Here is a 115343-nt window from a genome sequence, read left to right on the forward strand (position 1 = left end):
TCCGCGATCTGCGGGCCGAACGATCCGGTCTATATCCCCAAGGGGTCGCAAAAGACCGACTGGGAGGTCGAGCTTGCGGTGATCATCGGGGAGCGCGCCAAATATATCACCGAAGACGAGGCGATGGACTATGTCGCCGGCTATTGCGTGACCAATGATGTGTCGGAACGCGCTTTCCAGATCGAGCGGGCCGGGCAGTGGACCAAGGGCAAGTCGGCGGATCACTTCGGGCCGATCGGGCCCTGGCTGGTGACCAAGGACGAGATCGCCGATCCGCAGGACCTCAAGATGTGGCTGACAGTGAATGGCGAGACCCGGCAGGACGGCTCGACCAAAACCATGGTCTACGGCGTCAAACACCTCGTCTCCTATCTCAGCCGGTTCATGGCGCTCGAGCCGGGCGACGTGATCTCGACCGGCACCCCGCCCGGCGTCGGCATGGGCATGACCCCGCCGACCTATCTCAAGCCCGGCGACACAATCGAACTGGGCATCGAGGGCCTCGGCACCCAGAAACAGACCGTCGAAAACGATCCGGATCAATGAGGAGAACGCAGATGACTGACCTTCTCGATACCCATCAGCACCTGATCTACCGCGACAAACTCGGTTATGAGTGGACCGAAGGCATTCCAGACCTGGCGGAAGGCGATTTCACCACGGCGGACTATCAGGCCGCGGCCGCCAGCAGCCCCGTCATCGGAACCCTGTTCATGGAAACGGCGGTCGATGAGGCGGACTACAAACGCGAAGCAAGGATGATGACCGAGCTGGCCCGCGATCCGAAAAACGGCATCCGGGGTGTCATTGCCTCGTGCCGCCCGGAAGTCGATGAGGGTTTCGATGCCTGGCTCGATGAATGCGGTCAGATGCGGGTCAAGGCCTTTCGCCGGGTCCTGCATGTTGTCGAGGACGAGCGGTCCCGGTCAGCGACTTTCCGCAAAAACCTCAGAAAGATCGGTGCGCGGGGCCTCGCCTTCGACATGTGCTTCCTTGCACGACAACTGCCCATCGCCGCCGAGTTGGCCCGCGCCTGCGATGAACAATGGCTGGTGCTCAATCATTGTGGGGTCCCCGACATCGCCGGGAATGATTTCGACACCTGGAAAGGCGATATCGATACCCTTGCCGGCCTGCCGCATGTGGCCTGCAAGCTTTCCGGCATTCTCGCCTATTGCGCGCCGGGCACCGCGACCCTCAAGACCATCCGGCCCTATGTCGATCACGTTCTCGAGGCTTTCGGGCCGGACAGGATTGTGTGGGGCAGCGATTGGCCGGTCATCAATCTGGCCACCGGGCTCGAGAACTGGCTCGAGGTCACAGCCGAGATCCTTTCGGCCCTGCCGGCGGATGATGCCGATGCCATTGGCCACCGCACCGCGGCCCGCATCTATCAGGTTGAACTGGGCTGATCCGTTTGGGGCCTATGACCGGGATCCCGCGCCATCCGACTGGCTGGTGGCGAAGTGGCCTTCGGGAATGTCGTCGAAGGACGAGAAGTTGAGCGTGTAGAGCGAGGCGTAAAGCCCTTCGGCCCGCATCAGCTCCTCGTGATTGCCGCTTTCGATCAACTCGCCTTCGCGCAGCACCATGATCCGGTCGGCGCCGCGAATGGTCGCCAACCGGTGGGCGATCACCAGCCCCGTCCGGCCTTCGAGCACGGTCGCGAGCGCCTTCTGGATCTGGCGCTCGGTATAGCTGTCGATGCTCGCGGTCGCCTCGTCGAGCACCAGGATTTTCGCATCCGCCACCAGGGCCCGGGCAAAGCTGAGCAATTGCCGCTGCCCGAGCGAAAGTGACCCCCCGCGTTCGCCAAGTTCCGTGTCATAGCCCTGGGGCAGTGCCATGATGAAATCATGCGCCCCCACGGCCCGCGCCGCTTCCTCGATGGCGTCGTCGGTGGCGTCGGCCTTGTTGTAGCGGATGTTCTCGCGCACGGTGCCCGTGAACAGGAACGGCTCCTGCAGCACCATGGCAATCTCTTCGCCAAGCGATTGCTGGGTCAGATCGCGCACATCATGTCCACCCACCAGCACCGCCCCGTCCTGCACATCGTAGAACCGGTGGACGAGCGCCATGGCCGATGACTTGCCGGAGCCGGTCGGCCCGACAACCGCAACCGTCTCGCCCGGCCTCACTGTAAAGCTGACATTCTTGAGTACCGGGTGTTTCGGATCATAGCCAAAGGTGACATTGCGGAACTCGACGCTGCCATCCATATCGGCGGGCAGGGTCAGGGCGTCGGGCTTGTCCTTGACCGCGACCTCGACATCGAGCACCGCGATCAGCCGCTGCCCCGACGCCATGGCCCGCTGCATCACCGAATACTGCATGGTCAGCGAGCGGATCGGGTCGAAAAAGCGCTGGATATAGAACAGGAACGCGACCATCACCCCGACATCGAGCCCGCCGCCCAGCACCATCGACCCGCCAACCACCACGACGATGGCCATGGCAATGCCGGTCAGCGTATCGACGATCGGCACCATGACCTGCGCGTATTTCGCTGCGGTGAGATGCGCGCGCAGATTGGCCGAGGCCTTGTCGTCGAACAGGGCGAAATTGACGTCCTGCCGGTCCATGCTCTGCACGGCCCGGACACCGTGAATGGCTTCGGCCAGCGCGCCATTGGCCACCGAATTGGATTCATGCGCGGCCATGAAGGCGGCGCGGGCGCGCGGCAGCCAGACGATGCGAACGAGAAACAGCACCGGCAAGACGGCCAGCGTCAACAACCCGAGCCGCACATCGAGATAGAGCATCGCCGCCACGATGCCGAACAACAGTACGACATCCCCGACCGAGATCACCGAGGTCTCCAGGAATTCCTGCATGGAATTGACATCCCCCTGCAGGCGCGACATCAGCCGGCCAACCTCGGTCTTGTCCATGAAGGAGAGCGAAACCCGTTGCAGGTGCGAGAACATGGCTCGGCGAATGTCGAACAAGACATTCTCGGCCACGCGGCCGACCACGGTCTCCTGGACGAGGCTGGCCGCGAAGTTGAACAGGATCGCGATCGCAAAGGCGATCACGGCAAGGGTCAGCGGCCCCTGATCGGCCACCCCGCCGGCCATGCCATTATCGATCGCGTAGCGGATGATCAGCGGGATGACGAGCTGGGTGGCCGTGAACAGCAGCACCGCGGCAACGGCCAGGGCCAGTTTGGCCCGGTATGGCGCGACGAACACCCGGATGCGCCGGATGACCTTGCCATCGAACGCCCGGCCGAACATCTCTTCTTCGATCCGGTGCGAGCCCACCACGGCGCGGGGCGGCCGGCGGCCGTCTTCGCGCACATCATGGCGTTCGGCTTCAAGCTCTTCGGCCATCAGGCAGCGCCTCCGTCATTCTGGTCTTCATCGCGGAACTGCAGGTCGTAGAGCGCCTTGTAGCGCCCGCCGCTCTCGATCAATTCCGTATGGGTGCCGCGCTCGACCACTTCGCCATTTTCAAGGAACAGGATCTCGTCCGCATGCATGAGAGAGGACAGCCGATGCGCGATGATGATCGTCACCCGGTCCTTGGCGAACTCGGTCATGGCACTACGGATGCGCTGCTCGGTTCCCGCATCGATGGCGGCGGTTGAATCGTCGAACACCATCACGGCGGGCTTGAGCATCAGCGTGCGGGCGATTGACATGCGCTGGCGCTGCCCGCCGGAAAGCGAGACGCCTCGCTCGCCCACCACCGTGCCATAGCCCTGCGGCAGGCCAAGCACGTAATTGTGCAGCTGCGCGAACTCGCTGGCCCGTTCGATCCGCGGATTGTGCGCCCAGGGGTCGCCATAGGCGATATTGTTCTCGATCGAGGTCGTGAACAGGAAGCTGTCCTGCTGCACAACCGCCACGGCCCGGCGCAGCGATTGCAGCGACACGTCACGGACGTCCTGCCCGTCGAGCGTGATCCGGCCCCCGGTTACGTCATAGAAGCGCGGGATGAGATGGGCGATCGTCGACTTGCCGCTACCCGGCGGGCCGACAATGCCGATGGTCTGGCCGCGCCGCGCCTCAAAGTTGACATTGCGGATCACGCCGAGCTCGGGATTGGCGGGATAGGCAAACGAAACATCGTCGAACCGCAATGTACCATCGCCGACCGCGAGTTCCTTTGCATCGGGGCCATCCTTCACCGCCGGGTCGATATCCAGGAGGGTGAAGATCCGGGTGCCGCAGGTCGAGGCGCGGGCGAAGGCGTTGACCAGCATGCCGAGCTGGCGCACCGGCATCTGCAGAATGGTCATGAAAGTGAGAAAGGAGGCGAGAGTGCCCACCGTGATCTCGTCCGCCAGCACCTTGCCGCCACCGATCCACAGCACCAGCCCCATCGAGATGAAGAAGGACAGGGTCATCGCGCTCGTGTTGCGCACGCGGATGCCGACCCGGTCATGGGCCAGCGCCAGCGCGGCCCTGGAAGCCTTGTCGAACTTGGTCATCTCGAAGGCCTGGGCCGCGAAAGCGCGCACGACGCGGATACCACCGAGATTTTCTTCCATCACCTTGGTGAGAATGCCGAGCTTTTCCTGCAGGTCGAGCCAGGTCGCGCGCAGGCGCAAATGGGTCAACGGTGAGCGCCAGGCGACGAAAGGCACGAAGCTGAGAGCGGTCAGGCCCAGCACCATGTCGGTCGACAACAGCAGATAGGCGCCGATCCCGATCAGCATGGTCAACAACACCAGCCGCACCAGCCCGGTCGAAAAGAACATCCGCACCCCTTCTAGATCGAGCATGACGACGGTAATCAGATCGCCCGAATGCACCGCATCGTGGAAGGAGAAGCTCAGCCGCTGGATTTTCTCATAGCAGGCGAGGCGCAGTTCATAACCGGTATGGTGCCCCACCGCCTCGGCGAAATAGTTCTGCGTCATGGTGAACAGCCCGCGCCCGATGCTCACCGCCAGCAGGATAAGCGCCGTGGTCAGGAGCGCGGCTTCAGCCACGCCGGCGGCATTGTCGGCGGCCAGAATAGTTTGGGTCTGATCGACGGCCATGCCCAGCAGTTGCGGGATCGAGAGTTGCAGGATCGCGGCCACCACGGTCGAGCCCAAGGCAATGCCGACCTTGAAGGGATGGCGCAGCGCAAGCCGCGTGATCCGCCAGATCGTGCTGGCGCCGGCCCCGAGGCCCGCCGCCTTAACATGGGCGCGCGATCGGGAAAGGGCAGCGGCACTGGCGGCATAATTGGTCGTCACGTCATCGGTCCCGGGATTGAGCGCAACGCAAAATCTGTGCTGCGCGCGGAAATCGTCGGCTGTTCAGAACCACCGGCCTCTTGGTCCCGCATTATACCGGGCAAGCCAGGAGGAAACTGGATGTGAGCGCTGCTCCAAGACAATCGCCGCAAAGGGTGCGTCGGGAGCCAGCCTGCTCAAAAGGTGGGTCGGCGCGCCAGCCGACTCATCGGCTGACCTGCCCATTTTTGCAGGGCCGGGGTGGCGAGGCCAGCCCGGATTGCAGCCAAACTACACAAACAACGGAAGTTTTTCGGGGGAGGGGCGGGAACCGGATCAGAGAATGTGGAGGTCGGGCTCGTCCACAGTCCAGCTCACATGCTTGAGAGCCGCGGTCTCCTCCATTGCCGGCTCCTGCTCGACGATGGCCGCCTTGCCGGAAAGACTGGCATGCAGCGCGGTCGGCGGCACCAGAAACACGACAAGAAACAGCCAGAGCGGTCGGCGCAATCGAGGTCTCCCGATGGTTCCCGGCGCACAATGCGCCAATACCTTCGAGAGAAGCCTAGCGCCCCTGCATCAAGGCCGGGTTTTGGCTTTTGCTAAAATTTTATCGAGAACCAATCCGCGGAATCCGATTCCGGCTGAGCGGTTGCAAACGCGATGAAGCAGGGGGGTGCCGGTTCAGCCGTCCTGTTTGACGCTGAACCGGTCCAAATCGGAAGCGGCGTCGCGCCGGTCCGCCTTGTCATGGGCGATCGAAAGCAGGGACTCGAGCGTCAGATAGGACCTGAGTTGGCGGAACACGATGTATTCGGGTATCCCGATCAGCGCCCATGCGCGGCCATTGGCGAGGGCGGCAAAGGCGGCCATGATTGCCGGCGCGCCAAGGATGACCGCCAGCACGGCCTGAACCGTCAATGTCCCGGGCTCCCCGTTCAGCAGCGCTAGATTGATCGCGCCGAATATCACCAGCGGCACCGTCATGGCGCGGCGGCCCGAATTGAGCAGCATGAAGGGCAGGATGATCTTGCCGCGCGCCGACACCATGGGGCCGTCCAGATAATCGCGGTTGCGCGCACACACGTGGTAGATCGAGCGGAACCAGCGCATGCGTTGCTCGCGCAGATGCCGCAGGGTTTTCGGCACCTCCGAAACATAAACGGCCGAAGGATCCCCGACGATCCTGTAACCGGCTTCACCGATCCGAAGCGAAGCATCGGTATCTTCGCCATTCATCCCGGACACGAAGCCGCCGACCGCACGGACGGCCCGGGTTCTATACGCCGCGAACATGCCCGGCACTCCGACAATCCCGTCAACCGCGCCATAGGCCACCTGGTAGTAGCCATGCTTGAGCAGGGTTTCGAGATTGCGCGCCCTGTCGAACAGGCCGCCGCCGGGAGCCAGCGGCAAGCCGCCAACCACGCCCACATGGGGGTCGGCGAAATGCTGCATGGCCCGCCGGATCGAATGTTTGCCGATCTGGGTGTCGGCATCGATGCGGATCACGAAATCCGTGTCGGTTTCGACGATTCCCCGGTTGAGGGCATGCGCCTTGCCGGGCTCGGGAACATCGATCACCCGGCCCGCGAGGGCGGGATATCGCGCCAGTTCGGTCGCCGCCGTTTCTCCGGTGCCATCGGTCGAACAATTGTTGAGAATGAGAACCTTCACTTCGCCGCGATAGGCCTGAGCCGCTTCGGCGATGGCGGCCATCGTGCGCGGCAGCACATGGGATTCATTGTGCGCCGGCACGATGACGGTGACAGGATCGATACCGCCGCGTCCGCGCCGCCAGATCAGTTGCGCGGTGCCAAGAACATAGAGGATCAGGAACAGCGCCGGCAGGAAAAGGAACACCCCGGGACCCGTTCCGCCCAGCAGGGCGATCTGGCGCAGGTCGCGCACAACCAGCATATCGAGGCTGTCGATCCACAGCGAAACGCCCATGGCCAAAAGCGTGGCCACCGCGATCCGAGCGGTCGATGAGAGTTTGTATCGGTTGCCCAGTGGTGTTGCGGCCCGTCGGGGCATCGATCCGTGATCGAGCAGCTTGGTCGAGAAGATGAAGAAGCCGAACAGACCCGACAGGATCTCGACGATGTGCAACGAATAGACAAAGCCGAACCAGCGGTCCGCGGCAACATTGATGAGGTCAAAGAAGCCGCAGACCAGGACGTAATAGATCACCAGTTCCAGCAACAGCCGGAGGCGGGCGAGGGGCGTAGCGCCCACGATCGCGCAGAATGCGGCGTAAAAGGCCAGAATGAACAGCCGCAACGGGATCGAATGCGTGCCCAGATACGGCGAAAACACGATATCGCGCGCCGGAAACACGGCCGCCAGCACCTCGATCCGGGTTATGGCGAGCAGCAGCCCGGAACTGAAAACGGTGAACAGGCCCAGAACGGCCGGCGCCGCCCATAACGGCAGCGGCTGGGTCAGCTGCTTCGGCGCGCTGTCGACAGACCAGTAATCGTGTTCAGCCGTCACGGACATGGCTTATTGCGAGACCTCGATCACCACTGCTCCCGGCAACACGTCCGCAAGCATGGGGTCATCGGCCTCAACCAGGGACAGCCGGTCCGCCGCCTGCGTGGTGCCGTTGGAGACGATGTATCGCCCTTGTGGCGCTTGAGGCGCGCCGGTGGAAACCTTCAAACGGACCGGGGCGGCCTCTGCCGCATCTGAAAAGACCACGGGCGCGTCTTGCGGCACAACCTGCGCCAGCATGGCCGAAACCTGCACGGCTCGTGCCGGCGTCAGGGCTGCATCCAGCACTAGACCGATGGCATCGGCGTTGCCGAGGTCACGGATCAGTGCACTCCAGCCATCGGCGGGGAGCTGCGGGCCGGCGAGCGTCGAACCCGGCAGAAGCTGCGCCTGCGCTTGCGGCCCGGCGCGGCAGATCGATTCATTCGGGCTGGTATCGACAAGCTCGATAACGAGCTCATTGTTGAGCCGCTGCAGGTCGGCCGGCAGCGCAATGCTGACATCGATCCACTCGCTCTTTCCGGAAAAGCGCTGGGTGTCGATGAGGTTGTCGTTGAGTGCGACCCGAAGCACCCACTCGAAATCCTCTTCGAGTTCCGACGTCTTCATCCGCAAATCGAGGGCCTGCGGCAGCCCCCCATCGGGCAGGTTGACCAGATCGTAGTCGATGTTCCACTTCCGGCTTCCCCGGAAATCGCGGAGCCCTGTGGCGTCTGTCAGTTGGCCGATCATGACCGGCCAGCGGGCATCCGCGGCCGCCGGCCGGGAGGCGGAGCGCAGCGCCACCAGCCGGTCGACGCCATCGCTTGCCGAAAGACGGACTGTGCCCGTCGTCTCGATCGTTGCGGCCTCGTCCGAGGTGGTTGAAACGGCAATATCTGCCGCATCCGCGCTGAGCGAATAGGTCGCCTCGATCCTCTCGGCGGTCAGCCGTCGCATGGCCCAGATCGCCGCTGCCTGGTCGGCCAGATCGGCACTCAGGCGCAGGGTCACCGGGCGTTGAAGCCGGATCAGGCGTTCGTCCACCGCGTCAAGCGGTGCGTCGGCGTAAAGCATCAGCGCGCTTTGCGGCAACAGCCGGATGGCCGAGCCGGAATTGGCGGCGTCTGCCGGGCAGATCTGCCCCGAATTGGTCGTTCCTTGTCCCGCCAGCGCCAATGACACGGAACCGCCCAGAAGGTCGGATGGTGTCAGTTCGATCTCGGCGTGGTGCCGCTCGCGGCCCGTATTGAGCACGATTTCGCCACGCCGCACGCCGTTGACCGCAATGGTCAGCCGGCCATCACCCTGGTCGGCCAGTTGCGCGTCGAATTCGAGATCGAGCCGTCCGCCCAGATAACTTCCGGCGCCGGGGATGGGAAAGACGAACTCGGCGCTGTCGGGAAAGCCAGCCAGCCCCACCCATTCGGTGCGCGAGAAAGGCGGTACCGTCAGGCCGTAAGGGGAGAGCGGTTCGCGCGGCGCTGAAAGGTCGGTGGGCGGGGTGCTCGACGCGGGTGTATCGGCGGCCGGGCCCGATACGGCGCCGGAGATCAGCGAATAAAGGCCGGAATCGCGTGAATACAGGATCGCGCCGCCGACGATAACGAGACTGAGCCCGCCCACGAGCAGCAGCCGGTAGATGTCTCTCACGACACCGCCCTCCGCCTTTCGCGCGGACCGGGCACGCGCTTGGGAATCCCGGGTCGGTTGCCCGACGTCCAAAGGGCGGTTGCCGGAATCCGGTCGGGATCGTGGCGATCGAGATATTTGTCGGCGGTCTCAAGCGTCTCATCGAGCAGCGCGTCGCGCAGCAGGATCGGGTCGAGCCCGAGCGCCCGGAAGGTGGCGTTCGAAACCGCCAGATCGTTCTCGGCGGCTTCGCGGCGCGGATTGTCGACGAACTCCACTTCGGCGCCGGTCACCTCGGCCACCAGTTGCGCCAGGTCGCGCACGCGATGCACTTCCGCCACCTGGTTGATGATCTTTACCCGTTCGCCACCCTTCGGCGGATTGTCGATGGCGAGCGCCACGCAGTGCACCGTGTCCTGGATATTGATGAAGGCGCGGGTCTGCCCGCCGGTCCCATGCACGGTCAACGGGTGACCGGCAACCGCCTGCATCAGGAACCGGTTGAGCACGGTCCCGTAATCGCCGTCATAATCGAACCGGTTGATGAGGGCCGGGTGCAGCCGGGTCTGCTCGGTCTGAGTGCCCCACACGATCCCCTGGTGGAGGTCAGTGATCTTCAGTCCGTCATTTTGTGCATAGAACTGGAACAGCAGCTGATCGATGGATTTGGTCAGGTGATAGACGCTGCCCGGACGGGTCGGATACAGCACCGACCGGTCGAACTGACGCCCGTCGCGGTCTTTCACCGTGACATCGAGATAGCCTTCGGGAATTTCGAGCCCATCACCGTCATAGCCATAGACCCCCATCGTGCCCAGATGCACCAGATGGGTCTCGAGTTCGAGCGCGGCGAGCGTTGCCAGCAGATTGTGGGTACCGCTGACATTATTATCGACGGTATAGCGCTTGTGATCGGCAGACCGCATGGAATAGGGCGCGGCGCGCTGCTCGGCAAAATGCACGATCACATCGGGCCGAGCCACATCGAGCAACCCCATGAGCCGGTCGGGTTCGCGGGCGATATCGAGCCTTACCATTTTGAGGCGCCGTCCTGATACTTCTTCCCAGGCGGCGATCCGGTCGTCCGGCTCGGCGATCGGGGTCAGGCTCTGAATGCCGAGTTCGGCATCGATGTCACGCCGCGAGAAATTGTCAAGAATGGTGACGTCGTCACCCCTGGCGGAAAGGTGCAGAGCCGTGGGCCAGCCACAGAAGCCGTCTCCACCAAGGATCATGATCTTACGCATTTGCTTTACCGGGTATAAGGCGGCCGCGCAGCACGCAGGCTCGCTTCGGCGCCAACTCATTGCGCCGGTGTGTTCAGGTTTCGGCGTTCCCTCGAACGCCCGTTGATGGTGAGGTTTTGCCGGTTGGTTCACCGGTCGAACGGCTAGGGACTCGCTGGCATGGCTCCATCTCCGGATACGGCGCCGTATCGAGACGGTGCCTGAGCCCTCTGCCGTGAAGGTTCTGTGCGAGCGGAAGCCCGGCGCATCGCGACGCATCGCAACGCGGGCCAGAATCCGCAAGACCGGTCATGTGTGTCGACGTTACGGGTCGAACTCGGGTTCATGGCGTCATTCCTGCCACTCGCGGACGCCTCGCCTGTCCGCCAGTCAGAAGTGCCGGACGGCGATCGGCCGCCTTGCGCACGTCCAGTCAAATTGCGTTCCTCAATTCCGGCGCACGCTTTCCCGCTTGAACGTGTTCCGGTGCGCGTGAGAGGCCTTCACAATTGGTCGGACCCCGGCGCGCGCGGTTAACAGATAATTAAGTTGGAATTGAAAGGCAACACGCAATCGCCGTGTCAATTTCCTTGCCATTGAAGACAGTTAACTCCTAATTCTTAGGCAATTAGCGAAAAAGCAGCCTATTTTCTTGCTGTAGGCAGAAAATTATTCTAATGCGCCGCAGCAGAATTCACATGCGCTGTGTCCGTTTCTTGAACCGATTTGTTAAGTAACACGACAGCTGGCCGTACTCGCTTTCTGCGCGGAGTATGGTTCGTCCAGGTGCCGGCACCTTGCGTGCCGCATCCTTGAACGCGCCGATATTGCGTGGGCCAGGGCCCCAGGGCCGGGATCAAGGGCAAGGGCCAGTTCCACAATTCTGCGGCTGATCGATCTGTTGTGCACAACCGCGGCCTCCGCGACCGCCAGCGCTTTTTGGACCGTCGCATGGTGCAAATCCCGGTGACCACCGGCGTTCTCTTTGGCGGATAGGGGCTATCGGATGGATTTGGGCAGGATGGCGTTGACCATGCGCTCTTCGGTGCGCTGCGTGTTTTCTGCATTGCGGGCGGCGATGGCGCTATAGAGCGCGTCGACAAGCGTCAATTGGGCCACCTGCGCGGCCATCGGTTCGCTGCCCGGCTCATGTGAAACGCTGATCAAGACGGTGTCCGCGAGCTTCGCCAGCGGCGAGCGCTGATTGCCCGTAATGCAAAGGGTCGCCGCTCCCTGCCGCCGCGCTTCTTCGAGCAGCAGAATCGGGTCGCTGGTGATCCCTGAATAGGAGATGGCGACCACCAGGTCGCCTGGCTCCAGCAGTGAGGCGTGCATCAACTGGAGTTGGTTGTCGATCGGTGCGTCGCACCGCATGCCCAGGCGATAGCAACGCTGATAGAGCGCCTGCGCGACGATCCCCGAGCCGCCAATGCCGCCCACAAGAATGTGCTTGGCCGAGGTCAGCATATCGATGGCGCTGGTAAAGCCGGCTTCATCGAGCGCCGCAGCCGTGTCGTTCAGCGCTTCATAATGGCCGCGAAAGACCCGCCGCGCCCGCTCGATATCGCCATCCGGGGCGCCATCCGCCGCTGTGGCCGCAGCACCTGCTTCCGGGTCGGCGGCCAGCGCCAGTTTCAGGTCCGTAAAGCCGTTAAAGCCGGCTGTCCGGCACATGCGCAGCACCGTGGTATCGCTGACATTGTTGGTCCGGGCAATGGCGGACATCGACTGCCTGAGCACGTCAGGCACATTCTCCAGCACCCAAAGTGCAACCCGCTTCTCTGAATCGGAAAGCGAGGGCAGGCGTCCCCGCAACTGCCGTGTGGCGCTACGAAAGCCGCCGGCCGCTGTGCGTTGTCCGCTTTCGTTCATCCAGCTTTTCCCGTTCGACCTGGGAAACCCGATATCACAGAGACGATGTGGTGTCACTGTGAGCGTGACGGTTGAGTTGTGGAGTTACTGCATCTGGCGTTCAACGAGCATGTTCCTCAGGGAGGCAACCATGAAGCTTGGTGGATTGATCACGGCCGGCATTGCCGCCTTGCGGGCTTGATCGGCAATTAGCCCAGCGTCAGTTTGGGGTGCCGGTTGACGTCCTTGTAAAGCAGATATCGGAACTGGCCCGGCCCGCCCGCATAGCAGGCCTGGGGGCAAAACGCCCTGAGCCACATGAAGTCGCCGGCCTCGACCTCCACCCAGTCCTGGTTGAGGTGATAAACCGCCTTGCCGGTCAGAACGAACAGCCCGTGTTCCATCACATGGGTTTCGGCGAAAGGGATCGTGCCGCCTGGCTCGAGCGTTACGATGTTCACATGCATGTCGTGGCGCATGTCACCCGGCTCGACAAACCGCGTGGTCGCCCAGCGGCCCTCGGTGTCGGGCATGGCAATCGGGGCAATGTCTTGCTCGCGGGTCACGAAGGCCTCGGGCAGATCGATTCCTTCGACCGCCTCATAGCGTTTGCGAATCCAGTGGAACAGCGCCGGCGTATCGGCCTCGTTTTCGAGCGTCCACTTCATCCCGGGCGGCAGATAGGCATAGCCGCCGGGTTCGAGATTGTGCGTGGCTTCGCCAAGCCTCAGCGACACGGCGCCTTTGACAACGAACAACACGCCTTCGGCGCCTTCGTCCGGTTCGGGATAGGCGCTGCCGCCCCCTGGGGCGACTTCCATCAGATACTGGCTGAAGGTCTCGGCAAAGCCGGTCATCGGGCGGGCAATGATCCACGCGCGGGTGTCGTGCCAGTGCGGCAGGTTGCTGGTCACGATATCGCGCAGCACACCCTTGGGAATCACGGCATAGGCGGTGGTGAAATGCGCCCGGTCCGTCAGCAGCCGGGTCTGAGGCGGCAGCCCGCCGAAATCGCTCGCATATTCGCTCAAACCTGTCCCCTTTCAGCCGCATGGTGAGGCGTGGGCAAGGGCCGCAACGCCTTGTTTTTGCACCATAGGCCGAGAAAGGGCGCCGCCGCCAGTGGTGAGGACGCTCAGCCGCGCCCGGCCCCTGCTTCCTGCGGATAGACAAGGCCGATGCGAGCCCGCACATCATCCATCAGCGCCATGATCGCCACCGATTCCTCGGGCGGCATGATCGGGGAGGCGATCTCGCCGAGTTCGATCAGCGATTCCATTTCGAGCGCCTGGAATTGCCGGCCCCGGCCTTCAACCGGATACTCCCGGGTTTCGATGAATTCACCCTGGCGGTCATAAAGGTGCAGCCGTGAGGGTGCGTACCAGACACCGTCCATTTCCATCCGGCCTTCCGACCCGGTGATGGTGGCGCGGTTGGCGCCCTTGATGTCGCTGGCGCTGGTATGGGTGGCGACCGCATCGCCGGCATGCCGGGTGACGATTGTCACTTCCTTGTCGACCCCTGTCGGTCCCATCCTGGCCGAAGCCTGCATCGCGACCGGCTGGCCGAGCAGATACCAGGACAGCGAAATCGGATAGACGCCAAGGTCAAGCAGCGCCCCGCCGCCTAGCTCCGGTGCGTTGAGCCGGTGCGCCGGATCTTCCGGTAAGGCCTGCACGTGTTCTGCATGGAACCGCCGTACTGTGCCAAGCCCGCCCTGGGCAATCAGTTCGCGGGCCGCCCGCATATGCGGCAGAAACCGAGACCACATCGCCTCCATGATGAGGAGGTTTTTCTCCCGTGCGAGGTCAACGATTTCCCGCGCTTCACCCGCATTCAGTGTGAAGGCCTTTTCGACCAGCACATGCTTGCCGGCTTCAAGCGCAAGCCTGGCATTGTCCGCATGCATGGGGTGCGGGGTTGCCACGTAGACGATATCGACATCCGGGTCGGCCACCAGCGCCTCGTATGCGCCATGCGCCTTTGGCACACCGAACTCGCGGGCGAACGCCTTGGCATTTCCTACGTTGCGAGACCCGACCGCCGCGATCCGGCAACCGGCAAGCTTCAGATCGCCGGCAACGGAGTGGGCAATCCCGCCCGTTGCCAGAATGCCCCAGCCGAGTGCGCCTGCCATCGTCTACTCCATTTCCATGAGGTCTGGGTCGAGCAGCGCTGTCGGCATGTTCTGGTAGCTGACCGGGCGCAGGAAGCGGCGGATGGCCATGGTGCCGACGGAGGTGGCGCCAAAGTTGGTCGAGGCGGGGTAGGGGCCGCCATGCACCATCGCGTCACACACTTCGACGCCGGTGGGGAAACCGTTCGCCAGCAGCCGCCCGGCCTTGCGCTCGATGACCGGCATCAGCGTGCGGGCGAGATCGGTGTCGCCATCATCCATATGCAGGCTGCAGGTGAGCTGGCCTTCGAGCGAGTGTGCAATGGCCAGCATCTCGTCGGCATCCGCAGCTTTGACGATCAGGCCGAGCGGCCCGAACACCTCTTCACCCAGAGCCGCATTGGCAAGCCAGTCCTTGCCACTGACCTCGAACAGATAGGGCGTGGCCTCCCGCGCCTGGCAGGAGGTGGTGAGCAGCGAGCGCACACCGGCGCTGCCTTCGACCCGGCGGATGCCGGACTGATAGGCCTCGGCGATACCGCCGGTCAGCATGGTCTGCGCCCCGACTTCGCCCAGCGCCTCGGTGGCGGCGCTGGCAAAGGCATCCGCCTCGGCACCCTCGATGATCACGGCAATGCCGGGATTGGTGCAGAACTGGCCTGCGCCCATGGTCAGCGACGCCGCCCAGCCCTTGCCGATCTCGGCGCCGCGCGCGGCAACGGCCTCGGGCAGAAGGAACATCGGATTGACCGAACCCAACTCGCCGAAAAAGGGGATCGGTTCGGGCCGGCTTGCACACAGATCGAACAGCGCCCGCCCGCCGCCCAGGCTGCCGGTGAACCCGACGGCCCTGATCAGCTTGTGCTGGACCAATGCCTGGCCCGCGGCCCGGTTGCCGCCCTGCACCAGCGAGAAGACGCCGGGATGCAGATCATGGGTCCTGATCGCCGCATCGATGGCCTGCGCCACCAGTTCCCCGGTGCCCGGATGGGCGGAATGGCCTTTCACGACCACGGGGCAGCCCGCGGCCAGGGCCGAGGCGGTATCCCCGCCCGCGACCGAAAACGCCAGCGGGAAGTTCGAGGCGCCGAACACCGCGACCGGACCGATCGGGCGCTGCATCAGCCGGATATCGGGGCGCGGCAGCGGCTGACGGTCGGGGAGGGCCTCGTCATGCCGGCGGTCGAGATAGTCGCCTTTCTCGATATGCCGGGCAAAAAGGCGAAGCTGACCGGTGGTGCGGCCGCGCTCCCCTTCGAGCCGCGCGGCGGGCAAACCGGTCTCGGCGCTGCCGATCTCGGTAATCTCGGCCCCGCGCGCTTCGATCTCGTCGGCAATGCTGTCAAGGAACGCCGCGCGCTCGGCCCGGCTCGAATAGCCGAACGTCCAGAACGCCTCTTCGGCGGCCTTCGCTGCCGCGTCCACCAGTTCGGGCGTGGCGGCCGCGAAGGTGTTCGGTTCCCCGCTGGCCGGTTCGGAGGCGAAGGTTTCGGACGAGCCGGTCCATTCACCGGCGATCAGATGTTTGCCTTTGAGCATGGTCGAGCTCCTTCAGATCAGGTCGCGGCTGGCGAGATTGCGCATCAGCGCCGTGGCACCAAAGCTCCACGGCGCGCACTCGGTGCTCAGCCGCACGGTGTTGGTGAGTGCGCCCATGCCGGGCGCGGAAATCGTGACTTTGTCACCCCGTTTGTGCGTAAACCCTTCGCCGGGCACATCCCGGTCCTGGGTCGGGGCGAACAGCGTGCCGAGAAACAGCATCAACCCGTCGGGATATTGATGGTGGCGGCCAATGGTCTGGCGCACAAGGTCTTCCGGGTCGCGGCTGATCTGGCTCATCGAGGACCGTCCGTCCAGCACGAACCCGTCTTCGCCTTCGACCCTGAGATGCAGTTCCGCCTGTCGCACATCGTCGAGCGAATAGCTGGCGTCGAACAGCCGGATCATAGGCCCGATCGCGCAGGAGGCGTTGTTGTCCTTGGCCTTGGAGAGCAGCAGCGCCGAGCGTCCCTCGACATCGCGCAGATTGACGTCATTGCCCAGCGTTGCGCCCACGATTTCACCTTGCGAGGTCACGGCCAGCACCACTTCGGGTTCGGGATTGTTCCAGGTCGAGACCGGGTGCAGCCCGATCTCCGCGCCCCAGCCCACCGAGGACAGGACCTGGGCTTTCGAGAACACTTCCGCGTCAGGGCCGATGCCGACTTCGAGATACTGGCTCCATAGCCCCTCTGCGATCAGCGCGGCCTTGACCTCTGCCGCGGCCTCCGACCCCGGCACGATGTCGCGCAGGCTCGCACCGATTGCGGTCCCGATCCGCTGGCGGATCGCATCGGCTTCGGCCGCAGAACCCGCTGCCCGTTCCTCGATGACGCGTTCGACCATCGAGCCGGCAAAGGTCACCCCGCAGGCCTTGATCGCCTGGAAATCGCACGGCGCCAGCCAGTGCGGGGCGCTGCCATTGAGCGTGTTGGCGTTGATCTCTTCGAGCGAGCCGAGGTCTTCTCCTTCTCGCTGCGCGAGATAGGCGAGCCGGTCTTCACGCTCCAGCAAATCGCGCATGGTCGGCGCATCGCGGCTGGTGATGTCGATCACCCGCCCGTCGCGCAACGCCACGAGGCTTGGCCCGATCCCGGGCCGCTCGACGCGGCCGACATAGGTTCCATCCGGTGCCAGATCAGTCATGCCGGCCTCCATTCTCGAGTTTGTAGACGCGGCGCGCATTGCCGCCCAGCACCGCCGCGCGTTCTGCTGCGTGAAGGCCTGCAATCAGCACGTCGGTTGCCGTCACCCAGTCCTCATAAGCTGCCGCGAGCGTCATGACCGGCCAGTCGCTGCCCCATATCACCCGCTCAGGCCCGAAAACCGAAAGAATATGCGCCACATAGGGCGCGAGCTGTTCGACATTCCAGTCCTCGCCCGCCTCGGTGACGAACCCCGAGAGCTTGCAGTGGCAATTCTCATGTGCGGCCAGCCGCACCATGTCCGTGGCCCAGACATCGAGGCGTCCGGTCGCGATTTCGGGCTTTGCGCCGTGGTCGATCACCACCGTCATCTGAGGGTGGCGTTTGATCAGCGTGTCGAGATGGGTGAGGTGGCGGGGGAGGACCAGCGCATCAAACACCAGCCCGAGTTCGGCGATCGCCTCGAACACCGGCGCGAAAGCGGGGTTGAGCATCCAGTCTTCGGCCGGAATGTCCTGGATCATCGGGCGGACACCCACGAATTTCGGATGCCGGGCGAGGTCGCGGAGGCGCTCGACGGCATCCTCGGCTTCGAAGTCGACCCAGCCCACGACACCGCGCACCATGTCGTTCCCGTCGGCAATACCGAGCAGATAGTCGGTTTCCGCGTCAGTCGGCGCCGCCTGCACCAGCACCGTCCCGGCTATCCCGTGCTGCTTGAGCAGTGGCGCCAGGTCGTCGGGCCCGAAATCGCGGTAGATCGGACCGAATTCCGGCGTCAGCCAGCCATAATCGCCTCGCTCGAGGCGCCAGAAATGCTGGTGAGCGTCGATCCGTTCGGCGGTCTCAGCCATCGGCCACCGGCGAGATCACGCCCTTTTTGACGATCAGATTGCCATAGACCCGGGTTTCGCCGGTCTGGATGACGGCAAAGGCCTGCTTGGCACGCTCGTAAAAGGCGAAGCGCTCGAGCGAAACGATGGGAGCGGGATTGTCTGCAATGCCATCGACAATTTGCTGGAACCCGGCAACAACCGGCGGCAGCGCCTCGGGATCGCCGACAACTTGCATCGAAACCGCGCGGTCCTCGACAAAGCTGTCGAGCGGCATGACGCTCAGAACAGCCTTCGCAACGCGTGGTGCATCGATCCCGTCGAGGCGGATCAATTCGCGCGCCATCGCCTCGCCGGGGAAATTGGCGTCTGCGATCACGATCTCGTCGCCATGTCCCATGGCGCGCAACACGCGTAGCAATTCCGGTGAGAGCAGGGGGTCGATGTTGCGCAGCATCAGGCGTCTCCCGGTGTCGGCGCGTCCTCGCGCAGCAACCCTTGGGATTTCAGATCCGCCCACAGCGCTGCAGGCACCGGCTTGTCCATCAGCGCGATATTGGCCTCGACCTCGCCCGCATTCGCGGCGCCCGGAATCACCGTCTTGACCGCCGAGTGGCCGAGCACGAATTGCAGCGCCGCCTCGATCAGCCTGACCTCATGGGCGGTACACACGGCTTCGATCTGCCGGACACGCGCAAGGATCGGTTCGGGTGCAGGCTCATAATTGTACCGCGCGCCTTCAACGGCGCCCGTCGCCAAAATCCCCGAATTGTAGGGCCCGCCAAGAATGATCCCGACATCGCGCTTTTCGCAAAGCGGCAAGAAGCTGTTGAGCGCCTCCTGTTCCAGAAGCGTGTAGCGCCCGGCCAGCAGGAACCCGTCAAAGTCCCCGAGCCCCAGCAGCTTTTCGCACACTTCCCATTCATTGACCCCGGCACCGATCGCCTTGACCGTGCCCGCTGCCCGCAATTCATCGAGCGCGCGGAATCCGCCGAGATCGAACAATTCCCGAACCCGCTGGTCGCTGGCCTCGCGGCTGCCATGGGTGAAGGCATCGACATCATGCACGAGCAGGATATCGACGCTGTCGACCCCGAGGCGGTGCAGGCTGGCTTCGTGGCTGCGCATCACCCCGTCATAGCTGTAGTCATAAACGATCCGCTTTTGCGGAACGTCGACAAAGCCGGTCTTTGAAACCTCCGCGGGACTGCAGTCTTCCAGAAGGCGCCCGACCTTGGTCGACAGCGTGATCTTCTCCCTGCCGAACCGGGAAATCGCCTTGCCGAACCGCATTTCCGAGAGCCCAAGCCCATATTGCGGGGCAGTATCGAAATACCTGACCCCACCTGCATAGGCGGCGTCGAGCGCAGCCTGCGCATCGGCCTCTTCGATCCGGCGATAGAGATTGCCGAGCGGCGCGCCGCCAAACCCCATACGGGTCAGCGCAACGGCGCCGCGCCCCTTTGATCTCAAGGTGACGGGATCGGATGCCTTCACGCGTTCTCTCCATTTGTGAGTTCGAACTGGTCCAGCTTGGTGATCAGGTGCCGGATATGGACCCGCGCAGCCTCTCCGGCGGCCTTTGGGTCTCCGGCTTCGAGCGCGGCAATAATCGCCCGGTGCTCTTCCAGCGTGTCGCTGGCTCGGCCCGGTGTGGGCAGCAACCGCCGGCGCGCACGCTCGATCAGATGGGTCGCGGATTCCGCCATACTGACAAGGCGGGGGAAGCCCACAAACCCGAGCATCTGCCGGTGCATATCGGCATCGGCCTTGTAGAAGCCGTCGAAATCGCCGTCGTCCGCCAAAAGCTTTTGCAGCGCCAGGCTGCGCTTGAGGGCCCTAAGCTGATCCGGTGTAATGGTCGTGGCCAGCCGTTCGATTGCCGGCACCTCCAGCGCCTCGCGCAGGAAAACGCCTTCGCGGATTTCGTCGCGCGAGAATTTGGAAACGAAGCTGCCGGCTTGCGGCACGATATCCACCAACCCGTCGAAGGAGAGCCGCGCCAGCGCCTCGGAAACCGGTGCGCGCGATACGCCGAGCTGATCGCAAAGGGCCGGCTTCGAGATCGGCGTCCCCGGCAAGAGCCTGAGCCGCAGGATCGCGTCCTTGAGACACAGATAGACCTTGTTGGTCAGCGAACCCTCGAACGTGGAGAGCGGTTCCAGCGGCAGGACGGCCGTTATCTCACCCACAAGCGCCGGGTCGCTTCCAGCGACCCCGTCTTCCGATGCGTCTTTCACCTGGCTCGCCATGCGGTCTTGCCTTGCGGTTCCAATCGCTCTATTCATACTAACATGTTAGTCATTCCAGATAGGGCGTCAAGCCGTATCTCGACGCGTTTCCAAGAGGAATCATGTCAAACGCTTCAAACCGGACCATCCGCCTTCACCCTGACGATACCGTCATCATCGCCCTGGCCGATCTGAAAGAAGGCGAGATCGTCGACGGCCTTGAAGGGCCGCTGATCAAACCCGTCAAATCCGGGCATAAGATCGCCGTCGTGCCCCATGCTGTTGGTGACCGCGTCATTCGTTATGGCCAGATCATCGGCGAGGCGACCGAAGCGATTTCCGTTGGTGATCACATCCATTCGCACAATCTCGGCATGGGCGAACACGACCGCGACTATGCGTTTGCGACGGATCTGCGCCCGGCGGAAGCACCCGCCGAAATTCCGCAGTTCATGGGTTATCGCCGCCCTGACGGGCGCGTGGGCACGCGCAATTATCTCGGCATCCTCACCTCGGTGAATTGTTCGGGCAGCGTTGCCCGTTTCATCGCCGATGCTGCCATCAAATCCGGCCTGCTTGAGCGTTTTCCCGGTATCGACGGCATCGTGCCCATTGTTCACAGCACCGGTTGCGGCATGTCCGGCAAGGATGAGGGTTACGACACCCTGTTCCGCACGCTCGCCGGTTACGCCCGTCACCCCAATTTCGCCGGCATCCTGATGGTCGGCCTCGGCTGCGAGGTCATGCAGATCCCCGACCTGATGGGCCGCGGGCGTCTCAAGGACAGCGATACCTTCCGCTACATGACCATCCAGCAGTCCGGCGGTACCCGCAAGACCATCGATAAGGGCCTTGCCGTGCTCGAGGAGATGGCGGAGATCGCCGCAAAGGCCGAGCGCACGCCGTGCCCGGCCTCCGAAATCATCCTGGGCATGCAGTGCGGCGGGTCGGACGGCTATTCCGGCATCACCGCCAATCCCGCTCTTGGCCGCGCCTCCGACCTGCTGGTCGGTATGGGCGCGACCACCATCCTTTCCGAAACACCCGAGATCTATGGTGCCGAACACCTCCTGACCCGTCGCGCGGTCAATGAGGAAGTCGGTCGCAAGCTCATCGAACGGGTCACCTGGTGGGAGGACTACACCGCCCGCAATGGCGGCGAGATGGACAACAACCCGTCCCCCGGTAACAAGCGCGGCGGGCTGACCACCATTCTCGAAAAATCCCTCGGCGCCGTCGCCAAGGGCGGTTCCGCGCCGCTATCGGGCGTCTACAAGTTCGCCGAACCCATCGATACCCATGGCTTCGTCTATATGGACAGCCCCGGCTACGACCCCTGTTCGGTCACCGGCCAGGTCGCTTCGGGTGCCAATCTCATCGCCTTTACCACGGGTCGTGGCTCGGTGTCGGGCTATCAGCCAACCCCCGGCATCAAGCTTGCGACAAATTCCGACATGTATCAGCGGATGAGCGAGGACATGGACATCAATTGCGGGGACATCGTCACCGATGGTGTCACCCAGGACGACAAGGCCCGCGAGATCGTCGACCTGATCCTGCGCGTGGCCTCGGGCGAACGCACCAAGAGCGAACAGCTCGGCTTTGGCGGCGTCGAGTTCGTGCCCTGGCAGATCGGCGCGGTGATGTAGCCGTGAGTGCAAACCGCGCCAGCCTTCTGGGCATCGACATTGGCGGCACCAAGACCGCCTTCATCGTCGGCACCGAATCCGGCGAGGTCATCGCGCGTGCCGAGATCGGGTCTGATTCAGGTCACGGCCGGGATAAGATGCTCGATGATATTCGGCTGGGCGCGCTCGATATGCTGGGCCGCTATCCTGATATTCAGGGCTGTGGCGTCTCGGTTGGCGGCCCTGTCGATGCGCAAAAAGGCCTGGTGCTGGGGCCGCCCCATCTGCCCGGTTGGGACCGGGTCGATCTGCCTGCCGAATTGTCGGCGCTGGGCCGTCCCGTCGCGGTCGAACACGACGCCAAGGCGGGCGCCCTGGCCGAATGGAAATTCGGTGCAGGGCAGGGGGCGGACAATCTCGTTTTCCTGACCCTGGGCACCGGCATCGGCGCCGGCATCATCGCCGATGGTCGCCTGTTGCGCGGCCACGTCAATGCCGCCGGCGAGATCGGCCATTGGCGCATTGCCGAGACCGGTCCCGAACTCTACGGCAAGCCCGGTTCGCTTGAAGGTTACGCCAGCGGGGCTGGCCTCGCCGCCCTTGCCCGCCACGATCACCCGGATGATCTTGGATCGGTATCCTCGGCAAAAGAGCTTGCCGAACGGGCCCGCGCCGGCGAGGTGCTGGCGATCCGGTCCATTGCCCGGTCTGGCGAGGCACTGGGCCGCGCGATTGCCCAACTGATCGATCTATTGGCGCCTGAGCGCGTCATTCTCGGCGGCCTTGCAGAACGGATCGGTGAACCGCTTCTCGCCCCGATGCGCGCCGCTATCGCTCGTGAAGCGCTGCCCGCCTTGGCTCAGCGCTGCAATGTCGTTCTGAGCCAGTTCGGGCCGGCCATTGGCGATGTCGCCGCGCTGGCCGTTGCCGCAAACGCCACTCGATGAAACCGCCTCAGGGAGATCTATGAAAACGCAACTTGAAGCCGTCCGCGAAACCTTTGACGCTGTGGCCCGTCTCGAGCCAACGCTTGAGGCGGCCGGTCAGGCCATGGTCGAAACGCTCAAATCCGGCGGGCGCATTCTCGTCTGCGGCAATGGCGGCAGCGCCGCTGAGGGGCAGCATTTCGTCACCGAGCTGGTCGGACGCTACAAATTCAACCGCGCACCCTTGCCCGCCATCTGGCTGGGCGGTGACACCGGCCAGATGACCTGCATCGCCAATGATTTCGATTGGCTCGACGTCTTCGCCCGGCCTTTCGAGGCGCTGGCTCAACCCGGCGACCTGCTGCTGGCGCTCTCGACAAGCGGTACATCGGCCAATGTTGTGCGCACCGTGCAAATGGCACGTGAGAAGGGCGTCCCCACCGTCGCCCTGCTTGGCAAGCCTGGCGGTATCGCCGAACTCGCTACCCATGCGCTGGTCGTCGGGGATTTCGGCACCGCCCGCGTGCAGGAAGCGCACCTGTTCTTCATCCACTGCCTGTGCGACGCGATTGAAGAGGCATTCCCGGTCGGCTGATCCCTTCCGTCAGCAACCGGACAAAGGAAAGGGACCGTGGCGCATGCCGCGGTCCCTTTCTCATTGCGCGACGGGCAGGTCGCGCGGGGGCTTCTGGGTCAGCCGATCAACCCGGCCGCGCGGGGCAGCCACAGGCTGAGTTCAGGCACGAAGGTGATCACCATCAACAGCGCCACCAACACCCCGACGAACAGCCAGATCTCGCGGATCATCTCCCCGAGCGGTATCCCGTTAAGCGCCTTGATGATGAACAGTAATATCCCGTAGGGCGGCGTGATCAGCCCGATCATCATGTTGAACACGACCATGATGCCGAAATGGTGCAGATCGATGCCGAGCGCCGCGGCGGTCGGGATGAACAGCGGTGTGATCACCAGCATGATCGTGGAGACGTCGAGGAAACATCCAAGGATCAGATAGAGCAGGTTGATCAGCAGCAGGAAGGCAATGACGCTCAGATCGAGCTGGTCGAAGAAGTTGAACACTGCCAGCGGGACCCGCTCGACCGTCACCACATAATTGAAGATGAAGGCGCCGCACAGAACCAGCGTTACAACGGCGGTCGTCTTGACCGAGGAAAGCGTGACCTCGTAGAGCTTGCGGGCACCGAGCGCACGATATCCGAACACGGCCAGCAACAGCGCATAAAAGGCTGAAGCGGCAGCCGCCTCGGTAGGTGTGAACACACCCGAATAGATGCCCCCGAGCAGCAGGACCGGCATGAACAGCGGCGGCAGCGCCCTGAGGATGATCAGCGGGAAGGCGCGCAGCGGGATAGCATCCTCGATCGGGAAGCCGCGCACCTTGGCCGCGATAATCACGACGATCGAAAGAACCGTGACGATCAGGATCGCCGGGATCACACCCCCAAGAAACAGCGCTCCGACCGAGGTCGATGAGATGAGGGCATAGAACACCATCGGGATCGAGGGCGGAAAGATCGGTCCCACCACCGAGGACGTCGCCGTGATTGCCCCGGCGAAGCCGCGCGGATAGCGGCCATCCTTGGTCATCATGTTGGTGAGCACCTTGCCCACCCCGGCCACGTCGGAGACCGCGCTGCCGCTCATGCCCGAGAAAATGAGGCTCGTCAGAATATTCACCTGCGCCAGCCCGCCCGGCATCCGCCCGACCATGGCCAGGGCGAACTTGAGGAGGCGGTCCGAGATCTGACCGGCATTCATGATATTGGCGGCGAAGATGAACAGTGGCACCGCGAGCGCGACAAAATTGCCGAACACGCCATTGAGCACCTGCTCGGAGGCAAGGCCGACATCGCGGCCCGCCATCACAAGATAGAAGATGCTGGAGACGATCATCGCGATGCCCATCGGCAGACCGGCAATGGTTGTGCCGATAAGGATGGCGATCATGATCGGCAGGGCGAAGGCTTCAAGCATGAAATGACCCCTAGATCTGGTCGCGCCATCCCGGGCGCATCAATTCGAGCGCGCGCCATCCGGCCTGGATGCAGAACGCGATCAGGAAAATGAAATAGCAGCCATAGACCCAGGTCATCTGGTAGCGCAGCACGGGAGATTTCTTGCGCATCAGGAACTGCATGTAATCGAGCGTGGCCGGGATCAGCAGCAGGAAGGCGATCACCAGCAGCACCATCGAGATCAGCGCGAAGATGCGCCGGGTTCGTGGCGAAACGAGTTCATAAACGACATCGAAGGTCACGTGTTCGCGGATCGGCACCATGAAGGCCGCCGCCCAGAACACGGCCCAGATATAGGCGATCATCGTCGCTTCTTCGGTCCAGGCCAGCGGCTGGTTGAGCGCGTAGCGGAAGAAGACCTGGACGATGAAGCCCGAAAAGGTCGCAAGGAAGAACAGGACGCCGACCATGTCGGCGCCCCGCTTGAGCCAAACCAGCCCTTTGAGGGCGGTCTTGGAAATGACTGTTGCCATTTCGGTAGACTGACTTAGTTGGCGAGTGCGTTGATCCGCTCGACCCAGCCTTCCGGCCAGAGCTCGGCGCGCTCGGAGCTGAGATAGAAGTCCTGCACATGAGCGCGGAACGCGTCAACGTCCGGCACGGTCACGGTCAGGCCTTCGGATTCGAAGAACTCGACCAGGCGGTCTTCTTCGGCAATCCGGCGCTCATTGTTCCAGTCGCAGGCTGCGACCGCGGCAGCGGTGATATTGGCCTTTTCCTCGTCGTCGAGCTGGTCCCAGGTCTGGTTGTTGAGCGCGATCGGCAGTCCGTCGACCAGGTGGTCGGTCAGAACGATCTGCTCGGTCACTTCATAGAACTTGGCGGCCTCGACCGTCGGCAGGGGGTTGTCCTGCGCATCGATCGTGCCCGACTGCAGGCCCAGATAGACATCCGAGAACGGCAGCGGGGTGGGGTTGGCGCCCAGCGCCTGGCCGAGGAACAGCCATGCGTCCGAGCCCGGCATGCGCAGCTTCACGCCTTCGAGGTCGGCCGGGGTCTGCACGTCGCGGACCTTGCGCAGGTTCAGTTCGCGGGTGCCGAGATAGCACACGTCGAGAAGCTGGATGCCCATGTCGTCGGACACCTTGGCCTTGAACTCGCCGCCCAGTTCGCTCTGCATCACATTGCGGTAATGCTCGGGGCTCTGGAACAGGTAGCCGGCGGTGAACAGGCCGAATTCCGGGATCGCGTCGGCGATAAGCTGGAACGACACATAGGCCATTTCGGCATTGCCGCGCTGCAGCGCATCGAGGTCACCGCTCTGGTTGAACAGCGAACCGGAATCGTAAAGCTGGATGTCGAAGCGGCCCGGCTCGAGTTCTTCAAGCTTGTCCTTGAAGACCTTCATGGCCTGGGTGTGCAAATCGGTGGGAACCGACACGGTGGTGAACTTCAGTTCGATCTGTTCCTGAGCCACGGCCGCGCCGGAAAGCGCGACGCTGAGGGCTGCAGCGGAAACGGCGAGAACTGCGCTGTGCCTGATGTTTTTCATATTCCTCCCTCTCGGTGGGGTTTGTGCACCGCCTTGGTGCGCCATCCGGTTTGCGGGCCTAGCCAACCCGTTGTGCCGGACATGAAGCGCACATGGCAGTGCCGTTCGACGGAATGGACCTTGCATCATCGGACGAGTGATGTAAATACTGATTTGACAATTGATAACCTAACTGATTGTATCAGTCTTATATCCTGTTGAATTTGCGGAGAAAAAATGTCGAATGCCGATCTAAAAGGGGTGATTACAGCCTCGCTGACTCCGGTCACAGCGCAGTTCGACGTGGATGGCGGGCGCCTCGCCGCTCATTGCCGCAGGCTGCTCGATGAGGGCTGCAGCTTTATCTCCGCATTCGGCACAACAGGGGAGGGGTCATCCCTTTCCACAGGCCAGAAAATCGACGGGCTTGTGGCCTATCGCGAGGCGGGTGGACCACTCGACAAGCTCATTCCCGCGATCATGACATCCAAACTCGACGAGGCAGCGCGCTTGGTCGCCGCGAGCGCCGAAATGGGGTGCCGGGCCGTGCTCGTCCTGCCGCCCTATTACTACAACACCCCCACTGACGATGGCATCCTCGCCTTCTTCGACGCCATGCTCGAGCGCGCCGGCAATCCGGGCATCGACATGCTGCTCTATTCGATCCCGGTATTCTCCGGTGTGCCCTTCACCCCGTCACTGATCGACAGGCTGATCGCACGCTTCGGCGAGCGGATCGTCGGGGTCAAGGATTCGACCGGCAGCCGCGAAAACGCCCTGATGCTCGCCGAGCGCTACCCCTCGCTCTCGATCTTCACCGGCGACGACCGGGTGATGCCGGAACTGGTGACAAAGGGCGGCGCCGGCATGATCGGCGGCATGCCGAATGTCTTCGCCGCCGATGCCTGTGCGGTCTACAGTGACCCGGCGTCGGAAGCGACCGCGCTGAAGCGCAAGCGGGCGGGGCAACGCATTGAAATCGTGGACTCCAATGGGTCTCTGGTTGTTCTCAAGGCCGCGATTGCTGCACAATATGGTGACCCGGACTGGGCCCGCGTGGTGCCACCGCTGGTCGGCCTGGATCCGATTGCCCGCGCCGATGTCTTTGCAGCGCTCGCCGGCACGGGCTACGACCCGCAAGCGACGGACTGAGCGAATGGCCCTATCCGGGGCAGGGAGGACAGCAAATGGCTGAGGTGCGCGGCATGCGCCGACACGACAGCGGCGACGGCGCCCGGCACGTGAAGATCACGGCTTATGAGCGGTTTCAGCAGGCCCTTTTGCAGGGGTTGCTGCGCCCCGGGCAGGTTGTCTCCCAAAAGGAACTCGTCTCCATGCTCGGCCTCTCCATCGGGGCACTGCGCGAGATCCTGCCACGGCTCGATGCCGAGGGCCTGCTGACCGTCATGCCCCAGCGCGGCATCCAGATCACCGTGATCGATCTGCCCATGATCCGCGATGCCTTCCAGATGCGCATGGCCTTCGAGCGTGAAGCGACACTGACCGCCGTTGCCCGGCTGAGCGACGAGATCATCGCCGAACAGGAGGCACTGCATCGCGGCATTCTCGACCGTCTCGGCGATCATCCGACCCCCGAACTGCTCGATGAAGGCCAGAAGATCGACACCGGATTTCATGACGTGCTTGTCGGCTGCACCGGCAATGAATTGCTGATCCAAGCCTATAATCTCAACTCGATCCGCATCCGGCTGATCAAGCTCGAGCACATTACCTTAAGCCCGACAACACTGCCATCCGCCTTTGCCGATCATCTGGCGGTCATCGAGGCGCTCAAGGTGCGGGACCGGCAGGGATCGGTCGAGGCTATTGAGGCCCATATCCGCAATGCCCGTGACCGGGCGATCGCTTTCTAGGCTCATGACCACGCTCAAACCGCACAGACTGCGCTGCGACCGGCTCGCCGCGCCGCAGGGCCTTGCCACGCGCATTCCCCGCTTTGGCTGGGCGCTGACAGGCGGCAATGAGGGCGCGGCCCAGACCGCATACGAGATTGCCGTCTCGGCCGATCCCGCTTCCCTCATGGATGGAAGAGCCAGCCATTGGGTTTCGGGAAAGCTGGCCTCGGATCAGACGCAATTCGTGCCCTATGCCGGCCAGCCGCTCGCCTCGGACGAAATCGTCCACTGGACGGTGCGGGTCTGGGACGAAAACGATCAGGTCTCGGATTGGGCCACCCCGCAATCCATCATGACCGGCCTTTTCGATCCCGATGACTGGCAAGCGGAATGGATCGCCCGCTATTTCGTCTTGCCTGCCGGGCGCGAAATCCCCGCCGACAATCTTTACGACAACCGCTGGCAGGCCCGGCCGGCCGACCATCTGCGCCGCGATTTCCAGACCCGCGAGCGTCCTGTCCGCGCCACTGCCTATGTCACCGCTCTCGGACTTTACGAGCTCTATATCAATGGCTTGCGGATCGGTGACGAGGTCATGGCCCCAGGCTGGACCGACTACCACCAGCGCGCCATCTATCAGAGCTTCGATGTCACTGAAGAAATCCGCGATGGCGCCAACGCCATCGGCGCGCTGATCGGCGAGGGCTGGTATTCCGGTCGCGTTGGTCACAATCAGCGCCGCGCCGGAAACCACTATGGTGGCCGCCCGGCCTTTTTGTGCCAGCTTCACCTGCATTACGCCGACGGCACCATCGAACGCATCATCACCGATGGCGAGTGGAAGACCCGCCAGGGACCGGTCTGCTACAGCGATTTCCTGATGGGTGAGCATTATGACGCCCGCCTCGAGATCGAGAGCTGGTCGGAGCCCGGCCATGATGATTCCGGCTGGCAACCGGTCGAGGTCTTCACCCCGGAACCGCGCCCACCGCTGCTCACCCCGCCCAAATCGCCGCCGGTTCGCGAAGTCTATGAACTCCCCGGCCGGATCACCGGTCAGGCCCCGTCAGGCGAATGGATCGTCGATTTCCGGCAGAACTTCGCGGGCTATTGCCGCCTCGACATTTCGGGTGCCAAACCGGGTGACCGGTTCACGCTGCGCCATGGCGAAACCCTCGACGAAGACGGCAATCTCTACACCGCCAATCTGCGCCACGCGGTGGCGACGGATCATTACACCGCCAAAGGCGACGCGCATGGCGAGAGCTTTAAGCCCCGTTTCACTTTTCACGGCTTCCGCTATGTCGCGCTGACCCTGCCCGAGGGAATGGACCCCGAAACGCTCAGGCTCACCGGTATTGCGCTTTTCTCGGATCTTGAAGAGACCGGCCACATCGAGACCGGCAGCGAACTGGTCAATCGGCTCGTCTCCAATATCGAGTGGAGCCAGCGGGGCAATTTCCTTTCCGTACCCACCGATTGTCCGCAACGCGACGAGAGGCTGGGCTGGAGCGCGGACGCGCAGGTCTTCTGGCGCACCGCCGGCTACAACATGGATGTGTCAGGCTTTTTCGCCAAATGGCTCGACGATATCATCGATGCCCAGCTCGCCGATGGCGCTTTCACTGACATCGCGCCCTCGCGCCCGCTCAATCCTTATCGTCAGACCGCCCAGCCCGGGGCGCCGGGCTGGGGTGATGGACCGGTCATCATGGTCTGGCAGCAGTATCTGCGCTACGGCGATCGTGGCCTTCTCGAAAGCGCCTATCCCGCCCTCAAGCGCTGGATGGCCCATATCGCAGGGGCCAATCCCGACCATCTGCGCGTCAATGCGGTCTACAACAACTATGGCGACTGGCTGAGTGTTGGCCCGGCCTCCGACCGCACCATGGTCGGCACCGCCTATTGGGTTTTCGTCGCCGACCTGATGGTGAAGATTGCCAAAGTGCTGGGGGAGGACGAGGACGCGACCCTTTATGCCGGCCAGGCGACAGACGTGCGCGCCGCCCTCATCGACGCCTTCGTCGCTGAAGACACCCGCATCACCGGCGACACCCAGACCGCCTACCTGTTGGCGCTCGATTTCGATATCTTGCCAGCGGACCGGCGCGCCGCGGCCCGCGCCTATCTCATCGAAAAACTCGACGAGGCGGACGGCCATCTGCAGACAGGGTTCCTTGGGGTCAAACACCTGCTCCCGGTGCTTTCGGATATTGGCGAACCGGGCCGTGCCTACGACCTGCTGCTCAAGGATACCTATCCGAGCTGGGGCTTCTCGATCCGGCACGGTGCCACAACGATCTGGGAGCGATGGGATGGCTGGACGCCGGAACACGGGTTCCAGAGCGCCAACATGAACTCCTTCAACCACTACGCCTATGGCAGCGTCGGCGAATGGCTTTATGCGCGCATGGCCGGCATCGATTGGGACGAGGCCGATCCGGGGTTCCGTACCATCCGCATGCGGCCGCTCTTCGATCCCCGCATTGGCTGGGTGAAGGCGCAATACGATGCGCCGGTCGGGCGCATTGAAAGCGCCTGGCAGCATACCGGCCACTCGGTGGAATGGTCGATCGCCATCCCGCCGGGCTGCAAGGCTGACATCGAACTGCCCTGTGCCGAAAGCGCCATCACCTTTGATGGCCGGCCTCTCACCGGTTGTGAGACTGCTGAAGGCACGACCCGCTTCACCGCCAATGCCGGCCCGCATCGGGTCGTGATCAGGACCGATAAGGATATCCCCGCGTGACCGACACTTCCGCCTCAGGCGATTTCACCCTGCACCTGATCGGCAATGCTCATCTCGACCCCGTCTGGCTCTGGCGCTGGCAAGAAGGTTGCGCCGAGGCGATCGGCACCTGCTGGGCCGCAATCGATCGGTTGGAAGAGGGCGAAGGCTTTATCTTCACCAAGGGCGAAGCCCACATCTATGACTGGATCGAACGGCTCGATCCCGACCTGTTCGCTCGTATCCGCCACTATGTCGGCGAAGGGCGCTGGAAGATCGTCAATGGCTGGTGGATCCAGCCCGACTGCAACGTCCCTTCAGGTGAATCGGTCATTCGCCAGGCGCTCTACGGCAAGCGCTACTTCAAAGAGAAGTTCGGGCTCGACGTGCCTGCCGGCTACAATGTCGACAGCTTCGGGCATCCGGGCACTTTCCCCATGTTGCTGCGGCACACGGGGTCAGACAGCTACACCTTCATGCGGCCCGGTCCCCACGAAATGGAATTGCCCGCCGAGCTGTTCGACTGGGCCTCGCGCGACGGCTCGAGTGTTACCGCTTTCCGCATTCAGGGCGCCTACAACACGTCGAAGCGCGAGACGCCGCTGCCGGTCAAGATCGACCAGCACTACGAAATGGCATCCGGGGCTGGCCATCCCTTCATGTGCTTTTACGGGGTCGGCAATCACGGCGGCGCGCCGACCATCGAAAACATCGAAGAGATCGAGCGCCGGCTTGCGGCGGGTGAAAACCTCGCCTTTTCCGATCCCGACCGCTTTTATGACGAGGTCCGGCCACTCGACAAACCCCGCGTTGAAGGCGAGCTCCAGTTCCATGCCATTGGCTGCTACGCCGTCGCCAGCGATCTCAAGTCGCTCAACCGACGCGCTGAATCCCTGCTCGAACAGTCCGAGGCTGCGGCAACCCTGGCGCATCGTGAAACAGGCGCTGCCTATCCCCGTGCCGAGTTCGAGGCGCTGTGGCGGCGGCTCCTGTTCAACCAGTTCCACGACACGCTTGGCGGCACGAGCCTTGAAAGCGCCTGCGAGGATTCGGTCCACGAACTCGGCGCTGTCATCACCGGCGCGGAAGACCTGCTCAACACCGCCGTCCGCCAACTCGGCCAGACCATCAAAAAGTCTGCCCATCCCACCGAAGCGACCTTCCTCGTGATGAATTTCTCCGGGTCCGATTTCGACGCCATGGTTGAGGCCGAACCCTGGGTCGACAAGGACAATGTCTCCCGCCGGATCCTGATGGATGAGGATGGGCAGTCGATCCCGTTCCAATATGCCGACCCTCACGGCAAGACGACCGGTCTGCAGCGCATCACCTTTCCGCTCAGCGTGCCCGCCTTCGGCTATCGCACCTTGTGCTTCGCCGTCGATGAGGCCCACGGCGCTTCTGCGCCCGGCGTTTCGTTCGGCACACCCGCTGAGCCCGAATATCGCTATGAAACAGAGGCTTATCGCCTCGCGTTGAATCCCGATACCGGGGCGATTTCGCGCCTCGAAAACAAGGCCGATGGCACGGTCCTCATCGAAGGCGAAGGCCACCTCGCCACCATCGTGGAAGACCAGACCGACACCTGGAGCCATGGCGCCGACCGCTTCGGCACCACCGGCGAAACCATGCGACTGGTTTCCGTTCTCGAACTCGAAAACGGTCCTGTTCGCAAGGTGTTGGAGGTAACGGTTGCCGCCTCGGATTCACGCATGCACACGCGCATCGTGCTGCCGGAGGACCCGACGCTGCCGGTCGAACTGCGGGTCCGGCTGCACTGGCGCGAACAGCGCAAATTGCTGCGTCTCTCCTATCCGGTCGGGGCAAACCGTTTCGAATATGAAGTGCCTGCAGGCTGGGAGGCCCGGCCGGCCAATGGCAGCGAAGTGCCGGGCCAGCGCTGGGTGCGCGCGGTCGGCGAGGGCGGTACGGTCGCCATTGCCAACACCGCGAAATACTCCTACGCGGCGCAGGACGGCACCCTCTACATCACCGCGATCCGCTCGCCGGTCTATGCTCATCACGATCCCATTCCCGTCGAGCCCGGCGCCAGCTACGCCTATATGGATCAGGGCGAGCATCGGTTCACGATTGCGCTGCTCGGCGCCCGTGAAATTTCACGAAAGTCCTGCCACAAGCTCGCGGAAAATCTCAACAAACCGCCGGTGACCACCCCTCATGTCGCCCGCAATGGCACCGCGCCGCATGCCGGGCAATGGCTTACTGCGGATGCCGGGCAGGGCGCCGTGACCGCGCTCAAACTGGCCGAAGGTCTCGATGGCGCCATCATCCGCGCGGTCAATCTCGGGGATCGGCCTGCGGCGCTGACCCTTGCAGGCACAACGCTGCCCATCCGTCCCCGCGGCCTAGTCTCCGCTCGGCTTGATGATGCCGGCCTGACCGAGGTGGACGGTCTCGAGCGATCCCTGTAGACCGATTGGCGCAACGCAGCGTGCTGTTCGATCTGCGGCTAATCCTGGCAACCCTGTCTGGCCGCGGGCAGGGCGATCGCATCGATTCCGGCAGCACCGGCCGCTGATCAAAGCGGCGGCAGGGTGATCACCGCCTCGAATCCGTCTGTCCGCCCGGCCGCGGGCGAATGCAGCGTCAGCCGCCCGCCGCTCTGCTCCATGATGCTGCGCACAATGGCGAGGCCGAGACCGGTGCCGCTCGCCGCCGTCTCACCGCGTACAAACGGCTCCCCCAGCATCGCAAGCTGATCGGCCGGCACAACCGGGCCGTCATTGACGACGCTGATGGTTTCCGTGTCCGCCGTCACCGCGACAACGCTTCCCGCCGCGCCATGCTTGAGCGCGTTCTCGATCAGGTTCCGCAAGGCAATGGCAAAGGCATCTGCATCCATTCTGGCGGTCAACCGCGCATCGGGCGTGACCGTTAGCGCAACTCGCTTTGGGTGGTCGGGCAGGCGTCCAAGATCGCCGATGACGATATCGAGCGCCGGCCTCAGGTCGACCGGCTTGTCGCTGCGCGCAAATCCGGCCTCGAGCCGCGAGAGCTGCAGGAGTTTCTCCGACAGGTCCGAGAGATGCCTGAGCGCCTTCTCGATGTCCTCGATCCGGCCCTTCGCAGGATGATCGCCGATCTCGACCGCCAGTCGCTGGGTTTGGGCCAGCGCGCCGGCGATCGGGGTGCGCAATTCATGGGCGCTGCTGGCCGCAAAGGCCCGCTCGGCGTCGAGCGCTGCCCGCAGCCGGTCGAGCAGCCCCGCCACGGCCTCCGCAATCGGCGCCAGCTCGGCCGGGTGACCGTCGGTGCTCGGCGGCGACAGGTCCCGTCCGTCGCGTTTCTCGATATCGGTCTTGAGCCGCTCCACCGGCCGCATCGCCAGTCGCACCGCAAACCAGATCCCCGCAAGGATCAGCGGGATGAGCCCCGCCAGCGGCCAGGTGAGGGTGATAACGCTGTCTCTGAGCGCTTCCGAGCGGTGGTTGGTGCGCTCCACCATGATGATCGAATAACCGGACCGCCGATCCGTCAGGGTGAAGGCGCGCTTGCCCTCGATATCCGCAAACCCCTCGCGTGCGGTGAGCTGGCTGAGGCCGTCCGGCGCGTCCTCTGCGGCCACCACGATCCGTCCCGACCTGTCGCGTACGGCATAGGTGAAGAACGCCTCATCGTCTTCAAGCCGTGAGACCCGGTATTCATCGCGCTCCTCGCGATCTTCGGGCTCCCTGAGATCGTGCACCGCCAGCGGCAGCAGCCGGAACGCGCTCTGCTTGAGGCTTTCATCGAACGCCTCATTGAGTTCGCCCTGCAGCACATAGGCGGCAATTGCCGCCGCCCCGACCCATAACAGGGCCGTGCCGAGCGCCAGCCCGACCGCCAGCCGGATGGCGATCGAGGGCCGTCTCTGACGCGCGCGGTCAGCCATCCCGGCTCTCCACCGCATAGCCGAGCCCGCGCGCCGTGGTGATGAATTCACGCCCGAGCTTCTTTCTCAGCCGGCTCACATAGACCTCCACCGCATTGCTCTCGATCTCCGCCCCGAAGGCGTAGAGCGAATCTTCGATCTGGTCCTTGCCGACCACCGCGCCCCGGTTGCGCACCAGCTTCTCGACAACCGCCCATTCCCGTGCCGTCAGGGTCACCGGCTTGCCCTGACGCGTCACTGTCTTGCGCCCGAAATCGACCGTCACGTCGCCAATGGCGATGCCGGGCAGGGGCGTGTTGCCATAGCGCCGGGCGACCGCTGCCAGCCTGGCGCTCATCTCGGAGAGGTCGAAGGGTTTGACAAGATAATCGTCCGCCCCCGAATTCAGCCCCTCGATCCGCACTGCCACCTGGTCCTGCGCGGTCAGGATGATCACCGGCATATCCTTGCCTTCATCGCGCAGCGCCTTGAGCAGATCGAGCCCGCGCCCATCCGGCAGGTTGAGGTCGAGCAGGACGAGTTCATATCCGACGCTGTCTATGGCCGCCCGCGCCTCGTCGAGCCGCATCAGCCAGTCGACTCCGTGCCCGTCTGCCGCGACATGATCGCGAATGGCCGCGCCGAGCACGGCATCGTCTTCAATCAGCAGAATGCGCAAGAGCCCCTCCTGGCGCGTTTGACCGCCGAAATTCGCATCCGAAGCTGACAGCAAGCTGAAGGGATTTTTGCTTCCGCTTCAGGGTGGCGTCAGCTTCCCGTGTTCGGATGAGACCATCGAAACAACACCTTACAGGTCCATCCCATGTTGTCACCTACCGTCAAGACCCTTGGTGCCGCGCTCATTGGCACCACCGCGCTCGTCGCGCCGGCCCTGGCGCAGGCGCGCGAAGTCACCCTCAACGTCCAGATGGAACAATATCGCGGTCCAGCCGCCTATTTCGCCATATACCTCACCGATCCCGCCGGCAACTACGCCTCCACCCTCTGGCTCGCCGGCACCAAATCCAAATACCAGCGCCACCTGCGGGGCTGGGCCCGCGCCATTTCCTCGGCCGGTGGCCGCGTCGACGGCATCTCCGGCGCCAGCGTCGGCTCGGGCCGCCAGCTCTCGGTGTCCCTCAACATCTCCGATGCATTGATCGACGCCGGCTACACCATCCATGTCGACACCGCCGTCGAGGATCATCGGGATGCCCGAGACGCGATCGTCGCCCCGCTGTCGAGCGCCATCGCCGGCCAGCCCCAGACAGGCAACGGCCATATGCGCGCGCTCACCGTCAACATGTAACCCCCCTTTTCGAGTTCGTCCCGGAGGTGATCCGCCATGCTGCGCCGCCTGCACTCTCTGCCCGGCCTTGCCGCCGCCCTCTTCGTGATCCTGATGTCGGTCACAGGAGCCGTTCTGTCTCTTGACCCCCTGATCGCCCAAATCGGTACGCCCCCGTCCGATGCGGCGATCACGACAGGCGATCTGGCGGCGGATGTCGTCCGCAACCTGCCGGGCGTCGAGCGCATCACGCGCAGTGCCTCCGGGGCGATCACCGCCTATGCCGAAACCGATACTGGCGACGTCGCCGGCTACGCCATTGACCCGGCAACGGGCACCGTCATCGGCGAGGCCACGGCCTCGCCTGTCATGGAGTTCTTCAAACAGCTGCACCGGTCGATGTTCCTGGGCACCGGTGGGCGCGCCCTGGCCGGCATCGCGGCGGCGGCCATGGTGATCCTCGCCCTTTCCGGGGTCTATTTGCTGGTCCGCCGCCTCGGCGGCTGGCGGAAAGTCTTCGCTCCCGCTCAAGGCACGCTCAGCCAGCGACTGCATGTCGAAGGCGCGCGCATCGCCGTCGCCGGTCTGCTGCTGTCGGCAATGACCGGCTTCTATATGGCGCTTGTCACATTCGGCCTTGTGCCCGACGGCTCGGACACCTGGCTGGCCTTCCCCGACACTGTTGATGGTGGCCAGCCCGCGGCCATCGACAGCCTCACCGCCCTCCAGTCGGTGCCGCTCAGCCAGATGCGCGAGCTCGTATTCCCCTTTGCAGGCGACACGGAGGACGTCTTCACCCTGATCACGGCAAACGGGCAGGGCTTTGTCGACCAGGCGACCGGGCAGTGGCTGGTGTTCGAGCCCAATTCCCTCGCCCAGTCGTTCTATCAGGCCATCTATACGCTTCACACCGGACAGGGCATGGCCTGGCTCGGCCTCGTCCTGGGCCTGCTGGCGCTGGTCACCCCGCTTCTGGCGGTCACTGGCACGCTGATCTGGTATCGGCGCCAACGCGCCACCCCGCGCATCAAGGCCAACACCCCGCCAGCTCGCGCCGACATGGTCATCCTTGTCGGGTCGGAAGGAAACTCGACCTGGGGGTTCGCTGCCGAACTGCACGCCCGACTTACGGCAACCGGCATCAAGGTCCACACCGCATCCATGAACGCGGTGCGCCAGCACTATCCCAATGCCCGCCTGATGTTCGCGCTCACGTCGACCTATGGCGACGGCGCCGCACCGCACAGCGCCAACCGTTTCCTCGCAAGACTGGCTGACATGGAGAAATCACCTGTCCCCGCCTTCTGCGTGCTCGGTTTCGGGGACCAGAGTTTCCCGCGCTATTGCGCCTTCGCAGAAGCCATCGATCAGGCGCTTGCGCAAAAGGGCAGTGTGCGGTTCCAGCCCCTGGGGCGTATCGATCGCCAGTCGGCACAGGCTTTCGCCGATTGGGGCCGCCAGCTTGGCGACCGGCTGCGCCTGCCTCTGACCCTTGATCATGTGCCGCCCCGGCCTCGTAGCCGTAGGCTGGTCCTTGCCGAACGGCTTGACTATGGCCATGAGGTTCAGGCGCCGACCACCGTCCTGCGCTTCGCCTCCTCCAGGGGCCGTCTGCCCCGTGCCATGCCCGGTGATCTGCTGGCCATCCTGCCGCCGGGCAGCGTCGTGCCGCGTTACTATTCGGTCGCTTCGAGCTCCAGGCGCGAAGGGGTTATCGAAATCTGCGTCCGCAAGCAGCGCGGCGGGCTGTGCTCCGAATTCCTGCATGCGTTGGAACCGGGCGAGACCGTCGAGGCCTTCGTCAAACCCAATCCGGCCTTCCGTCCGGCAAAGGGCAAGAAGCCGATCATCCTTGTTGGCGCCGGGGCCGGCATTGCTCCGCTCATGGGCTTTGTCCGGGGCAACCCCGTTGGCCGCGCTGCACATCTTTATTGGGGTGGCCGCGATCCCCAATCCGATTTCCTCTATCGCGATGAGCTGGCGCAAAGCCTTGAAGAAGGCCGCCTGACCCGGCTGGGCGCCGCATTTTCCCGCGTGGTCGGCGGCGGCTATGTCCAGGACGAACTGCGCCGCGATGCCGACCGGCTCCGCCGTCTGATCGCCGATGGTGCCCAGATTCTTGTCTGCGGCGGGCGCGACATGGGCGAGGGCGTCCGTGCCGCGTTTGATGAAGTGCTCGAGCCTCTTGCGCTCAGCACCTCGGCCTTGCGCGCAGAAGGAAGGTATCTCGAAGATGTCTATTGAGCTCGCCACCCACCCCACCGACACGATGCGCTTTGTCTTGAGCGGCCCGACCATGGGCACGCGATGGTCGGCTGTCTTCCACGCAGCAGCCACCATCGATGCAAGAAGGATAGAGGCCGCGCTTCAGGCCACGGTGGGACAGGTCGATGACGAGATGTCGACCTACAAGTCGAACTCGGCCATCTCCCGCTTCAACACCGCCCCCGTCGGTGAATGGGTCGAAATGCCCGACCTGACGATGCGGGTGATCACCGCAGGGCTCGAGATCGGCCGCCTTTCCGGCGGCATGTTCGACATCGGGCTGGGCAGGGCGGTTGCGCATTGGGGCTTTGGTGCCGATGCCGACGCGGTTGGCGACGAGGGAGCGGCTCCCGGATCGAGCGCTGCCGAAGCGCTTCACCTCCACTCGGACGGGTCGCAAATCATGCGCAGCGCGGATATCCGTCTCGACCTGTCGGCCATCGCCAAGGGCTTCGGCGTCGACTGCCTCGCAGATTTGCTCGAATCCTTCGGCGTCACCCGCTATCTCGTCGGGATCGACGGCGAAATGCGGGCCGGGCAGGAAAAGCCGGACGGGTCCGGCTGGCTCGTCGGCATCGAGGCCCCGGACGTTGAGACCCGCGGCCTCGCCCGGACCATTGAACTGTGTGATGCCGCTATCGCGACCTCGGGCGACTATCGCCATCGTCGCCAGGTCGGCGCACGAACCATTTCCCACACCCTCGATCCGCGGTCGGGCGCGCCGCTGGCCAACGCGCCGGCCTCCGTTACGGTGATCGCGCCCGATGCCATGCAGGCCGATGCCTGGGCCACAGCGCTTGGCGTCATGGGAACAGGCAAAGGATTGAAATTCGCCGAGGCCCATGCCCTCAGCGCCTTGTTCATGTTCCGCCACGACAGCGGCCTGTCTGCCGTTGGTACCGGCCTGTTTGCCCTGGATTTCAGGGGCTGCGAAGGGGTGCCGGGAACCTGAACGCTTTGTGAATGCCGGTCTCAGATTGCGTTCAATGCTCCTGGGCCAATCTCTCCTCATCGAATGAGACCCGAGGAGAGGGAAACATGCATACCGAAGTCCAGAACGTCCGCAAAGTGGTGCTGGGTCTGATGGCCGGGCTCCTCATCACCGTTACCGCAGCCGCCTTCACGGTGCAGCCCGCCCACGCCACCAATTATGGCTATGGCCACAACAATCAAGGTGGCTATCAGCAGGGTGGCTACAACAATCAAGGCGGTTACCAGCGCCATGGCTATCAGGTCGAGCGCTATGCCCGCGTCAACGTCGCCTATTACGACCACCTGAATGTCCGCCGCTGGCCTGCCCATTACTCGCAGAAGATCGGCAAACTGCGCCCGCATACCCGGGTCTGGGTCGAACGCTGCGTCACCGTCCCGAACTCGTCAGACTGGTGCAAGATCAGCGCCCGCCACGTCTCGGGCTGGGTGAACTCCAGATATCTGCGCTTGTATTAAGCGCTCGTACGAAAGGCCTCCTATCCTGTACGACCTCACTGTCCCGGCTGCTCGCAGCCGGGCTTTTTTCTTGCCGAGGATCGGGGGAGGAAGGCGGGATCGATGTCTGTGCCCAGGCTGGCCCTATGCACCACCGTCATGCCGGCAGGGACATCACCTCTCCCCTCGGGGGAGAGGTCGATCCGAAGGATCGGGTGAGGGGGCCTTGAGCCAACTCGGGACCGCGGCCTTCGCCGGGGCGACGCCTGTTGTTTGGTCGGCGCGCTGCCTCGCCCACCGCCGACATCACCCGGTTTAGTCGGGTGTTCCATGGGAGGCAGCCAGATGGACCACCCGAACATGTCGGGTGATGACGGGGTGAGGATGCAATGTCAGCAGGTGACTGACATCACCCCGCGCTTTCCCGGTCTTGAACCGGGACCTCGATCATGCCGGCAGGGACATCACCCCTCCCCTTGGGAGAGAGGTCGATCCGAAGGATCGGGTGAGGGGGCCTTGAGCCAGCTCGGGACCCCGGCCTTCGCCGGGGCGACGCCCGTTGTTTGGCCGACGCGCGACCTCGCCCACCGCCGTCATTCCGGCGGACGCCGAAACCAAGCAAACCCAGACAACGTATAGTGAATAAACAAACGAACGTTCGTTCGTTGCATGGTCTGATTGACTACTGGATCCTGCCATCGATTGGTCTTTGTACAGCGTCAATGGCTACTGGACCCCGGCTTTCGCCGCGGCGACGGTGGTGGGTTGAGACAAGCCGTGCCACTCCCTCCGCCGTCATCCCGAACAAGCCTGCCGGCGCGAGGCAAAGAACTGGCCGGGACTGCGAGACGTCCCGCCAATCGGTCCGGTGGATCGATTGGAGGTGAGCAGGCCATGCGAGCTACGCTCGAATGGCAGAATGCCCAATTGCAACGAGGCCCCGGATCAGCCTGCCGGCGCGAGGCGAAAGGAGGCCGGGGCAGCCCGGGAGGATGCGGTCGCCAACAGCCCTCATTCTGAGGCGGGAGCGCCATTGGCGCGACCCTCGAAGGACGAGGTCGGGCTGTGAAGTCAGCGCCGTCACCCCCTGAATTCGAGAGCTTTTCGTCCCCACCGGTAGACGCAATTTGTCTCAAAAACTCCCGTCCGCCGGGGCGTTGACCGCCATCATCGGCTATGGTCCAAATACCGGCTCAACACAGGGACATGTTATGGCGGCGAATCCGGTTCTGGCAGAAGTCTGGCGCGGCAATGCGCTTGAAAACATCCACCGGGGCGCCTGGTGTGTTGCGCGGGCTGACGGGTCCGTTGTCAGAAGCATCGGTGACATCGACCGGGCCATATTCCCGCGCTCCGCCATCAAGGCCATCCAGGCGCTCGCCATGTTCCGCTCGGGTGCTGCCGAACGCTATGAGATCACCGATGAAGCCATCGCCATGGCCTGCGCTTCCCACCATGGCGAACCGCGCCATGTCGAAGCGGTGGCGCGGGCGCTGACCGCGCTCGGGCTGAGCGTGACCCAGCTCGAATGTGGCGCGCACCCGCCGACCAACAAGCAGGCCCGCAAGGCATTGGCCGAGACCGGCGGCAACCCGAGCGCGCTGCACAATAATTGCTCGGGCAAGCATGCTGGCATGTTGGGCGTCGCGCTGGCGCTCGGCGTTGATCCTTCCGGTTATGTCGGGCGCAATCATCCGGTCCAGAAACTGGTTCGCGAGATGATCGAAACGGTTATCGACACCGGTCTGTCGGAGGATCGTTGCGGCACCGATGGCTGCTCGATCCCGACCTATGCAGCCCCGCTTTCAGCTTTCGCCAGGGGCTTTGCCCGCATGGCGACAGGCGAAGGATTGCCTGAAGATCTCCAACAGGCTTCGACCCGCATTTTCGATGCCATCGTCGCCGATCCGTTCCTCATCGCCGGTACTGGCGCCTTCGATACCGGCGCCATGACCGCGTTCGGGGGACGGTTGGTGGTCAAGATCGGTGCAGAGGGCGTGTTTTGCGGCGCCTTGCGGGACAAGGGCATCGGCTTCGCGCTCAAATGTGATGACGGGAACATGGTCGCCGCTGAGGCGATGGTTGCCGCCCTTCTCAATCAAGTGGCCGAGCCTAACGAGGCCGAAGTCGCCTTCCTGCAATCGCGCATGAATAAGACCGGCTACAATTGGCGCAAGATCGAGGTCAACCAGACCCGGGCCGTCCTGCCTGACTAGCTGAACTGGTTCGCCACAACCGTGAGCTGCGGATAGCGGTCGCTCGCCGCCTGCAGGTCGCGTTCGGCCATCTCGGTCCAGCGCATACCGGCAATTGCGGTGTCAGCGACCTCTGCGATCACATTGCCGCTGACCAGCGCCGTGCCGGCATTCTCGGCAACGGATACCCCGATCCCGACATTGACCGCGCGGATCATGTTGCCGGTGACCGCGACATTTCTCAGGAACGGTCCCCACCCGACGACCATGCCAAAACCGGGCACCGTGTCGATGGTATTGCCGGTGACCGCGATATCGGCCTCGACACCGATCCCGACCGGGTGGGTGTCGGGATTGACCGGGCTGCCGCTCTTTATGTTACGCACGACATTGCCAGAACAGGTCGCGAGCCGACCGCCGCTGTCGAAATTGGTGATCGAGATGCCGATGGCGGCATCGTCGACGATATTGTCAGCGATCACCGAGCCGTCGAACCCGAACTCGGAGAAGATCGCAACCTCGCCCAGCCCGCGCGCCAGATTGCCGGTGATCAGGCAATCGCTTGTCGAGTTCAGCCGCACCGCAGAGAAGGCGCAGTCGGTCATTACATTGTCCGAGATGATCACGCCGCCGGCGCGGAAGACATTGATGCCATTGCCGTTCTGGCCATTGCCGCCGCCCAGCCAGTCGATGCCGGAGATGCGGTTGCCGGTGACGATGGTGCCGTCATAGCCTTTTTCATTTCGCCAGACGAGAATGCCGCCATTGGAACAGTCTGCAACCCGGTTGCCGGTGATGCGAAGCCCGGTGCTGTCATTGGCGAAGATGCCGGATTGGGCGGTGCTCTCGATTTCGCAGTCCGAGATCACGCCGCCCGAACGCCACAGCCCGATGCCGTGGCCCGCGCCGCCGGCCACCCGCACACGGTCGAGAGACAGATCGCGCGCATTGCCGATCGCAATCAGCCCTTCGCGCGGCGCGCCGGCGCTGCTCAACCCCTCGATGGCGAGATTGTTGAGCGCCAATCTATCCCCGCCCTTGAAAACCATGCCAGGGGCATCGCCACTCACGAGAAATCGAGTCGTCCCGCCGCTCGATCCGGTCATGAAGGTGCCATCCGGCAAATCAAGGGAAGCGATCCGATAAGTGCCCGGCGAGATATAAACGCCACGCCCTGCATTTGCGGCTTCGTTTACAGCTCGCTGCAGCGCCGCTGTCTGGTCGTCGTTGCTGTCCGGCACGAGCCCCAGATCGGCCGCATCAACGGCATTGCCTTGCGCCCAGGCCGGCAGCGCCGTGCCCAGAAGCGGCAGCGAAATCAGACTCTTGAGAAAGTGGCGGCGATGCGTCATGGCGGCTTTTCTGCGGGGGTTCTGCGGTCCTCGGTCACCCGCCATTATGCCGCCCTGGCACCGGTTTGTGCCCGGCGAACTGATGAACCGGTTAATGGCCCGATTCTAGACCTTTCGAAGTCGGACCGCCGTGCCCGAGCAGGTCACCATCAGCATGGCCCCGCGGCTGCCCACGGTCTCGTAATCCATTGAAACGCCTACGATTGCGTCGGCACCGAGCACCTGTGCCCGGTCGCGCATTTCCTCGATCGACACGTCCCGCGCCTGACCGAGCGATTCTTCATAGGCCGCCGCACGCCCCCCGACATAGTCGGTCACCGTGCCCATGACGTCCCTGAGGATGTTGGCGCCCATGATTGTCTCGCCCGTCACAAGGCCGAGATAATCAGTGATTTCAAAGCCTTGCAGTGTGTCTGTGGTGCTTAGCAGCATGGCGTTCCCCTCGATGCATAGCCAACCAGATAAGGTCTCGACGCCCGGTCTCCAAGCCCCCGTGGGCAGGCAGACCAGTATATCTCGTCTGCCACCGACCGGGGGCAAGCGCTGATTGCCTGTTGTGGACCTGCGCGCCCGCTGGCTATAACCGCCGGACGGAAAAAGGAAAGCGGCGCATGCTCACCGATGACGCAGTCTATCTCGGCACCAGCACGAAGCCGGAATACCTGCTTCTCAAGCTGGCCAACCGGCATGGCCTGATCACCGGCGCCACCGGCACCGGCAAAACCGTCACGCTCCAGATCATGGCCGAAGGCTTCTCGCGCGCCGGTGTGCCGGTCTTTTGCGCCGACGTCAAAGGCGATCTGGCCGGCATTTCCCAGGCCGGAGACGCCAAGGACTTCATCGCCGAACGTCTTGAAACCATTGGCTTTGATGATTTCGAATATGGGCCGACCCCGACAGTCTTCTGGGATCTTTTCGGCAAACAGGGCCACCCTGTCCGCGCCACGATTTCGGACATGGGGCCGTTGCTCCTTTCGCGGCTTCTCGACCTTAACGACACCCAGGAGGGCGTGCTCAACGTTGCCTTCAAGCTGGCGGACGACGAAGGCCTTCTGATCCTCGACCTGAAGGACCTCCGCTCGCTGCTCATCTCGATGGATGAACGCGCCAAGGAAATCTCGCGCGTCTATGGCCGGGTGTCGTCGGCTTCCATCGGCGCCATCCAGCGCTCGCTCCTGGTGCTTGAACAGCAGGGCGGCGAACACTTTTTCGGCGAACGGGCGCTGGCGATCGAGGACCTGATGCGAACCGACAACTCCGGTCGCGGACTCGTCAATGTGCTGGCCGCCGACGAATTGATGGCCGCGCCGCGCCTCTATGCCACTTTCTTGTTGTGGCTCTTGTCCGAGCTGTTCGAGGAACTGCCCGAGGTCGGCAATCCCGAAAAACCGAGGCTCGTATTCTTCTTCGACGAGGCTCATCTGCTGTTCGACGAAGCGCCAAAGGCGCTGCTCGACAAGATCGAGCAGGTCGTCAAGCTCGTGCGCTCGAAGGGTGTCGGCGTCTTTTTCGTCACCCAGAACCCGCTCGATATTCCCGATCCGGTGCTGGCCCAGCTGGGCAATCGTGTGCAGCATGCGCTGCGGGCCTATACCCCGCGCGAGGCCAAGGCCGTGCGTACCGCCGCCGAGACATTCCGGCCCAATCCCGAGTTCTCGACAGAAGAGGCCATCACCCAGCTGGGCGTTGGCGAGGCTCTGGTTTCGACTCTCGAAAAGAAGGGCGTGCCCTCGATCGTCGGGCGCACGCTGATCCGGCCGCCATCGTCTCGCATGGGGCCGATCAGCGAGCAAGAGCGCCAGGCCGTGATCGGCAAGAGCCCGGTTGGCGGGCTCTACGACACTCCGCTCGACCGGGAATCCGCCTTCGAGATCTTGGAAAAACGGGCCCGTGACAAGGCCGAAGAGGAACGCCGCCAGCGCGAACGCGAAGACCGCGAGCGCGAGGAGGCTGGCCGCATGCGCCGCTCGCGAACTGGGTATCGCGACACGACGCGTGACGACAGGCCGACCAGCCGCTCGCGCCGCAGCACCCGGTCCCGCCGGTCCGACACGACGCTTGAAGCGGCCACGAAATCTCTGGCGCGCTCCATGGCCCGTCAACTCGGCAATGCGCTGGTCCGCGGCATACTCGGCAGTCTCAAACGCGGTCGTTGACTTCACGCAAGGCCACCAAACAGGCGGTATCCCATGACAGACAAACCTGACCTGACACTTGCGATCCTTGCGCCCTCGGGGCGTGCCGGACGTGCCGCGGAGGTCAGTTTTGCCCACGATACGGCGCAGTTTCTTGCCCGAAAGGGCGTAAAGCTTGTCACCGATGGCGCGCCGGGCGAGACCGGGGACGCCATGATCCGGGGTGCGCTGAAGGCCGGTGGCAAGGTGACGGTGGTCGTTGACGCCGAACAGGCGGCACCCGACCTTCCCAAGGGCGTTGAGATAGTGGCGACCGAAGGCGAGCAGACCGTCGAGCAGACCATTGGCATGGAGGCCCAGGGAATGTGGGTCTTTCCGCCGCGCGTGCCCGACCTCGAGCGCTATTACACGGCTTGGCAGGCACTCAACGAAACCGTTCTGGTCTGCCTGTCCCGCGGTGACGAATTCCGCCTGCTCGACGGGATCGTTACAGATGTTCTGTCCGTCAGTCGCCCGATGGATGCGGCCCGTGTAGTCTTCTCCAACACCGCCCAGGATGGCTGGGAGCGCATGCGCGAGGTGTTACACGCCAAGGCCTGAGCGCTCGCACGCCCAGGCCTTGATCGGATACAAGCGTGAGATGCGGCTATTTTTTCGCCGCTTTGCCCGCATTCTTCTTGAGATGAGTCAGATTGTAGGTGATGGCTGCGCGCACTAGTTGGCGCAGTCCCTCGACATTGACCGCATCGGCTTCGAGCAGGTCGATCGAGCGGCGGGTCGCACCTTTGTCATCACCGTTGAAAACCCCCTCGGGATCCTCGATCTTCGCGCCGTAGGCAAAGGTTACTTTCACCTTCTGCTTGTGCGCGTTGCCGACAGCGATCAGCCCGTCCCGCGACCATGCCGGACTGCCCATCCACTTCCAGTCCTCGACGATTTCCTGGTCGGCAGAGAGGATTGTTTCCCGGACTTTGGCGAGCGTGGCGCCCCGCCAGTCATCCGTATCGGCGATATACTGATCAATGCGTTCGGACGGGTTCTCAACGCTGGGTTTCGTCTTGGCCATGGGGAGCTCACTCAGGCAGTCGTGCGGGCGCTGCCGCGCAGTTTGTTCGCGTAATGTAGCACGAACATGTAAAGGCCCGTAGCCAGAAGCAAGAACAGTGGCGGCAGTGGCAGGTAGTAGAGCATGCTCGACTGGTCCATTCCGGTGGCGGCCGCATAGGTGCCGCCGATCACGGTGAGCACGAAGACGGCGGACGTCCAACGATGGATGACGTGGATAAGCCTTTTGAATTTCATGGTGTTTTCTCTTTCTGTGCGGTGAGCGCCTGCTCAGTCGAGCGTACCGAGAACGCGTTCGAGATTGCCGAGGAATTGCTTCCAGCCAGCATGGGCGCCGCCATAGGCCTGCTTCTGATCCGGACGGAAGCCTGACTGATCTACGCGCAGCCGTGTTCCTTCGGCGGTTTCTGTCAGGGTGAAGGTGACAACGCTCTTAAGGGAGAAGGCGGGATCGTCGTTGGGAAAGTCCCAAGTGTAGGACAGCGAGGTGTAGGGCTCGACCTCGAGCACCTTGCATTTCAACGTGCCGCCCCATTCCCCGATGAGCTCGAACTCATGTCCGATCTCGGGCTTGAAATCATTCTTCATGAGCCATTCCTCGACGAGGTGCGGCTGGGTTAGCGCGCGCCAGAGTTTCTCGGGGGTATGAGGGAAGTCGCGTTCCACCGTGACGGTGCGCAATTCAGTCGTCATGAGTCTACTGGTCCATTCTCTTGAGGAGGTCTTCGAGGGCATCGAACCGGCTCTGCCAGAACCCGGCCATTTCACTGGTCCAGTCGATCAGCGGAGTCAGCGCGCCGATCTGGGCGCTGTATTGTGTCTGGCGCCCGTCCTGACGATCCCGCACGAGGCCGGCCTGCTTGAGCAACTTGAGGTGCTTGGAAACCGCGGGCTGGGAAATGCCCGCCTGTCTGGTCAGCGCGCCAACGGACTGGTCGCCTTCGCGGCAAAGCCTTTCGAAGATCGCCCGGCGGGTTGGATCGGCAAGCATCCTGAATATTTCGTCGTGGGATTGAGGCATGGTTCTGATAACCCTCTGGCTATGAGTGAACGTATAACCGTAGAGCTATGTGATGTCAACTTGAGAAGCCAAGAAGCAAAAAAATGGCGGACAACACAGTGTTGTCCGCCAAGTTAACCAATACCCTGTTGGCTATATGATGGAAGGCCGATTGAGGCGAGTGTGGCTTGATCTATCGCGTTAGTCGGCGAAATTGAGATCAATGAAGCCCTCGGTCCAGTTCTGGATGTTGGTCTTGCCCGCTTCGTTTGTGAATTCGGGCTTGGCTGTGTCGGCGCGTGTGACGGTGAAGCACAACTCGCCCCAGCCTTCCGGGCTCCAGTCTTCGCAGTAATGGCCGACACCATCCTTTTCGACGGCCCGCCACTCGAGCGTGCGGATCTTGTCACCCTTCACGTTGATGATGAAGGTGCCGTCGGTGTGGTTGTTCTGTCGGTACTCGGTGACCCCGTCGGGATAAAAGCCCGCGATCGAGTTTCCCGCCATCATTGCTTCAATCTCGGCGGCGGATAGGTTGGCTTCCGCAGCGCTGGCGGGAAGCAGGGCGACGGCTAGACCCGCGAGGCTGAGTGCCAGCAAAGGCGCAGCTTTTACTTTCATGGTTTCTCCCTTAAATCTGGACGGCCCTGAGGCGCGCCACGTACCCGGTTCGACCGGTGATGGACCATGCCACTGAGCCGCAGCGGGGGCTGTGAATATCCACGCCAGTTCGGGGAGGGGCGGCGTATGGAGACAGGTACAAGACCGGCCGGCTCCGGCGGGAGCGTCAATGGTGGGCTGGGAGAGGCCTATGCTACCTATTGGGACGGCTGGCTGCGCCATTGTGCCCGGCAGGCGCTGGCGCTCTATCCGGATCTTGAGCCGCACGACTCCGGTCGTGAATTCGACCCGTTGGCTCTGTTTTATCGGCTCTACGGGAGGCACGGCACCGGCCCGGTCTTTTCGATCGCCCGGCGCAATGCGCGTCTACCCGGTTTCGATATTGCCCATTTCCTGTTGCAGGAAGCATCAAGCGCCGCCGATCTGGCCCGGCGCTGGCACGCGATGATGCATCAGCAGGCAAAGATTCGCGCCAGGGGCGGCGAGGCGGCTGGCAGTTTCATCGAAACGGGAGATACGCTGGAATTCGCCTTGTCTCCATTTCTGGTGCAGCCCGCCAATCGGGCGCCGTTCGGTCCCGCCATGATGGGCGGCTTGGCCGTCGGGGCATTCGAGCAGATGGCGGACAGGCCCGTTGAGGTCTTCGAGCAGCGCAACAATGGCCTGACGCGAGCCCTGAATCTCTCAGCGCCGGGGCAATCCACCGAAATTGCTTTCGACAGCCGCATCGTCATCCGTGTCCCGATCGATGCCCGCCCGCGGCCGGTGAACCTGGCCAGCGCCCGCATGGCCAGGTTGTCGCTGACCCATCTGACAGGCGCACAGCACGCGTCGCTTGTGAGCAGGTTGGCCTCGGTGATGCGAGGCGGAGAGGGGCGTCATATCGACCTCGACGAAGCTGCGTTCCGCCTTGGCATGTCGGCTCGAAATCTGTCGAGGCGCCTGAGTTCGGCCGGGCTGGGCTATGCGCGGCTTTCGCGTTTCATGCGCCTGCGCACTGCCTGCCTTCACCTGGCGACCGGAGAACTCGGCCTCGACGATATCGCCTTCCATGCCGATTATGCCGACCGTCATCACATGGCGCGGGACTTCCGCCGCATGGCCGAGATCAGCCCATCGGCGCTCCGCGATATCATGAGAGGATAGGGACTAGCGGGGCAGGCGGTCTTCCGCACGCCGCTTTGCATATCGGGCGAAATCGATCACCTCGCCGGATACCGGCTCGATATCGGGCGCATGGTCACGCAGCCTGCGGCGGTCGGGTCCGACATATCCGGTCGGCGCACTGACATAGGAAACACCGGCTCCGATCCGTGCCAGTACCCGCTCGCGAACATGGGCGGGAGAGGCGGGCTTGACCAGCACTTCGTCAATGCCAGAGCGCACCACGCGGCCCTGCATCTTGCGGTCGACGGACCCGGCCAGCATGATCACCTGAAAACGGCGGTTCTCGATCAATTCGTCGGAGCGCAACCGGGCAACCAGCCAATCGGCGCGTTCGACCTTGAGATCGAAATCGCAGATCAACAGCTCGACCGCGGCGATCCGCATGTAACGCGAGAGCGATTCCGCATCGGCGAAACACCGCACCCTGAGACCGCGCTCTTCCCGCAGCATCATCGACAGAATCGATGAAAGAGCCGCGTTTGCGGTCAGAATGGCAACGGTTTTCAGCGGATACACACCTGACTCCCTTGGTTAATCGGACGTTAACACGTCGAACCGGAGTCGCAACAACCTCATTCGGGGCGTCCAAAGAAAAACCCCGGCGTGACCGCCGGGGCTCGAAATTCAAAACACCTGGAAGGGCTTAGCTTGCCGCTTCGAAAAGCTCGGCCGCATATTCCCAGTTCACCAGGCTGTCGAAGAAAGCCTCGAGATATTTCGGGCGCGCATTGCGGTAATCGATGTAATAGGAGTGCTCCCACACATCGACACCCAGGATCGGCGCCGCGCCATGAATGAGCGGGTTCTCGCCATTCGGGGTCTTCATGACCTCGAGCTTGCCGTTCTTGAGAGCCAGCCAGGCCCAACCTGAACCAAACTGGGTCGCGCCGGCATTGAGGAAGTCCTCGCGGAACTTCTCGACCGAACCCAGATCTTCCTTGATCTTGGCTTCGAGATTGCCCGGGATCGAGCCGCCGCCATTCGGCTTCATCCACTTCCAGAAGTGAATATGGTTGTAGTGCTGGGCCGCATTGTTGAACAGGCCGGCATTCTTGCCATGGCTCTCGCGTACGACGTCCTCCAGCGACTTGCCTTCAAGCCCTGAGCCTTCGAGCAGCTTGGAGCCATTGGTCACATAGGCCTGGTGGTGCTTGTCGTGGTGGTATTCGAGCGTCTCCGCGCTCATCACCGGGGCCAGCGCATCGTGGGGGTAGGGGAGATCGGGGAGTTCAAAAGCCATTTGGGCCTCCTGTCACTAAAGTATGTCTCGGTTGTCGAGCCGGATTATACCGTTTGGCTCCGGCCGGTTATAGGGGCAGCATCGGGTGCCCTCAATGGTTCAGCTCAGTTTTTCGGTGCCTGTGGCGGCCACGGCAAAGGCATAGGCGCGTGCCGTTTCCTTGATCGCGTCAAACCGGCCCGAGGCACCCGCATGCCCCGCGCCCATATTGGTTTTGAGGTATAACGGGTTGGTGTCGGTCTTGGTTGCGCGCAGTTTCGCCACCCATTTCGCCGGTTCCCAATAGGTCACCCGCGGGTCGGTCAGACCCGCCTCCACCAGCATCGCCGGGTAATCCTGGGCACTGACATTGTCATAGGGCGAGTAGGCCGCAATGGTAGCATAGTCGACCTCCGAGGTGATCGGATTGCCCCATTCCGGCCATTCCGGCGGGGTCAGCGGCAAGGTCTCGTCGAGCATGGTGTTGAGCACGTCGACGAACGGCACCTGGGCGATTATCCCGGCGAACAGGTCGGGGCGCTGATTGGCGATGGCGCCCATCAACATGCCCCCGGCCGAACCGCCTTGGGCGACAATCCGGCCCTTACCGGTCAAACCCTTGGCGACCAGCATCTCCGCCGCCGCGATGAAATCGGTGAAGGTATTGGTCTTTTTGTCCTTCTTGCCGTCGCGATACCAGCGGAATCCCTTGTCCTTGCCACCCCGGATATGGGCGATGGCATAGACAAATCCGCGATCGACCAGCGACAGTTGGGAAATGCCGAAGCCGGCCGGGATGGAATGGCCGTAGGCGCCATAGCCGTAGAGCAGGCAGGGTGTGTCGGCACCAGGGGTGAGATCGGCGCGGTGCAGAATGGTCACCGGAACGTCCTCGCCATCGGGGGCCTTGGCCATCAGCCGATGGGTCACATAGTCCTGAGGGTTGTGGCCGGAGGGCACCTCACGGCGCTTGAGGAAGGTCCGCTCTCCCGTGGCCGCATCATAGTCGTAGGTCTCACTCGGCGTGGTCGGCGAAGAGTATGTGAAGCGGAAGGTCGCCGTGTCGAACTCGTAGCCGGTCGACATACCCAACGCGTATGCCTCTTCGTCGAAGGAAACTTCCTTCTCATCGCCGGTATTGAGGTCTCGAATGACGATGCGCGGCAAACCGGCTACGCGCTCGAGCCGGATCATGTGGTCGGCAAGCAGGGCAAAATCGAGCACCAGCACGCCTTCGCGGTGCGGAACGAGATCGGTCCAGTTCTCCTCACCGGGATTATCCGCGGGCGCCGTCACGATCTTGAAATCCTCGGCGTCGCCGGCATTGGTCAGGATGTAGAGAAGCCCGCCACGCTCATTGATCGCATACTCTCGGCCCGTCTGCCGGGCGGAAACCAGCTGTGGCGCGCTTTCTGGCGCATCGGCATCGATCAGGTACCACTCGCTGGTCTCGTGATCATGGGCGTTGACCACGATGAAGCGATGCGAGAGCGTTTTTCCCGCGCCGATGAAGAACCCCGAATCCTTTTCCTCATAGACCAGCGCATCCTCGCTGACCGGCGTACCGAGCCGATGGCGCATGATGCGGTAGGGGCGGTGATTGTCATCGACAAGGGTATAGAAGATCACTTCACCCTTGTTGTCCCAGACCGCACCGCCCGACGTGCCTTCGATCACATCTTCAAGTTCTCTGCCGGTCGACAGGTCGCGGATGCGGATTGTGTAATACTCAGAGCCGTTGCGGTCCGCCGACCAGGCGAGATAGCGATGGGTCGGGTCGTGGGCGGCTCCGCCGAGCCCGAAATAGCCGTCACCGGCCTCCGCATTGCAGTCGAGCAGCACCGTCTCATCGCCGCCTTCGCGCGGGGTACGCACCAGCAGCGGATATTGCTGGTCCTTCAGCATGCGCGAATTGTAGGCATAGGGCCCATGCGGGGAGGGGATGCCGCTGTCATCCTCTTTGATGCGGCCCCGGATCTCGGTGTAGATGGCCTCCTGAAGCGCGGCGCTCGGCTTGCCGAACTGCTCCTCGAAATAGGCGTTTTCGGCCTCGAGATAGTCGCGGATCTCGGTGTCGAGCACCTCAGGATCGCGCATGACAGCTTGCCAGTTCTCGGCCCTCAGCCAGTGATAGGGGTCTTCGCGGGTGATGCCGTGAATGCTGGCGGAAAAGGGTTTCTGCGCCGCGATGGGAGCTTCGGGCTTGGTCATGAATGTGATCCGGAATGTATGCTGGGATAAAAAGAGCGTGAGGTCAGTCGTGGTCTCTATCGGGTGAGAAATCAAGCGCCACCCCGTTGATGCAGTAGCGCAGGCCCGTGGGGTCAGGGCCGTCCGGGAACACGTGCCCGAGATGCGCATCGCACCGCGCGCAGCGGATTTCGGTCCGTCGCGAAAACCAAGACCGGTCTTCGTGTTCGGTCACGGCGTCGGGTGAAACAGGCTCGAAAAAGCTCGGCCAGCCCGTGCCCGAATTGAACTTCGCAGCGGAGGAAAACAGCGGCGCAGCGCAACATATACAGGCATAGCTGCCGCTGCGCTTCTCCTCGTTGAGGGGGCTTGTGAAAGCCCGCTCGGTGCCGCCTTGCCGCGTGACCCGATATTGCTGCGAAGTCAGCAGCGCCCTCCATTCATCGTCAGATTTTCGAATTCTTTCGACCATGGCCATAAATCACCTCGTCTCGGGTTGAAAATAGGTTCCGAAGTATCGAATTGAAAGGCCGTGCGCGTCGGGACGGGCCGGTCTCACCGGCATGTGAACGTGTCCCACCTGCGGCGGTGCTGCGCTTGTGCGGCGAAGCAAAACCGCTAGTGTGGATTCCGGTCGAATCGTCGGGTTTTCAGGCCCGGCCAAACCGGTTGCGCCTGCGGGTATCGGGGGTTGCGGATCGACCCTGACAGTGGCGGATGAAGAGGCGAGGACAGTTTGGCGTCCGATCAAGATTTCAGCTTGTTGTTGACTGCACTGGCTCCTTTCCTTGCGGCATTCGTTGCGCCGCTGGTCGTGCGTTTCGTTGGCCGATATGCGGGCTGGGTGTTGGGCATCGTGCCCGCCGCGATCTTCATCTATCTTGCCGGTCTCACCGGCTTCGTTTCTGATGTGCGTCCTCTTGCCGCCGCCTATCCCTGGGCGGACGGGTTTGAGTTCAGTTTCTACCTCGACGGTCTGAGCCTCGTCTTCGGGCTGCTGATCTCTGGCATCGGCACATTCATCGTCATTTATTCGGGCGGCTATCTTGCCGGTCATCCCCATCTGGGCCGGTTCATGAGCTTCATCCTCATGTTCATGGGCTCTATGATGGGGCTGGTGATGTCCGACAGCGTGATCACGCTGTTTGTGTTCTGGGAACTCACCTCGATCACCTCCTTCCTGCTGATCGGCTTCGACCATGCGCGGCAAGCTTCGCGCCGCGCAGCGATGCAGGCGTTGGTGATCACTGGCGGAGGCGGGCTGGCTCTGCTCGCTGGCCTGATCCTTCTCGGCTACACCGCCGGCAGCTGGAATGTCTCGGACATGCTCAACGCGCCCGGCCTGTTTGAAGGTGATGCGGCCGGCCTTTATCTGCCGATCCTGTTGCTGGTGCTGGCCGGCGCCTTCACCAAATCGGCGCAGGTGCCGTTCCATTTCTGGCTGCCCAACGCAATGGAAGCACCGACCCCGGTATCGGCCTATCTGCATTCCGCCACCATGGTGAAGGCCGGCGTCTATCTGCTTGCGCGCCTGCATCCGGTACTGGGTGACACTGTGGAGTGGAATACCATCCTGCCGGTCTTTGGCGGCGTGACGTTGCTCACGGGCTCGATTCTGGCGCTGCGCCAGACCGACATGAAGCAGATGCTGGCCTATACCACCATGGGGTCGCTGGGCATGTTGGTCATGCTGATCGGCGTCGGCACCGAGGCGGCAATGCTCGGCGCCATCCTGTTTCTGATCGCCCACTCTTTCTACAAGGGCGGGCTGTTCATGATCGTCGGTACGCTCGACCATGAAACCGGAACCCGCGATATCACCCGGCTGTCGGGCCTGTTCTCAAAGATGCCGGTGTCCGGCGTTTCGGCTATCCTGGCGGCGGTTGCAATGGCCGGCTTCCTGTTCACCGTGGGGTTCTACGGCAAGGAAGAAATCTACAAGATCATTACCTCCGGCAACCCGATGGATGTGCTGGTCGTGCTCGTCGCGATTGTCGGCAATGCGCTGATGCTGGTTGTCGGCGTGGCCATCGCGGTCAAGCCCTTCTTTGGCCCGGCAATCGAGACGCCGCTTTCCCCCCATGAGGGACCGCCATCCCTGATCGTCGGTTCATTGATCCTCGGCATTCTTGGCATAGGCGGCGGGCTGATGGTCGTCGAGTTTGGCGACTATTTCGCCATTCCCGCAGCACAGGCAATGCTGGGCGAAACCATTGAGGGACATCTACACTCCCTGCTCGATTTCGCCTATCTCAACTGGGCGCTGCTCACGCTTTCCGCCATCACCTGGGGGCTGGGGCTTTTCGTCTTCTTCTTCCTTGATCAGACCCGCGCCCTTCTGCGTCGGGTGGCCGAGGTTTGGCGATGGGGACCAGACCAGGGCTTCGATCAGGCCATGTTCGGATTGCTGCGCGGATCGGCGCGGGTGACCCATTTCCTGCATCATGGACGGCTCGAGCTCTATCTGATCCTGATCTTCGTGCTTTTGGCGGCGGCAACCATCGGACCGCTTTACGGTCCGCCCATCCTGGCCGATCTCGCAGCCTTCTTCACTGGAACCGAAAGCCAGGCGCTCTATCCGCTGATGTGGTTTGGCCTATCCGAACTCACCTTCTATGAGTGGGCCATCATCCTGATTGCGCTGCTGGGGCTCCTGGCGGTGGTGATCGGGCGGACGCGCCTCGTGGCCATCGTGTCCCTGGGTATCCAGGGTTTTGCCGTGGCGCTCATCTTCATGCTGTTCGGTGCGCCCGACCTCAGCTTCACCCAGTTCATGGTCGAGACCTTGTCCGTCGTCATCCTCGCTCTGGTCATGACGCGCCTGCATCTGGACCAGCGCGACAGCCGCGTGCTCGAAGAAGTGGTGCGCGATGGCGGTATCGCCGTTCTCGCCGGCCTCGGCATGACCATGGCCATCCTGTCGGTCCTCTCGCATCCGCTCGATCTCAGGCTGTCGGAATTCTTCGAACAGACGAGTGTGGCGGTCGCGCACGGGCATAACATCGTCAACGTGATCCTGGTTGACTATCGTGCGCTCGACACGCTGGGCGAAATCTCAGTGGTGATGACGGCAGGCATCGCCATCCTCGCCCTTATCCGCATCCGCACCGGTGGTCCCAAGCTGGGTATTGGTGTGCCGAAAAAGGCTGGCACTGGCGGCAGTAGCCGCAAGTCGGCTTCGGCAAGGAAATCCGCCTCGACCAGATCGAAATCGCGGGCCAAATCAGGAAAGGCGACGGCATGAACACGGTGATCTTCCGCACAATCGCGCCTTATCTCGTCGCCCTGATGATGGTCTTTTCGGTCTTTGTCCTGCTGCGCGGGCACAATGAACCTGGCGGTGGCTTTATCGGTGGGCTGATCGCCGCCTCGGCGCTGGCGATGTACGGCATCGCCTCTGGCGTCTCCGCCGTTCGCAAGGCCATCGTCTTCCACCCGCTGTCCGTGGCAGGGTTCGGCGTCCTGCTGGCGTCGCTCGCCGGTTTTGCCTCATTGTTTGCCGAAGTGCCGTTTCTGATGGGGCTCTGGGCCACAATCACATTGCCCGACGGGACCGAGGTCGCGATTTCAACGCCGCTGTTTTTCGATATCGGGGTGTACCTGGTGGTGCTCGGCGTACTGGCCACGGTAGCGCTGGCGCTCGAAGAAGACGACAGGAGCCTGTGATGGAACACGCGTTGGCCGCCTTGTGTGGCGTTTTCTTCACCGTCTCGATCTACATGCTGTTGTCGCGCTCGCTCATCCGCATGTTGCTGGGCATCACCATTCTGGGCAATGGCGTCAACCTGATGATCTTCACTGTTGGCCGGCTGACCCGCGAGGTCCCGCCCATCGTGCCGGACGGGCTGGTGCAGCCCGCCACCGACATTGCCAACCCGCTTCCCCAGGCGTTGATCCTCACGGCGATCGTGATCGGCTTCGCCCTGTTCTCATTCCTGCTGGTGCTGACCTATCGCGCCTATGAGGAACTGGATGCCGACAACACGGATACGATGCGCCTTGCCGAGCCTGAAAACCCGCCCAGCCCGCCGTTGAGTTACTGACCGCCCATGGCCGAAACCGCCGGATACAATATCGACCTGCCGCCCGCCATGATCGAAGGGGCGACCGCCATTGCGGACTGGACGCTCGTGTGGCCGGTGGCGCTGCCGCTGTTCGGGGCCGCAGTGCTCTTGATGGCACGCAAGCACCCGCACGTTCAGGCGCCTCTGGCCCTGGCCGTTATCGCTGCGGTGATCGCCAGCTGTGTAACCCTGATGCTGCGCATTGCGGACACCGGCCCTGTCGCCATGACCATGGGCAACTGGCTGCCGCCCTTTGGTATCAGCTTTACCGCCGATATGCTCAGCGCCTTGTTTGCGGTGACGTCCTCGGTACTGGCCCTGGTCGTCCTGTTGTTTGCCCAGTCCGAAATCGAGCCGAGGGAGGTGCGCTATGGTTTTCACCAGTTCCTGCTCCTCCTCCTGGCGGGGATCAACGGATCGTTCCTGACCGGCGACCTTTTCAATCTCTATGTCTGGTTTGAAGTGATGCTGATTGCATCATTCGGTCTTCTGGTCATCGGCGGGCGCAGGATACAGCTCGATGGCGCGGTAAAATACGGCTTCCTCAACTTCATCGGGACCACCATTTTCTTGATGGCGGTCGGGCTACTCTATGGCACGCTCGGCACGCTCAACATGGCGGATATTGCCGTCAACGCATCACGTGCCGACCCTACGACCCTGACGGCGATCGCGGCGCTGTTCCTGCTTGGCTTCGGGATCAAGGCGGCTGCTTTCCCGGTCAATGCCTGGCTGCCGGCCTCCTATCACACGCCCGACCCGGCAGTATCTGCGCTGTTTGCGGGGCTGCTGACCAAGGTCGGTGTCTACGCACTGATCCGCGTTCTGGTCGCCCTCTTGCCTGCCATGCGGATCGAACTCGACATGGTGATCGCCATTCTGGCGATCGGTACCCTCCTTCTCGCCCCGCTTGGTGCACTGGCTGAAACCAACCTCCGCCGGGCTCTGGGCTTCATCGTCATCGGCGGTATCGGGGCGATGTTTGCGGGCATTGCGATGAGTGTGACGACTTCATCCGGCAATGCGCTTGCTGGCGAAGGTGGCGGCATCGGGGGCGCGGCTGTCTATGCGGTGCATTCCATGATGACGATGACGGCGTTCTATCTCACCGCAGGGCTGGTGGAGCGCATGACCGGGACAACCGACACCCGCTATATGGGTGGTCTTTATGGCGCCAACGCCCCGGTTTCGATCCTCTTTATCGTTCTAGCCTTTTCCGCGTCCGGCCTGCCGCCTTTCCTGGGTTTCTGGCCCAAGTTGACCCTGGTGCGGGCCGGTCTCGACGCGGCCGAATACTGGCTTGTTGCAGCGCTGCTGGTGAACGCCTTTCTGACCACGATTGCCTGCGCAAGGCTGTGGTCGCATATCTTCTGGCGTAACGGCCGCGAGGCCGACCAGACCGAACAGCCCAATGATCGGCTGAAACCGCTGTCCGCCCGCGCCCTTCGCTGGGGGCTGGCGCCGACAATTGTGCTGGTGCTCGCCATTGTCGGACTTGGACTTTGGCCTTCTGCGCTGATTGAATATGGCCGCCTCGCCGGTGTCGGGATCACGGCCCCTGACGCCTATATCGAGGCCGTTGGTCTCGCGGGAGGCGCGCAATGATCTTCTTTATCATGACGGCCACGCTGGCCCTGATCTGGACGGCGATCTCCGGCAGCTTCAGCCTGGCGAACCTGTTACTCGGCGCCATTATCGGCCTGATCGCCATGTGGGTGATCCGCGAGCGCGTTTCGCATCCGGGCTTGTCCAAGCGCTTGCTGAAGATCGTGTCGCTGGCGCTTCTGTTCCTCTACGAGCTTCTGATCAGCTCGATCAGGGTTGCGATCCTGGTGTTGTCGCCACGGCTCGACAAACGCTTGCAGCCCGGAATTATCGCCTTTCCGCTCACGGCAAAAAGCGATGAGGAGATTACTCTTCTGGCCAATCTGATCACGCTGACCCCGGGGACGCTGAGCGTCGACGTGTCCGAAGACCGCAAGTTCATCTACGTCCATGCCATTGCGGTGCCGGATCGTGAGGCCTTGATCGCAGACATTGCCAATGGTTTCGAACGCAAGATTATCGAGGTGTTCGAATGAGCCCGGAACAGTTTCTCGACTTCGCCATTGCTGTCGCTCTCGGGCTGCTATCGCTTGCGATGCTGCTGGTCACGTGGCGCATCATGCGCGGACCGTCTTTGCCGGACCGGATCCTGGCGCTCGACATGCTGGTGAATATCGGCATCGGCTATATCGTCATCGTCGCGATCAAGACAGGCTTCATGCTCTATCTCGACATCGCCATTTCCCTTGGCCTAATCGGCTTTCTGGCGACGATCGCCTTTGCACGTTTCGTGCTGCAGCGTTGGCGGATCCGCACCACCAATCACTCCCAACCCAACAATCCGGAGGGCGAAGGATGACCGCGCTGATGTCTTACATTGCAGGGGTGCTGGTTCTGATCGGTGCTGTGTTTACACTGATCGCGGCCATCGGCATTCTGCGCCTGCCTGACCTTTACACCCGCATGCATGCGGCCTCCAAAGCCGGAACCCTGGGTGCGGGCCTGCTCATGGTGTCGCTGGCCTTCTACGCATTTGACGCCTCAGTAGTCTTGCGAGCAATGGCGGGCGTATTATTTTTGCTGTTAACTGCACCGGTCTCGGCTCATTTGCTTGCCCGGGCCGCCTATACTGCCGGATACAAGCCAGCAGAAATAACGAGTATCAATGAACTGGACCCAAAAGCTAAGTCCAACGACTGATACGCAAATATCCATTGTTTCAATCCGTAAAACGAATTGGCTCACATTGTGGAGTGAGTGTGCTATTGAATTTTGGGGAATTGAAAAATAGAAGCGGAAATTGAACCTGTATTGTGCAGTTATGGCGCGAAGAAACAGGAAATATCCTAAATAGACCAAGAGTACAGCATGAGCGAAGGCAATGTGGGTGAGTCGGCCCCGTTAAAGTCCGACTTGATCGATCTTTGTACGGAGATCGTCAGCGCCTATGTCAGCAATAATGCGGTTAGTCAAAACGACCTGCCGCGCCTGATTACTGAAGTTCACGGCGCGCTGAACGGGCTCTCTGCCCTTGAAGCTGGTCCTGCTGCGGAAACCCGCAAGCCGGCCGTCTCCGTCAAGAAATCGGTGATGCCCGATTATATTATCTGCCTCGAAGACGGGAAGAAGTTTAAGTCTCTCAAGCGGCACCTGAGCACGCACTACAATCTCACACCCGAACAATATCGTGAGAAGTGGGGTCTGCCGGCCGACTATCCGATGGTCGCCCCGAACTATGCCGCCGCCCGTTCCCAGCTGGCCAAGAAAATGGGCCTCGGGCGCAAGCGCACCAAGAAGTAAGCCGACTTCTTTCGAGATCAGTGAACACCGAACCCCCGGGCGATGTCCGGGGGTTTTTTTATGTTCGGGGCAACCCCTCTCGGCCCTCCATCCGCCCGATTGGGGGGAAGTTTGGATGGGTTGAGCATCCTTGATCAACATTCTTATCCCCGCCTCGCTTTCGACCCAGTATAGGAATATTGTCTTATGTTGGTTAGGGAGTGCAGCCATGGCGGCAGATTTGGCGATTGTGTTTTCGAGTTCGGATCTGGACAAGGGGAGCCGCGACAGGACCGGTGTCTTTCCGGTGCTAAGTGTGGTGTCTTCGGCGCGAAGGGTGAGTGTCGATCAGCTCTTGCTGCCCAATAGGGCGCCGGCGTCGGTCGCCCTCGCACGTCAGATCGCTATGTATCTCACCCATGTTGCCCTGGGACGGAACTTCACCCAGGTGGCGAGGCTTTTCGGCCGCGATCGAACCACCGCGGCCCACGCTTGCCAGATTATCGAAGATCTGCGCGACGAACCCTCGTTCGACTTGCAGATGCACTGCCTCGAGGTGGCCCTGCTTGCCCAGGCCAAGGTTTGGGGGCAGGTCGGGGGGAGGGCCGTGCAATGAGTGCGTCACAGCAGCCCCGAACGCAGCGCTTCATCAAGAAGCTGATCAAGGGCGAAACCGCCGAACCCGACGAGACCGGGCGGTTCTGGATGATTCCCGGCAGTCGCATGACCCGCATTTCGCGCGCCGACGCCAAGGCGCTGGTGGAGAAGGGCGTCCTTCAGAGCAACGGGGATGGGCTTGTTTCAACACCGGGCGCACGGACCTGGCTGCGCCGGCAGCTTGCGGGCGGCAACGGCTTCGCCGACCAGCACCGGGAACTGATGCGGGGGGCCGAGGGCGAACTGATCAACCTTGCCGAAAGTCCCCTGGCCCGCCTGGCCCAACCCGGAAACGGCGAACCACCGTTTCTGGCGCCACATCACCTGACCACGGGCGAACGCATTCGCGTGATAGTCGAGCGTTCCGGCCTCACCCCCAGCGTGACCGCGCGCTATGGCGCAGAGGGCAGGGTCGACGGAACCGGGGCCGGGCCTTGCGATGGCATCGGCATGCTCGACATGCATATCGAGGCACGGCGTCAGCTCGAGGCCCTGAACGGGGCTCTGCAACCTGATTGCGCGCGCGTGGTTATCGATGTCTGCGGACACCTCAAGGGCCTACAGCAGGTCGAAGCCGAGTATCGTTGGCCGCGCCGCAGCGCCAAGATGGTACTGCGGGTGGGCCTTGATCTGGCGGCGGCGCATTTCGGCTATTCGACGGTGGCAACCGGGCGCCGGAACCGGCGGCGGAGAAACTGGCACGGCGCGGACGCCCGCCCGGCCATGTTTCCGCCGGATCAGGCGTAGGAGGTCAGGATTGCCGGGACAGGCGGGCAGCGTCGGACCGGATACGCTTCACCATGGCAACCAGACCGTTGGAGCGCTGTGTGGTCAGGTGTTCGCGCAAACCGAGTTCGTCGAAGGTGTCGAGCGCATCGGTTTCTGCGATCTCGGAAGGGCTGCGCCCCGAATAGAGCGCAATCAGGATGGCCACCAGCCCCTTGACGATCATGGCATCGGAATCGCCACGATAGGAAAGAACAGGTTTTCCGTCCTCTTCCCTGCGGTCGGTGACAAGCCAGACCTGCGACACACAGCCCTCGACCTTGTTCGCCGGGTTGCGTTCCGCGTCCTCGATCGGCTCGAGCTGCTGCCCCAGCTCGATGACATAGCGATAGCGGTCCTCCCAATCATCGAGAAAGGTGAGGTTGTCGGTGATCTCCGCGATGTCCATCTGGCCTCCGAAGCGTGGCGTCGAATCTGGACCCTATATAGGCCGAGCAGGGTGGCGGTGTCAGGGGGGAGGCGCCGGATAAAAAGGGAGCCGCAGATGCGGGACAGTGCATCTACGGCTCCAGCACAAAGGCCGCTCGTTTGGAGTAGCGTCGGGGAAGTGACGCGGCCCTTGGTCTACCCGATCCAGTCCGGCCGAGGTGGGGGCACCGGGGCCACCAGATCGGGATCGATCTCATGCTTCACTGTCGTCTGGCGCTTCGGCTGCGCCAGGTTGGAGGTCAAAACGACAGCGTGGATAGCTTTGCATTCAATTCGGTTGCAGGCGGGGTCCGCGGTCTGCTCGAGCACGATTCGCGCGCCCGCCGCCGTCGCTTCGGCAGCAAGCTGATCGGCGGTCATGGATTGGTGGTTCGCATTTGGTCCGATGACCAGATAGCCCACTCCCAACCAGAACGCTGCACGCAGAATAGCCATGAAACCCTGTCCCGAAACTGTCCCGGACCTGCCGGGATATGGGATGAGCCTATCGACGGCGCGTAAATCGCCGCTGCAGCAACATCATAAAATTTGAATCGAATTGCACGGGTTCCGGGGCCGCGGGTGGAAAAGCTTTGTTTACCCTACGGGGCGAAACAACCCGCCTCCCGATGCCTTCCAACCGCCCGCACCGGCTCACTTAATCCTGTCTTAGGGGATCGGTGGAAATGTCAGTGGAAAAGGCGTCAGCCGATCGGCTCATCCCGATCGTGCACAAACTGGATGATCATGCGAGACTGGTTCGACGAGATATCGCGGGTGCTCGGACGGCACGCGGCCAAGGCTGAGCCCACGGCCCGGTCTGCGACCGCAGGCGCGGACGCGCCGGCGAATGATCGCGGCGCGGCGCCTGCTGCTCAGTCCCCGCGGACCGAACCGGCCGAACAGACCCGCCGACAGACCCTTCGCACCAACACAGTCGCGGCTCTTGCCGCCGCCATCATGATGGCGCCGATCTGCATCTATCATCTGGCCCAGGGCAGCATCCTGCCGTCTCTGGTCGGCCTCGGCATCATGGCAAGCGCTGCCATCAGCGAATGGCTGCTGCGCCGCGACAATTTCGGTGCCGTCGTCGCCATTCACCTGTTCAACTTCTTCTATGCGGGCACGCTGTTCGGCCTTGCCAACCCGGCTCTTGTCGATTTCGGCCTTGCCACGATCCTGATCACGCCGATCTATGCGGCGCTGCTGACGCGGCCTGCGACCCAACGCAAGGTATGGGTGATCACGGCCCTGCTCGTGACGCTGCTGGTGCTGCAGCCGCTGACCTCGATCTCGTTCCCGACCGAACTCGATCCGCTGGCCATCAACCTGCTTGCGGGCGTGGCGTTCGTCATCGGTGGCCTGATCACGGGCTATACCGTGCGGCGGTTGTCGCGCGTCTTCGCCGTGATCGAGCAATCCCATGTCCGCGCCTTCCAGCACCTTGTGGAAAACGTGCAGGACGCTGTGGTGCGTTATTCGTCAACCGGGGAGATGATGTTCATTTCCGGCTCCGCCGAAAGCCTGTTCGGATGCCGCCGCTACCAGCTTTCGGGCACCGGCCTGATCGACCGTATGCATGTGCTCGACCGCCCCGCTTTCCTGTCGGCGCTCAGCCACGCCCGGCTCGACGGCCGCGCCAGTGGCGTCGAACTGCGTATGCGCCGTGACCTGATCAATGATTCGACCTATTTCTGGCTCGAGGTGACCCTGTCTCCGATCCTGGCATCAGGCGATGCGAGCCGGGGCTATGAGGTCGTCGCTGTGCTGCGCGATGTGACCACCCGCAAGGACACCGAGCAGGAACTGCGCGCCGCCCACCAGGAAGCGCAGGCTACTTCGATGGCCAAGTCCAAGTTCCTGGCCACCATCGGGCACGAACTGCGCACCCCACTGAACGCCATTGTCGGCTTCACCGACATGATGCTGAACAATATCGGCGGCGAACTCAGCGAAGACCACGAGGAATATGCCCGACTGATCCGGCAGAGCGGTCATCATTTGCTCGATACGGTGACCATGCTTCTCGACATGTCCAAGATCGAGGCCGGAAAGTTCGAGCTGCAGACCGAAACCTTTGATCCTGCCGAGATTGTTGAGCCTTGCCTCGCCATGGTAGAGGGTGCCGCGGACAAACGCGATATCCGGCTGGTGCGCAATGTCGAACGGCATTTGCCCCAGATCGTGGGCGATGAACGGGCCTGCCGCCAGATTCTGATCAATCTGGTGTCGAACGCGATCAAGTTCAGCGCGCCCAATTCTGCAGTCCGCATCGATTTCAAGGTGCGCGGTGCGTCCCTGGTGATGGCGGTCTCGGACGACGGCATTGGCATGTCCGAACAGGACGCCGCTCGCATTGGCGAACCCTTCTTCCAGGCGCAAAACGGCCTCGACAGGCGCTATGAAGGCGCCGGGCTGGGGCTTTCCATAGTGCGCGGCCTTGTCGAATTGCACGAAGGCAAGATGAAAGTCGACAGCCGTCTCGGTGAAGGCACGACCGTGTCGATTTCGCTGCCTATAAACGGTCCGTCAAGCATATCCGGCCATACTGCGGTCCTCTCTTCGATCGAGGATCACCGCGAATCGGTGGAACCCGCCGAAGAGGTGATGCCCGTTCAAGCCGCGGCCGGAGGACAGTAATGCCAGCAAGCGCAGCCCATCGCGCCCAAGATGACACAAACCTGTTTCTGGCTCTTCTCGGTGCGATATTCGGCCCCGTTTGGCAGCGCATCTCACATGCGCCCATAACCTCGGCCGCTGTCGTCATCGTTGCCGCAGGTTACCTCGTCACGGCGCTTAACGCCCTCTACTGGCAGGATCTTTCTCTCAAGCCGGTCGAGACCGCGTCCGTCAATGGATCGGCCGGCTTGACTGCGCCGCCACCGGCGCGCCCGGCCACGATTCGCGAAGAACCGCGCATCGACACAGCCTCGACCCAGAGCACCCAAGCCCCGGCTTCGAGCGAAGTTGTCCCGGCCCGGCGCAGCTCGGTGGAGATCCCGGGTCCCGTGCTCGGCGACGAAACGACCTACCGCGTCCAGACCATGCTCAAGGCGCTTGGTCTGTTCTCTGCCGAGATCGATGGCTATTACGGCCCTAACACCGCCAACGCGATTCGCGCTTTCGAGGAACGGTCCGGCCTGCCCGCCAAAGGGGCACTGGAACCGGCCATGATCGAAGCGCTGGAGCGCGCCTTCATGACCGGCCAGCTGCCGGCTGCTCAGCGCACTGTTGTCACGCCAGCGCCCGAACCGGCGATTGAGCCGGCAGTGACGGCCTCGCGAAGCGAGCCCGCATCCTCCGAATGGATTGCCGTGGAGCAACCCGCCGCTCAGACCACGCAGAGCGCTCAGACGACACAGAGCAACCCGGTGGAGACGCCGGCACCTGCTGCCGAGCCCGCCAACGATCCGCTCGCCGACATCGCGCGGACCGCCATGCAGGAAATGCCGCCCACCATCCAGGAGCAGGCCACACCGGCCACCAATCCCGAACTGGTGATGAAGATCCAGCGGGGACTGGCGTCGCTCGGCTTCCTCTATGGTGCCATTGACGGCAAACCCGGTGATGCAACGGCGCGTGCGATCCGCCAGTTCGAGATCTTCTCCAATCTTGATGTGACCGGTGAGATCAGCCCCGAACTCGTCGACCTGCTGCAGGCCGCCGGCGCCACCATCTGATCATGGCAAGGCTCCGCGCCGACATCTGGGTGTCCGCCTTTTTGCGGCGACATGCACAGCTTGGCCGCATCTGCGTTGTCTCCCGCAAGGGCGATCCAGACGCCGGCCAGATCTGGGTCGAAATCGACCATCTTAACGGCACATCGAGCTTGCTGGTTCCTGCCCATGGCGACCCGGATGCCGCAACCGACCGGCGGTTTTCGGTGTTGATCGACCGTCAGCCGAATGCGGACACGGCACAACGCATCACGCGCGAAGCGGATTTCGACCCCGATCTATGGGTTGTCACGCTCGAAGACCGCGCGGGCGACCACGGCCTCGAGGTGGTATCTGCTCAATAGCGAACCGGCGGCCTAGCCATTGCTGGCCAGGCGACGGACAGCGGCGACGGCGCGGCTGACGGCGCTTTCGCGATTGTTTTCTGCCTGAGCGGCAACGGTGCGCGACGTGGTCTGGGTGACCGGCTGGAATTCAGGTTTCGACAACTCGTTGAGGTCGACATCCCCACGCCAGACCGAGAGCATGAACACCATCGAGCGCACGCTCAGCGAGGAAAACAGGCGCGCATACTCGTTGATGATGCGGCTGCGGTTCACCTCATGCGAGGTGGCGTGCAGCAGCACCTTCATGCCGTCCTGTGCGTCGCATCCGAAGGCCCTCAGGATAACGAACAGGGCCGCCCCGGTTGTGTCGTGGGCGATCTCGCCGCATCGCACTTCATCAAGTCCGGTGATCTGGGTGAACAGCCGTGTGACCTCCGGCCGCCGGTTCTCCGAAAACAGCTTCATCAGGGCCTGTGTGAATTCACTGGTCACCACCGAGATGTGCTCGAAGGTTCGGCTCAAGGGCGTCTCGGGCAATTGCCGATCGCCAAAGGCGGCGATGACGTCGAGCCGCGAGTCCTCATCGAGCTGGAAGAAGGCCGGTGCCAAAAGGGCCTTGTCGATGTCCTTGCGGGCGGCAAGGGTTTTGGCGACCTGACCGTCCATCATCGCGGCGCGCGTGATGGCCTTGAGATAGGGGCCTCGGAACCGGATCGCCGAATTGGAGGCGAGGGCACGGTAGACCGCCCGCGAATTGATCGGGAACAGCTTTGAAAGTGTAAGGGTCGACAGATCGGTGCGTGCCGCGATTCGTGCGCACAGTTCGACATTACGCTTGTCGAGGATTTCCATGAGCACCGGCTCGGAGATCGAACGCGCAGTGCCGAGATATTCAGGCAGGCCTTCCTTGATGTTCTGAAAGACGAGCCGTTCAAGCACGGGCGAGAGATAATCCGCCTTGCCGAGCGCCTGGGCGGCGCGGTCGCGCGCAGACGGCGCGGCGGTAGGGAACAGGCGGGTCGCAAGTGCTTCAAACTGGGACAGTTCTGCCGACTGCGGGCGGGGCCGGCGGGCAAAAGCTTCGCAGGCGGCAACGAGCAAGGTGTTGGCGCGCTCGACGCCTCCTGTCTCGATCAAGAGTTGAAAGGTTTCATAAGGTTGGAACCCGATCATAGATCTTTGGCCGCTCGGAACTGGATGGAACTGGCAGGCAAATCGCCCACGTCCCCACTAATTCCACCAATTCGTTAGCGGACTGTTAACCTTGACCATTCCTTAATGGGTTGTCGGCGGATTTTTTTGCCGCTGTTAACGGTTGCGCAAGGTGAGGAGAAAAGCGCCCCAGGCAACATGTGAAGAGGCCACCATGGGCACGGTCCTGAAATTCACGTTGAAACGGACAACGGTGCGGCCGCCAAAAGGCCAGCGACGCGAAGGCGATGTCATTATTTTCCCCGGTGTCCGGTATGAACATTCAAAAAAGGCAAATCCGATCAAGGCTCGTCCGCACAGGCGGCGTGGCGAGGGCAGCTAGCCTTTCAGCCGCATTGCTGCTGGCCCTGATGGGCGGGGCATGCAACCAGTCCATGGGCGATTTCGGCCGCGCCAAGTCGAGCCCGATCCGCGACTGGACGGCGCCCGAGACGGGCGGCGACCGGGCGGTCAGAGCGACGGCCATATCCCAGTTCAACCTCGCAGACGAAGAACGCGAAATGTACGACCGCGTCTGGCGGTTCCTGATCGCGCCGCATGCGCGCGAATGGATGTTCGATCGCGGGATCGAACCGCAGCGCACCGAATTCTTCAAGCTTGTCGATCACCGTTTCAAAACGGAACGCTATTACGAATTCCTGCACCGGCAGAACTTTCAGTCCTCAACCATCCGATTCCGCAAGATCGGCCAGCACATCAACGCCGATCTCGACACGCTGCCGGCCACGTTCCGCGCCGTATGCGCCGTGGAGCGTCTCGACCGCCGGCGGCGACTGGCCTATGCCGAGCTGCATGGCGGGAACATTGAGATCGAGGAGAAGCTGGTGGCGCGCGAAGCCGAGAACGATGCCTATATCGAAGGCTTTGTGCGGGCGGTGAGCTACCGGTTCGATGCTTACCAGTTTGCCTTCGACCGCTATCTCGTGGAGACGCCGCATGAAGAGGCAACGGTGGTCAATGACGGGCTGAACCGGCTCGACGTGTTCGTGGACAAGGCAAAGCGATACGAATTCTGCTGGACCGACACCGCCGGTGCGCACTGGAATGGGGACGGGGCCATTGCCTCGCGCTATGCCACCCGGACCGAACCCGAATACCTCAAATAGGTCGGAGACTTATCGGACGACGCGGCAGGTCAGCGCGGACAGCGCCTGCTCGTAGCGCGGCGCCAAAGCGTCATATTCGAGCCAGAGCCGGACCACGGCGGCGACGTCGTTGCCAGCGGCCTCGACGATCAGCAGGCCCTCGTCAATTTCAATCTCCTGTTGGGCCAGAAGGCGGGTCTGGTCTCGATTGAAAATCCCCACATTCAGGAAATTGTCCGAGGCAGATCGTTCGGTCGTCGAGTAGATCACCGAGCCATCGGGCTCGTAAACGGCCAGCGACCAGAAACTGTCGGGCAGGACCCCTTCCAGGGCCCCGGGGCCTTCGGCGATGTTCAGCTGGCAGACCGCCTCGATGAAACTCGGATCGAGCCCAAGCGGATTGGGCGCACCGGGCACCGGACGGTCGAGCAGGGAAAAGCGTTCGTTTGCCTCAAGGGCGGCAACCCGCGTCCAGGCATCGTCCTCGGCAAGGGATGGCAAGATCAGGATTGCCACCAGATGGATGATGCCGCCAAGCAGCAGCCCGCCAATGCCCCAAAGCGTGAGCCGGATCATGCACAGCCCTCTTCGTAGATACCGGGCAAGGGTGTCGATTCGGCTGAAAGCCCTGCGAAAAGGGAGGTGTCGTAAAGCGTGAGAACGAAATTCACCGGACCCCGGCCGGGGGTCGCGAGCCAGACCGGTCCAGTGGGCGCGGGTCCGGTGCGCACCAGCATCAGACCATCATCGCCGCGAGGCAGATTGACCCCGTCAATGACGTCGCGGCGTTCATCATGCCCGATCAGAGAGCCTTTTTCGTCCTCCGCATAAAGAGTCCAAAGGCTCGCAACCGGTGTTTCGCCCTCTATCCGGTAGCGGCATTCGCGTTTAAGGGGGAAGCCGTCACTGTCGGTGGTTGCGGCGAACCGGATGCCTTCGGCACGGCCAAGCTGAAGCTGACCGGACCGTGCCAGATAGGCATGGGTATAAGGGTCGGCCTCGGCAGTGCCGGCGGCGGGCCAGGCCTTCCAGGGGCCAAGGGACAGCGTGACGAAAAGCTCGCCATTCTCAAGCGCGTACCACGCCGAACCGAAGCCGGACACCAGCGCGATGGTGATCGCAAAAACGAGGCCGAAGACGAAACGCACGGGCTACTCGCTCGCAGACGGCGTGAAATTGGCAGGCGTGAGCGACGGTTCTGCCGGCGAAGGTGCGGGGCCCTCCGCGGCCTCCAGCGGGGGGCCCTCGCCGGTGAGATCGGTCAGTGCAGCGCGGAAGACGCCGGAAAGCGCCAGCAGCTTGTCTGCCGCCTCAGGCGACAGGGTGGGCGGACGCTCGCCGCCCTCAGACCCTTCGTTTGAAGCCTCGACGACGCGGGGGAGCGGATCGAAATCCACGCCCTGGAGCGGTTGCACCTCGATATTGGTGTGGGCGTATTCCATGAATTTCTGCCATGTCTGGGCCGGCAGGCGGCCGCCGGTGAGCCGGCGGGTCGGGGTGTAATCATCATTGCCGAACCACACGGCAGCGACATAGTTGCCGGTGTAACCGCAAAACCAGGCATCGCGATAGGACTGGGTGGTGCCGGTCTTGCCGGCTGCGGGAACGCCCTCGACGATGGCGCGGCGCCCGGTACCCGATGTGACGACATTGCGCAGCATGTCGTTCATGCCGGTGACGGTTTCCTCGGACAGGATCAATTCGTTCCTGGTCGCGTCGGGCGCCTCGTAGACGAGATCGCCACGGGTCGAGTTGATCCGGGTAATGCCGAAGGCCGGCGTCTTGTGACCCCGATTGGCGAACACGGCATAGGTCGAGGCCATATCGAGCACCGAAACCGAAATCACACCGAGCGGCAGCGACCGGGTGACCGGGAACTCGTTGCGGATGCCCATGCGATGCGCCATGTCGGCGATCGGGCCGCGCCCGGTTGAGATCGACAGGGTGACGGGCACGGTGTTGATCGAACGGGTGAGCGCGGTCTTGAGCGTGACATTGCCGGCATAGGACCGGCCGTAATTTTGCGGGCACCAGCCGGAGATGCAGACTGGCTGGTCGCGGACCACCGAACTGGGGGAGAACCGGCCGGATTCAAGCGCTGTGGCATAGACGAAAGGCTTGAACGAGGAGCCGGGCTGGCGATTGGGCGTCGTGGCGCGGTTGAACTGGCTTTTGCCATAGTCGAGCCCGCCCACCATGGCGCGCACGGCGCCGTCCGTCCCCAGCACCACCATGGCCGCCTGAGAGACGTCGAAGGCGTCGCCTTCCTCGCGAATGACGGTGGAAACGGCTTCCTCGGCATAGTCCTGCAGCACGGGATCGATTGTGGTGCGCACCACGAAGCTGATGCCATCCGAGCGCTCCGCAACGATCGATTTGACCTCTTCAAAGGCCCAGTCGAGGAAATAGTTTGGCGCATCGATTTCGTCTGACCGGTCGACCGGAGCGGCCGGTTTGCGCCGCGCGCCGGTGACCTGGCCTTCGGTCATGAACCCCGCCTGTACCAGATTGGTCAGCACGTCGTTTGCCCGGCTGCGCGCGCGGGCGAGATCGATATGCGGGGCGTAATGCCCCGGCGCCTTGAACATGCCCGCCAACATCGCCGCTTCGGCGAGCGAGATGTCGCGCACCGATTTCGAGAAATAGAATTCGGCTGCCGCCGCAACTCCGTAATTCCCGCCGCCCATATAGGAGCGGTCGAGATACATCTTGAGGATCTCGTCCTTGGTGTAGTGGGTCTCAAGCCAGAGCGAGAGGAACGCTTCCTTGATCTTGCGCTCATAAGTGCGCTCGGAGGAAAGGAACAAATTCTTGGCGAGCTGTTGGGTGATCGAGGAGCCGCCCTCGACCACCGAATTGGCCTGAACGTTGGAAATGAGCGCGCGCAGCGTGCCCATCACATCGATACCGAAATGGTCATAGAAGCGCCGGTCTTCGGTCGCCAGGGTCGCCTTGATCAGATAGTCGGGCAGCTTGTCGAGGGCGACGGAATCATCGGTTCGGATGCCGCGGCGCCCGACCTCGTTGCCATAGCGGTCGAGAAAGGTGACGGCATAGTCTTCCGCCGGATTGAACTGGCCGCTGGCGGTCTCGTCGAAGGCGGGCAGTGCCAGGGTGGTCAAGACCAGCAGCCCGAGCATGCCGAAGGTCAGCCCGTCCGAGACGAGCTCCACGAAAAGCCGTTTGAAACCGGTCACATGGAACCGGCTCATGAAATCCTGGAAATGCTGGTAGCCGCGCCCCAGCCCGGTGAAGAAATCGTAGAGCGTTGAATCGAGCCACGCATCGGCCTGCAAAAGCCGGGAGCCCTTTTTCTTCCTGGTCTTGTGGTAGAACGGATCTGCCACGATAACACCTCTTGGCCGCACCCCGCGCGACTCGCGGACCGGGGCGGCACGATGATGCACCGCAACCCTTTCCACACAGTTGAATGGGGCAGTTTAGCGGCAAAAACAAGACACTTGGCGCCGTTGTGACCGGCGCAGGCGAGACGGAGCCGCATGCAGTTTTACGAAACAAAGCGCCTCGAAGAGATGACCCAGGCCGAATGGGAGGCACTGTGCGATGGCTGCGCCCGCTGTTGCCTGATCAAGCTCGAGGACGAAGACACCGGTGAAATCGTCACTTCGGACGTGCATTGCCGCCTGCTCGACGGCGACAAATGCGCCTGCACCGACTACCCCAACCGCCAGAAACTGGTGCCCGACTGCATCAAGCTGACCCCGGACAATGTCACCAAGATCCGCTGGATGCCGCCGACCTGCGCCTATCGCCGCATCGCCGAAGGACGGGGGCTGGCCTGGTGGCATCCGCTGATCTCCGGCGACCCGGAAACCGTGCACACAGCGGGCATCTCGGTGCGCGGGCGCACCGTTTCCGAGAACGATGTGCCGGCCGACGATTGGGAGAACCATGCGGTGATGTGGCCCGAAATGGACCCGGACGCCTGAGCTCTCGCACGGCCTGATCGCCCTGCTTGGATATTCGCCCACCCCCGGCTAGTGTTTCGGGAACGGAAACCGGCGGGCACGCCGACAGGCAGCGGCGGAGGGGAAGTGGCTCAAATCATTGCGGTTCTGACCGGCGATGTCGTCGGTTCGCGCGATCTCGGCGCGGATGGACTCGACAGGCTGTTTGCGGCGCTCGAGGCGGCGGTCAGCGAGATGGCCGGCTGGCCGGGACAGACGGACAAACCGCCCTTTGCCCGCTATCGGGGCGATGGCTGGCAGCTCGCGCTCAACAATCCGGCGCTTGCGCTGCGGGCGACCCTGGTGGCGCGGGGCGCGGTGAAAGCCGCGGACAAACGATTCGATACGCGGATCGGTGTGGGTATCGGGCCTGCCAGTGTTCAGGACATCAATGAAATCGGCCAGGCCAGTGGGGTGCCTTTTGAGGCCGCAGGCAAGGCTCTTGATGATCTTTCTGGTCCAATCCGTTTCGGCTACCGGTCTGATAACCGCTACCCCGAGCATGACAACCTGCTTGATGCCTGCTTGGCGCTTGCCGATGCATGCAGTGCTGATTGGACGCAGGCACAGGCAGAGGTAATGTCTCGCTTCTTGTTGGACAGCGGATTGACGCACAAGGCTATCGGGGAGTCCTTGAACCCACCTATTTCGCAACAGACGGTGTGGCGACACTTCCATGCTGCGCGGGGTCCTGCGTTGGAACTTGCCATCAATCGCGTTGAGACTAATTGGAAAACAGCGTAATTTAGCTGTTTTTGTGAAATACAGCTTAAAAGCGCTGTTTTATGGGTGACGCCCAAACAAGTGATTTCGCTGGTTTTTGGCAATTACAAGCGATTTCGCTTGTTTTTTGATTGGGCGGGCAGCGAGGCCTGAAGGCCCGCGAACAGCCAAAACCGGCTGTATTCCGGGAAAACAGCGTCATCACGCTGTGCAGGAGAGGGGACGCATCATGATCGCCAGTTTCACCGCGCTGCTGGTGGCACATCTGATCGCCGATTTCGTGCTGCAGCCCCAATGGATGGCACGGGCAAGCAGAAGACGGGGATGCTGCTTGCCCATGTCGTTGTCGTTGTCGCGACCGCGATCATCGTCACCGGATCGCTTGCACCGCTGCCCTTGCTGGCGCTGGGGGCCAGCCACGCGATCATCGATGCCATCAAGGCGCGGCGGGAGGACAGCTTTGCCGCCTTCATGCTCGATCAGGCCGCGCATGTCGCGGTACTGTTCGTGATCGCCTGGTTCGTTCCGGCCCTCTACGCGGCAGGGTGGTGGGGAAGTCCACCTGTGGCCATCGCGGACACCATGCCGTCGCCCGCAGGCGTTCTCCGTGCGCTGACGCTGATCGGCGGCCTTCTGTTGACCCTGAGGGTCGGCGCCTTCGCCATCGGCAAGTTCATGGACCGGTTCGATCCGGGACCGCTACAGGACGCCACCGGGACAACCCCGCGCGAGGATGACGGTTTGCCGGGCGGCGGGCTCTATATCGGCTATCTCGAACGCACCCTGATTTTCATCCTGGTGCTGGCCGGCGAACTGGCCGCTATTGGTTTTCTCGTCGCCGCCAAATCCGTGCTGCGCTTCGGCGAAGCGCAGAAGCGCCGCTCGAGCGAATACATCATCATCGGCACCCTCGCGAGCTTCGCCTGGGCGCTCGCGGCGGCACTGGCGACGCGATGGTTGTTGGAGCGGTTTGGGTGAGGGGACCCCGGTGCCTCCGGCATCTCCTTAGCGCTCGAGGGTTAGTTCTCTGGAACGGACTCGCCACCCTTCGAGCATAGCTCTCAGGGCGTCCGTTCATTTCAAAAGGTCGACCGGACAGGGTGAGGTGCCCAACCCTTCGAGCGTAGCTCTCAGGGTGCTCCTCACTCGATTTGCTCCACCGGAGCAAATCGCACCGCAAGCGGCCTTGGCTGGGGACCCCGGTGCCTTCGGCACCTCCCCAGCGCTCGAGACCTGCCGATGATTCACTGGATCATCGGCTCGGCGCGTTGCGCCGACCAGTCTCTTGCTAGGAAAAAAGTCCTTGACAGCGTCACGGTGATCCTGTAGGTTTTGGCTATGGTCGCAGAAATGGGACCTGAAAACTTCCTCCTCCCTTTGGGTTGTTCCCCATAACCCCGCGTGATTGAGCGTTTTTCGCCGGATCGCCGCGGGGTTTTCTTTTGGGCGCCCCCGGGAGAAGGCTTACGCAAAAATCCGGATATCATTCCTATTTTTCCGTGGTGGTGTGACTGAGTCGCGCCGCCGGCGAGAGGTGTGGACATTCAGGATTGTGCTTCGCTCAGGAGCTTTTGATGACCGAATCCGACGCAGCCGAGAACAGCGCCGACGGGGCCAATGCGGGAGGCAAGGGCGAGCTGGAAGAAATGGCAAGGCGGATTGTCCGCTATGGTCCGGGACCGACCCACACGCCGGATATCGACTGGATTGCCCTGCGTGCCGAATACGAGACGGGCGCAGAAACGGTGACTTCGCTTCTGGCCCGCTACGGGATTTCAACCACGGCGCTCTACACCCGGATCGCCCAGGAAAAATGGCGGATGCGGGCGGACGGGCCGCCGGTCACCCGGCGCTTCCTGGTCACGCGCCTGTTCAGGATGATCGAAAAGCAGATCAAGGCCATCGAAAACAAGCCGCAGGCCGAATTGGGCGAGGCCGAATCCCGGCAGCTGGGCAATCTGACGCGCACGCTCGACAAGCTGATCGAGATCGACGACGCGGATGATGCGGCGCGGCGCTCGGCCTTTCCTGGTGAGGATATGGCTGCGCTGCGCAAGAAGGTACTCGACCGCCTCGCCGAGATCGCCGGTGATTAGACAGGATGAACCAGAGGTCGAGAGCGACGACCCAAAAGGGCGCTTGGCCGGGGTGAGCGAAGATCGGGTCGCCGGGATGTCGTTTGACTGGCTCGTGTTTGCCCGGGCGGCCCAATTGCCGCCCCTCGGCAACTGGACCACCTGGCTGCTGCTGGGCGGGCGCGGCGCCGGCAAGACGCGGACCGGCGCCGAATGGATACGGGGGCTGGCGATGGGTCTGCCTTTCGCTGCGCCAAAACCGGTGAGCCCGATTGCGCTGGTCTCGGAAACCATCACCGAGGCGCGGGCGGTGATGGTCGAAGGCATGTCCGGGGTTCTCTCGATCAGCCCGCCGGCGGAACGGCCCAAGCTGATCAGCGGCAAGAACCGGCTCGAATGGCCCAATGGCGCGGTGGCGCAACTGTTCGGGGCGGGCGATCCGGAAAGCCTGCGCGGCCCGCAATTCGCTGCCGCCTGGTGCGACGAGGCGGCCAAGTGGAGCAGGGCGGAAGCCGCATTCGACATGCTGCAATTCGGGCTGCGGCTGGGTGACCACCCGCGGCAGCTGATCACGACGACACCCAGGCCCACCCCGCTGATCCGGCGGCTGGTGAGCGATCCGGCGGTGAGGCGCACCCATATGCGCAGCACCGAAAACAGGAAGAATCTCGCCCAGAGCTTCTTTTCGGCGATCACCGCGCGCTACGAGCACACCGCCCTCGGGCGGCAGGAACTCGATGGCGAGCTGATCGAAGACGATCCCAATGCGCTGTGGCAGCGCGACTTGTTCGACCGGCATCGGATGAACCGCGTGCCCGAGCTGGAGCGGATCGTGATCGCCATCGACCCGCCGGTGACAAGCCATGCCCGGTCCGACGCTTGCGGCATCATCGCCGCGGGGCGGCGCGGCGAGCGGGCGGTGGTGATCGAGGACCTGAGCCTGCGGCCCGCACCGCCGATCATCTGGGCGCGGCGGGCCGTTGAGGCGTTTCACCGCCTCAAGGCGGATGTAGTGATCGCCGAGACAAACCAGGGCGGGGAACTGGTGACCGGATTGCTGCGTCAGGTTGACCCCGATGTGCCGGTGCGGGCGGTGCACGCGAAGCGGGGCAAATGGACCCGCGCCGAGCCGGTTGCCGCGCTCTATGCCCGCGGGCTTGTGAGCCATGTCGGGCTGTTTGCCGAACTTGAAGACGAAATGTGCGCCTTCGGCCCCAACGGGCTGTCGGGTGGCGGTTCGCCCGACCGGGTCGACGCGCTCGTCTGGGCTCTCAACGAGCTGATGCTCAATTCAGCGATACCCCGCATTCGCGGGCTCTAGACAAGGGGAAACACAATGCCCAACTGGCTCGCTCGCCTGACCGGCGGCGGGGCGCCTGAGCGCGTCTCGACTCCAATACCGCCCGAAGGCAAATCGGCGGTACTCAACGCGCTGATCGGGGCCGGAGCGCAGGGCGGCAGCGTTCCGCGCAGTTACGCCGGGCTGGCCCGGGCCGGGATGATGCGCAATCCGGTGGTCTTCCGCTGTATCCGGCTGATCGCAGAAGGGCTGGGCGCCATGCCGCTAGTGGTCGAGGAAGGAGGGCAGCGCTTTACCGAACACCGAGTGCTTGGCCTCATTGAGCGGCCCAATCCCCGCCAGACGCGGCAGGAATTTCTCGAGACCATCGGCACCAATCTGATGGCGGCGGGAGACGCCTATTGCGAGGCGGTGAGCACCGGTGGCGACCTGGCCGGGCTCTATCTGTTGCGGCCCGACCGGGTCTCGGTGACGCTGGACGCCGATGGCTGGCCCCGCGCCTATCGCTACACGGCGGGCGGGCGCACCCGGCAGATCCCGGCAGGTGGGGCAGGGGGTGGCGAGCCGCTGCTGCACCTCAGCCTTGGCCATCCGCTCGATGATCATCACGGCCTGGCGCCGCTTGCTGCGGCGGCGGCTGCGCTGGAGGTGCATAACGCGGCTCAGGATTGGAACCGTTCGCTCCTCGCCAATGCGGCGCGGCCATCGGGCGCGCTGGTCTACACCGCAGGCTCAGGCAATTTGACCGGTGACCAGTTCGAACGGCTCAAAACCGAACTCGAAGCCGGCTACCAGGGCGCGCTCAATGCCGGTCGGCCGCTGGTGCTCGAAGGCGGGCTCGACTGGAAAGCGCTGGGGCTGAGCCCGCGCGACATGGATTTCATCGAAGCCAAGAACGGGGCGGCGCGCGACATCGCGCTGGCATTCGGAGTGCCGCCCATGGTGCTCGGCATTCCCGGCGACAACACCTACGCCAATTACGCGGAAGCCAACCGGGCGCTGTGGCGCCAGACCATCATTCCGCTGGCCCGCCGGATCACCGGCGATCTGAGCCGCTGGCTCGGCGGACATCTGGGCGGGGACTGGCGGCTGGCGCCGGATACCGACCGCATCGAAGCGCTTTCCGCCGAACGCGCCCAGCTCTGGGAGCAGATCGGGAAGGCGGACTTCCTGTCCGATGCCGAGAAGCGCCGCATGCTGGGGCTGGGCGAGGGCAATTCGGGGCAATGACAACTGACCAAGGAGGGGAGAACTTGAATGACCGATCTGACAAGGACAATCGCCGAACGGGGCGATCTGGCGCATCTGGCCCTGTTTCTGTGGGCGAGCGGCGCCAGCGCCATGCTGGCCTGGTGCCTCAGGGAACTGGTGGCCGCGAACCGGCGCTTCGACACCTTCATCAAGGAGATCGCCGCGCTCAACCAGCTCTTCGGCAACAGGGGTAATCCGCAATGAAACGCAAATCGCACCAACGGACGGCAAGGCGAGACAGCGCGCAGGTGTTCCGTGAATTTGCCTTCAACATAGCCGGTACGCTGATCGGCACCCACGCCACGCGGTTGGGCAAGCCGCGGCCGACGGTGCCGCAAAGACCGCCAAGCCGGGCCGGCGGCACCCGATGAAGCCCATGCTGATCGATGAGAATGGCCATTTCGCCGGCTATGCCAGCCTGTTCCACTCCGCGGACCAATCGGGAGACCGGGTGATGCCCGGCGCTTTCGCCGCGTCTCTGGCACGCCGGAACGCAAAGGGCGTGCGCATGCTGTTTCAGCATGATCCGAGGGAACCCGTGGGGGCCTGGGCCCGGCTGGCGGAAGACGACAGGGGCCTGTTCGCCGAAGGACGGCTGATCGCCGATGGCGGGCGGGCCGATACGCTGAAGCGGCTGATCGGCGGCGGCGCGCTGGACGGGCTCTCCATCGGCTTTCGCACCGTGCGGGCCGACAAGCAGGGCGCGGGAAGACGCCTGTGGGAGATCGATTTGTGGGAGGTCTCGATCGTGACCTTTCCCATGCATGCCGGCGCCCGCATCTCCGCCCGATCCCACAGTGACCCGGACCATCTGCACCTTCTGGCCGCCGGCGCCCGGCGCGCCATCGCCGCGCTCGCGGCCTGAGCCGACACACTCAACACCCCAAACCAAGGACCCATCATGACCGAACCGACCAATCCGGCCGGGGCGCAGAACTCTGCGTCTCTCGAAACCAAGGCTCTGCCGGTGGAAAACAAGGCGCTGCCGACCCCCGAACCGGGTGGCGATGCCGTGAGTGCCATGGAAGAGTTGGCCAGGGCGTTCGAGACCTTCAAGGCCGAGAACGATGCCCGGCTGGCCGATATCCAGAAAAAGGGTGCCGCTGATCCCCTGAGCGAGGACAAGCTCGACCGTCTCAACGCAGCGCTCGACCGGCACAAATCGGCGCTCGATGCCATGGCCCTGAAAGCCGCGCGCCCGGCGCTCGAAACCGGCACGCCGGCTTTCGATGATGAGTATGGGGCTGCCTTTTCTGCCTATGTGCGCCACGGCGAGGAAAAGGCGCTCTCCATCGGCTCCAACCCCGATGGCGGCTACCTGGTGCCGGACGAAACCGAGACCGAAATCCTGCGCCGGCTCTCCAGCGTCTCGCCGATCCGCTCGATTGCCGGGATCCGGCGTGTCTCCGGTCCCAATTACCGCAAACCGATCTCGGTGACCGGTCCGGCGACCGGCTGGGTGGGCGAAACCGATGCCCGGCCCGAGACCAACTCCCCGGTGCTCGATGCCATCGATTTCCCCACCGCAGAGCTCTACGCCATGCCGGCGGCGACGGCGTCCTTCCTCGACGATGCAGCGGTCGATGTCGGCCAGTGGATTGCCGAGGAGATCGACGCGGCGTTCGCAGGGCAGGAAAGCGCGGCCTTCATCAATGGTGATGGGGTCAAGAAGCCCACAGGGTTCCTCTCCGAGACCCAGGTGGCGGAGAGTGCCTGGAGCTGGGGCAATATCGGCTATGTCGCAACCGGCGTGGATGCCGATCTGCCGGCGAGCGATGAGACCGACGTACTGATCGATCTCGTCTATGCGCTCAAGGCCGGCTACCGTCAGAACGCCCATTGGGTGATGAACAGGCGCACCCAGGCCGCGTTGCGCAAGCTCAAGGATGCGGACGGCAACTATATCTGGCAGCCCGCGCTCGCGCCGAATGGCCGCGCCACCTTGCTGGGCTTCGAATTGGTCGAGGCCGAGGACATGCCCGATTTCGGCTCCGATGAGACCCCGATTGCCTTTGGCGACTTCCGCCGCGGCTATCTGATCGTCGACCGGCAGGGCGTGAATGTGATCCGCGATCCCTTCACCGCCAAACCCTACGTCCTTTTCTACACCACCAAACGCGTCGGTGGCGGCGTTGCCGACTTCGACGCCATCAAGCTTCTCAGGCTCTCGGTTTCCTGACCGGTCGAGCCCGAGGCCCCGGCCGGTCCCTCCCGCCGGCCGGGGCACCCTGCCTTTCGCTTTGAGGATACTTTCATGACATCGATATTGCTGGCGGGACCGGCGCTTGAGCCGGTGACCCTTGCCGAAGCCAAAGCATTCCTGCGCGTCGACACTGGCGATGAAGACGATCTGATCGCCACCCTGATCGCAGCGGCCCGCATCCACACAGAAGTGGTCACGCGCCGCGCCATGATCGACCAGAGCTGGCGGCTGGCGCTCGACGCCTGGCCTGAGGGCCGTGAAGTGCGCATGCCCATCGCGCCGCTGCGCGCTGTGAGCGCGATCCGGGTATTCGATGCCGAGGGCGAAGAGACCGAATTGCCGCTGGCGCAGTTCATCGCCGAAACCGGCTCGACACCGGCGCGCCTGATCCTGCCGAGCAGTATCCCCGGGCCGGACACATTGAGGCCTTTCGCAGCAATCGAGATCGACTATCTCGCTGGCTATGGCGAAGCCGCATCGGATGTGCCCGCGCCGCTCAAGCAGGCTGTCTTGAGCCTTGTCGCGCACTGGTTCGAGCACCGCGACGCCGTGATCATGGCCGGCTCCGGAGCCGTGGTGCCCGCCGGTTTCGACCGGCTGGTCGAAGGCTATCGGCAGGTGGCGTTATGAGCGACGCGAGGGTCCCTGCTCTTGGCACACTGCGCGACCGGGTGCAGCTGCTCCGGCGTGTCACGACACCCGACGGCGCCGGGGGCGAGGAAATCGCCTTTGTCCCGTTGGCAACGGTCTGGGCCCGGGTGACTGCCCGAAACCCCGCCCTGACCGCGCATGGGGCGGGACCCGCTGCACAATCCACCCACAGCGTCGTGCTGCGCTACCGCACAGATCTGACACCGGGCGATCGGCTGACCTATCGCGGGCAATCGCTCGATGTCGTCGCGGCGGACGATCTCAACGGGCGAAAGGCCTATCTCTCCCTGACCTGCATGATCGCCGATCCGCTGGGAGGTCTCAGTGCCTGACACCGACCTCAACAACGCCATGGCTGCGCTGCAAGCTGCGCTGGTGAGCGCGTTGGCTGCCGACCCGGCGGTGGCGGGTGCTATCGGCAGCGACGGAATCCTCGATGCGCCGCCCCAGGGCCGGCACCCGCCTTACCTGGCGATCACGCGACACGATGCCCTCAACCGGGACAGTGACCTAGCGCCGGGCGCCGATCACCGGCTGACCCTGACCGTCTGGGTTCCGCGGGCCAGCCGGGCAACGGCCCTGGCGATTGCTGCCGATGTTTCCCGGGTTGCACTTTTTGATCTCGGCGATCCCCCGGGGTGGCGCATCACCCACCGCCATCACGAGCGCACCGACAGCGAAATCGAGCCGCGCCGCGGCTGGACCCGCGCAACTTTGAAGCTGCGGTTCTTCACCGAACCGGCCTGAACTCAAGCAAGGCAATGGAGACAATCATGAGTGCTCAGTCCGGCAAGGACATGCTCCTCAAACTCGACGAAACTGGCGCCGGCGCGTTCATCACCGTGGCCGGGATGCGCAGCCGCGCCCTTGCCTTCAACGCTCAGGCCATCGATGTCACCGATGCAGAATCTGCGGGGCGCTGGCGCGAGCTGTTGGCTGGTGGCGGTGTCAAAACGGCGGCCGTCAACGGGTCCGGAATTTTCAAAGACCAGGCCTCGGACGCCCGCATACGGGAGGTCTTCTTTGGCGGAGTGCTGCGTAACTGGCAGATCATCCTGCCCGATTTCGGGATCATCGAAGGCGGCTTCCAGATCACGGCGCTGAGCTTCTCTGCCGACCATGCCGGCGAGGTCACCTTCGAGATCGCGCTCGAAAGCGCAGGCGAAATCACATTCGAGGCTGCCTGATGATCAATCCCCGCCGTGGAGAAATCGAAGCCGTGATCGGGGGACACAAGCGCCGCCTGTGCCTGACCCTTGGTGCACTGGCCGGACTGGAAACCCGGTTCGGCGCTGGCGATCTCGGCGAGCTTGCCGACCGGTTCGAAAAGGGGCGGATCTCCGCCCAGGACCTTGCCGCCATCATCGCCGCAGGTCTTGCGGGGGGAGGCGATCCGATGAACGAGGAGGATCTCCTCGCCACCCCGATCGAAGGCGGCATCGAAGGGGCGGCCCGTATTGCGCTGGCCCTGCTCACCGCAGCATTCGGCACCGACAGGGACCAGGCGTGACAAGCTTTCCCTGGTCTGACGCCATGGCGCTCGCCTTTGGCCATTACCGGCTTTCCCCCAGCGAGTTCTGGGCGCTGACGCCGCGCGAACTCCTCGCCCTGGCTGAGGCCGCGGGATGGGCGACCGAAACGGCGATGACCCGTCAGGTGTTTGACGACCTCATGACCCGATACCCGGACGAAATCCATGACTGAAAATTCTGCATTTCGCGAAGCGGCCAGCGAACTCGGCGATGTCGAAGCCGAACTCGACCGCATCAAGGATCTTGCCGACGCCGTCGGCGCCTCAATGAGCAATGCGTTCAGGCGCGCGCTGACCGATGGCCGGTCCTTGCGTGACCTGTTGGGCGATATCGCGAGACGCTTCGCAGATGTGGTGCTCAAGGCGGCCTTCAAGCCGGTTGGCGCTGCGATTTCCCAAGCCGTGGGATCCCTGTTTGCCGGGCTGAACCCGGCTCTCGGAGGCGTTCAACGCTTTGCGCGCGGCGGGGTCATCAATGCGCCGACGCAGTTCAACTCTGCAACCGGCCCCGGTCTGGCCGGGGAGGCTGGGCCCGAAGCGATCCTGCCCCTGACGCGCGGGCCGGACGGAAGGCTGGGCGTCAGTGCTGCCGGTGGCAGGCCCATCATGGTCACAATGAACATCTCGACGCCCGACGCGCGCAGTTTCGTCGCCGGTGAAGCGGAAATAGGGGCTGCGTTGTTGCGCGCAGTGCGCCGCGGCACGAGGGCGAGCTGATGGCCTTTCACCCGGTACGTTTTCCTGCCGACATTGCGCTCGCCGCACGTGGCGGCCCCGAACGGCTGACGGAGGTGACGACGCTCGCCAATGGTGCCGAAACCCGCAACAGCCGCTGGGCCGGCTCACGCCGCCGGTTCAACGCCGGCTATGGCGTGAAGTCCCGGGCGGACCTGGCGCAAGTCATTGCCTTCTTTGAGGAAAGGCGCGGACGGCTGCACACTTTCCTGTTCCGTGACCCGCTCGATCACGGCTCCGGCCCCCCTGGCGCCGGGATCACGCCGCTGGATCAGGAGATCGGAACCGGCGACGGCACTGAAACCGCTTTCCAACTCGTCAAGCGATATGGTGGTACCTTCGATCCTTATGACCGGCGGATCACCAAGCCTGTTGAGGGATCGGTCCGAACGGCGGTGGCCGGGGTGGAACTGTCGGCGCCCGCAGATTTCGCGGTTGATACAGAGACCGGCTTGGTGACGTTCGCTGCGCCCCCGGCGAATGGACAGCCGGTCACGGCCGGGTTCCAATTCGATTGTGAAGTGCGGTTCGACAGCGACAGGCTCGACATTGAACTTTCGAGTTTCGACGCGGCGGCAGCGCCAGATATCACACTTGTCGAGGTGGTGTGATGCGTGTGCTCGACCCGGCATTTGCCGCCCACCTTGAAAGCGGCGAGACAACCCTGTGCCTGTGTTGGCGCCTGACCCGCAGGGACGGAGCAATTCTCGGCTTTACGGACCACGACCGGCCCCTCACTTTCGACGCTACCGCGTTCGTGCCCATGAGCGGGTTTGACGCTGGCGCCGCCTCCGCCCGGTTGGGCGCGGAAGTGGATACCAGCGAAGTTGCCGGTTTGCTCGACGATGATCGGATTACCCCGCGCGATCTTGAATTGGGGCGATATGCCGGCGCGGTGATCGAGACCTATCTGGTGAACTGGCTCGATCCGGCCGAGCGCCATTTGCGCAGCCGCGACACGATCGGGGAGGTCACCGAACAGGACGGGGTATTCAGAGCCGAACTGCGGTCGCCGCACGCAGCTCTCAACCAGGCGAACGGCCGGGTCTATCAACGAAGCTGCGACGCGGATCTTGGCGATGCGAGATGCGGCGTCGATCTCAGCGGACCCGAGCGGCAGCGCGTGGCGACAGTGACGACCGTGCTCGGCGGTCACCATCTGCGCGTCACCGGACTTGAGGACCGGCCAGTGGGTTGGTCGGTGCAAGGCAGGGCAGAATGGCTGACTGGCGAGCGTGCCAGCCTCGTCGACCGGATCGCGCAACAGGACCGGGATGATGGTGGGGATACCATCGCCACGGATGCAGACCTGCTCGGATCGGTCGCACCGGGAGACACCGTGCGGATAATTGAAGGCTGCGATCGCGCTTTCGCAACCTGTCGCGACCGGTTTGGCAATGCGGTCAACTTCAGAGGTTTCCCGCATATCCCGGGCGGCGACTTCATCTTGAGATATCCCAGAGAAGGCAGCCGCTTCAACGGCGAGCCGCTGGTGCCGTGATGACCGGTGCGACTGGCGGACAGGATGTCGTGACCCTGGCGCGCGGCTGGATCGGCACACCTTACCGGCATCAGGCGAGCATCAAGGGGGTAGGCTGCGATTGCCTCGGGCTGGTGCGTGGTGTCTGGCGCGAAGCGGTCGGCCGCGAGCCGATCGCCATGCCGGCCTATTCCGCTCGCTGGCGCGATCCAGAGGCCGGCATCGACCTTTTGGAGGCAGCGCAACGTTTCTTCAGGCCGGCGGGCGCGTCAGATGCTCCGGGCACGCTGGTGCTTTTTCGCATGCTGCCCGGACACCCCCCGAAACACTGCGCCATCCTGACCGCTGCCGACCGCTTCGTTCACGCACTCGAAGGAACCGGTGTGGTCGAAGTTTCACTCAATGAGTGGTGGCGGTGTCGGATCGCAGCACACTTTCACTTCCCGGAGGAAGGCTGATGGCCACTCTCGCCCTTTCGCTGGCCGGCCAGGCTGCCGGCGGTGCGCTGTTCGGTCCGCTGGGTGCAACGCTCGGGCGGGCACTGGGGGCGCTGGCAGGCAACGCGCTCGACGACCGGCTCTTCGGTGGCAACGATCCCCAGCCTGCAGGCGAACTTCGGCTGCAATATTCGGATATCGGTGCCGGTATCCCGAGGCTTTATGGCTGGTCGCGGCTGAACGGCAATATCATCTGGGCCACTGAGCTTGAACGCCTGGCCGAAGGCGGCGGCATCAAGGGCCTGCTGGCGGAAAGTGACGATCCCGATCGGTTACTGGCCAGTTTCGCCATCGGGTTGGGTGAGGGACAAATCGCCCATATCGGCCGCATCTGGGCCGATGGCGAACCCATGGATCTGCGCAATACCGCATGGCGCTTCTATCGCGGCACCGAGGATCAGGTTCCAGACGCTTTCATAGAGGCGAAACAGGGCGCGGGTAATGCGCCTGCCTATCGTGGCACCGCTTACATTGTATTCGAGCGACTCGATCTGTCGCCCTATGGCAATCGCATTCCACAAATCAGTGTCGAACTGTGCCGGCCGGTCGGCGAGCTTGAGCCCATGATCCGGGCGGTCTGCGTGATCCCGGGGGCGAGCGAATTCGGCTACGACCCTGAGCCGCGCTACCGCATTCTTGGGCCCGGGGCGTCGCGTCCAGAAAACGTCCATCAGCGGGAGGGGCTGTCCGACTGGACAGTGTCGCTCGACGAACTGCAGGCGCTGTGCCCCTCGCTCGAGCATGTGGCGTTGGTGGTGAGCTGGTTCGGCGACGATCTGCGCTGCGGGCAATGCAGCATTCGCCCGAAAACGGTCGGTACCGATCGCGACATACGCGATGCGGATTGGGAGGTCAGCGGCATCGGGCGGAGCGGCGCAACACCCGTCACCGAAGCACTGGGTGGCCCCGCCTTTGGCGGTACCCCGAGTGATGCGTCGGTGCTCGCTGCTATCGCGGATCTCAAGGCACGCGGGCTGAAGGTGACGCTTTATCCCTTTGTGCTGATGGATATCCAGGCGGACAACGCCCTGCCTTCACCCGACGGGTCCGCCAGTCAGCCGGCCTATCCCTGGCGCGGGCGGATCACGGCCGATCCAGCTCCGGGACAAACGGGCACACCCGACAATAGCGAGGCCGTGCTGTTGCAGGTCGAAGGGTTTTTCGGCTCGGCGGCGAGTGGTGATTTTGCCCCGGACGGCAACACGGTCTCTTTTTCCGGCGGCGCGGATTGGGGCTATCGCCGGTTTATCCTGCACCATGCCCATCTGGCGGAAATGGCCGGCGGAGTTGACGCCTTCCTGATCGGCTCCGAGCTGGTCGGGCTCACGCGGCTGCGCAGCGATATGCGTGACTTTCCGGTCGTTGACGCGCTTGCGGTGCTCGCTGGCGATGTGAGGAGTGTGCTGGGAGAAGGCGCGGCGCTGACCTACGGGGCGGACTGGACCGAGTATCACGGCCTGCAGCCTGAAGATGCGCCGGGCGACAAGCTGTTTCATCTTGACGGTTTGTGGGCCGATCCCGCTATCGATGCGGTCGGCATCGACAACTACATGATGGCGAGCGACTGGCGCGATGGCGAAGACCACCTCGATCGCACCGACGCCGATTGTCCCCACGATCTCGATTATCTCGGGGCGGGGATTGCCGGCGGCGAAGGCGCCGACTGGTTTTATGCGGATGAGGCCGACAGGCAGACCCAGCAGCGCAGCCCGATAACCGACAGCGTTCATGATGAACCCTGGGTCTGGCGGTTCAAGGACATCCGGAGCTGGTGGTCCAATGCGCATTATCATCGCGTGGATGGCGTGCGCGATGCCAGCCCGACAGGCTGGTTGCCAGGCATGAAACCGGTCTGGATGACGGAGATCGGGTGCGGCGCTGTGGAATTCGGCGCCAATCAGCCCAATGTGTTTCCCGACGCCAAGAGTGCGGAGAATGCACGGCCCTATTTCTCCGACGGCACGCCGGATCCGGCGATGCAGCGGGCGCATCTGATTGCCCAGCATCGGCATTGGCAGCCCGGCGCAACGGGTTTTGACGCCGCGGATAACCCTGTTTCGGCCGTTTACGGGGCAACGATGGTCGATCCTGACCGGCTTTATGTCTGGGCCTGGGATGCGCGTCCTTTTCCTGGCTTCCCGCTGCGCGAAGACGAGTGGAGCGACGCCAGCGCTCATGCCACCGGACACTGGCTCAATGGACGGTTGGGGGCGGCCACGAGCGACGAGCTGGCGGCGGCCATTCTTGCAGACCACGGTGTTGAGGTGACGAGCCGGCAGATCGTGCTGCCGCTCATCGAGGGGGTAATTGTCGAGGGCCTGTCATCGGCGCGGAGCGCACTCGAGCCACTGACCGAAGCGACCGGGCTTCAGATCCGGTTTTCGCCGGAGGGCTGTGAGATCCGCCGGGAAACTGCGGGTCCGGCGCTGACGATCGACCCTGACCAGTTGGCCGACGAAGGGCAGGGGCTCATCACCCGCCGTCATGGCGACGCCGGTGAGAGCCCGCGCCGGTTGAGCGTCACCTTTATGGACCGCTTGGCGGATTACGCCCGGGCCAGCGCGGCCGCGTCCACCCCCTCACAGACGGGCGCGGTATTGGCCCACCACGCCGGCATGACCCTCGATCAAGAGGCAGCGCAGGCCATCGCACGACACCTGCTGGCGCGGCAGACTCAGGGCCATCGCAGCACGGCTTTCACCCTGCCGCCGGTATTCGAAGCGCTCGAACCCGGCGACAGGATCGCGCTCGGCGACAGCAAACCGATGACCGTCACAGCCTTGAGGCGCGGAACGGGCATCGAGATCGAGGCGGTTACCCGCGGGGCGGTGCCGGAAGCCGGAACGGCGGTGAGTGCGCCAAAATCAGTGCCGGCGCTGATCAAGGGCGTTTCGGACCCGGTGTATTTGTTGGCCCCGTTGCCGCCAGTAGACGCAGATGAAAGCGTCGGACGGTTGCTGGTCGGGGCCTATGCCGACCCGTGGCCCGGCCATTTGACCCTTTATCCGGGTGAGGGCGGCGATCGGCTCTGCCGCCTCGATCACCCCACCTCGATCGGCGAAACGCTGAGTGTCTTGCCCAAGGGCCGGCATGAACTGTGGCAGGAGGCCTCACTTGAGGTGTCACTGCCCGCCGGACATCCGAGCGCGGTGGAACCGCATGCCGCACTTGGCGGTACCAACCGACTGGCTCTGTGTCACCCGGACGGACACTGGGAGATTGTCGGCTTTGCGGGTGCCGAACTGATCGGTGTGGGCCAATACAGGCTGACCCGGTTCTTGCGCGGATTGGAGAAGACTGACTACGCGATTGGAGGCCCGGTGCCGGCTGGGGCGCAGATTCTTGTGCTGGGTGGCGGTGAGCAAAGCATCAGCCTGCCGCGCGAGCACATGGCTGCGGGCACCGAATTTCGCATTCATGCGGGCAGTGCCGACCCGAGCGGCCGCACGGTACCGCTCGAGGCGGACATTACACCCTTGCTGCCATTGGCACCGGTCCACCTCACGGCCAGGCGTGATCTGGCAAGCGGAGATATCGAGATCAGCTTTGTCCGACGCGGCCGGGTTGATGCCGACATCTGGAGCGGCATCGACATCCCGGCTGATCCTGCCGGCCCGATCTATGAGATCGCAATCGGGCCTGAGGAGGCGCCTGTGCGGACCATCACGGCGGCAACCGAGATAGCTCACTACGCTGCCACGGACCAGATTGCCGATTTCGGGTCATTGCCCGACAGCTTCGATTTCACCGTAGCCCAGTTCAGTCCGGTTCTGGGCGCCGGCCCGGCCGCCGCCTCCGGTTTCTCAGGCTAACGCACAAAAGGATCGAAAATGGACGAGGACACCGCCTTTCGGCGGGCGCTTGAACACGTTCTGGTGTCTGAGGGCGGCTATGTTGACCACCCTGATGACCCCGGTGGCGCAACGAATATGGGCATTACGCGCAAGACCCTGGCACGCTGGCGGCAGATCAGCCCCTGGTGGGCGCTTCCGAAGTCGGCGGTGCGCGACCTTGAGGGCAGCGAGGCGGCCCGGATCTATCGGTCGCGCTACTGGTCGGCGGCCAGTGCCGACCGGATGCCGGCGGGCATTGGATTCGCGCTGTTCGACTTCGCCGTCAATTCGGGCGTCGGCCGCGCCGCCCGCAGCTTGCAGACAATCCTCGGCGTCAAACGGGATGGGATCGTCGGACCGCTGACCCTGGCAGCGCTGCACGCTTTCGTCGACGGTCGCGGCGAGCCAGCGCTTGTCGACAGACTTTGCGATGACCGCCTTGGCTTCCTGCGCAAACTGGCCGCGTTCGCGGTGTTCGGCAGGGGCTGGCTCAACCGTGTGAAAGCCACGAGGGAGGCGGCGTTGGCTCTCTGCAAGCCCTTCACCGCACGAGAAAAATCATCCATTCCAAGGAGAAACGATATGTCTTTTCTGGCTGGTTATCGCACCTATCTGGTTGCTCTGATCATGGCGCTGACCGGGATCGCTCAGATCCTGGGCGTCGAGGTGCCGGCATTCGATCCGCATGCCGGCGGTCAACTCCTCATGGAGGCGCTGGCCATCCTGTTCCTGCGCAGGGGACTGAATACGGAGATTGGCAACGCCTGAATGCCGAAATCGGGCGGGATTATTCATGTTGCATTCAGATGACCGGCGCTAGAAAGCCTGTCATGAAAAACATGATCCCGCCCCTTCTGCGTCTTGTTGCCGGTATCGCCCTCGCGGCGGTGCTTTCCGCCAGTGCGGCCCAGGCCCAATATGGCGGCAGCGCCGACTGCCTGGGTCCGGGCGAGACGCGCAATGCCGTACTCGCCGGCCAGATCCTGCCCATCAAGGACGCCATCGCGGCGGCGGGGCTCTATGGCGATCCGCTCAAGGTCAATGTCTGCCGGGACAACGGCGCATTGGTGTATTACGTTTCGATTCTCGATGCATCGGGCTCTGCGGCGCGATACGTCTTGGATGCCCGTAACGGCACAAACTACGGTACCTACTGATACTGGGGGCGGCCACCAATGCGCATTCTCGTTGTTGAAGACGACACCGATCTCAACAAGCAGCTCAACGAGGCTTTGACCGAAGCCGGCTATGTTGTCGATTCAGCCTTTGACGGCGAGGAAGGGCATTTCCTCGGTGATACCGAACCCTATGATGCCGTGGTGCTCGATATCGGTCTGCCGCAGCTTGACGGGATATCAGTGCTCGAAAACTGGCGCCGCGACGGCAAGGCGATGCCTGTGCTTATCCTGACCGCACGCGACCGCTGGAGCGACAAGGTGCAGGGCATCGACGCCGGCGCCGACGACTATGTTGCCAAACCGTTTCACATGGAAGAAGTGCTGGCGCGGCTGCGGGCCCTGTTGCGACGCGCATCGGGCCATGCCTCCAACGAAATCGAATGCGGACCGATCCGGCTTGATGCCCGGGCGGGCAAGGTCACGGTGGATGGCGCCGCCATCAAGCTCACCTCCCATGAGTTCCGCCTCTTGTCCTACATGATGCACCACAAGGGTGAAGTCATCTCGCGCACCGAATTGACCGAGCATATGTACGATCAGGATTTCGACAGAGATTCCAATACGATCGAGGTCTTTGTTGGCAGGCTTCGCAAGAAACTGCCTGAGGACTGCATCAAGACAATCAGGGGTCTGGGCTACAAGCTCGACATGGCCTGATGGCCCGCCTTTCAATTGCCGCAAGACTGTTCTGGCTGTCCTCGATCGGCCTTGTCATCGCGCTGGTGGCGACCGGCCTGCTACTGTCTGAACTGTATTCCCGGGCGCTCGAACGCACCGTCAACGATACGCTCGATTTTCAGCTCACCACGCTTGTGGCGCGCGTCCTTGAGGCCGAAGACCTGTCGGACCCGGTGATCGCAGCGACCGATCCGCGCTTCGACCGTCCTGCGTCCGGCTGGTACTGGCAGATCGAGGCGGTGGACAGTGGTGATATCGCGGTCTCGAATTCCACCATCGGCAGTGCGCTGCCAAGGCTTGATATCCCGTTTGACGAAAACAACGCTCGAGCGGCTAATGCCCGGGACGCCAACGACATCTGGATCCGCATCCGCGAGCGCAAGATCAGCCTGCCTGAGATCGGCGATGTCATCATCTCGGTCACCTCGAACTGGGACGAAGTTGCCGGGGACGTCGCGGCCTTTCGTCAGCAAACCCTGTTGGTGCTGGTTCTGGTCGGCCTGCTTTTGGCCGGGCTTTTGGCGGTCGTCGCCCGAACGGGCCTTCATCCCTTGCGGCGATTGAGAACTGCTGTCGAATCCGTGCGCGCGGGTGAAACGCCCAGCGTGGCAGGAGAGTATCCGGTGGAAATCGCACCGCTTGCCGAAGAGGTGAACGAGCTGTTGAGGTCGAATGCGCAGATCGTGGAACGTGCACGCAGCCAGGTCGGCAATCTTGCGCACGGCCTCAAGACCCCGATTGCGGTGCTGCGCAATGATGCGCGCGAAGGGCGCTCGGAAATCGAGCGTTCGGTCCTGAACCAGACAGATCGCATGTCGGGGCTGGTTGCGACCTATCTCGACCGGGCCCAATTGTCCGCGCGCTCCGCCATCGTGGGGCAGAGGGCGGATGTCGGGCAGATCCTCGACCGGCTTTGTAATGTCATGTCGAAGCTTCACCGCGACCGCGACGTGGCGCTCACCCTGCCTCCGGACGCGGATATCTGGTTCAGGGGGGATGCGGGCGACCTTGAAGAAATGACCGGCAATCTTGTCGACAACGCTTGTAAATGGGCGAGGTCGTCTGTGATGGTTTCCGCGAGCCTGGCGGGCAAGGCCAAGGATCGCGTCCTCATAGAAATCGAGGATGACGGCGCCGGCCTGACCGAAGAGGAATGTGAAGCGGTGCTCAAACGGGGCGTCCGGCTTGACGAAAAGACGCCTGGTTCCGGCCTTGGTCTCGACATCGTCAAGGAACTCGTTGATATCTACGGCGGTTCACTTCAATTGGGCCGTGCGCAGCTCGGCGGACTTTCGATCCGCCTTGACCTGCCGGCTGCCCGCATGTCTCGCGGGTAACCAAATTTTCGCCCTATTAGGGAATGATGAACCATACGCCAGCCTGAAGGGAATGCCATGTTTCGCCAGATCGCCCCGCTTTCGCTCCTCGCCCTCGTCCTGGTGGCGGGATGTGCGCGCTTTGATTCGGGCGTTGCGACCTCGCGGCTTTCGTCCGTCGGGCCCCAGCCCCAGCCGATTTCGTCCGAGCCCGCTACTCAGCCACAAACCACGCAGACGCAGCCGACCGCTGCGCCACGCCTGGCCGATAGTTCCGGCCTCGATTTCCTGGACCCCACGGTTGCCGGCAAGCTGAGCGCTGCAGACCGCAGCGAGGCCGCGTCGGCACAGTTCTACGCCTTGCAGTTCGGACGTCCGGGTGCTCCGCGCAAATGGCAGGGCACCGGCGGGGCGTCCGGCGAAGTCACCGTCGGTCCTTATGTTCGCGTGAATGCCCTTGATTGTCGCGATTTCACCCACTCGGTGACTTTGTCCGGTCAGGATTACAAGAAGTCGGGTACAGCCTGCCGCGAGGCTAACCAGAACTGGCAGGTCGTCGCGAGCCGCTAGGCATGATTTCGGGCACGGTGTAACACCGTGCCCCCAATCGATTTATTTGTTGGCTGACAAAGCTTTGTTTACCGCTGACCGGCAGGATTGGGGCCGTGCAAGTAACCAGCGTAAATCAGCCATTGACCCCTTCGAATCCAAGACCCGCTGACAGGTTGAGCGCGCTCAAGGGCAGCGCTGCCGCACCGAATGCCGCCAGTGCTGCCGTGCGAAACCGCCCTGCAGCGGCCCAGGCGATCGCCGAGGCGCTTTCGCCTGTGCTGTTGGATGTCGAACCCATAATTCCCGGCGCCGCCCTTTACGCCAAGCATCTCAATGACTTCTGGGTCTGGTTCGCCCGCGATGTGGCGCCCGAATTTGCCTCCGACCTTGACCTGATGGTTGCCGCGGAGCCGGACCGGGCGGTGGAGCTGTTTGCCGAGGCGGCAGCGAAGATTGTGTCTCTTTCCGAAGCGGCGCTCGCCGCAGCCGAAACCGAAGAACAACGCAAGCGCATCGCCGTGCAGCTCGGCGGAAATGAGGTGCTTGAATCCATCCCGGCCATCTTGTCATGCGTTGCCCAGGTGAAAATGCTGCATCGCGCGGCAGAATTTGGCGGCGTGATGGCCCAGCTGGATTCAGCAACGCGAATTTCGCTTGCCTTACAAGCCGTCGACCTGCCGAAGGGCAGTTTCCGCCGCTACTGGTGCCTGGCCGCGATCGGCAGCATCCCCGACCCCTTCGAGTTCATCGGCGCCATGGTTATGGCGGCGGAAAGCGACAGCGAGGCGGATCTCAAGAATGCCGGCTTCGGAATCTGGATGGATGCGTTCATCATCGATGCCCAGCGCCAGGACCAGCTGGTCAAAGGAGCCGTGGGCCTGTTCGCGGATGTCGATCTGGCTTGCAAGGCGATTCATCGGTTCCACACCATCGCTCGCGCCATGGTCCTGCAGCTTGAATTGCCGGCCAATTCTGTCTGGGGGCATTCCCTCAAGCGCCTGACCAAGGATATCAGCCAGCAAATCGAGCCGAAACTCGAGGATGTCGTGCGCGATGTCACGCTTTCGCTAAGGCCTGCCCGCGACGGTGTCGACCGCTTCAACGAAGAAGCCGTGCTTCAGGCGCTCAACGGGCTTTACCTCCTCGCAACCGCACGGGACAGCCGGGACTCCTTGGCGGTCAATGCGGTCACCGAACGCGTGTGGTCACAGACCGGCCAGACCATTGAGACCTTGCTGAACAGATCGATCGATGCCTTGCGGGATGTTGGACCGGACAAGGACGTTGCCGTCCGCCGCGTCGATGCCGGTATCAAGATGGCGGGGATCCGGTTCGGGGCGGATTATGCCCAGGTGATCGAGCGGAGCCGGGACGTCATTCTTCGTCGCCATAAGGTTCACTAGGCAGTCCATCGGCTGCCGGGCCGAGTTTCCGCGACACAATCGCACTCACCCGCCCCCCGATATCGGCAATGCTGACCGGCTGATCTTCGTCAACGCGATGGGGATCGCACAAAGCCGTCCAGCCTGGACTGTCTCCGGGGGAAGGGCCGATGACGCAGCCGATCGCCATATCGAGGCCGCGGGCATCTGAATTGGCGTAAACGAGGCGGCCCGGTACCGGGCGCCGGTCATCCTCGGCCGCGATCTCGTAGAACGCCGCATCCGGCCCGAAACGGCCACGCAGATAGGGCGGGAGCCCCGATCCTCCGGGTGCTCCGGATTGCTGCGCCGGCGTTTCATCCAACCGTTCCTGCGCGAGTGTCGTTTCGGGCAGAACCCTTTCTCGGGCGATCACTTCGATTGCCTCAGGGACAATCTCACCCAACACCACGCGGGCCGCAGCTTCCATCATGCGCATGGGCTGGCTTTCGAGCCGCAATTGGTCGCGTTCGGCCCGCGCCGCTCCACCCAGAAACCGCGCGACAGATTCCAAAGCGCCGGTTTCCGCCGTTTCGACAGGCAAGGTCAAGACGCTGCCAGATTCGAAAAAACCAGGCTGCTCTCCTTCCCTGACCGGCGCGAATGCCGGCCAACTGCCATCGGTGCTCTCGAAGGCCGGATCGATCCGCTTGTCCTTGATCCGCCCGCCCTTTTCACCGAGCAGGGTCCCAACGGCCTGCTCACCGCTGGCGAGGCAGGCGCTGAGGCTTTGATAACCGGCCGCCTCGCCGCACGCGGCCATGCCGCCTTCGCGTGGCAGAGGCACCAGAATCTGACGATCTACTTCCCAATGCACCCGTCCGCCGGACTGGACCCACAAATCGAGCGCAGGCTGGGTGCCTGCGGAGACGACCAAAGCCTCCGGCGTCGTGGTCTGTTCGCGCCGATTGGCAGGCGCCATCTCGGAAATGCTTTCCACTTCGAGCGGGCCGTCGAGACCCTGGGGACGACGGATCGCGGACAAGCCCCGGCCATAAGAAAGGCGAATACCGTATGCCTTGGCGAAGGCGATGTGGCGTGAGGCCGGGTCCGGGCGGGTGTCCATGATGCGCGAGACCCTGACGCCGGCATCCGAAAGCTGGACCGCGAGCCGATAGGCGGCGCTGGTGGCAACAGCGAACTCGGTGTCGCTGCCGTACCAGATGCCGAAGCGCCGGGCCAACTGCCAGGCAAACCGGGCGGAAAGGACGCCTGCAGAACGGTTACCCGCAATCAGCGGCAGGCGCTCGGCCCCGCCCGTCGCAAGGACGATCTTCGGCGCCGTGATGATGTGCCGGACGACGGACAGCGTTGCATCTTCCTCAAGGCGTGTTTCCAGCGCCACAAGCCGGCTTTCACCGATCTGAATAACGTCAGTGCCGGTCAGGAGCCGTACACCGTCCAGGGTTTCAAGCTCGGCTGTGAGAGCTGCTATGGCTTCCAACGGACCCTGTTCGCCGTCGACCTTGCCATAAAAGTCCGCAACGCCGCCCAGTTCGCGATCGCGTTCGATGAGGCACGTGTTCAGGCCTCTTCTGGCAGCTGCCCGCGCTGCCGCAAGACCGGCAGCCCCCCCACCGACGACGACGAGGTCATAACCGCTGGATTCGGTGCGGGAAAAGCGTCCGACCTGATCCGAAAGCACGGCGCGACCGTCGACGATTTGCCCGAGAGAACGCAGGCCGCTTGTCTGCTTCTTGCGCTGCCAGAAAGGGCGCTGCACCTTCGGGATGGGGGCGGGGAGGCGGTATTCGGCGCCATCCCGGGCCGGGCAAACCCAGGCTGGGACGCGGCAGGCCTGCTCGTCGCCCGCGCCGCCGTTGAGAAGAATGTAAAAAGGGCTCTCCGGCCCGATCTGCAGGTCGTGTCCGTCAAATGTGCCAAGGCTGAGATAGCCGGAAGCCATGACAGCCGACATCACCGTGTCGCCTGCATAGCCTTCGATCTCTGTCCCCGAAAGCGTGAACTTCAGCTTGCGGGACCTGTTGATCGCAGTACCGGCGAGCTTGTGATCGCCGGTCTCGGGCAGACGAAAGCGCGTCATACTGTTGCCTCGCTGTCCCAAAGCGCACCGATCTCCGCAACCGTGCTGGTGAAGGGATCCCGGAAAGGGGTGCGGGCGCGCCAGAATTCCTGCTCGATGTCACTTGCCTCGCCGGCGATCAGGCGGGCGAGGGAAGGGGCAAGGAAAAATGCGCCCGTCCCGAGGCCGGCCAGAAGCCAGTGCCGGATTGCGCGCCCCTTGCCCGCGATCGGAGCGGCATCCGCAGTGACCAGCCGCTCAAAGCGCCCGCGGCCCGCGATCTTGAGTTCGGCCAGCCCGGGCATGGCGTCGAGCAGGGTCCGCGCGGCCTCTTCCCGGTCTCCCCTGACAACACAGGCGATCGCCAAGTCGGGGCGCTGCTGCAGCGCGATCCGGTCGTCGAGCCAGACGGGGATCTGTTGGGGCAGGCGAACGGCGCCCGGCTCCAGCAGGTAGGCGGTGAAGACCTGTTTGCGCAAGGCTTGTGAAGTGTCCTCTGGCGACGCGTGGCGCAGCATCATCGCCCCACCCGCGAGCACTGCATCATCGCTGGTGATCCTGTCTTCGCCTCGGGCGATGCGGACGCCGCCATCTCGCACAAAATTGATCGAATCAACGGTGCCGAGGCTGAGCTGTTCCAATCCCAACCGCTGGTGCCAGTCATCCATTCTCGATCGCATCGCCAGCCTGTCGACGAAATCGACATCGCGGAAGATGAGGCCCGCCTGGTGGTTCCCGGCAAAATCGGCCGGCACCCCGACAAGCGGTTCTGCCGCTTTGCGCACGGTTTCGGCCAGTGCCTGCACGTGGCCCAGCGCTGCTTTGTCGCCGAGCCGCAATGCAATATCGAGGCGGGTCAGACCGCCTTGAGCCTTGGCGGTCCTGAGCCTTTTGCGGCTTTCTGTGGCCCCTTCGGTGAGCAGGCGCCACATCCCGGGCCGGGCATAAGCGCCGGCCGCGGCATCAAACCGTCGCGCCAGCCTGCGGCGGTTCGCCGGATTGTGTATGAGGATCACTTTGCGCGAATGGTCTTCATGCAGCAGCGCTGCTAGAAACAGCGCGAACGGATCGGACCCCAAAACCGCCAAATCGTAATGCTGGGAAGTCATGGGTGTGCGGTCCTGGTGTGCGACTGGTCAAACGGAATCGGGCGCAGGTTACCCTGAAATGGATTGAACCGGCGGCAAAACAACATGTTAAGACCCGCATTGACAGATTTCGAGTTTCATTTCGACGGTCCGGTTTGCCGGATCCGCGGGGATTGGTGACGCGCCGATGATGTTCTGGGTGATTGCGGCCGCATTGGGCTTGGCCTGTTGTGCGGTGTTGGCGCTGGCTTTTCTGAGGGCGCCGGCACGTCTTGCCGGGTCCAATGACGAACAGCGCGGTGACGTCGCCATTTACAAGGCGCAGCTAACCGAACTCGACCGCGACCTCGAGGCGGGTGCCATTTCTGAGGAGGAAGCGGAGGCGGCCCGGGCCGAATTGGGCCGGGAATTGCTGCGCAATCGCGACCGCGCGCCGGATGCCGCTGCGCCGGGCAGGGCATCCAAGGCCATCGGCATCGCGATGATCCCTTTGGTCCTGGTGATTGCCGGTGTGACATATGCAGTCATCGGCAGCCCCGAAACGCCGGATCTGCCGATTTCGGAACGGCCGGAAGTGCGCCAGCGCGCCGAGCTGCTCGCCGCCGTATCACAGGCGGAGCAGCGTCTGGTGCAGACCCCCGACGATGTTCGCGGATGGCAGGTGCTGGGTCCCATCTATATGCGGCTCGAGCGCTATGAAGATGCGGCAAATGCTTTCGCCAAGGTGCTGTCCCTGACCGAACCGACTGCCGACATGGAAACCAACCTCGCCGAAGCGCTGATGTTCGCTGATGAAGGCCGGGCCAGCGCCGACGTATTGACCCTTTTGCGCAGCGCCGCATCGCGCGATCCCGATCATGCCCGCTCCCGTTTCTATCTCGCGGGCGAGGCGACGCGCACTGGCCAGTTTGATGAAGCGATTGCTCTCTGGCAGCAGGTTCTCGACAAATCGCCTGCAGATGCACCATGGCTTGAGATCGCAAGAGCGGGTCTCGCCTTCGCCGAGCAGCAAAAAACAGCCGGCAGCGCTGCACCTCCCCTGGTGGATGCACCGCCCGGCCTGGCAGAAGACATTGCCGGCCTTGAGGCTGAAGACCGTCAGGCCGCCATTCGGTCGATGGTCGAAGGGTTGACGGAGCGCCTTGCCAGCGACGGGGGGACACCGCAAGAATGGGCTCGCCTCATTCGGTCGCGGATGGTTCTCGGCGAACCAGACCTCGCCCGCGAGGCACTGGATAACGGTCTTGAGGCCCTCGACGACCAGCAGGACCGCGACCAGCTCCTCGCGTTGGCCGAAGAGATCGGCCTAGCATCGGACGATCAGACGCCACCCGCACCGGAACAAGAGCAATAGTCGGAGAGCAATTTGGCCAAACTCACCCGGAAGCAGAAACGACTGGTGATCATCGGCGGCCTTGCGGTTGTCGTTGCTATTGCCGCGGGCTTCATTCTGACCGCGCTGCGCGACCAGATCATCTATTTCTACTCACCGACCGAATTGCTTGAGCGCGACATCGCAGCAGGCCAGCCGGTACGGATTGGCGGCCTGGTCAAGGACGGGTCCTGTGCCCGCACGGCCGAGGCCCTGAGTTTTGTTGTGACAGACGGCGCCAACGAGACCAAGGTCGCCTATAATGGCATCACGCCGGATCTGTTCCGCGAGGGGCAGGGCGTCATCGCCGAAGGCAGTCTCAATGCCGGTGGCGAGTTCGAGGCGACAACGATCCTCGCCAAGCACGACGAGAACTATATGCCCAAGGAAGTCGCCGACGCCTTGCGCGAACAGGGAGAGTGGTATGGCGAGGGCGAACAGCCCGCTGCTCCGCCGGCCGCTGAGAACGCATGTCGATAGAACTCGGCCATTTCGCCCTAATTCTCGCGCTGGCTATTGCCGTGGCGCAGACCATTCTGTCTTTTGTCGCCTGGCGTAATCCGTCAGAAGGCACCGTTGCCTTTGTCCGGCAGGCATCGCTCCTGCAGTTCCTGCTCGTCGGTGCTGCGTTCGCCACGCTGATCGTGGCGTTCGAGGCCTCTGATTTCTCCCTCAAGCTGGCCTACGAGAATTCTCACACGCTTCAGCCGGCGCTCTACAAGTTCACCGCCGTCTGGGGAAACCACGAAGGCTCCATGCTCTTATGGGTGCTGATCCTGGTGGCCTTCGGCGCAGCGGTCGCCGCGTTTGGCAATCAGCTCACGGCGCAATTGCGCGTGCTGGTCCTCGGGTTCCAAGGGCTCCTCAACGTCGCCTTTATCGGTTTCTCGCTATTCACTTCCAATCCGTTCGAGCGGTTGGTACCTGCCCCGCTTGAAGGCAGCGATCTCAATCCGATCCTTCAGGATATCGGCCTCGCGATCCATCCGCCGATGCTCTACATCGGCTATGTCGGTTTCTCGGTCTGCTTTTCTTTCGCCATGGCGGCGCTCGTATCCGGCAAGATCGACGCCGCATGGGCGCGCTGGGTCCGGCCCTGGACCCTGTTCTCCTGGACCTTCCTGACCCTTGGCATCGCCATGGGCTCCTACTGGGCCTATTACGAGCTTGGCTGGGGCGGCTGGTGGTTCTGGGATCCGACCGAAAATGCCAGCTTCATGCCCTGGCTGGCGGGCACGGCCCTTCTGCATTCCGCGTTGGTGATGGAAAAGCGCAACGCGCTCAAGATCTGGACGATCCTTCTCGCCATCATCACCTTTTCCCTGAGCCTTTTGGGCACCTTCCTGGTGCGCTCGGGTATCCTGACCTCAGTCCATTCCTTCGCTTCCGATCCGACGCGCGGGCTCGTCATTCTTGGCATTCTGGCCGTTGTGATTGGCGGGGCCTTCTCGCTGTTTGCCTTCCGCGCGCCGTCCCTGCGCGCTGGCGGGTTGTTTTCGCCGGTCAGCCGCGAGGGCGCGTTGATCGTGAACAATCTATTCCTCGCTTCCGCCACCGGCGCGGTGCTGGTCGGCACGCTCTATCCCTTGCTGCTCGATGCGGCCACGGGCGCGCGGATATCTGTCGGGCCTCCGTTTTTCAACCTCACCTTTGGCGGGCTCATGGTGCCGCTTCTGCTGGTACTGCCCTTCGGTCCGTTCCTGCCCTGGAAGCGCGCCGACCTGCTGGCGGTTAGCCAGCGCCTGATGGCGGCCATGATAGCGGCGGTGCTGATCACCGTCGCCTGGTCCGCCGTGCTGTGGCAGGGGCCAAGCATGGCGCCGATCGGCTTTTTGCTGGGGTTCTGGGTGATGGTCGGCTCGATTGCCGATCTCGTCGAACGGGGAAAGATCGGCAAGGTGCCCTTTGCCAAGAGCATTGCTCGGCTCAAGGGCCTGCCGCGTTCGGTCTGGTCCACGGCCTTGGCGCATTTCGGGCTGGGCGTCGCGGTCATTGGCATCGTCACCGTCTCGGTCTACGAGACCGAACTGGTCACGACCCTTGAACCGGGTCAGGAAGCCACCCTTTCCGGCTACACCGTTCGTTTTGTCGAAGAAGTCGATCTGCCCGGTCCGAACTACCGGTCCGAACGGGTGAATCTGACGGTGACGAAGGGGACTGGTATCCGTGAGACTCATAGCGAGCGCCGGATCTTTGTCGCCAGCGGTCAGCCGACGACCGAGGCGGGCATCGAAACCTTCGGGCTTTCCCAGCTATACGTTTCCATGGGCGACCGCTCCGGGGCCGAAGGCCGCGTCATCCGCATCTGGTACAAGCCCTGGGTGTTGTTGATCTGGCTGGGGCCGGTAATCATGGGCTTTGCCGGTTTCCTGTCGCTCACGGACCGCCGGCTTCGCGTCGGCGTGCCGCGTCGGGCGACCAATCGCACCGCAGGCGAGGCCGCCTGATGCGCAGGTTTGCCCTGATCCTGTTGGTGATGGTTGCGCTGGTCACGCCTGTTCTGGCCGTTCAGCCCGACGAGATGCTGGACGATCCGGTGCTCGAACAGCGCGCCCGCGAGATCTCTTCCGGGCTGAGATGCCTTGTGTGCCAGAACCAGTCTATCGATGACAGCGATGCCGATCTGGCGCGCGATCTCCGCCTGTTGGTGCGGGAACGGCTGGTTGAGGGCGACACGAATAAGGAAGTCGTCGATTATGTCGTCGACCGCTATGGTGAATTCGTTCTGCTTCGGCCGGTTTTCGATATGCGCACGCTGGCACTGTGGCTGGCGGCGCCGGTCCTGTTTCTCGTCGGCGTCATCGCGGTCCTGATCCGCTCCCGCCGGCGCAAACAGCGTACGGGCAGCGAACTGACCGCCGACGAACAGGCTGCCATCGACGCCATGCTGAGTGACGGAGGACCCGATGCCGACCTCACAACCCCGCCCCGAAAAGATTGAGTTCGAGGGTGCAGCCGGGCATGCGCTGGCGGCGGCCATCGATTGGCCTGCGGGCCGAACCCGTGCATTCGCGATCTTTGCCCATTGTTTCACCTGCTCGAAGGACGTCTTCGCTGCCCGCCGCGTGGCCCACGCCCTGACCGCTCACGGTTTCGCGGTGCTGCGTTTCGACTTCACGGGTCTGGGGTCCTCGCAGGGCGACTTTTCGAACACCAATTTCTCTTCAAACGCCGCGGATATCGTTGCCGCCGCGGAGTGGCTGGCTCGCACATACGATGCGCCGCGCCTGCTGGTCGGGCATTCGCTGGGCGGTGCAGCAGTGCTCGCGGCGGCATCAGAGCTGCCCTCGATCGAAGCCGTAGCGACCATTGCCGCGCCATCGAGCGCCGATCATGTATTGAAGCATTTCGACCGCTCGCTCGACGCGATCCGCCAAAAGGGCGAGGCGACGGTCGACATTGCCGGTCGGCCTTTCATCATCAAGAAGCAATTCATCGAGGATGCTGAAGGCTCCCGGCTGACCGACCGTATTCATACCCTGCGCAAACCGCTTCTGATTCTGCATTCCCCGATCGATGCGATCGTGGGGATCGATAATGCGGAGGCCATCTTCAAGGCCGCCCATCACCCCAAGAGTTTTGTCTCCCTCGATCAAGCCGACCATCTGCTGTCCGACCATGCCGACGCCATTTATGCCGCGGACGTAATTGCGGCCTGGGCCTCCCGGTTTGTCCCGGCGGAAACCGAGGAACTGTCCGACGAAGGCCATGTCGTGATCGCGGAAAGCGGGGAGGGACCCTATCATCTCGAGATCAACGCCTCCGGCCATGCCCTGTCCGCCGACGAGCCCGAGGATGTTGGTGGCACCAATCGAGGGCCGACACCCTATGACCTGCTTTGCGCGGCGTTGGGCGCCTGCACCACAATCACGCTGCGCATGTACGCAAATCGCAAGGACCTGCCCGTCACCCATATCGAAACGCGGGTGGACCACGAAAAACGCCACGCTCAGGACAGTGAGGGCGCCGAAGACAATTCGACAAAGATCGATGTGTTCAGGCGCACTCTGATCATCGATGGCGATCTCACCGAAGATCAGCGCAACCGGATGGCGCAGATCGCCGACCTGTGTCCGGTCCACAAGACCCTTGAGCGCGCGTCAAAGGTCGAGACCGAGCTCGCGCCACAACGCTGAGCCCCCAACCGACTTGCGTTTTTGAGCCGACGGGTCTAACCGCTCTTCATGCCTGACTTCGCTGCGCTCCTTGCCCTGTCTGGTCTGGAGCCCTCCGTTATTATCATTCTCGCGGCAACCAGCTTTGTCGGATCTACCCTGACCGCCGCACTCGGGCTGGGTGGCGGTTCGCTGATGATCGCTGTCATGAGCATCTTCATGCCGGCAGCGATTGCGGTTCCTGTTCATGGCGGGGTGCTGCTCGGATCGAATGTCGGGCGTGCCTCGATCCTGCGTAACTTCATCGACTGGAGACTGGCGGGCTGGTTCGCGCTTGGCAGCGCCATTGGCGCGCCTATCGGCGGCCAGATTGTCAGCCTTTTGCCGGACGCGGCCTTCAAGGCCCTGATCGGGCTGTTCCTGCTCTATGTGGTGTGGGGGCCGAAGCCGAAGGTCCGCACCCACCGGCCCTGGCGTTCAGTCGGCGCAGGCGGGTTTACTGCCGCCATTGGCATGGTGGTCGGCGTTTCCGGTCCCCTCGTGATTGCTTTCCTCTCCCACCTCACCGACCGCCGCCAGATCGTGGCGACTCATGCACTTCTGATGAGCATTCAGAACACGCTCAAGGTGGCGACGTTCACCGCGCTCGGCTTCGCCTTCGGGCAATATCTGCCCTTGCTGGTCCTGCTCATCGCTTGCGGATTCGCTGGTACGCTTGTCGGCACCCAGTTTCTTCACCGACTGCCCGAGCGGGCATTCCGTGTGCTGTTCCGTGTAGTGATCACCTTGATCGCTCTGGATTTGCTCAGGCGTTCCGCAGGTCTCGGCGTCTGAACCGGTCATCCGCAAAAATGCAGCGATTAAAGAGGTTTGCCACAGTTCTGCCCGGAGCATTACGAAACTTTAATGTAGCTGAAATGATTGCGTAAGGCGCCGTTTGGCAAAAGGGCCGCATCGAATTCTCTTGTGACTGCTCCAAAGGAGAAGTGAATGCGAGCCCTCACCAAAACCCCAATGCGTCGTGCCATCCTCGCCGCTACCGCGGCGGTCTTTCTGACCGGCACGGCGGTCACGACCGGCTATCTCACCTCCAACACCCCCGCCCAGGCGCAGATTTCGGTTGAGACGCCGGCGCCGGCCAGCTTCGCCGACCTTGTGGAGGCTGTCAGCCCCGCCGTGGTGTCGATCCGTGTCCGCTCGGAAATCCAGTCCCGCCGCGGTGGCCCGCGTACCCAGTTCCGCTTCGATTTCCCGGACCTGCCTGAAGGGCATCCCCTCGAGCGTTTCTTCCGTGATTTCGAAGACCAGTTCGGCGGCAATAATGATCGCCGGCCCGGCCCCAATCGCCGCCAGTTTGCTGAAGCGGTCGGTTCCGGCTTCGTGATCTCCAAGGATGGCTATGTCGTCACCAACAACCACGTCGTCGATGAATCCGACGAAGTGACCGTGGTGATGGACAATGGCGACGAACACCTTGCCCAGGTGATCGGCGTCGATGAGCGCACCGACCTTGCCCTGCTCAAGATCGAGGCCGGCGAAGACCTGCCTTACGTCGAGTTTGCCGACGCCGAAGCGCGTGTCGGTGACTGGGTCGTTGCGGTCGGCAACCCGTTCGGCCTTGGCGGCACAGTGACCGCCGGCATCGTCTCGGCCCGTGGCCGCGACATCAACGCCAACGCCTATGATGACTTCATCCAGATCGATGCGGCGGTGAACCGCGGCAATTCGGGCGGTCCGGCCTTCAACATTTCCGGCCAGGTGGTTGGCGTCAACACGGCGATCTTCTCGCCCAATGGCGGCAATGTCGGCATCGCCTTCGCGATCCCCGCCGATGTGGTCAAACAGGTCGTGTTCGATCTCATGGACGATGGCAATGTCACCCGCGGCTTCCTGGGTGTGACCATCCAGAACGTGACTTCGGACATCGCCGACAGCGTCGGGCTTGATGATGCCCGCGGCGCCCTGGTGACCGAGCCGAGCACAGATTCCCCCGCGGCTGATGCCGGTGTTCGTTCGGGCGACATCATTCTCGAGGTCAATGGCCAGGCGGTCGAGTCCTCCCGCGCCCTGTCGCGCATGATTGCGGCGCTCGACCCCGGTACACCGGTTGACCTCACCGTCTGGCGCGATGGCGGCGAACAGCAGATCGAGGTGACCCTTGGCACGCTGTCCGAACAGAACGTCATCACCGACGAACAGCAGCCCGACCAGACCCCGGCCGAACCGGAGCCTGCTGAAACCTCGCTGGGCCTGACCCTTGTGCCCAACAGCGACGGCCCCGGCCTGCTGATCGAGGATGTCGATCCTGAAAGCAATGCCGCCGAGAAGGGCTTTGCCCCTGCCGATGTGATCCTCGAGGCCAACAGCCGCCCGGTCACGTCAGTCGGCGAATTCGAGGATGCGGTGAGTGCAGTGCGCGATGCGGGCCGCAACACCATCCTCATCAAGACGAGCCGCGATGGTGCGGTGCGTTTTGTCGGCCTGCCCATTTCCTAAAGGCCCCCGAGGGAAACAGGCTGACCTCCAAGCGCCGTCCGGAACCAACCCTCCGGGCGGCGTGATTGTGTCCGGCGATGGCCACCAGTACATTCAGCCGGCAAACAAGGCTTGAGCGATGAAGATTCTGATCATCGAAGACGACAGGGACGCCGCCAGCTACCTGATGACCGCGCTCGATGAGGCCGGCCACGTCACCCACCATGCGGGCGATGGCGACACAGGCTACGCCATGGCCAGTTCCATGGATTATGACGTGCTTATCGTCGACCGCATGCTGCCCCGGCGTGACGGGCTGTCGATCATCGAGAGCCTCAGGGCGGAAAACAACAAGACCCCGGTGTTGATCCTGTCGGCCCTGGGCGAAGTTGATGATCGTGTCGAAGGCCTCAGGTCAGGGGGCGACGACTACCTCACCAAGCCCTATGCCTTCTCCGAGCTCCTTGCCCGCATCGAAGTGCTGGCGCGCCGCTCCGCGCCGGCGGAAGCCGCGACCAGCTATCAGGTCGGCGATCTGTCCCTCGACCGGCTCTCCCGCAAGGTGACCCGCGCCGAAGAGGACATCCAGCTCCAGCCCCGCGAATTCCGGCTCCTCGAATATCTCATGAAACATGCCGGGCAGGTGGTCACCCGCACCATGCTGCTCGAGAATGTCTGGGACTATCATTTCGACCCGCAGACCAATGTGATCGACGTGCACATGTCGCGGCTGCGCTCGAAGATCGACCGGGGGCAGGACAATCCGCTCCTGCACACCATCCGCGGCGCCGGGTACATGATCCGTGACTGATGGCAACGGCCCCACGACCGAGCGCGCGCGGCCGCGGCGCCTGGCGCTGTGGCGCACGACGACATTCCGTCTGACGGCGATCTTCGTGCTGATCTTTGTCCTGTTTGCGGTCAGCCTGCTTGGCTACATCGCTTACCAGTCCTCGATCCTCATTCAGCGCCAGCAACTTGTCGATATCGAACGCGAACTCGGCCAGCTCAACCGTGAATACCAGCTCGGCGGCACAAGGGCGCTGGTCCTTGCCATTCAACGCTTTGCCCGTGGTCCGGGTCCCGGCATCTATTTCGTCGCCGACCCCTCCGGCGTCGGCATTGCCGGCAATGTCATCGATGTGCCGATCAGCGTGCTCGAAGAGCCGGGTCAGCACACCTTCGCCTATGAGCGAGACCGGCCATCCTTCGGCGATGAGGATCCCAACCGGCCCGAGGCGCGGGGCATGGCGCTGGTGCGTAGCTTCGTGTTGCCCAGCGGCTACCGGGTCGTGGTCGGGCGCGACATCGTCGAGCGGCGCAGCTTTGCGGTGATCATTTTCCAGGCCTTTTTCTGGGGGGTTATCGGCATCATCGTGTTCTCGGTCATTGCCGGGGCGATCTCGGCGAGGCGGGTCTTGCGCCGCATCGATGCCATCGGCGCCACCAGCCGCATGATCATGACCGGCGATCTCGGCCAGCGCGTACCGGTGACCCGCCGCAATGACGAATTTGACGGTCTGGCGACCTCCCTCAACGCCATGCTCGACCGTATCGAACAGCTCATGCAGGGCATGAAGGACGTGACCGACAATGTCGCCCATGACCTGAAGACCCCGCTCACCCGTATGCGCAACAAGGTCGAGGCGGCCCTGCGTGACGACAGGGACGAAGACGCCGCCAAGCGGGCCCTCGAATCGACGATCGAGGAATGCGACCACCTCATCAAGACATTCAACGCCTTGTTGATGATCGCGCGGGTCGAGGCCGGCACACCGGCCTCGGCATTTGAGCAGACCGATCTGTCCGCCGTGGCCAACGATGTGGGCGAACTTTATGCGCCGGTGCTCGAGGATGCCGGGCTCGACCTCAAGGTGGAGGTGCCTGAAAGCCTCTCCCTGCGCGCCAATCGCGAACTGCTCGGCCAGGCGCTGGTCAATCTGCTCGAAAATGCCATCAAATATGTGCCGCGCCCCGACAAGGGCCACAGTACCGTCACCATCGCCGCGCGCGAGGCCGGGGAAAACGTCATTCTGGAAGTTGCCGATCAGGGGCCGGGCATCCCCGAGGCAGACCGCGAGCGTGTGCTCGAACGCTTTGTCAGGCTTGAAAAAAGCCGGACCGAGGCCGGGTCGGGTCTCGGCTTGTCCCTTGTCGCCGCAGTGGCGCAGTTGCATAAGGGGCGGGTTGAGATTGATGACAACCATCCCGGTGCCATATTGCGGCTGATCCTGCCGCGGCAAACGGGAGAAACTGCGGCCTGATATATGCCCCTGACCATCGCTGAAGCACTCCGGCCCCTGCCACCTGCCGACGATCCGCGCGGCACATTCGAGGCTGTGTTGGAGGCGCTGGAACGCGAAGCGGACCAGGACCGGATCGCCAGCTCACGGGACGCCTTGGCGCCAATCTTCACACGGGCGCCTTATCTTGCCGAAACGGCCCGCCAGAATGCCCAATGGCTGGCGTCTGCGCTCGAAACCACGCCCGAACAGGCCTTCGAAGATCTGCGCGATGCGGCGGAAAAGGCCGGTTCGGCAGAGGCGCCCGAAGGACATCTGGGTGAAACCCTGCGACGGTCCAAGGCCCGGTTTGCGCTGCTTGCGGCGATCCTCGAATGCGGCGGCATCTGGTCGACCGAGACTGCCTGTGGCGCGATCTCGGATTTCGCCGACACCTGCCTTGATGCCTGTCTTGATTTCCTGATCGCCGAGGCGGCCGATGCCGAGCGCATCACGCTTGAACCGGGAACCAGGCCAGGCCGCCAGTCCGGCCTCACGCTTCTGGCATTGGGCAAGCTCGGTGGCCGCGAACTCAATTACTCCTCCGACATAGATATCGTCGCTTTCTACGATGTCGAGCGGGCCAATCTGGCGGATCCGGAGAACGCCCAGAAATTCTATGAACGCATCGTCCGCCGGCTCGTTGCCCTCATGCAGGAGCGCACCGAGCATGGCTATGTCTTCCGGACCGATGTGCGGCTGCGGCCGGATCCGGGCTCGACCCCTGTCGCGCTCTCGGTGGATGCGGCGCTCGGCTACTATGAATCCCGCGGGCAGAACTGGGAGCGTGCGGCCTGGATCAAGGCTCGCGCCGCGGCAGGCGACCTGACCGTTGGCGAGTGGTTTTTGGGCGAGCTCGCACCGTTCATCTGGCGCAAGCATCTCGATTTTGCCGCCATCGCCGACATTCAGGCGATGAAGCGCCAGATCAACGCCGCCCACAAGGTCGGCGGCGAGCGCGCCCGCGGTCACAACGTCAAGCTTGGCCGCGGCGGCGTGCGCGAGATCGAATTCTTCGCCCAGACCCAGCAGTTGATCGCTGGCGGCCGCGAGCCCGAGCTTCGGCGCCGCGGAACGGTCCTCACCCTGGAAACGCTGGCCGAGAAGCGCTTCATCGCTGCCGACACTGCCAGCGATCTCACCAGCGCCTATTGGTATCTGCGCGCGGTCGAGAACCGGGTGCAGATGATCAATGATGCCCAGACCCATTCTCTCCCGGAGGCCGACGATGCCTTCGCTGCGATTGCCGGTCTGATGGGGGAAAGCGACCCGGAAGCCTTTGCCACTCGCTATCGGGCGACCCTGACGACCGTTATTGACCACTATGCCGCCCTGTTTGCAGGCGGAACATCGCTGGCTTCGACCTCGGGGAACCTCGTTTTTACCGGCTCGGACGATGATCCAGATACCATCGCCACACTGACGCGGCTGGGCTTCCGCGATGCCCTCGGCGCTTCCGCCGTCATCCGCAAATGGCACTATGGCGGTTATGCCGCCACCAGGGCCGACAAGGCCCGTCAGCACCTGACCGAACTCATGCCGGTGTTGCTGGAGGCGCTTGCTGCTACCGGCAATGCAGACGAGGCGCTCAAACAATTCGATACCTTCCTCTCCAAGCTTCCTGCTGGGGTGCAGCTGTTTGCTCTGCTGCGAAATTCCGATCAACTTCGCCGGGTCTTCATCGATGTCATGGCGGCCGCGCCGAAGATGATGGAGGCCGTCCTTCAGCGCGTGCACATCGTCGATGGCCTCATTGACCCGGCCTTTTATGCCGAACTGCCTACCCGCGAGGAACTGACCGAACGCATTGATGGGTTTCTGGATGAAGCCCGCGATTTCGAGGAGTTTATCGACCGCGCCCGTATCATGGGGCAGGAACAGATCTTCTTGACCTCCGCCGGGCTTGTCGCCGGCACATTGCCGCCGGGCCACGCCGGTGCCCAGTTTACGACCATCGCGGATACGCTGCTGCGCCGTATCTTCGAGCATGTGTCCGAAGCCTTCGCCGAACGCCACGGCAAGGTACCGGGCGCTGATGCGGCGCTGCTGGCCTTTGGCAAGTTTGCCAGCCAGGAGATGACTGCGGCCTCCGATCTCGACTTCATCCTGATCTATGATGCACCCGAAGGCGCCGATCACTCCGATGGAGCCCGTCCGCTCGAAACCCCGCACTACTATGCACGCCTTACGCAGCGTCTGATTGCCGCCCTTTCCGCACCGACGGCACAGGGCGTACTCTACGAGGCCGATATGCGGCTGCGCCCTTCAGGCAATGCCGGTCCGTTGGCTACCAGTTTCAAGGGCTTTTCACGCTACCAGCGCGAGAAGGCGTGGACCTGGGAGCACCTCGCGCTCACCCGCGCCCGCGCCGTGCTGGGCACCGGCGGGCTCGATACGCGCATCGAGGGGTTGCTCGAAGAGGTGATGGCATTGCCGCGTGAGCCACAGGCCGTGCTCACCGAGGTTCGCCGCATGCGTGAGCTGATGGCTCGCGAGCGCAAGCCGAAGAACCTGTTCGACCTCAAGCTGGTGCGCGGTGGGCTCGTCGATCTCGAGTTCATGGTGCAAAGCGCCAGGCTCATACACCCTGACATCTTTGACGGTGAAACCCGCCCCACTTCGGACTGGCTGCGTCTGGGCGGTGAGAACGGCGTCTTCGCCAATGGCGAGCGCCTCGCCGAAATCTATCAGCGCTATTCCTCGATCCTGCAGCTGATGAGTGCCTGCCTGATCGATCCTTTTGCCATTGATCGCTGGAGCGAAGGGTTTCGGGAGCTGCTATTGCGGGTGACAAATCAGCCGGACCTGACCCATCTCGAGACAGTGCTGACGGAAATCCAGGCCGAAGCGGCAGAGGCCTTCGACGTCTTTGTTCCACCTTTGGATGAGAAGGCGGAGCAGGGCGCCCAATAGGCGCCGCCGGTCATGCGGCTGCCGCGCTGCCCTGACGTGCCGCGTTGGCGAGCGGCAGGGCAATGGCAACAGTCGTGCCCATGGCGGGAGTACTGTCGATCACCAGCGAGCCGCCGCTCAGTTCGGCAACAGCGCGCGAGATCGCCAATCCCAGGCCCATACCTGCTTCACCCTTGCCGAAGGCGGATTCACCCAGCACGAAAGGCTGAGCCAGCTGGCTCAGGCGATCTTCGGGAATGCCGATGCCGGTGTCCGTCACTTCGATGACCACACCATCTTCCGCCGTCCAGGCTGCCAGCGAGATCTGCCCGCCGGACGGGGTGAACTTCATGGCATTGTCGAGAACATTGTTGAGCATCCGCACCAGGAGGTGGCGGTCGCCAAGCACCATGGATTTTTCCGGGAGGGCTTTTTTGAAAACGAGCCCGGCGCGCTCGGCGCGATCGCCATAGCGGTCGCCCATCGCCTCGAACAGATCGGCAATGTCGATCCGCTCTGCCTTCCAGGGCGTTTCGCCCGCTTCGAGCTGCGCGAGATCGAAGATCTCGGCAAACGAGGTCAGCAGTTTTTCGCCTGAGGCCTTGATATCTCCGACATAGGATGTGTAGCGCGCATCGCCCATCGGCCCGTAGAGCTGGTGTTGCATCAGGTCGGCAAAGCCGATGATGTGATTGAGCGGCGTGCGGATGTCATGGCTGAGATGGGCCAGGAACGCGGTCTTGGACCGGCTCGCGGCCTCGGCCTTGAGCTTCTCCTCGTGGAACCGTCGCGCCAGTTCGCGCTGTTCGTTCCGCGCCTGATCGATAAGGGAGAGGTGGCGGTGATGTTCGGTGGTGTCGGTCACCACGCTCAGCATGCCACCGTCCTGCAACGCCTTTTCTTCGACCATCAGGAAGGTGTCGTCGGCGCACCGTGCCTCGGTCTGTCGGACATCATTGAGCTCGGAGACCGGCGTGTAGTGTTCGGGGCGCTCTGCCTGCCCGGACACGACCTCATAGGTCAGCCCGACAAGATCGGCATTGGCGGGTAACCCCATCAAGGTTCGGTATGCCGGGTTACACCAGACCAGCTGACCACGGTCGTCCCAACGGGCGAGCCCGAACTTGACCTGGTTGAGAACTGTGGCCTTGCCCAGGTGCCGGATCGGACCTGTCTCCGAAACGCTGCTCTGGGTTCCCGGATTGCGCAGGCCGACGGCAAACGCAACCAGCGCCGCCCAGACGACGAGTGAGGAGCCGCCCAAAAGAAGAAGGCGCTGCCGATGGTCGGCAAGCGCCTCAGTCAGGGGCAAAGAAGCGATGACGCGAGTGGCCTGTTCTGGATCGCCGGCCGTCGCGCTGACAAAACGCGATGGATCGAGAAGCTGGGCCGCCGTGAGGGTTGCATTGGCTGTCTGTGCACTTGCGGTACCGTCGACGGAGGCCGAGGCGACGATGGCGCCTGGCACCAGATCACCCAGGGTTTCGCCGGAGCTGGCATTGATCAGCGAGTGTTCGGCCAGCATGCGAAGATCGTCCGCGACCTCGTCAAGGGTCCGACTGTAGTCATAGACACCGAGCGCTGTCGAAAGCACGGCGACCAGTGCCGTCGCGAACAGGATCGCGCCGAGATGCGGACGCAGGAATGTGGTCAGGCGACCGGGCCCGGTTTGGCCGCTGGGGTTTGGGAAGGGGTGGTCCGGTTTATCTCCAGATACAACTCGCCCCTCGCCGAAAACGGATTTCTCCGCCGAACCCATTCTGACCTCCGATGTAACCAATTGATTGGTCAGCCCCCTGACCGATGTCGGTAACACGTTGAATCAAAACAGCGAGTCTTGTCCAGCCCGGAAATCGGCGGCTCTGTGTACGCTTTGATTTTTCCGAGTCATTTGAATCACTTAACAAGTGGTAAATTTTACTCCTTGCCCAGCATCCTCACGAGAATGTCGTTGGTATCGCGCGACAACCCGCCTTTTTGCGTAAGTGATTCCAGCGTTTGCCGTGCTGCGGCTCGCCGGCTTGATTCGTAAATACCGTAATCGCTGAACACCGTCAGCAGGCGCGAGGCCAGTTGCGGGTTGCGGCCATCGAGCCAGGCAATCACATCGGCCACAAAGGCGAAGCCTTGCCCGTCTGCCCGGGCGAATTGTGCCTGGTTCCCGGCAGCGAAGCCGCCGATCAGCGACCGCAACCGGTTGGGATTGCCACGGTCGAATTCGGCGCTGTCATAGACGGCCTTGACCCGGTCGAGGGCGGCCGCCGACGGGGTGGCGCCCGTCAGGCGCAACCACTTGTCGAGCACGAGCGGGTCGGCGCAGAACCGCTCATGGAAATCAGCCATGCAGGATTCGGCGGCCGGCGCATTCGAGGCGACGAGCGCTCCAAGCGCCGCCATCCGGTCGGTCATGTTTCCTGCATCGCGATAATGGCGTTCGGTCCGGTCCTGATCGGCGGGCTCGCCGGTTGCGGCCAGCAATGAGCTGGCCTGGTTGCGCAGCCCGCGCGGGCCGGCCTGCTGTGCACCCGGATCATACGCATCCGCAGCCGGCGCCGCGTCGGCGAGATCACCGAGTACGCCGCGTAGCTGCTCGCCGAGCATGGCGAGCACGTCACGGCGAACTTGATGCACCCGCTCCGGGTCGACGTTTCGCGCCAGCGTCCGCGCCAGCGAGCTTTCGGTCGGCAGGGCGAGGCAGGATGCCTTGAAGGCCGCATCAAGGCTTGCATCGCGCAGGGTCTGCTCGATCGCCCCGGCCAGGGCCTTTACGGCATCCGCGTCCACCGGCCCATCGCCCCGTGCCGCCGGCACCAGAATGGCGCTCGCAACGTCTTGCATCGCCTGCCAGCGGTTGAACGGGTCACGGTCGTGTCCGGCAAGGAACAGCCGCTGATCGGCGTTCATCGGCGCATCGAGTGTCACCGGGGCGGAAAAGCCCCGGAACAGCGAGGGCACCGGCCGCGCCGACAGACCCTCGAAGGTAAGGGTTGTCGTTTCATCCTCGATCTCGGCGACGTCGCCGCGAATGACGGCGCCCCTGGCACGCTCCCATTCCATATCGGCACCGTTCGGCCCGACGAGGCCGAACCGCATCGGCATCTTCAGCGGCTGTTTGGTCTCTTGGCCGGGTGTGGGCTCGGTGCGCTGGGCCAGGGTCAGCGTGTAGCGCCGGTTTGCTTCATCCCAATGATCCGTGACGGTGACGCGCGGCGTGCCGGCCTGGGCATACCAGCGGTAAAACGCATCGCCCAATGAGACCTTGTTCGCGTCCTCGAAGCTCTTGAGGAACGCCTCGACCGTGGTCGCTTCTCCGTCGTGGCGTTCGAAATAGAGGTCCATGCCGGCGCGGAACCCGTCTTCGCCCAGAAGGCTGGCAATCATCCGCACGACCTCGGCCCCTTTGTTGTAGACCGTCGCCGTGTAGAAGTTGTTGATCTCGCGGAATTTCTCCGGCCGGACGGGATGGGCGAGGGGGCCGCCATCCTCGGCGAACTGTGCTTGCCGCAACAGGCGCACATCCTCGATCCGGTTCACTGCCTTCGAGCGCATGTCGGCACTGAACGCCTGGTCGCGATAGACCGTCAGCCCTTCCTTGAGGCAGAGCTGGAACCAGTCGCGGCAGGTGATGCGATTGCCGGTCCAGTTGTGAAAATACTCATGCGCCACCACCCGCTCGATATCGGCATAGTCGGCATCCGTCGCGCTTTCCGGGTCGGCCAGGATAAACCGGTCGTTGAAGATGTTGAGCCCCTTGTTCTCCATCGCCCCGGCATTGAAGCTCGACACGGCGACGATGTTGAACACGTCGAGATCATATTCGCGCCCGAACCGCTCCTCGTCCCACTTCATCGAACGCTTGAGGGAATCCATCGCATAGTCGGCACGCGCGGCCTTGCCGTGCTCGGTATAGATATTGAGGTCGACCGTCCGGCCCGACGCGGTGGTGAAGCTGTCCGAAATCTTGTCGAGATCGCCGGCCACCAGCGCAAACAGATAGGCGGGTTTGGGGTGCGGATCGTCCCAGACTGCAAAATGCCGGCCGTCGGGCAGTTCGCCTGTCTCGCGCGGATTGCCATTCGAGAGCAGCACCGGCGCTTCTGCCTTGTCGGCCGTAATGCGCACCGAATAGGTCGCCATCACATCCGGCCGGTCGAGGAAATAGGTGATGCGGCGGAACCCTTCCGCCTCGCACTGCGTGCACCAGATTCCTTCCGACCGGTAGAGCCCGGAAAGCTCCGTGTTCTCTTCCGGCTCGATATCGACTTCGGTTTCCAGCACGAAGGCGGCAGCAGGCGGCGTGTGGATTGTCAGACCGTTTTCGGAAGCCTCATAGGCGTCTTTGGTCAGCGCCTTGCCGTCGATCGAAACCGAAACCAGGGTGAGTTCTTCCCCGTCAAGCACCAGCGGTGTGCCCGGCGCCGTGCCTTTGCGGGGCGCCATGGCCAGCCTGGCCGCAACCCGGCAGGTGCCTGGCGCGATTGTCACGTCGAGGTCAACGGAATCGATCACATAGGCGCTGGGTGCGTAGTCTTTGAGATAGATGAACGGGGACGCATTGTCGGACATGATCGCTGCCTTGATCGGTTATTTGGCCCTGGCGCGGGCCGGGTGGGTTGTGGCGCGGCTGCAACAGCCTTGTCACAAGGCTGGTGATATTCTGTCCGGCTCGCCGCGAGTCGGAGTGTTCGCATATTGGCATTCACGGCGCGGCGGGCAAGCACGTTGAAAAAGTTCGCGCCCGGCGCTATGGGCTCGATCCCACATACTCTTCCGGCGTCTGCCGGCACCAATAATGGACTTGATACAATGGTTTCCGCAATTTTCGGCTGGTTTGAAAACCTGCTCGATCCCTATCCCAAAGAGCCGCCGAGCCGTCCGCCGCGCGGTCTGATCGCTTTTTGTCGCCACTATACTCGTGGCGTCGAGGGGCCTCTTTTGATGATGGCCGTTACCACTGCCGTCATCGCTATTGCCGAAGTCGCCCTGTTCGGCTTTCTGGGCAACATGGTCGACTGGCTTTCCGGCGTCTCCCGCGAGGAGTTCCTCGCCAACGAATCCGGCAAGCTGATGCTGATCGCGGCGGTGGTGATCGGTCTGCCGGTCGCAGTCGCCTTCAACACCATGCTGATCCATCAGACGCTTCTGGGAAACTATCCCATGCGCATCCGGTGGAACGTGCACCGCTATCTCATCCGCCAGTCGATGAGCTACTTCCAGGACGAATTCGCCGGCCGCATCGCCACCAAGCTGATGCAGACCTCGCTCGCCGTGCGCGAGACGGTGATGAAGCTCCTCGACGTGCTCAACTATGTCATCGTCTATTTTATCGGAACCTTGGTCATTGCCGCCGCAGCCGATTGGCGGCTGATGATCCCGTTCCTTGCCTGGCTGGTGGGCTACATCCTGTTGCTACGTCATTACGTGCCCAAGCTGCGCCGCATCTCCGAGGCGCAGGCCGACGCCCGTGCGGCCATGACCGGCCGGATCGTCGACAGCTACACCAACA

108 protein-coding genes and 1 pseudogene (1 of these 109 cut by a window edge) are annotated in these 115343 nt (G+C 63.1%); 68 read left to right on the top strand and 41 right to left on the bottom strand.

Annotation, left to right across the window (positions count from 1 at the left end; translation table 11 throughout):
• A partial coding sequence (locus tag G489_RS0117535; protein WP_029042606.1) for a fumarylacetoacetate hydrolase family protein occupies positions 1–546 on the top strand: 546 nt, incomplete at its 5' end.
• Positions 547–557: 11 nt separating this feature from the next.
• Positions 558–1412 (top strand): amidohydrolase family protein, encoded by an 855-nt coding sequence (locus G489_RS0117540; RefSeq protein ID WP_029042607.1) that lies wholly within the window; start codon positions 558–560, stop codon positions 1410–1412.
• Between the two features lie 12 nt (positions 1413–1424).
• On the opposite strand, the gene G489_RS0117545 is transcribed toward G489_RS0117540, so the two are convergent.
• The 15 genes from G489_RS0117545 to G489_RS0117620 all read right to left on the bottom strand — a co-directional run bounded on the left by G489_RS0117545 (position 1425) and on the right by G489_RS0117620 (position 20227).
• The gene (locus G489_RS0117545; RefSeq protein ID WP_029042608.1) at positions 1425–3332 is read right to left on the bottom strand and encodes an ABC transporter ATP-binding protein; all 1908 of its coding nucleotides are present in this window, start codon (positions 3330–3332) and stop codon (positions 1425–1427) included.
• The gene (locus tag G489_RS0117550; RefSeq protein WP_029042609.1) at positions 3332–5191 is read right to left on the bottom strand and encodes an ABC transporter ATP-binding protein; all 1860 of its coding nucleotides are present in this window, start codon (positions 5189–5191) and stop codon (positions 3332–3334) included. The genes G489_RS0117545 and G489_RS0117550 overlap by 1 nt, the downstream gene beginning before the upstream one ends.
• 315 nt (positions 5192–5506) lie before the next feature.
• Positions 5507–5680 (bottom strand): hypothetical protein, encoded by a 174-nt coding sequence (locus G489_RS22535; RefSeq protein ID WP_155889440.1) that lies wholly within the window; start codon positions 5678–5680, stop codon positions 5507–5509.
• A 174-nt stretch (positions 5681–5854) separates the two neighbouring features.
• Positions 5855–7672, bottom strand: coding sequence for a glycosyltransferase (locus tag G489_RS21350; RefSeq protein ID WP_051332799.1), 1818 nt, complete (start codon positions 7670–7672; stop codon positions 5855–5857).
• A gap of 3 nt (positions 7673–7675) precedes the next feature.
• Positions 7676–9298 (bottom strand): cellulose biosynthesis cyclic di-GMP-binding regulatory protein BcsB, encoded by a 1623-nt coding sequence (locus G489_RS0117565; protein WP_029042610.1) that lies wholly within the window; start codon positions 9296–9298, stop codon positions 7676–7678.
• Positions 9295–10524 carry an NAD-dependent epimerase/dehydratase family protein gene (locus G489_RS0117570; protein ID WP_035873417.1) on the bottom strand — a complete coding sequence of 410 codons (1230 nt, stop codon included), beginning with the start codon at positions 10522–10524 and terminating at the stop codon, positions 9295–9297. The genes G489_RS0117565 and G489_RS0117570 overlap by 4 nt, the downstream gene beginning before the upstream one ends.
• Before the next feature lie 978 nt (positions 10525–11502).
• Positions 11503–12375, bottom strand: a complete 873-nt coding sequence (locus G489_RS0117580) for a MurR/RpiR family transcriptional regulator (protein ID WP_081691662.1) — start codon at positions 12373–12375, stop codon at positions 11503–11505.
• Positions 12376–12563: 188 nt separating this feature from the next.
• Complete coding sequence (locus tag G489_RS0117585) at positions 12564–13385, bottom strand: bifunctional allantoicase/(S)-ureidoglycine aminohydrolase (protein WP_029042613.1); 822 nt, start codon at positions 13383–13385, stop codon at positions 12564–12566.
• 104 nt (positions 13386–13489) lie between these two features.
• Positions 13490–14491 (bottom strand): Gfo/Idh/MocA family protein, encoded by a 1002-nt coding sequence (locus G489_RS0117590; RefSeq protein WP_029042614.1) that lies wholly within the window; start codon positions 14489–14491, stop codon positions 13490–13492.
• Between the two features lie 3 nt (positions 14492–14494).
• Positions 14495–16009, bottom strand: a complete 1515-nt coding sequence (locus G489_RS0117595; protein ID WP_029042615.1) for an aldehyde dehydrogenase (NADP(+)) — start codon at positions 16007–16009, stop codon at positions 14495–14497.
• A gap of 12 nt (positions 16010–16021) precedes the next feature.
• On the bottom strand, positions 16022–17155 hold the full coding sequence (locus G489_RS0117600) for a fumarylacetoacetate hydrolase family protein (protein WP_407059838.1): 1134 nt from the start codon (positions 17153–17155) through the stop codon (positions 16022–16024).
• Positions 17148–18008, bottom strand: a complete 861-nt coding sequence (locus G489_RS0117605; RefSeq protein WP_029042617.1) for an amidohydrolase family protein — start codon at positions 18006–18008, stop codon at positions 17148–17150. The genes G489_RS0117600 and G489_RS0117605 overlap by 8 nt, the downstream gene beginning before the upstream one ends.
• Positions 18001–18444 (bottom strand): RbsD/FucU family protein, encoded by a 444-nt coding sequence (locus tag G489_RS0117610; protein ID WP_029042618.1) that lies wholly within the window; start codon positions 18442–18444, stop codon positions 18001–18003. The genes G489_RS0117605 and G489_RS0117610 overlap by 8 nt, the downstream gene beginning before the upstream one ends.
• Positions 18444–19421 (bottom strand): aldo/keto reductase, encoded by a 978-nt coding sequence (locus G489_RS0117615; RefSeq protein ID WP_155889445.1) that lies wholly within the window; start codon positions 19419–19421, stop codon positions 18444–18446. The genes G489_RS0117610 and G489_RS0117615 overlap by 1 nt, the downstream gene beginning before the upstream one ends.
• Positions 19422–19480: 59 nt before the next feature.
• A complete protein-coding gene (locus G489_RS0117620) occupies positions 19481–20227 on the bottom strand; it encodes a GntR family transcriptional regulator (protein WP_245578969.1) in 747 nt (248 codons plus the stop codon).
• 113 nt (positions 20228–20340) lie between these two features.
• Between G489_RS0117620 and G489_RS0117625 the strand changes: the two genes are divergently transcribed.
• From G489_RS0117625 to G489_RS0117635, 3 genes are read left to right on the top strand one after another with little or no spacing between them, the layout of a single operon-like run.
• Positions 20341–21867, top strand: coding sequence for a UxaA family hydrolase (locus tag G489_RS0117625; RefSeq protein WP_029042621.1), 1527 nt, complete (start codon positions 20341–20343; stop codon positions 21865–21867).
• Between the two features lie 2 nt (positions 21868–21869).
• The gene (locus G489_RS0117630; protein ID WP_029042622.1) at positions 21870–22793 is read left to right on the top strand and encodes an ROK family protein; all 924 of its coding nucleotides are present in this window, start codon (positions 21870–21872) and stop codon (positions 22791–22793) included.
• 19 nt (positions 22794–22812) lie between these two features.
• Positions 22813–23367 carry a D-sedoheptulose-7-phosphate isomerase gene (locus G489_RS0117635; RefSeq protein ID WP_029042623.1) on the top strand — a complete coding sequence of 185 codons (555 nt, stop codon included), beginning with the start codon at positions 22813–22815 and terminating at the stop codon, positions 23365–23367.
• Between the two features lie 98 nt (positions 23368–23465).
• Here the strand turns inward: G489_RS0117635 and G489_RS0117640 are convergent, their stop codons facing one another.
• Genes G489_RS0117640 through G489_RS0117650 form a run of 3 tightly spaced genes read right to left on the bottom strand, consistent with a single transcriptional unit; the run spans position 23466 to position 26300 of the window.
• Entirely contained in the window at positions 23466–24767 is a 1302-nt protein-coding gene (locus G489_RS0117640) for a TRAP transporter large permease (RefSeq protein WP_029042624.1), read from the bottom strand.
• A 10-nt stretch (positions 24768–24777) separates the two neighbouring features.
• On the bottom strand, positions 24778–25281 hold the full coding sequence (locus tag G489_RS0117645) for a TRAP transporter small permease (RefSeq protein ID WP_081691665.1): 504 nt from the start codon (positions 25279–25281) through the stop codon (positions 24778–24780).
• 14 nt (positions 25282–25295) lie between these two features.
• Positions 25296–26300, bottom strand: a complete 1005-nt coding sequence (locus tag G489_RS0117650) for a sialic acid TRAP transporter substrate-binding protein SiaP (RefSeq protein ID WP_029042626.1) — start codon at positions 26298–26300, stop codon at positions 25296–25298.
• 216 nt (positions 26301–26516) lie between these two features.
• On the opposite strand from G489_RS0117650, the gene G489_RS0117655 reads away from it, so the two are divergent.
• From G489_RS0117655 to G489_RS0117670, 4 genes are read left to right on the top strand one after another with little or no spacing between them, the layout of a single operon-like run.
• Positions 26517–27431 (top strand): dihydrodipicolinate synthase family protein, encoded by a 915-nt coding sequence (locus G489_RS0117655; RefSeq protein WP_029042627.1) that lies wholly within the window; start codon positions 26517–26519, stop codon positions 27429–27431.
• A 35-nt stretch (positions 27432–27466) separates the two neighbouring features.
• A complete protein-coding gene (locus G489_RS0117660) occupies positions 27467–28153 on the top strand; it encodes a GntR family transcriptional regulator (RefSeq protein ID WP_051332800.1) in 687 nt (228 codons plus the stop codon).
• A 4-nt stretch (positions 28154–28157) separates the two neighbouring features.
• Positions 28158–30884, top strand: a complete 2727-nt coding sequence (locus G489_RS21355; protein ID WP_051332801.1) for an alpha-L-rhamnosidase — start codon at positions 28158–28160, stop codon at positions 30882–30884.
• A complete protein-coding gene (locus tag G489_RS0117670) occupies positions 30881–33295 on the top strand; it encodes a glycoside hydrolase family 38 N-terminal domain-containing protein (RefSeq protein WP_029042629.1) in 2415 nt (804 codons plus the stop codon). Before G489_RS21355 ends, G489_RS0117670 begins: the two co-directional genes overlap by 4 nt.
• 107 nt (positions 33296–33402) lie before the next feature.
• Here the strand turns inward: G489_RS0117670 and G489_RS0117680 are convergent, their stop codons facing one another.
• Positions 33403–34755, bottom strand: coding sequence for a sensor histidine kinase (locus G489_RS0117680; protein ID WP_051332802.1), 1353 nt, complete (start codon positions 34753–34755; stop codon positions 33403–33405).
• The gene (locus tag G489_RS0117685; RefSeq protein WP_029042631.1) at positions 34748–35413 is read right to left on the bottom strand and encodes a response regulator transcription factor; all 666 of its coding nucleotides are present in this window, start codon (positions 35411–35413) and stop codon (positions 34748–34750) included. Before G489_RS0117685 ends, G489_RS0117680 begins: the two co-directional genes overlap by 8 nt.
• Positions 35414–35557: 144 nt before the next feature.
• Here G489_RS0117685 and G489_RS0117690 point away from each other — a divergent pair, with 144 nt between their 5' ends.
• From G489_RS0117690 to G489_RS0117710, 5 genes are all read left to right on the top strand, one after another.
• Positions 35558–36043 carry a DUF2271 domain-containing protein gene (locus G489_RS0117690; RefSeq protein ID WP_051332803.1) on the top strand — a complete coding sequence of 162 codons (486 nt, stop codon included), beginning with the start codon at positions 35558–35560 and terminating at the stop codon, positions 36041–36043.
• A 36-nt stretch (positions 36044–36079) separates the two neighbouring features.
• Positions 36080–38266 carry a PepSY domain-containing protein gene (locus G489_RS0117695; RefSeq protein WP_029042633.1) on the top strand — a complete coding sequence of 729 codons (2187 nt, stop codon included), beginning with the start codon at positions 36080–36082 and terminating at the stop codon, positions 38264–38266.
• Entirely contained in the window at positions 38256–39239 is a 984-nt protein-coding gene (locus G489_RS0117700; protein ID WP_245578970.1) for an FAD:protein FMN transferase, read from the top strand. The genes G489_RS0117695 and G489_RS0117700 overlap by 11 nt, the downstream gene beginning before the upstream one ends.
• 86 nt (positions 39240–39325) lie before the next feature.
• Complete coding sequence (locus G489_RS0117705) at positions 39326–39736, top strand: SH3 domain-containing protein (RefSeq protein WP_029042635.1); 411 nt, start codon at positions 39326–39328, stop codon at positions 39734–39736.
• 1190 nt (positions 39737–40926) lie between these two features.
• Positions 40927–41931: an asparaginase gene (locus G489_RS0117710; RefSeq protein ID WP_029042636.1), complete on the top strand. Its 1005-nt coding sequence runs from the start codon at positions 40927–40929 to the stop codon at positions 41929–41931.
• Here G489_RS0117710 and G489_RS0117715 read toward each other — a convergent pair.
• Together G489_RS0117715 and G489_RS0117720 are read right to left on the bottom strand one after the other, a co-directional pair.
• Complete coding sequence (locus tag G489_RS0117715; RefSeq protein ID WP_051332804.1) at positions 41928–43262, bottom strand: TIGR03808 family TAT-translocated repetitive protein; 1335 nt, start codon at positions 43260–43262, stop codon at positions 41928–41930. The genes G489_RS0117710 and G489_RS0117715 overlap by 4 nt on opposite strands.
• Positions 43263–43367: 105 nt before the next feature.
• Entirely contained in the window at positions 43368–43694 is a 327-nt protein-coding gene (locus G489_RS0117720) for a heavy metal-binding domain-containing protein (RefSeq protein ID WP_029042638.1), read from the bottom strand.
• A 179-nt stretch (positions 43695–43873) separates the two neighbouring features.
• Here G489_RS0117720 and G489_RS0117725 point away from each other — a divergent pair, with 179 nt between their 5' ends.
• Complete coding sequence (locus G489_RS0117725) at positions 43874–45418, top strand: helicase HerA-like domain-containing protein (RefSeq protein WP_029042639.1); 1545 nt, start codon at positions 43874–43876, stop codon at positions 45416–45418.
• A 33-nt stretch (positions 45419–45451) separates the two neighbouring features.
• The gene (locus tag G489_RS0117730) at positions 45452–45997 is read left to right on the top strand and encodes an RNA-binding protein (RefSeq protein WP_029042640.1); all 546 of its coding nucleotides are present in this window, start codon (positions 45452–45454) and stop codon (positions 45995–45997) included.
• Positions 45998–46043: 46 nt separating this feature from the next.
• Here the strand turns inward: G489_RS0117730 and G489_RS0117735 are convergent, their stop codons facing one another.
• The 5 genes from G489_RS0117735 to G489_RS0117755 all read right to left on the bottom strand — a co-directional run bounded on the left by G489_RS0117735 (position 46044) and on the right by G489_RS0117755 (position 48083).
• The gene (locus G489_RS0117735; protein ID WP_029042641.1) at positions 46044–46463 is read right to left on the bottom strand and encodes a DUF1801 domain-containing protein; all 420 of its coding nucleotides are present in this window, start codon (positions 46461–46463) and stop codon (positions 46044–46046) included.
• Between the two features lie 11 nt (positions 46464–46474).
• Complete coding sequence (locus G489_RS0117740) at positions 46475–46699, bottom strand: hypothetical protein (RefSeq protein ID WP_029042642.1); 225 nt, start codon at positions 46697–46699, stop codon at positions 46475–46477.
• Between the two features lie 33 nt (positions 46700–46732).
• On the bottom strand, positions 46733–47155 hold the full coding sequence (locus G489_RS0117745; RefSeq protein ID WP_029042643.1) for an SRPBCC family protein: 423 nt from the start codon (positions 47153–47155) through the stop codon (positions 46733–46735).
• A gap of 4 nt (positions 47156–47159) precedes the next feature.
• Positions 47160–47483 carry an ArsR/SmtB family transcription factor gene (locus tag G489_RS0117750; protein ID WP_029042644.1) on the bottom strand — a complete coding sequence of 108 codons (324 nt, stop codon included), beginning with the start codon at positions 47481–47483 and terminating at the stop codon, positions 47160–47162.
• 180 nt (positions 47484–47663) lie between these two features.
• The gene (locus G489_RS0117755) at positions 47664–48083 is read right to left on the bottom strand and encodes a hypothetical protein (RefSeq protein WP_029042645.1); all 420 of its coding nucleotides are present in this window, start codon (positions 48081–48083) and stop codon (positions 47664–47666) included.
• 126 nt (positions 48084–48209) lie between these two features.
• On the opposite strand from G489_RS0117755, the gene G489_RS0117760 reads away from it, so the two are divergent.
• Positions 48210–49229 (top strand): helix-turn-helix transcriptional regulator, encoded by a 1020-nt coding sequence (locus G489_RS0117760; protein WP_029042646.1) that lies wholly within the window; start codon positions 48210–48212, stop codon positions 49227–49229.
• A gap of 3 nt (positions 49230–49232) precedes the next feature.
• On the opposite strand, the gene G489_RS0117765 is transcribed toward G489_RS0117760, so the two are convergent.
• From G489_RS0117765 to msrB, 4 genes are all read right to left on the bottom strand, one after another.
• The gene (locus G489_RS0117765) at positions 49233–49766 is read right to left on the bottom strand and encodes a response regulator (RefSeq protein WP_029042647.1); all 534 of its coding nucleotides are present in this window, start codon (positions 49764–49766) and stop codon (positions 49233–49235) included.
• 127 nt (positions 49767–49893) lie between these two features.
• Positions 49894–50490 (bottom strand): superoxide dismutase, encoded by a 597-nt coding sequence (locus tag G489_RS0117770; RefSeq protein WP_029042648.1) that lies wholly within the window; start codon positions 50488–50490, stop codon positions 49894–49896.
• 99 nt (positions 50491–50589) lie between these two features.
• Positions 50590–52680: a S9 family peptidase gene (locus G489_RS0117775; RefSeq protein WP_029042649.1), complete on the bottom strand. Its 2091-nt coding sequence runs from the start codon at positions 52678–52680 to the stop codon at positions 50590–50592.
• A gap of 43 nt (positions 52681–52723) precedes the next feature.
• Positions 52724–53131 (bottom strand): peptide-methionine (R)-S-oxide reductase MsrB, encoded by a 408-nt coding sequence (gene msrB / locus G489_RS0117780; RefSeq protein ID WP_155889447.1) that lies wholly within the window; start codon positions 53129–53131, stop codon positions 52724–52726.
• A 288-nt stretch (positions 53132–53419) separates the two neighbouring features.
• Here msrB and G489_RS21360 point away from each other — a divergent pair, with 288 nt between their 5' ends.
• The 10 genes from G489_RS21360 (at position 53420) to G489_RS21375 (ending at position 61451) form a co-directional block, all read left to right on the top strand.
• The gene (locus tag G489_RS21360; protein WP_245578971.1) at positions 53420–55903 is read left to right on the top strand and encodes a putative monovalent cation/H+ antiporter subunit A; all 2484 of its coding nucleotides are present in this window, start codon (positions 53420–53422) and stop codon (positions 55901–55903) included.
• Positions 55900–56325 (top strand): Na+/H+ antiporter subunit B, encoded by a 426-nt coding sequence (locus tag G489_RS0117790; protein ID WP_029042651.1) that lies wholly within the window; start codon positions 55900–55902, stop codon positions 56323–56325. Before G489_RS21360 ends, G489_RS0117790 begins: the two co-directional genes overlap by 4 nt.
• Positions 56325–56702 (top strand): Na+/H+ antiporter subunit C, encoded by a 378-nt coding sequence (locus G489_RS0117795; RefSeq protein WP_029042652.1) that lies wholly within the window; start codon positions 56325–56327, stop codon positions 56700–56702. The genes G489_RS0117790 and G489_RS0117795 overlap by 1 nt, the downstream gene beginning before the upstream one ends.
• A gap of 6 nt (positions 56703–56708) precedes the next feature.
• Entirely contained in the window at positions 56709–58328 is a 1620-nt protein-coding gene (locus G489_RS0117800; protein ID WP_029042653.1) for a proton-conducting transporter transmembrane domain-containing protein, read from the top strand.
• Complete coding sequence (locus G489_RS0117805) at positions 58325–58804, top strand: Na+/H+ antiporter subunit E (RefSeq protein ID WP_029042654.1); 480 nt, start codon at positions 58325–58327, stop codon at positions 58802–58804. The genes G489_RS0117800 and G489_RS0117805 overlap by 4 nt, the downstream gene beginning before the upstream one ends.
• Complete coding sequence (locus tag G489_RS21365) at positions 58801–59127, top strand: cation:proton antiporter (protein WP_051332806.1); 327 nt, start codon at positions 58801–58803, stop codon at positions 59125–59127. Before G489_RS0117805 ends, G489_RS21365 begins: the two co-directional genes overlap by 4 nt.
• Positions 59124–59468 carry a monovalent cation/H(+) antiporter subunit G gene (gene mnhG, locus G489_RS0117815; RefSeq protein WP_029042655.1) on the top strand — a complete coding sequence of 115 codons (345 nt, stop codon included), beginning with the start codon at positions 59124–59126 and terminating at the stop codon, positions 59466–59468. The genes G489_RS21365 and mnhG overlap by 4 nt, the downstream gene beginning before the upstream one ends.
• Positions 59469–59636: 168 nt before the next feature.
• Positions 59637–60068, top strand: coding sequence for a MucR family transcriptional regulator (locus tag G489_RS0117820; RefSeq protein WP_035873419.1), 432 nt, complete (start codon positions 59637–59639; stop codon positions 60066–60068).
• A gap of 208 nt (positions 60069–60276) precedes the next feature.
• Complete coding sequence (locus G489_RS21370) at positions 60277–60663, top strand: helix-turn-helix domain-containing protein (RefSeq protein ID WP_051332807.1); 387 nt, start codon at positions 60277–60279, stop codon at positions 60661–60663.
• Positions 60660–61451 carry a DUF6456 domain-containing protein gene (locus G489_RS21375; protein ID WP_051332808.1) on the top strand — a complete coding sequence of 264 codons (792 nt, stop codon included), beginning with the start codon at positions 60660–60662 and terminating at the stop codon, positions 61449–61451. Before G489_RS21370 ends, G489_RS21375 begins: the two co-directional genes overlap by 4 nt.
• Positions 61452–61455: 4 nt before the next feature.
• Here the strand turns inward: G489_RS21375 and G489_RS0117835 are convergent, their stop codons facing one another.
• Both G489_RS0117835 and G489_RS0117840 read right to left on the bottom strand, forming a co-directional pair.
• On the bottom strand, positions 61456–61878 hold the full coding sequence (locus G489_RS0117835; protein WP_029042657.1) for a SufE family protein: 423 nt from the start codon (positions 61876–61878) through the stop codon (positions 61456–61458).
• 176 nt (positions 61879–62054) lie between these two features.
• A complete protein-coding gene (locus tag G489_RS0117840; protein ID WP_029042658.1) occupies positions 62055–62354 on the bottom strand; it encodes a hypothetical protein in 300 nt (99 codons plus the stop codon).
• A gap of 291 nt (positions 62355–62645) precedes the next feature.
• Between G489_RS0117840 and G489_RS22100 the strand changes: the two genes are divergently transcribed.
• Genes G489_RS22100 through G489_RS0117855 form a run of 3 tightly spaced genes read left to right on the top strand, consistent with a single transcriptional unit; the run spans position 62646 to position 65919 of the window.
• The gene (locus G489_RS22100; RefSeq protein ID WP_162142452.1) at positions 62646–64538 is read left to right on the top strand and encodes a PAS domain-containing sensor histidine kinase; all 1893 of its coding nucleotides are present in this window, start codon (positions 62646–62648) and stop codon (positions 64536–64538) included.
• Positions 64538–65578 (top strand): peptidoglycan-binding protein, encoded by a 1041-nt coding sequence (locus G489_RS0117850; protein ID WP_029042659.1) that lies wholly within the window; start codon positions 64538–64540, stop codon positions 65576–65578. Before G489_RS22100 ends, G489_RS0117850 begins: the two co-directional genes overlap by 1 nt.
• A 2-nt stretch (positions 65579–65580) precedes the next feature.
• On the top strand, positions 65581–65919 hold the full coding sequence (locus tag G489_RS0117855; protein WP_029042660.1) for a DUF1491 family protein: 339 nt from the start codon (positions 65581–65583) through the stop codon (positions 65917–65919).
• 12 nt (positions 65920–65931) lie between these two features.
• Here G489_RS0117855 and G489_RS0117860 read toward each other — a convergent pair whose 3' ends face one another.
• Positions 65932–67074, bottom strand: a complete 1143-nt coding sequence (locus G489_RS0117860) for a DUF2336 domain-containing protein (protein ID WP_029042661.1) — start codon at positions 67072–67074, stop codon at positions 65932–65934.
• Positions 67075–67367: 293 nt separating this feature from the next.
• Here G489_RS0117860 and G489_RS0117870 point away from each other — a divergent pair, with 293 nt between their 5' ends.
• Positions 67368–68219 (top strand): hypothetical protein, encoded by an 852-nt coding sequence (locus tag G489_RS0117870; RefSeq protein ID WP_155889441.1) that lies wholly within the window; start codon positions 67368–67370, stop codon positions 68217–68219.
• Between the two features lie 9 nt (positions 68220–68228).
• Here G489_RS0117870 and G489_RS0117875 read toward each other — a convergent pair whose 3' ends face one another.
• Genes G489_RS0117875 through G489_RS21390 form a run of 3 tightly spaced genes read right to left on the bottom strand, consistent with a single transcriptional unit; the run spans position 68229 to position 71545 of the window.
• Entirely contained in the window at positions 68229–68774 is a 546-nt protein-coding gene (locus G489_RS0117875) for a DUF1254 domain-containing protein (RefSeq protein ID WP_029042663.1), read from the bottom strand.
• Positions 68771–69346 carry a DUF1214 domain-containing protein gene (locus tag G489_RS21385; protein WP_051332810.1) on the bottom strand — a complete coding sequence of 192 codons (576 nt, stop codon included), beginning with the start codon at positions 69344–69346 and terminating at the stop codon, positions 68771–68773. The genes G489_RS0117875 and G489_RS21385 overlap by 4 nt, the downstream gene beginning before the upstream one ends.
• Before the next feature lie 3 nt (positions 69347–69349).
• A complete protein-coding gene (locus G489_RS21390) occupies positions 69350–71545 on the bottom strand; it encodes a transglycosylase domain-containing protein (protein WP_051332811.1) in 2196 nt (731 codons plus the stop codon).
• A gap of 153 nt (positions 71546–71698) precedes the next feature.
• Here G489_RS21390 and G489_RS0117890 point away from each other — a divergent pair, with 153 nt between their 5' ends.
• The 26 genes and pseudogenes from G489_RS0117890 to G489_RS0118015 all read left to right on the top strand — a co-directional run bounded on the left by G489_RS0117890 (position 71699) and on the right by G489_RS0118015 (position 93572).
• A complete protein-coding gene (locus G489_RS0117890) occupies positions 71699–72148 on the top strand; it encodes a YcgN family cysteine cluster protein (RefSeq protein WP_029042664.1) in 450 nt (149 codons plus the stop codon).
• 105 nt (positions 72149–72253) lie between these two features.
• Positions 72254–72910: a hypothetical protein gene (locus G489_RS0117895; protein ID WP_029042665.1), complete on the top strand. Its 657-nt coding sequence runs from the start codon at positions 72254–72256 to the stop codon at positions 72908–72910.
• 277 nt (positions 72911–73187) lie between these two features.
• Positions 73188–73867: pseudogene (locus G489_RS22545) on the top strand (DUF3307 domain-containing protein).
• A gap of 596 nt (positions 73868–74463) precedes the next feature.
• A complete protein-coding gene (locus G489_RS0117905; RefSeq protein WP_029042667.1) occupies positions 74464–74985 on the top strand; it encodes a hypothetical protein in 522 nt (173 codons plus the stop codon).
• 43 nt (positions 74986–75028) lie between these two features.
• Positions 75029–76285: a DNA-packaging protein gene (locus G489_RS0117910; protein WP_407059839.1), complete on the top strand. Its 1257-nt coding sequence runs from the start codon at positions 75029–75031 to the stop codon at positions 76283–76285.
• Positions 76286–76300: 15 nt separating this feature from the next.
• Positions 76301–77494 carry a phage portal protein gene (locus tag G489_RS21395; protein ID WP_035873422.1) on the top strand — a complete coding sequence of 398 codons (1194 nt, stop codon included), beginning with the start codon at positions 76301–76303 and terminating at the stop codon, positions 77492–77494.
• Positions 77495–77521: 27 nt separating this feature from the next.
• Positions 77522–77719: a hypothetical protein gene (locus G489_RS0117920; protein ID WP_029042669.1), complete on the top strand. Its 198-nt coding sequence runs from the start codon at positions 77522–77524 to the stop codon at positions 77717–77719.
• 163 nt (positions 77720–77882) lie between these two features.
• Positions 77883–78380 carry an HK97 family phage prohead protease gene (locus G489_RS0117925; protein ID WP_245578973.1) on the top strand — a complete coding sequence of 166 codons (498 nt, stop codon included), beginning with the start codon at positions 77883–77885 and terminating at the stop codon, positions 78378–78380.
• A gap of 36 nt (positions 78381–78416) precedes the next feature.
• Complete coding sequence (locus G489_RS0117930; RefSeq protein ID WP_029042671.1) at positions 78417–79694, top strand: phage major capsid protein; 1278 nt, start codon at positions 78417–78419, stop codon at positions 79692–79694.
• A 75-nt stretch (positions 79695–79769) separates the two neighbouring features.
• A complete protein-coding gene (locus tag G489_RS0117935) occupies positions 79770–80348 on the top strand; it encodes a head-tail connector protein (RefSeq protein ID WP_029042672.1) in 579 nt (192 codons plus the stop codon).
• Positions 80345–80701: a phage head closure protein gene (locus tag G489_RS21400; protein ID WP_051332813.1), complete on the top strand. Its 357-nt coding sequence runs from the start codon at positions 80345–80347 to the stop codon at positions 80699–80701. Before G489_RS0117935 ends, G489_RS21400 begins: the two co-directional genes overlap by 4 nt.
• Positions 80694–81116, top strand: coding sequence for a DUF3168 domain-containing protein (locus G489_RS0117945; RefSeq protein WP_029042673.1), 423 nt, complete (start codon positions 80694–80696; stop codon positions 81114–81116). Before G489_RS21400 ends, G489_RS0117945 begins: the two co-directional genes overlap by 8 nt.
• 26 nt (positions 81117–81142) lie before the next feature.
• On the top strand, positions 81143–81556 hold the full coding sequence (locus tag G489_RS0117950) for a phage major tail protein, TP901-1 family (RefSeq protein WP_029042674.1): 414 nt from the start codon (positions 81143–81145) through the stop codon (positions 81554–81556).
• Positions 81556–81879, top strand: coding sequence for a gene transfer agent family protein (locus G489_RS0117955; protein ID WP_029042675.1), 324 nt, complete (start codon positions 81556–81558; stop codon positions 81877–81879). The genes G489_RS0117950 and G489_RS0117955 overlap by 1 nt, the downstream gene beginning before the upstream one ends.
• Positions 81876–82073 carry a rcc01693 family protein gene (locus G489_RS22110; RefSeq protein ID WP_081691670.1) on the top strand — a complete coding sequence of 66 codons (198 nt, stop codon included), beginning with the start codon at positions 81876–81878 and terminating at the stop codon, positions 82071–82073. The genes G489_RS0117955 and G489_RS22110 overlap by 4 nt, the downstream gene beginning before the upstream one ends.
• The gene (locus tag G489_RS0117965; RefSeq protein WP_029042676.1) at positions 82066–82617 is read left to right on the top strand and encodes a phage tail tape measure protein; all 552 of its coding nucleotides are present in this window, start codon (positions 82066–82068) and stop codon (positions 82615–82617) included. The genes G489_RS22110 and G489_RS0117965 overlap by 8 nt, the downstream gene beginning before the upstream one ends.
• Positions 82617–83246 (top strand): DUF2460 domain-containing protein, encoded by a 630-nt coding sequence (locus G489_RS0117970; protein WP_029042677.1) that lies wholly within the window; start codon positions 82617–82619, stop codon positions 83244–83246. The genes G489_RS0117965 and G489_RS0117970 overlap by 1 nt, the downstream gene beginning before the upstream one ends.
• A complete protein-coding gene (locus G489_RS0117975; RefSeq protein ID WP_029042678.1) occupies positions 83246–84136 on the top strand; it encodes a DUF2163 domain-containing protein in 891 nt (296 codons plus the stop codon). The genes G489_RS0117970 and G489_RS0117975 overlap by 1 nt, the downstream gene beginning before the upstream one ends.
• Complete coding sequence (locus G489_RS0117980; RefSeq protein WP_029042679.1) at positions 84136–84573, top strand: NlpC/P60 family protein; 438 nt, start codon at positions 84136–84138, stop codon at positions 84571–84573. Before G489_RS0117975 ends, G489_RS0117980 begins: the two co-directional genes overlap by 1 nt.
• Entirely contained in the window at positions 84573–88424 is a 3852-nt protein-coding gene (locus G489_RS0117985) for a baseplate multidomain protein megatron (protein ID WP_029042680.1), read from the top strand. Before G489_RS0117980 ends, G489_RS0117985 begins: the two co-directional genes overlap by 1 nt.
• An 18-nt stretch (positions 88425–88442) precedes the next feature.
• On the top strand, positions 88443–89213 hold the full coding sequence (locus G489_RS21405; RefSeq protein ID WP_051332814.1) for a glycoside hydrolase family 108 protein: 771 nt from the start codon (positions 88443–88445) through the stop codon (positions 89211–89213).
• A gap of 62 nt (positions 89214–89275) precedes the next feature.
• Complete coding sequence (locus G489_RS0117995) at positions 89276–89602, top strand: PepSY domain-containing protein (protein WP_035873423.1); 327 nt, start codon at positions 89276–89278, stop codon at positions 89600–89602.
• Positions 89603–89620: 18 nt separating this feature from the next.
• On the top strand, positions 89621–90280 hold the full coding sequence (locus G489_RS0118000) for a response regulator transcription factor (protein WP_029042682.1): 660 nt from the start codon (positions 89621–89623) through the stop codon (positions 90278–90280).
• Positions 90280–91638, top strand: coding sequence for an ATP-binding protein (locus G489_RS0118005; RefSeq protein ID WP_029042683.1), 1359 nt, complete (start codon positions 90280–90282; stop codon positions 91636–91638). The genes G489_RS0118000 and G489_RS0118005 overlap by 1 nt, the downstream gene beginning before the upstream one ends.
• Positions 91639–91695: 57 nt before the next feature.
• A complete protein-coding gene (locus G489_RS22115) occupies positions 91696–92187 on the top strand; it encodes a hypothetical protein (protein ID WP_051332815.1) in 492 nt (163 codons plus the stop codon).
• Between the two features lie 155 nt (positions 92188–92342).
• Positions 92343–93572, top strand: a complete 1230-nt coding sequence (locus tag G489_RS0118015) for a hypothetical protein (protein ID WP_029042684.1) — start codon at positions 92343–92345, stop codon at positions 93570–93572.
• On the opposite strand, the gene G489_RS0118020 is transcribed toward G489_RS0118015, so the two are convergent.
• Together G489_RS0118020 and G489_RS0118025 are read right to left on the bottom strand one after the other, a co-directional pair.
• On the bottom strand, positions 93544–95634 hold the full coding sequence (locus G489_RS0118020; RefSeq protein ID WP_029042685.1) for an FAD-dependent oxidoreductase: 2091 nt from the start codon (positions 95632–95634) through the stop codon (positions 93544–93546). The two genes, G489_RS0118015 and G489_RS0118020, sit on opposite strands and share 29 nt — an antisense overlap.
• Positions 95631–96722, bottom strand: a complete 1092-nt coding sequence (locus G489_RS0118025) for an FAD-binding oxidoreductase/lyase (RefSeq protein WP_029042686.1) — start codon at positions 96720–96722, stop codon at positions 95631–95633. Before G489_RS0118025 ends, G489_RS0118020 begins: the two co-directional genes overlap by 4 nt.
• Before the next feature lie 166 nt (positions 96723–96888).
• Between G489_RS0118025 and ccmI the strand changes: the two genes are divergently transcribed.
• The 10 genes from ccmI (at position 96889) to G489_RS21425 (ending at position 109858) form a co-directional block, all read left to right on the top strand.
• A complete protein-coding gene (gene ccmI, locus G489_RS21415; RefSeq protein WP_051332816.1) occupies positions 96889–98055 on the top strand; it encodes a c-type cytochrome biogenesis protein CcmI in 1167 nt (388 codons plus the stop codon).
• A gap of 12 nt (positions 98056–98067) precedes the next feature.
• A complete protein-coding gene (gene ccmE / locus G489_RS0118035) occupies positions 98068–98553 on the top strand; it encodes a cytochrome c maturation protein CcmE (RefSeq protein WP_029042687.1) in 486 nt (161 codons plus the stop codon).
• The gene (locus G489_RS0118040; RefSeq protein ID WP_029042688.1) at positions 98544–100520 is read left to right on the top strand and encodes a heme lyase CcmF/NrfE family subunit; all 1977 of its coding nucleotides are present in this window, start codon (positions 98544–98546) and stop codon (positions 100518–100520) included. Before ccmE ends, G489_RS0118040 begins: the two co-directional genes overlap by 10 nt.
• Positions 100520–101014, top strand: a complete 495-nt coding sequence (locus G489_RS21420; protein ID WP_035873424.1) for a cytochrome c-type biogenesis protein — start codon at positions 100520–100522, stop codon at positions 101012–101014. The genes G489_RS0118040 and G489_RS21420 overlap by 1 nt, the downstream gene beginning before the upstream one ends.
• Positions 100980–102209: a bifunctional alpha/beta hydrolase/OsmC family protein gene (locus tag G489_RS0118050; RefSeq protein WP_029042689.1), complete on the top strand. Its 1230-nt coding sequence runs from the start codon at positions 100980–100982 to the stop codon at positions 102207–102209. The genes G489_RS21420 and G489_RS0118050 overlap by 35 nt, the downstream gene beginning before the upstream one ends.
• A 48-nt stretch (positions 102210–102257) precedes the next feature.
• Positions 102258–103022: a sulfite exporter TauE/SafE family protein gene (locus G489_RS0118055; RefSeq protein ID WP_029042690.1), complete on the top strand. Its 765-nt coding sequence runs from the start codon at positions 102258–102260 to the stop codon at positions 103020–103022.
• A gap of 156 nt (positions 103023–103178) precedes the next feature.
• On the top strand, positions 103179–104684 hold the full coding sequence (locus G489_RS0118060) for a Do family serine endopeptidase (protein WP_029042691.1): 1506 nt from the start codon (positions 103179–103181) through the stop codon (positions 104682–104684).
• A gap of 118 nt (positions 104685–104802) precedes the next feature.
• Positions 104803–105474, top strand: a complete 672-nt coding sequence (locus G489_RS0118065; protein WP_029042692.1) for a response regulator transcription factor — start codon at positions 104803–104805, stop codon at positions 105472–105474.
• Positions 105467–106927, top strand: coding sequence for a sensor histidine kinase (locus tag G489_RS0118070; RefSeq protein WP_245578975.1), 1461 nt, complete (start codon positions 105467–105469; stop codon positions 106925–106927). Before G489_RS0118065 ends, G489_RS0118070 begins: the two co-directional genes overlap by 8 nt.
• Before the next feature lie 3 nt (positions 106928–106930).
• Positions 106931–109858, top strand: coding sequence for a bifunctional [glutamine synthetase] adenylyltransferase/[glutamine synthetase]-adenylyl-L-tyrosine phosphorylase (locus tag G489_RS21425; protein WP_051332817.1), 2928 nt, complete (start codon positions 106931–106933; stop codon positions 109856–109858).
• Positions 109859–109868: 10 nt separating this feature from the next.
• On the opposite strand, the gene G489_RS0118080 is transcribed toward G489_RS21425, so the two are convergent.
• Together G489_RS0118080 and pepN are read right to left on the bottom strand one after the other, a co-directional pair.
• Positions 109869–111596 (bottom strand): sensor histidine kinase, encoded by a 1728-nt coding sequence (locus G489_RS0118080; protein WP_029042694.1) that lies wholly within the window; start codon positions 111594–111596, stop codon positions 109869–109871.
• A gap of 158 nt (positions 111597–111754) precedes the next feature.
• Positions 111755–114403, bottom strand: coding sequence for an aminopeptidase N (pepN, locus tag G489_RS0118085; protein ID WP_029042695.1), 2649 nt, complete (start codon positions 114401–114403; stop codon positions 111755–111757).
• Between the two features lie 240 nt (positions 114404–114643).
• Here pepN and G489_RS0118090 point away from each other — a divergent pair, with 240 nt between their 5' ends.
• Positions 114644–115343 carry the 5' portion of an ABC transporter ATP-binding protein gene (locus G489_RS0118090; RefSeq protein ID WP_035873425.1) on the top strand. The gene runs 1157 nt beyond the window's last position, so 700 of the gene's 1857 nt are visible here — the first part of the coding sequence; the start codon lies at positions 114644–114646; its stop codon lies beyond the right edge, outside the window.

Source organism: Cucumibacter marinus DSM 18995, assembly GCF_000429865.1.
Taxonomy (GTDB): Bacteria; Pseudomonadota; Alphaproteobacteria; order Rhizobiales; family Devosiaceae; genus Cucumibacter; species Cucumibacter marinus.

What these genes read in the sequence shown, in the direction of transcription:
- G489_RS0117540 (WP_029042607.1), top strand. Translation starts at nt 558, where the DNA reads ATGACTGACCTTCTCGATACCCATCAGCACCTGATCTACCGCGACAAA.
- G489_RS0117545 (WP_029042608.1), bottom strand. Translation starts at nt 3,332, where the DNA reads ATGGCCGAAGAGCTTGAAGCCGAACGCCATGATGTGCGCGAAGACGGC.
- G489_RS21350 (WP_051332799.1), bottom strand. Translation starts at nt 7,672, where the DNA reads ATGTCCGTGACGGCTGAACACGATTACTGGTCTGTCGACAGCGCGCCG.
- G489_RS0117570 (WP_035873417.1), bottom strand. Translation starts at nt 10,524, where the DNA reads ATGCGTAAGATCATGATCCTTGGTGGAGACGGCTTCTGTGGCTGGCCC.
- G489_RS0117580 (WP_081691662.1), bottom strand. Translation starts at nt 12,375, where the DNA reads ATGAACGAAAGCGGACAACGCACAGCGGCCGGCGGCTTTCGTAGCGCC.
- G489_RS0117590 (WP_029042614.1), bottom strand. Translation starts at nt 14,491, where the DNA reads ATGGCAGGCGCACTCGGCTGGGGCATTCTGGCAACGGGCGGGATTGCC.
- G489_RS0117595 (WP_029042615.1), bottom strand. Translation starts at nt 16,009, where the DNA reads ATGCTCAAAGGCAAACATCTGATCGCCGGTGAATGGACCGGCTCGTCC.
- G489_RS0117600 (WP_407059838.1), bottom strand. Translation starts at nt 17,155, where the DNA reads ATGACTGATCTGGCACCGGATGGAACCTATGTCGGCCGCGTCGAGCGG.
- G489_RS0117605 (WP_029042617.1), bottom strand. Translation starts at nt 18,008, where the DNA reads ATGGCTGAGACCGCCGAACGGATCGACGCTCACCAGCATTTCTGGCGC.
- G489_RS0117610 (WP_029042618.1), bottom strand. Translation starts at nt 18,444, where the DNA reads ATGCTGCGCAACATCGACCCCCTGCTCTCACCGGAATTGCTACGCGTG.
- G489_RS0117615 (WP_155889445.1), bottom strand. Translation starts at nt 19,421, where the DNA reads ATGGGGTTTGGCGGCGCGCCGCTCGGCAATCTCTATCGCCGGATCGAA.
- G489_RS0117625 (WP_029042621.1), top strand. Translation starts at nt 20,341, where the DNA reads ATGTCAAACGCTTCAAACCGGACCATCCGCCTTCACCCTGACGATACC.
- G489_RS0117635 (WP_029042623.1), top strand. Translation starts at nt 22,813, where the DNA reads ATGAAAACGCAACTTGAAGCCGTCCGCGAAACCTTTGACGCTGTGGCC.
- G489_RS0117640 (WP_029042624.1), bottom strand. Translation starts at nt 24,767, where the DNA reads ATGCTTGAAGCCTTCGCCCTGCCGATCATGATCGCCATCCTTATCGGC.
- G489_RS0117645 (WP_081691665.1), bottom strand. Translation starts at nt 25,281, where the DNA reads ATGGCAACAGTCATTTCCAAGACCGCCCTCAAAGGGCTGGTTTGGCTC.
- G489_RS0117650 (WP_029042626.1), bottom strand. Translation starts at nt 26,300, where the DNA reads ATGAAAAACATCAGGCACAGCGCAGTTCTCGCCGTTTCCGCTGCAGCC.
- G489_RS0117655 (WP_029042627.1), top strand. Translation starts at nt 26,517, where the DNA reads ATGTCGAATGCCGATCTAAAAGGGGTGATTACAGCCTCGCTGACTCCG.
- G489_RS0117660 (WP_051332800.1), top strand. Translation starts at nt 27,467, where the DNA reads ATGGCTGAGGTGCGCGGCATGCGCCGACACGACAGCGGCGACGGCGCC.
- G489_RS21355 (WP_051332801.1), top strand. Translation starts at nt 28,158, where the DNA reads ATGACCACGCTCAAACCGCACAGACTGCGCTGCGACCGGCTCGCCGCG.
- G489_RS0117680 (WP_051332802.1), bottom strand. Translation starts at nt 34,755, where the DNA reads ATGGCTGACCGCGCGCGTCAGAGACGGCCCTCGATCGCCATCCGGCTG.
- G489_RS0117690 (WP_051332803.1), top strand. Translation starts at nt 35,558, where the DNA reads ATGTTGTCACCTACCGTCAAGACCCTTGGTGCCGCGCTCATTGGCACC.
- G489_RS0117695 (WP_029042633.1), top strand. Translation starts at nt 36,080, where the DNA reads ATGCTGCGCCGCCTGCACTCTCTGCCCGGCCTTGCCGCCGCCCTCTTC.
- G489_RS0117700 (WP_245578970.1), top strand. Translation starts at nt 38,256, where the DNA reads ATGTCTATTGAGCTCGCCACCCACCCCACCGACACGATGCGCTTTGTC.
- G489_RS0117705 (WP_029042635.1), top strand. Translation starts at nt 39,326, where the DNA reads ATGCATACCGAAGTCCAGAACGTCCGCAAAGTGGTGCTGGGTCTGATG.
- G489_RS0117710 (WP_029042636.1), top strand. Translation starts at nt 40,927, where the DNA reads ATGGCGGCGAATCCGGTTCTGGCAGAAGTCTGGCGCGGCAATGCGCTT.
- G489_RS0117715 (WP_051332804.1), bottom strand. Translation starts at nt 43,262, where the DNA reads ATGACGCATCGCCGCCACTTTCTCAAGAGTCTGATTTCGCTGCCGCTT.
- G489_RS0117720 (WP_029042638.1), bottom strand. Translation starts at nt 43,694, where the DNA reads ATGCTGCTAAGCACCACAGACACACTGCAAGGCTTTGAAATCACTGAT.
- G489_RS0117725 (WP_029042639.1), top strand. Translation starts at nt 43,874, where the DNA reads ATGCTCACCGATGACGCAGTCTATCTCGGCACCAGCACGAAGCCGGAA.
- G489_RS0117730 (WP_029042640.1), top strand. Translation starts at nt 45,452, where the DNA reads ATGACAGACAAACCTGACCTGACACTTGCGATCCTTGCGCCCTCGGGG.
- G489_RS0117735 (WP_029042641.1), bottom strand. Translation starts at nt 46,463, where the DNA reads ATGGCCAAGACGAAACCCAGCGTTGAGAACCCGTCCGAACGCATTGAT.
- G489_RS0117740 (WP_029042642.1), bottom strand. Translation starts at nt 46,699, where the DNA reads ATGAAATTCAAAAGGCTTATCCACGTCATCCATCGTTGGACGTCCGCC.
- G489_RS0117745 (WP_029042643.1), bottom strand. Translation starts at nt 47,155, where the DNA reads ATGACGACTGAATTGCGCACCGTCACGGTGGAACGCGACTTCCCTCAT.
- G489_RS0117750 (WP_029042644.1), bottom strand. Translation starts at nt 47,483, where the DNA reads ATGCCTCAATCCCACGACGAAATATTCAGGATGCTTGCCGATCCAACC.
- G489_RS0117755 (WP_029042645.1), bottom strand. Translation starts at nt 48,083, where the DNA reads ATGAAAGTAAAAGCTGCGCCTTTGCTGGCACTCAGCCTCGCGGGTCTA.
- G489_RS0117760 (WP_029042646.1), top strand. Translation starts at nt 48,210, where the DNA reads ATGGAGACAGGTACAAGACCGGCCGGCTCCGGCGGGAGCGTCAATGGT.
- G489_RS0117770 (WP_029042648.1), bottom strand. Translation starts at nt 50,490, where the DNA reads ATGGCTTTTGAACTCCCCGATCTCCCCTACCCCCACGATGCGCTGGCC.
- G489_RS0117775 (WP_029042649.1), bottom strand. Translation starts at nt 52,680, where the DNA reads ATGACCAAGCCCGAAGCTCCCATCGCGGCGCAGAAACCCTTTTCCGCC.
- msrB (WP_155889447.1), bottom strand. Translation starts at nt 53,131, where the DNA reads ATGGTCGAAAGAATTCGAAAATCTGACGATGAATGGAGGGCGCTGCTG.
- G489_RS0117790 (WP_029042651.1), top strand. Translation starts at nt 55,900, where the DNA reads ATGAACACGGTGATCTTCCGCACAATCGCGCCTTATCTCGTCGCCCTG.
- G489_RS0117795 (WP_029042652.1), top strand. Translation starts at nt 56,325, where the DNA reads ATGGAACACGCGTTGGCCGCCTTGTGTGGCGTTTTCTTCACCGTCTCG.
- G489_RS0117800 (WP_029042653.1), top strand. Translation starts at nt 56,709, where the DNA reads ATGGCCGAAACCGCCGGATACAATATCGACCTGCCGCCCGCCATGATC.
- G489_RS0117805 (WP_029042654.1), top strand. Translation starts at nt 58,325, where the DNA reads ATGATCTTCTTTATCATGACGGCCACGCTGGCCCTGATCTGGACGGCG.
- G489_RS21365 (WP_051332806.1), top strand. Translation starts at nt 58,801, where the DNA reads ATGAGCCCGGAACAGTTTCTCGACTTCGCCATTGCTGTCGCTCTCGGG.
- mnhG (WP_029042655.1), top strand. Translation starts at nt 59,124, where the DNA reads ATGACCGCGCTGATGTCTTACATTGCAGGGGTGCTGGTTCTGATCGGT.
- G489_RS0117820 (WP_035873419.1), top strand. Translation starts at nt 59,637, where the DNA reads ATGAGCGAAGGCAATGTGGGTGAGTCGGCCCCGTTAAAGTCCGACTTG.
- G489_RS21370 (WP_051332807.1), top strand. Translation starts at nt 60,277, where the DNA reads ATGGCGGCAGATTTGGCGATTGTGTTTTCGAGTTCGGATCTGGACAAG.
- G489_RS21375 (WP_051332808.1), top strand. Translation starts at nt 60,660, where the DNA reads ATGAGTGCGTCACAGCAGCCCCGAACGCAGCGCTTCATCAAGAAGCTG.
- G489_RS0117835 (WP_029042657.1), bottom strand. Translation starts at nt 61,878, where the DNA reads ATGGACATCGCGGAGATCACCGACAACCTCACCTTTCTCGATGATTGG.
- G489_RS0117840 (WP_029042658.1), bottom strand. Translation starts at nt 62,354, where the DNA reads ATGGCTATTCTGCGTGCAGCGTTCTGGTTGGGAGTGGGCTATCTGGTC.
- G489_RS22100 (WP_162142452.1), top strand. Translation starts at nt 62,646, where the DNA reads ATGCGAGACTGGTTCGACGAGATATCGCGGGTGCTCGGACGGCACGCG.
- G489_RS0117850 (WP_029042659.1), top strand. Translation starts at nt 64,538, where the DNA reads ATGCCAGCAAGCGCAGCCCATCGCGCCCAAGATGACACAAACCTGTTT.
- G489_RS0117855 (WP_029042660.1), top strand. Translation starts at nt 65,581, where the DNA reads ATGGCAAGGCTCCGCGCCGACATCTGGGTGTCCGCCTTTTTGCGGCGA.
- G489_RS0117860 (WP_029042661.1), bottom strand. Translation starts at nt 67,074, where the DNA reads ATGATCGGGTTCCAACCTTATGAAACCTTTCAACTCTTGATCGAGACA.
- G489_RS0117870 (WP_155889441.1), top strand. Translation starts at nt 67,368, where the DNA reads ATGAACATTCAAAAAAGGCAAATCCGATCAAGGCTCGTCCGCACAGGC.
- G489_RS0117875 (WP_029042663.1), bottom strand. Translation starts at nt 68,774, where the DNA reads ATGATCCGGCTCACGCTTTGGGGCATTGGCGGGCTGCTGCTTGGCGGC.
- G489_RS0117890 (WP_029042664.1), top strand. Translation starts at nt 71,699, where the DNA reads ATGCAGTTTTACGAAACAAAGCGCCTCGAAGAGATGACCCAGGCCGAA.
- G489_RS0117905 (WP_029042667.1), top strand. Translation starts at nt 74,464, where the DNA reads ATGACCGAATCCGACGCAGCCGAGAACAGCGCCGACGGGGCCAATGCG.
- G489_RS21395 (WP_035873422.1), top strand. Translation starts at nt 76,301, where the DNA reads ATGCCCAACTGGCTCGCTCGCCTGACCGGCGGCGGGGCGCCTGAGCGC.
- G489_RS0117920 (WP_029042669.1), top strand. Translation starts at nt 77,522, where the DNA reads ATGACCGATCTGACAAGGACAATCGCCGAACGGGGCGATCTGGCGCAT.
- G489_RS0117925 (WP_245578973.1), top strand. Translation starts at nt 77,883, where the DNA reads ATGAAGCCCATGCTGATCGATGAGAATGGCCATTTCGCCGGCTATGCC.
- G489_RS0117930 (WP_029042671.1), top strand. Translation starts at nt 78,417, where the DNA reads ATGACCGAACCGACCAATCCGGCCGGGGCGCAGAACTCTGCGTCTCTC.
- G489_RS0117935 (WP_029042672.1), top strand. Translation starts at nt 79,770, where the DNA reads ATGACATCGATATTGCTGGCGGGACCGGCGCTTGAGCCGGTGACCCTT.
- G489_RS21400 (WP_051332813.1), top strand. Translation starts at nt 80,345, where the DNA reads ATGAGCGACGCGAGGGTCCCTGCTCTTGGCACACTGCGCGACCGGGTG.
- G489_RS0117950 (WP_029042674.1), top strand. Translation starts at nt 81,143, where the DNA reads ATGAGTGCTCAGTCCGGCAAGGACATGCTCCTCAAACTCGACGAAACT.
- G489_RS0117955 (WP_029042675.1), top strand. Translation starts at nt 81,556, where the DNA reads ATGATCAATCCCCGCCGTGGAGAAATCGAAGCCGTGATCGGGGGACAC.
- G489_RS0117965 (WP_029042676.1), top strand. Translation starts at nt 82,066, where the DNA reads ATGACTGAAAATTCTGCATTTCGCGAAGCGGCCAGCGAACTCGGCGAT.
- G489_RS0117970 (WP_029042677.1), top strand. Translation starts at nt 82,617, where the DNA reads ATGGCCTTTCACCCGGTACGTTTTCCTGCCGACATTGCGCTCGCCGCA.
- G489_RS0117975 (WP_029042678.1), top strand. Translation starts at nt 83,246, where the DNA reads ATGCGTGTGCTCGACCCGGCATTTGCCGCCCACCTTGAAAGCGGCGAG.
- G489_RS0117980 (WP_029042679.1), top strand. Translation starts at nt 84,136, where the DNA reads ATGACCGGTGCGACTGGCGGACAGGATGTCGTGACCCTGGCGCGCGGC.
- G489_RS0117985 (WP_029042680.1), top strand. Translation starts at nt 84,573, where the DNA reads ATGGCCACTCTCGCCCTTTCGCTGGCCGGCCAGGCTGCCGGCGGTGCG.
- G489_RS21405 (WP_051332814.1), top strand. Translation starts at nt 88,443, where the DNA reads ATGGACGAGGACACCGCCTTTCGGCGGGCGCTTGAACACGTTCTGGTG.
- G489_RS0117995 (WP_035873423.1), top strand. Translation starts at nt 89,276, where the DNA reads ATGAAAAACATGATCCCGCCCCTTCTGCGTCTTGTTGCCGGTATCGCC.
- G489_RS0118000 (WP_029042682.1), top strand. Translation starts at nt 89,621, where the DNA reads ATGCGCATTCTCGTTGTTGAAGACGACACCGATCTCAACAAGCAGCTC.
- G489_RS0118005 (WP_029042683.1), top strand. Translation starts at nt 90,280, where the DNA reads ATGGCCCGCCTTTCAATTGCCGCAAGACTGTTCTGGCTGTCCTCGATC.
- G489_RS22115 (WP_051332815.1), top strand. Translation starts at nt 91,696, where the DNA reads ATGTTTCGCCAGATCGCCCCGCTTTCGCTCCTCGCCCTCGTCCTGGTG.
- G489_RS0118020 (WP_029042685.1), bottom strand. Translation starts at nt 95,634, where the DNA reads ATGACGCGCTTTCGTCTGCCCGAGACCGGCGATCACAAGCTCGCCGGT.
- G489_RS0118025 (WP_029042686.1), bottom strand. Translation starts at nt 96,722, where the DNA reads ATGACTTCCCAGCATTACGATTTGGCGGTTTTGGGGTCCGATCCGTTC.
- ccmI (WP_051332816.1), top strand. Translation starts at nt 96,889, where the DNA reads ATGATGTTCTGGGTGATTGCGGCCGCATTGGGCTTGGCCTGTTGTGCG.
- G489_RS0118040 (WP_029042688.1), top strand. Translation starts at nt 98,544, where the DNA reads ATGTCGATAGAACTCGGCCATTTCGCCCTAATTCTCGCGCTGGCTATT.
- G489_RS21420 (WP_035873424.1), top strand. Translation starts at nt 100,520, where the DNA reads ATGCGCAGGTTTGCCCTGATCCTGTTGGTGATGGTTGCGCTGGTCACG.
- G489_RS0118050 (WP_029042689.1), top strand. Translation starts at nt 100,980, where the DNA reads ATGCCGACCTCACAACCCCGCCCCGAAAAGATTGAGTTCGAGGGTGCA.
- G489_RS0118055 (WP_029042690.1), top strand. Translation starts at nt 102,258, where the DNA reads ATGCCTGACTTCGCTGCGCTCCTTGCCCTGTCTGGTCTGGAGCCCTCC.
- G489_RS0118060 (WP_029042691.1), top strand. Translation starts at nt 103,179, where the DNA reads ATGCGAGCCCTCACCAAAACCCCAATGCGTCGTGCCATCCTCGCCGCT.
- G489_RS0118065 (WP_029042692.1), top strand. Translation starts at nt 104,803, where the DNA reads ATGAAGATTCTGATCATCGAAGACGACAGGGACGCCGCCAGCTACCTG.
- G489_RS21425 (WP_051332817.1), top strand. Translation starts at nt 106,931, where the DNA reads ATGCCCCTGACCATCGCTGAAGCACTCCGGCCCCTGCCACCTGCCGAC.
- G489_RS0118080 (WP_029042694.1), bottom strand. Translation starts at nt 111,596, where the DNA reads ATGGGTTCGGCGGAGAAATCCGTTTTCGGCGAGGGGCGAGTTGTATCT.
- pepN (WP_029042695.1), bottom strand. Translation starts at nt 114,403, where the DNA reads ATGTCCGACAATGCGTCCCCGTTCATCTATCTCAAAGACTACGCACCC.